At 66.9% G+C, this 98,237-nt stretch carries 72 protein-coding genes and 1 pseudogene; 38 read left to right on the forward strand and 35 right to left on the reverse strand.

The window, feature by feature from the left end; genetic code table 11:
- The first annotated feature begins 26 nt into the window (after positions 1-26).
- Positions 27-1,439: a M20/M25/M40 family metallo-hydrolase gene (locus ACP7EY_RS07340; RefSeq protein ID WP_426191961.1), complete on the forward strand. Its 1,413-nt coding sequence runs from the start codon at positions 27-29 to the stop codon at positions 1,437-1,439.
- A 157-nt stretch (positions 1,440-1,596) separates the two neighbouring features.
- Positions 1,597-2,655 carry an AI-2E family transporter gene (locus tag ACP7EY_RS07345; protein ID WP_426191963.1) on the forward strand — a complete coding sequence of 353 codons (1,059 nt, stop codon included), beginning with the start codon at positions 1,597-1,599 and terminating at the stop codon, positions 2,653-2,655.
- Positions 2,656-2,658: 3 nt separating this feature from the next.
- Here the strand turns inward: ACP7EY_RS07345 and ACP7EY_RS07350 are convergent, their stop codons facing one another.
- From ACP7EY_RS07350 to ACP7EY_RS07375, 6 genes are all read right to left on the reverse strand, one after another.
- The gene (locus ACP7EY_RS07350; RefSeq protein WP_426191965.1) at positions 2,659-3,903 is read right to left on the reverse strand and encodes an MFS transporter; all 1,245 of its coding nucleotides are present in this window, start codon (positions 3,901-3,903) and stop codon (positions 2,659-2,661) included.
- Positions 3,903-4,448 (reverse strand): PadR family transcriptional regulator, encoded by a 546-nt coding sequence (locus ACP7EY_RS07355; RefSeq protein ID WP_426191967.1) that lies wholly within the window; start codon positions 4,446-4,448, stop codon positions 3,903-3,905. Before ACP7EY_RS07355 ends, ACP7EY_RS07350 begins: the two co-directional genes overlap by 1 nt.
- Positions 4,449-4,519: 71 nt before the next feature.
- Positions 4,520-5,842, reverse strand: coding sequence for an MFS transporter (locus tag ACP7EY_RS07360; RefSeq protein WP_426191969.1), 1,323 nt, complete (start codon positions 5,840-5,842; stop codon positions 4,520-4,522).
- On the reverse strand, positions 5,832-6,323 hold the full coding sequence (locus ACP7EY_RS07365) for a glucokinase (RefSeq protein WP_426191971.1): 492 nt from the start codon (positions 6,321-6,323) through the stop codon (positions 5,832-5,834). Before ACP7EY_RS07365 ends, ACP7EY_RS07360 begins: the two co-directional genes overlap by 11 nt.
- 9 nt (positions 6,324-6,332) lie before the next feature.
- Positions 6,333-7,667, reverse strand: coding sequence for a GH1 family beta-glucosidase (locus tag ACP7EY_RS07370; RefSeq protein WP_426191973.1), 1,335 nt, complete (start codon positions 7,665-7,667; stop codon positions 6,333-6,335).
- A 77-nt stretch (positions 7,668-7,744) separates the two neighbouring features.
- Entirely contained in the window at positions 7,745-10,162 is a 2,418-nt protein-coding gene (locus ACP7EY_RS07375; RefSeq protein WP_426191975.1) for a TonB-dependent receptor, read from the reverse strand.
- A 371-nt stretch (positions 10,163-10,533) separates the two neighbouring features.
- Between ACP7EY_RS07375 and ACP7EY_RS07380 the strand changes: the two genes are divergently transcribed.
- Both ACP7EY_RS07380 and ACP7EY_RS07385 read left to right on the forward strand, forming a co-directional pair.
- Positions 10,534-11,553, forward strand: a complete 1,020-nt coding sequence (locus ACP7EY_RS07380; protein ID WP_426191977.1) for a LacI family DNA-binding transcriptional regulator — start codon at positions 10,534-10,536, stop codon at positions 11,551-11,553.
- A 164-nt stretch (positions 11,554-11,717) separates the two neighbouring features.
- A complete protein-coding gene (locus tag ACP7EY_RS07385) occupies positions 11,718-14,543 on the forward strand; it encodes a diguanylate cyclase (protein WP_426192106.1) in 2,826 nt (941 codons plus the stop codon).
- A gap of 10 nt (positions 14,544-14,553) precedes the next feature.
- Here the strand turns inward: ACP7EY_RS07385 and ACP7EY_RS07390 are convergent, their stop codons facing one another.
- The gene (locus tag ACP7EY_RS07390) at positions 14,554-15,156 is read right to left on the reverse strand and encodes an FMN-binding negative transcriptional regulator (RefSeq protein WP_426191979.1); all 603 of its coding nucleotides are present in this window, start codon (positions 15,154-15,156) and stop codon (positions 14,554-14,556) included.
- A gap of 45 nt (positions 15,157-15,201) precedes the next feature.
- Here ACP7EY_RS07390 and ACP7EY_RS07395 point away from each other — a divergent pair, with 45 nt between their 5' ends.
- The 5 genes from ACP7EY_RS07395 (at position 15,202) to ACP7EY_RS07415 (ending at position 20,365) form a co-directional block, all read left to right on the forward strand.
- Positions 15,202-15,759 carry a DNA-3-methyladenine glycosylase I gene (locus ACP7EY_RS07395; RefSeq protein ID WP_426191981.1) on the forward strand — a complete coding sequence of 186 codons (558 nt, stop codon included), beginning with the start codon at positions 15,202-15,204 and terminating at the stop codon, positions 15,757-15,759.
- 1 nt (position 15,760) lies between these two features.
- On the forward strand, positions 15,761-17,401 hold the full coding sequence (gene mnmC / locus ACP7EY_RS07400; protein WP_426191983.1) for an FAD-dependent 5-carboxymethylaminomethyl-2-thiouridine(34) oxidoreductase MnmC: 1,641 nt from the start codon (positions 15,761-15,763) through the stop codon (positions 17,399-17,401).
- A 76-nt stretch (positions 17,402-17,477) separates the two neighbouring features.
- Positions 17,478-18,188: a sensor histidine kinase gene (locus tag ACP7EY_RS07405; RefSeq protein WP_426191985.1), complete on the forward strand. Its 711-nt coding sequence runs from the start codon at positions 17,478-17,480 to the stop codon at positions 18,186-18,188.
- Positions 18,185-19,897 (forward strand): tetratricopeptide repeat protein, encoded by a 1,713-nt coding sequence (locus ACP7EY_RS07410; protein WP_426191987.1) that lies wholly within the window; start codon positions 18,185-18,187, stop codon positions 19,895-19,897. Before ACP7EY_RS07405 ends, ACP7EY_RS07410 begins: the two co-directional genes overlap by 4 nt.
- 252 nt (positions 19,898-20,149) lie before the next feature.
- Positions 20,150-20,365 (forward strand): hypothetical protein, encoded by a 216-nt coding sequence (locus ACP7EY_RS07415; RefSeq protein WP_426191989.1) that lies wholly within the window; start codon positions 20,150-20,152, stop codon positions 20,363-20,365.
- Positions 20,366-20,413: 48 nt separating this feature from the next.
- On the opposite strand, the gene ACP7EY_RS07420 is transcribed toward ACP7EY_RS07415, so the two are convergent.
- Positions 20,414-20,959, reverse strand: coding sequence for a PhaM family polyhydroxyalkanoate granule multifunctional regulatory protein (locus ACP7EY_RS07420; RefSeq protein ID WP_426191991.1), 546 nt, complete (start codon positions 20,957-20,959; stop codon positions 20,414-20,416).
- Positions 20,960-21,103: 144 nt separating this feature from the next.
- On the opposite strand from ACP7EY_RS07420, the gene ACP7EY_RS07425 reads away from it, so the two are divergent.
- The 5 genes from ACP7EY_RS07425 (at position 21,104) to ACP7EY_RS07445 (ending at position 28,108) form a co-directional block, all read left to right on the forward strand.
- On the forward strand, positions 21,104-22,186 hold the full coding sequence (locus ACP7EY_RS07425; protein ID WP_426191993.1) for a DUF3108 domain-containing protein: 1,083 nt from the start codon (positions 21,104-21,106) through the stop codon (positions 22,184-22,186).
- Between the two features lie 16 nt (positions 22,187-22,202).
- Positions 22,203-22,967 (forward strand): DUF3108 domain-containing protein, encoded by a 765-nt coding sequence (locus ACP7EY_RS07430; protein WP_426191995.1) that lies wholly within the window; start codon positions 22,203-22,205, stop codon positions 22,965-22,967.
- A 149-nt stretch (positions 22,968-23,116) separates the two neighbouring features.
- Entirely contained in the window at positions 23,117-24,499 is a 1,383-nt protein-coding gene (locus tag ACP7EY_RS07435) for a hypothetical protein (protein ID WP_426191997.1), read from the forward strand.
- Positions 24,492-25,274, forward strand: coding sequence for a hypothetical protein (locus tag ACP7EY_RS07440; RefSeq protein ID WP_426191999.1), 783 nt, complete (start codon positions 24,492-24,494; stop codon positions 25,272-25,274). The genes ACP7EY_RS07435 and ACP7EY_RS07440 overlap by 8 nt, the downstream gene beginning before the upstream one ends.
- A gap of 8 nt (positions 25,275-25,282) precedes the next feature.
- Positions 25,283-28,108: an ATP-binding protein gene (locus tag ACP7EY_RS07445; protein ID WP_426192001.1), complete on the forward strand. Its 2,826-nt coding sequence runs from the start codon at positions 25,283-25,285 to the stop codon at positions 28,106-28,108.
- Positions 28,109-28,163: 55 nt separating this feature from the next.
- Here ACP7EY_RS07445 and ACP7EY_RS07450 read toward each other — a convergent pair whose 3' ends face one another.
- Both ACP7EY_RS07450 and ACP7EY_RS07455 read right to left on the reverse strand, forming a co-directional pair.
- On the reverse strand, positions 28,164-28,673 hold the full coding sequence (locus ACP7EY_RS07450) for a hypothetical protein (protein WP_426192003.1): 510 nt from the start codon (positions 28,671-28,673) through the stop codon (positions 28,164-28,166).
- Complete coding sequence (locus ACP7EY_RS07455) at positions 28,673-29,299, reverse strand: hypothetical protein (protein WP_426192005.1); 627 nt, start codon at positions 29,297-29,299, stop codon at positions 28,673-28,675. The genes ACP7EY_RS07450 and ACP7EY_RS07455 overlap by 1 nt, the downstream gene beginning before the upstream one ends.
- A 30-nt stretch (positions 29,300-29,329) precedes the next feature.
- On the opposite strand from ACP7EY_RS07455, the gene ACP7EY_RS07460 reads away from it, so the two are divergent.
- Together ACP7EY_RS07460 and ACP7EY_RS07465 are read left to right on the forward strand one after the other, a co-directional pair.
- Positions 29,330-31,783 carry a prolyl oligopeptidase family serine peptidase gene (locus ACP7EY_RS07460; protein ID WP_426192007.1) on the forward strand — a complete coding sequence of 818 codons (2,454 nt, stop codon included), beginning with the start codon at positions 29,330-29,332 and terminating at the stop codon, positions 31,781-31,783.
- 101 nt (positions 31,784-31,884) lie between these two features.
- Positions 31,885-32,046, forward strand: coding sequence for a hypothetical protein (locus ACP7EY_RS07465; RefSeq protein WP_426192009.1), 162 nt, complete (start codon positions 31,885-31,887; stop codon positions 32,044-32,046).
- Here ACP7EY_RS07465 and ACP7EY_RS07470 read toward each other — a convergent pair whose 3' ends face one another.
- Complete coding sequence (locus tag ACP7EY_RS07470) at positions 32,047-32,475, reverse strand: rhodanese-like domain-containing protein (protein ID WP_426192011.1); 429 nt, start codon at positions 32,473-32,475, stop codon at positions 32,047-32,049.
- Positions 32,476-32,563: 88 nt separating this feature from the next.
- Here ACP7EY_RS07470 and ftrA point away from each other — a divergent pair.
- The 3 genes and pseudogenes from ftrA to ACP7EY_RS07485 form a co-directional block, all read left to right on the forward strand.
- A pseudogene (ftrA, locus tag ACP7EY_RS07475) lies at positions 32,564-33,490 on the forward strand (transcriptional regulator FtrA); the annotation flags it as partial.
- 114 nt (positions 33,491-33,604) lie between these two features.
- Entirely contained in the window at positions 33,605-34,408 is an 804-nt protein-coding gene (locus ACP7EY_RS07480; protein WP_426192108.1) for an alpha/beta fold hydrolase, read from the forward strand.
- Between the two features lie 291 nt (positions 34,409-34,699).
- Positions 34,700-37,546: a bifunctional diguanylate cyclase/phosphodiesterase gene (locus ACP7EY_RS07485; RefSeq protein WP_426192013.1), complete on the forward strand. Its 2,847-nt coding sequence runs from the start codon at positions 34,700-34,702 to the stop codon at positions 37,544-37,546.
- Positions 37,547-37,627: 81 nt separating this feature from the next.
- Here the strand turns inward: ACP7EY_RS07485 and ACP7EY_RS07490 are convergent, their stop codons facing one another.
- Positions 37,628-42,070, reverse strand: a complete 4,443-nt coding sequence (locus ACP7EY_RS07490; RefSeq protein WP_426192015.1) for a translocation/assembly module TamB domain-containing protein — start codon at positions 42,068-42,070, stop codon at positions 37,628-37,630.
- Positions 42,070-43,941 carry an autotransporter assembly complex protein TamA gene (locus tag ACP7EY_RS07495; RefSeq protein WP_426192017.1) on the reverse strand — a complete coding sequence of 624 codons (1,872 nt, stop codon included), beginning with the start codon at positions 43,939-43,941 and terminating at the stop codon, positions 42,070-42,072. Before ACP7EY_RS07495 ends, ACP7EY_RS07490 begins: the two co-directional genes overlap by 1 nt.
- A gap of 87 nt (positions 43,942-44,028) precedes the next feature.
- Here ACP7EY_RS07495 and queC point away from each other — a divergent pair, with 87 nt between their 5' ends.
- Both queC and ACP7EY_RS07505 read left to right on the forward strand, forming a co-directional pair.
- Positions 44,029-44,739 (forward strand): 7-cyano-7-deazaguanine synthase QueC, encoded by a 711-nt coding sequence (gene queC / locus ACP7EY_RS07500; RefSeq protein ID WP_426192019.1) that lies wholly within the window; start codon positions 44,029-44,031, stop codon positions 44,737-44,739.
- A gap of 91 nt (positions 44,740-44,830) precedes the next feature.
- Positions 44,831-45,574, forward strand: a complete 744-nt coding sequence (locus tag ACP7EY_RS07505; protein WP_426192021.1) for a metallophosphoesterase family protein — start codon at positions 44,831-44,833, stop codon at positions 45,572-45,574.
- A gap of 4 nt (positions 45,575-45,578) precedes the next feature.
- On the opposite strand, the gene ACP7EY_RS07510 is transcribed toward ACP7EY_RS07505, so the two are convergent.
- The gene (locus ACP7EY_RS07510) at positions 45,579-45,947 is read right to left on the reverse strand and encodes a hypothetical protein (protein ID WP_426192023.1); all 369 of its coding nucleotides are present in this window, start codon (positions 45,945-45,947) and stop codon (positions 45,579-45,581) included.
- Between the two features lie 202 nt (positions 45,948-46,149).
- Here ACP7EY_RS07510 and ACP7EY_RS07515 point away from each other — a divergent pair, with 202 nt between their 5' ends.
- The 3 genes from ACP7EY_RS07515 (at position 46,150) to ACP7EY_RS07525 (ending at position 48,471) form a co-directional block, all read left to right on the forward strand.
- Positions 46,150-46,365, forward strand: a complete 216-nt coding sequence (locus ACP7EY_RS07515; protein ID WP_426192025.1) for a hypothetical protein — start codon at positions 46,150-46,152, stop codon at positions 46,363-46,365.
- Between the two features lie 116 nt (positions 46,366-46,481).
- Positions 46,482-46,985, forward strand: coding sequence for a hypothetical protein (locus ACP7EY_RS07520; RefSeq protein ID WP_426192027.1), 504 nt, complete (start codon positions 46,482-46,484; stop codon positions 46,983-46,985).
- A 103-nt stretch (positions 46,986-47,088) separates the two neighbouring features.
- The gene (locus tag ACP7EY_RS07525; protein WP_426192029.1) at positions 47,089-48,471 is read left to right on the forward strand and encodes an ATP-binding protein; all 1,383 of its coding nucleotides are present in this window, start codon (positions 47,089-47,091) and stop codon (positions 48,469-48,471) included.
- Between the two features lie 7 nt (positions 48,472-48,478).
- Here ACP7EY_RS07525 and ACP7EY_RS07530 read toward each other — a convergent pair whose 3' ends face one another.
- Positions 48,479-49,984, reverse strand: coding sequence for a DUF3369 domain-containing protein (locus ACP7EY_RS07530; protein WP_426192031.1), 1,506 nt, complete (start codon positions 49,982-49,984; stop codon positions 48,479-48,481).
- Positions 49,985-50,312: 328 nt separating this feature from the next.
- Here ACP7EY_RS07530 and ACP7EY_RS07535 point away from each other — a divergent pair, with 328 nt between their 5' ends.
- Positions 50,313-50,780 (forward strand): DUF3016 domain-containing protein, encoded by a 468-nt coding sequence (locus tag ACP7EY_RS07535; protein ID WP_426192110.1) that lies wholly within the window; start codon positions 50,313-50,315, stop codon positions 50,778-50,780.
- 10 nt (positions 50,781-50,790) lie between these two features.
- On the opposite strand, the gene ACP7EY_RS07540 is transcribed toward ACP7EY_RS07535, so the two are convergent.
- The 4 genes from ACP7EY_RS07540 to ACP7EY_RS07555 form a co-directional block, all read right to left on the reverse strand.
- The gene (locus ACP7EY_RS07540) at positions 50,791-52,746 is read right to left on the reverse strand and encodes a putative bifunctional diguanylate cyclase/phosphodiesterase (RefSeq protein ID WP_426192033.1); all 1,956 of its coding nucleotides are present in this window, start codon (positions 52,744-52,746) and stop codon (positions 50,791-50,793) included.
- Positions 52,747-52,845: 99 nt separating this feature from the next.
- Entirely contained in the window at positions 52,846-53,181 is a 336-nt protein-coding gene (locus tag ACP7EY_RS07545) for a hypothetical protein (protein WP_426192035.1), read from the reverse strand.
- Positions 53,178-53,894, reverse strand: a complete 717-nt coding sequence (locus tag ACP7EY_RS07550) for a hypothetical protein (protein ID WP_426192037.1) — start codon at positions 53,892-53,894, stop codon at positions 53,178-53,180. The genes ACP7EY_RS07545 and ACP7EY_RS07550 overlap by 4 nt, the downstream gene beginning before the upstream one ends.
- A 159-nt stretch (positions 53,895-54,053) precedes the next feature.
- The gene (locus ACP7EY_RS07555) at positions 54,054-54,608 is read right to left on the reverse strand and encodes a DUF882 domain-containing protein (RefSeq protein ID WP_426192039.1); all 555 of its coding nucleotides are present in this window, start codon (positions 54,606-54,608) and stop codon (positions 54,054-54,056) included.
- A gap of 175 nt (positions 54,609-54,783) precedes the next feature.
- Between ACP7EY_RS07555 and ACP7EY_RS07560 the strand changes: the two genes are divergently transcribed.
- Positions 54,784-55,770, forward strand: coding sequence for an LLM class flavin-dependent oxidoreductase (locus ACP7EY_RS07560; RefSeq protein ID WP_426192041.1), 987 nt, complete (start codon positions 54,784-54,786; stop codon positions 55,768-55,770).
- Here the strand turns inward: ACP7EY_RS07560 and ACP7EY_RS07565 are convergent.
- On the reverse strand, positions 55,767-57,467 hold the full coding sequence (locus ACP7EY_RS07565; RefSeq protein ID WP_426192043.1) for a M1 family metallopeptidase: 1,701 nt from the start codon (positions 57,465-57,467) through the stop codon (positions 55,767-55,769). The genes ACP7EY_RS07560 and ACP7EY_RS07565 overlap by 4 nt on opposite strands.
- A 93-nt stretch (positions 57,468-57,560) precedes the next feature.
- On the reverse strand, positions 57,561-57,998 hold the full coding sequence (locus tag ACP7EY_RS07570; RefSeq protein WP_426192045.1) for a PsiF family protein: 438 nt from the start codon (positions 57,996-57,998) through the stop codon (positions 57,561-57,563).
- A gap of 162 nt (positions 57,999-58,160) precedes the next feature.
- On the opposite strand from ACP7EY_RS07570, the gene ACP7EY_RS07575 reads away from it, so the two are divergent.
- Positions 58,161-58,520: a DUF1428 domain-containing protein gene (locus tag ACP7EY_RS07575; RefSeq protein WP_426192047.1), complete on the forward strand. Its 360-nt coding sequence runs from the start codon at positions 58,161-58,163 to the stop codon at positions 58,518-58,520.
- A 13-nt stretch (positions 58,521-58,533) separates the two neighbouring features.
- On the opposite strand, the gene ACP7EY_RS07580 is transcribed toward ACP7EY_RS07575, so the two are convergent.
- Positions 58,534-61,101, reverse strand: coding sequence for a putative bifunctional diguanylate cyclase/phosphodiesterase (locus ACP7EY_RS07580; protein WP_426192049.1), 2,568 nt, complete (start codon positions 61,099-61,101; stop codon positions 58,534-58,536).
- Between the two features lie 315 nt (positions 61,102-61,416).
- On the opposite strand from ACP7EY_RS07580, the gene ACP7EY_RS07585 reads away from it, so the two are divergent.
- Genes ACP7EY_RS07585 through ACP7EY_RS07595 form a run of 3 tightly spaced genes read left to right on the forward strand, consistent with a single transcriptional unit; the run spans position 61,417 to position 64,248 of the window.
- Positions 61,417-62,409 carry a MerR family transcriptional regulator gene (locus tag ACP7EY_RS07585; RefSeq protein ID WP_426192051.1) on the forward strand — a complete coding sequence of 331 codons (993 nt, stop codon included), beginning with the start codon at positions 61,417-61,419 and terminating at the stop codon, positions 62,407-62,409.
- Positions 62,406-62,651, forward strand: coding sequence for a TIGR02450 family Trp-rich protein (locus ACP7EY_RS07590; protein WP_426192053.1), 246 nt, complete (start codon positions 62,406-62,408; stop codon positions 62,649-62,651). Before ACP7EY_RS07585 ends, ACP7EY_RS07590 begins: the two co-directional genes overlap by 4 nt.
- 22 nt (positions 62,652-62,673) lie before the next feature.
- Entirely contained in the window at positions 62,674-64,248 is a 1,575-nt protein-coding gene (locus ACP7EY_RS07595) for a cryptochrome/photolyase family protein (RefSeq protein WP_426192055.1), read from the forward strand.
- Between the two features lie 3 nt (positions 64,249-64,251).
- Here the strand turns inward: ACP7EY_RS07595 and ACP7EY_RS07600 are convergent, their stop codons facing one another.
- The 3 genes from ACP7EY_RS07600 to ACP7EY_RS07610 all read right to left on the reverse strand — a co-directional run bounded on the left by ACP7EY_RS07600 (position 64,252) and on the right by ACP7EY_RS07610 (position 65,850).
- Complete coding sequence (locus tag ACP7EY_RS07600) at positions 64,252-64,404, reverse strand: DUF2256 domain-containing protein (protein ID WP_426192057.1); 153 nt, start codon at positions 64,402-64,404, stop codon at positions 64,252-64,254.
- Positions 64,401-65,246, reverse strand: a complete 846-nt coding sequence (locus ACP7EY_RS07605; RefSeq protein WP_426192059.1) for a CAP domain-containing protein — start codon at positions 65,244-65,246, stop codon at positions 64,401-64,403. The genes ACP7EY_RS07600 and ACP7EY_RS07605 overlap by 4 nt, the downstream gene beginning before the upstream one ends.
- A 145-nt stretch (positions 65,247-65,391) precedes the next feature.
- Positions 65,392-65,850, reverse strand: a complete 459-nt coding sequence (locus ACP7EY_RS07610) for a fasciclin domain-containing protein (RefSeq protein ID WP_426192061.1) — start codon at positions 65,848-65,850, stop codon at positions 65,392-65,394.
- A gap of 162 nt (positions 65,851-66,012) precedes the next feature.
- On the opposite strand from ACP7EY_RS07610, the gene ACP7EY_RS07615 reads away from it, so the two are divergent.
- Together ACP7EY_RS07615 and ACP7EY_RS07620 are read left to right on the forward strand one after the other, a co-directional pair.
- Positions 66,013-67,011, forward strand: coding sequence for a MerR family transcriptional regulator (locus ACP7EY_RS07615; protein ID WP_426192063.1), 999 nt, complete (start codon positions 66,013-66,015; stop codon positions 67,009-67,011).
- Positions 67,012-67,123: 112 nt separating this feature from the next.
- The gene (locus tag ACP7EY_RS07620) at positions 67,124-68,278 is read left to right on the forward strand and encodes a branched-chain amino acid ABC transporter substrate-binding protein (RefSeq protein WP_426192065.1); all 1,155 of its coding nucleotides are present in this window, start codon (positions 67,124-67,126) and stop codon (positions 68,276-68,278) included.
- A 3-nt stretch (positions 68,279-68,281) separates the two neighbouring features.
- On the opposite strand, the gene ACP7EY_RS07625 is transcribed toward ACP7EY_RS07620, so the two are convergent.
- Complete coding sequence (locus ACP7EY_RS07625; RefSeq protein ID WP_426192067.1) at positions 68,282-68,683, reverse strand: DUF2177 family protein; 402 nt, start codon at positions 68,681-68,683, stop codon at positions 68,282-68,284.
- Positions 68,684-69,072: 389 nt separating this feature from the next.
- Between ACP7EY_RS07625 and ACP7EY_RS07630 the strand changes: the two genes are divergently transcribed.
- The 3 genes from ACP7EY_RS07630 to ACP7EY_RS07640 all read left to right on the forward strand — a co-directional run bounded on the left by ACP7EY_RS07630 (position 69,073) and on the right by ACP7EY_RS07640 (position 75,700).
- Complete coding sequence (locus ACP7EY_RS07630) at positions 69,073-71,736, forward strand: TonB-dependent receptor (protein ID WP_426192069.1); 2,664 nt, start codon at positions 69,073-69,075, stop codon at positions 71,734-71,736.
- A 135-nt stretch (positions 71,737-71,871) separates the two neighbouring features.
- On the forward strand, positions 71,872-74,400 hold the full coding sequence (locus tag ACP7EY_RS07635) for a family 20 glycosylhydrolase (RefSeq protein ID WP_426192071.1): 2,529 nt from the start codon (positions 71,872-71,874) through the stop codon (positions 74,398-74,400).
- Positions 74,387-75,700 carry an MFS transporter gene (locus ACP7EY_RS07640; protein WP_426192073.1) on the forward strand — a complete coding sequence of 438 codons (1,314 nt, stop codon included), beginning with the start codon at positions 74,387-74,389 and terminating at the stop codon, positions 75,698-75,700. The genes ACP7EY_RS07635 and ACP7EY_RS07640 overlap by 14 nt, the downstream gene beginning before the upstream one ends.
- Here ACP7EY_RS07640 and ACP7EY_RS07645 read toward each other — a convergent pair.
- A complete protein-coding gene (locus ACP7EY_RS07645; RefSeq protein ID WP_426192075.1) occupies positions 75,674-76,294 on the reverse strand; it encodes a flavin reductase family protein in 621 nt (206 codons plus the stop codon). The two genes, ACP7EY_RS07640 and ACP7EY_RS07645, sit on opposite strands and share 27 nt — an antisense overlap.
- A 36-nt stretch (positions 76,295-76,330) precedes the next feature.
- Positions 76,331-77,233, reverse strand: coding sequence for a helix-turn-helix domain-containing protein (locus tag ACP7EY_RS07650; RefSeq protein ID WP_426192077.1), 903 nt, complete (start codon positions 77,231-77,233; stop codon positions 76,331-76,333).
- A gap of 305 nt (positions 77,234-77,538) precedes the next feature.
- Here ACP7EY_RS07650 and ACP7EY_RS07655 point away from each other — a divergent pair, with 305 nt between their 5' ends.
- Entirely contained in the window at positions 77,539-78,075 is a 537-nt protein-coding gene (locus ACP7EY_RS07655) for a DUF2058 domain-containing protein (RefSeq protein ID WP_426192079.1), read from the forward strand.
- Positions 78,076-78,197: 122 nt separating this feature from the next.
- On the opposite strand, the gene ACP7EY_RS07660 is transcribed toward ACP7EY_RS07655, so the two are convergent.
- The 7 genes from ACP7EY_RS07660 to ACP7EY_RS07690 all read right to left on the reverse strand — a co-directional run bounded on the left by ACP7EY_RS07660 (position 78,198) and on the right by ACP7EY_RS07690 (position 84,224).
- Positions 78,198-78,659, reverse strand: a complete 462-nt coding sequence (locus ACP7EY_RS07660) for a hypothetical protein (protein WP_426192081.1) — start codon at positions 78,657-78,659, stop codon at positions 78,198-78,200.
- Between the two features lie 401 nt (positions 78,660-79,060).
- A complete protein-coding gene (locus ACP7EY_RS07665) occupies positions 79,061-79,780 on the reverse strand; it encodes a PAS domain S-box protein (RefSeq protein ID WP_426192083.1) in 720 nt (239 codons plus the stop codon).
- A gap of 132 nt (positions 79,781-79,912) precedes the next feature.
- The gene (locus ACP7EY_RS07670) at positions 79,913-80,590 is read right to left on the reverse strand and encodes a type 1 glutamine amidotransferase domain-containing protein (RefSeq protein ID WP_426192085.1); all 678 of its coding nucleotides are present in this window, start codon (positions 80,588-80,590) and stop codon (positions 79,913-79,915) included.
- Between the two features lie 20 nt (positions 80,591-80,610).
- Positions 80,611-81,645, reverse strand: coding sequence for an NADP-dependent oxidoreductase (locus ACP7EY_RS07675; RefSeq protein WP_426192087.1), 1,035 nt, complete (start codon positions 81,643-81,645; stop codon positions 80,611-80,613).
- 19 nt (positions 81,646-81,664) lie between these two features.
- A complete protein-coding gene (locus ACP7EY_RS07680; protein WP_426192089.1) occupies positions 81,665-82,822 on the reverse strand; it encodes an iron-containing alcohol dehydrogenase in 1,158 nt (385 codons plus the stop codon).
- A 67-nt stretch (positions 82,823-82,889) separates the two neighbouring features.
- Entirely contained in the window at positions 82,890-83,495 is a 606-nt protein-coding gene (locus ACP7EY_RS07685) for a TetR/AcrR family transcriptional regulator (protein WP_426192091.1), read from the reverse strand.
- Positions 83,496-83,585: 90 nt separating this feature from the next.
- Complete coding sequence (locus ACP7EY_RS07690; RefSeq protein ID WP_426192093.1) at positions 83,586-84,224, reverse strand: NAD(P)H-dependent oxidoreductase; 639 nt, start codon at positions 84,222-84,224, stop codon at positions 83,586-83,588.
- 267 nt (positions 84,225-84,491) lie between these two features.
- Here ACP7EY_RS07690 and ACP7EY_RS07695 point away from each other — a divergent pair, with 267 nt between their 5' ends.
- Positions 84,492-86,159: a ShlB/FhaC/HecB family hemolysin secretion/activation protein gene (locus ACP7EY_RS07695; protein ID WP_426192095.1), complete on the forward strand. Its 1,668-nt coding sequence runs from the start codon at positions 84,492-84,494 to the stop codon at positions 86,157-86,159.
- Between the two features lie 83 nt (positions 86,160-86,242).
- The coding region (locus tag ACP7EY_RS07700; protein WP_426192097.1) for a YDG domain-containing protein at positions 86,243-98,237 on the forward strand (11,995 nt) is incomplete at its 3' end.

The following is a 98,237-nucleotide window of genomic DNA, read 5'->3' on the forward strand; positions in this document are numbered from 1 at the left end:
GTTTCCTCTCTTCATTCAGGAGCATCATGTCCTCGTTCGCCCGCGTCGCCGCTGTCCTGCTGACCCTGTCTGCCCTGCACGGCGAGCAGGCCCTTGCCCAGTCCCTGACCCCTGAGCAGCAGCAATTGCGCGCGGTCTACCAGGAACTTCTTGAGATCAACACCACCAACTCCGCCGGCAGCTGCACCGTGGCCGCCCGGGCCATGGCCGCACGGCTGAAGGCGGGCGGTTTTGCCGACGCCGACATGCAACTGATCGTGCCGCCGGGCGGGCCGAACAAGGGCATGCTGGTGGCCCGCCTCAAGGGCAGCGGCGCGAAACGGCCGCTGCTGCTGCTGGCCCACCTCGATGTGATCGAAGCCAAGCGCGAGGACTGGACGCGCGATCCGTTCAAGCTGATCGAGGAAGACGGCTATTTCTATGCCCGCGGGGCGTTCGACAACAAGGCCCAGGGCGCGATCTTCGTGTCGAACATGATGACCTACAAGCGCAGCGGCTGGACACCGGCGCGCGACCTGATCCTGGCGCTGACCTGCGACGAGGAGACCATCCCTTCCGAATTTGACGGCGTCGACTATCTGCTCAAGCATCACCGTCCCCTGATCGACGCGGAACTGGGCTTCGCCGAGGGCGGCTCCCTCGCGCAGACGCCGGACGGCAAGCTGATCAGCCACGGCATCCAGGCAGGCGAGAAAATCTTCCAGAGCTATGCGCTGGAAGTGCGCAACAACGGGGGCCACAGCTCGCTGCCGGTGCCGGACAACGCGATCTACCGCCTGGCCGAGGGCTTGTCGCGCCTGGGCAAGTTCAGTTTCCCCTTCAAGCTGACGCCCACCGCGCGCAGTTATTTCGAACGCAGCGCCGATGCCGTGGGCGGACCGATCGGCGCCGACATGAAGGCCATCCTCACGCCCGTGCCGGACGCGCAGGCCCTGGTGCGGCTGGCGCAGGTCAATGCCTTTTACAATGCCAGCGTACGCACCACCTGCGTGACCACCATGGTCAATGCCGGCCACGCGACCAATGCCCTGCCGCAGCGCGCACAGGCAGTCGTCAACTGCCGCATCCTGCCTGGTGAGCAACCCGAGGACGTACGCCAAACCCTGGTGCGGGTGCTGGCCGATGCGAACATCGCGGTCACGCCCATGGGCACGCCCGCAGTAGCGCCGGCGCCGCCGCTCAATCCTGAACTGATCAGTACGATGCAGGCCCTCAGCGAGAAGATGTGGCCAGGCGTGCCGGTGATCCCGACCATGGCGGTAGGCGCGACCGACGGACGCTTCCTCAATGGGGCCGGGATCTGGACGTATGGCGTGAGCGGCCTGCGCAAAGAGGCCAATGGCAGCGGCATCCACGGCCTCAACGAGAGGCTCAGCGTGAAGTCATTGTACGAAGGACAGCAATTCCTCGATGAACTGACCCGTGCCGTGGCCAGATAGCGTCGTTCGAACAAGTCATCGCGCCGCGCGCGGCAAAGACCGGATGGCGCCCATGGGCGAGGCGAGCGCACGCGGCCAGGCGCGCTCGCCCGTGCGTACGCTAATTCGCCGCCGTCATCGTTTATGATGCGACAACGACCACTCTTCGCGCGCGCCCATGCACCAATACACTCTGCACCAAAAAACTTTCCTTGCCCTGCTGGTGCTCGTCACCATCGGCTTTTTCTGGGTACTGGCGCCGTTCGCGGGCGCCGTCTTCTGGGGCGTGGTGCTGGCCATCCTGTTCGCACCCGTGAACCGCTGGCTGTTGAAAAAAACCGGGCAACGATCCAACCTGTCGGCCCTCACCACCCTGTTTCTGATCATCGTTATCGTCATCCTGCCGCTGTCGCTGGTGGCCGTCTCGCTGGTGAACCAGGCCGCCGGGGTGGTCGAGATGGTCAAATCGGGCGAATTGAGCGTGGGGATATTTTTCAAGCGCATCATGGAAGTGTTGCCGCAATGGGTGATCGGCCTGCTCGAGCGCTTTGAGCTCACCTCGCTGGTCACCATCGAGCAAAAAATCACGGCCGCCGCGTCTCAGGTGAGTCAGGTGGTGGCCCGGCAAGCGATCTACGTGGGCGGCTACACCTTCGACTTCCTGGTCAGCCTGTTCATCATGCTCTACCTCGTGTATTTCCTGATCCGCGACGGCTACTCGCTGGCCGGCCGCATCAAGGGTGCCGTGCCGCTCAGCCGCAAATACAAGCAGCGCCTGTTCACCAATTTCACCACCGTGATCCGCGCCACCGTCAAGGGCAATGTGCTCGTCGCCATCGCCCAGGGCGCGCTGGGCGGCCTGGCCTTCTGGTTTCTCGGGGTGGAGGGGGCAGTGCTGTGGGGCACCCTGATGGCCTTCCTGTCGCTGCTGCCGGCGGTCGGTGCGGCCATCGTGTGGGCGCCCGTCGCCGTGTACTTCCTGGCCACGGGCGCCATCTGGCAGGGCGTCTCGCTGACCGTGTTCGGCGTGGTGGTGATCGGCCTGGTCGACAACCTGCTGCGCCCCCTGCTGGTGGGCAAGGACACCAAGATGCCCGATTACGTGGTGCTGCTCTCGACGGTGGGCGGGATGGCGCTGTTCGGCCTGAACGGCTTCGTCATCGGCCCCGTGGTGGCCGCCCTGTTCATCGCCTGCTGGGACCTGTTCGTGACGGCCGAGGAGTTTCACGAGGAGTAAGGCTTACGTGAGCGGCACGACGGCCTTCGCAGGGGAGATATGCGCCGGCCGCAGCCGCAACACCCAGAACGACGCGAACACGGCAAGCCCCGCGGCGACAAAGCCGTTGACGCCGTAACCGGTGATGTGGCCGGCGCTGTCGGTGCTGAGGAACTGCCCGCCGATCCAGGCGCCCAGTCCCGTGCCCAGTTGCTGGATGGCCGAATTGACGCTCAGAAAAGCGCCCCGTTGCGCGGGCGCGGGAATTGTCGTGAGCATCGCCTGCATGGGGATATTGCGTGCCGACATGGCCGTCATGAACAGCACGAAGCACAGCACGATCAGCGCCATCGGCAGGGGCACCAGGTGGGTCAGCAGCAGCGCCGGCACGATCGACCAGGCGACGGCGACGCGGAACATGAACAGGGCGCCGAAGCGGTCGGCCAGCCGTCCCAGCCAGCGCGCACTGAGCAGCGCGGCGGCGCCGCCGCCCAGGTACACCCAGCCCATCTCGACGGGCTGCACGCCCAGGTTGCCCACCAGCGCAGGGGCAATAAAAGGGATGATCATCATCGAGCCCAGCATGTTGATCCCCGATAGCAGGAAGGCATCGCGCTGGCGCCGCACCTTGAACAGGCCCAGCAGGTCCGGCACGATATCGCGCAGCGGTCGCACGCCCTGGGCGAGGTGGCCATCGAGTTGCGGCAACACCAGCGCCGTCGCGCACCAGATCAGCACCGACATGGCGACGAGCAGGAAGAACGGCGCTGCCCAGTTGTAGTGCGCGCCCAGCACGATGCCTGCCGGCACCCCGGCCACGGCCGCCATGCCGAACGAGCTCATGACGATGCCGGTGGCGGCGCCGCGGCGCTGGGGCGGAATCACGTCGGCGATGATGGCCATGGTGATCGACGAGAGCACGCCGCCGGTCAGGCCGGCAAACGCGCGAGAAAGCAGCAGCACGTTAAAGGTGGGCGCCAGCGCGCAGGCCAGGTTCGACACGGTGAACAGGCAGAACATCGTCAACATCAGGCGCTTGCGCGAAAAACGGTCGATGTAGGTGGCCGCCAGCAGGCCGGACAGGCCGGCGCACCAGGCATACGCGGACACCGCCCCGGAAATGTCGCCCGGGCCCACCTGGAAGGCGCGCATCAGCTGGGGCGACAGGGGCATCATGACCATGAAATCCATGATGACGGTAAACTGCGTCAGCGCGAGCAGCCACAGCAGCATGCGCTCGCGACGGGGGGCGAGGACAGTGGCCTGCATCAAACGATCTTGCCGATGGCGTCGGTGGCCTGCTGCAAGATGGCCTTGATCTGCGCGCGCCGTTCGGCGTCGTCCGGCCCGGCCCGGTAGTTTTCGATCACCGCCTGCTTGAGCGCGTGCAGCATGGCGCGCACATCGTCGCGCCCTTCGCCCGGCGTGTTCAGGCGTGCCAGCACGGCGTCGACGAGCTGGCGATTTTCTGCCAGGAAGGCGCGGCCCTCGTCGGTGATACCGTGCAGTTTCTTGTTGCCGTCCGGCGCACTGTCGATGTGGCCCAGGTCGAGCAGCATCGCCAGCAGCGGGTAGATGGCGCCCGGGCTGGGGGCGTAGCCGCCCCCGGCCAGCGCCTCGATTTCCTTGATCAGCTCGTAGCCATGGCGGGGCTTTTCGGCGATCAGGTGCAGCACGACAAACCGCATGGCGCCAGCGTCGAACATCTTGGGACCGCGGCCCGGACCGCGCCCGTGCCCGTGGTGGGGGCCGTGGTGCGGAGGGGCGCTGTGAAAACCGTGGTGGTGATGGTGGTGGTGGAATGGGGGAACCATGTAAAACTCCTTAAGATATATCGTAGTGAGATATATCTTAACTTGTTTACGGGCGATTGCAAGCGGTTTTTTCAGGCGTCGACGGGAGCGGCCATTGGCGCAGCCTTTTCTTCGGCAATATGAAACGGGGCGTACCAGCAGGCCAGGAAGGAGGGAATGGTGGCGGCCATGACGAAGCCGAAATAGCCGACATACCCGAGGCGCTGTTCGAGGTGGCCGCTGATGACGCCGGTGACCAGGCCGCACAGGCCCATCAGGCCAGTGCCGAAGGCGTAATGGGTGGTCATGTACTTGCCGGGCGCCAGTTGCTGCATGAGGTAAATCATGAAGCCGACCGAGCCGAAGCCGAAGAAGAATTTTTCGATGACGACGCCGGCGCCGATCAGGAACAGGTCCTGCGGCCGCCAGATGCTCATCAGCAAAAAGGTGACGTTCGGGATGTTGACCGCGCAGCACAGCACGAACAGGGTGGCGCGCAGGCCGCGCCGCGCCACGTACCAGCCGCCCAGCAGCGAGCCGGCCAGCACCGCTGCCAGGCCGTAGGTGCCGTAGATCAGCCCCAGCAACTCGTTCGACAGCCCCAGCCCCCCTTGGGCGGCGCTGTCGACCATGAAGAAGGGGCCGATTTTCTCCAGGAAGCCGATACTGAGCCGGAACAGGAACGCAAAGGCGATCATGCGCCACACCTGGGGCTTCTGAAAAAACGTGATAAACGAATCGCGCAGGATGCGCCCGGCCTCGCTCGCGCTGGCCGGCGTGCTGGGGGCGCGTGCGCCGGCCGGCATCACCTTCCAGTGCCAGGCCGCCATCACGATGCTCAATACGGCGACGATGGCGAACACCACGCGCCAGGCGTCGATCCAGTCGGGGCCAAACCGGCTGGCGTCGTGGCCGAACACGTGCACGTGCAGGTAGCCGCTCAGGTAGACCAGCCCGCCCGAGGCGACGATGGGGCCGATATTCCACGACAGGCTCTGGATGCCGCAGTACAGCGACTGGGTGCGCTGGTCGAGCGAGGTGACGTAGACGCCATCGCTGGCGATGTCCTGGGTGGCGCCGATGAAGGACATCAGCCAGAACAGGGGCATCAGTACTGCCATGTAGGCGGGCAGCGCCATCGCCAGCGCCACGCCGGCAAAGCCCAGGCCGATCAATACCTGGGCGACCAGCACGAAAAATTTCTTGGTCCGGTACATCTCGACGAAGGGCGCGAACAGGGGCTTGATGGTGTAGGCCAGGATCAGCATGCTCGAGTACTGGGCGGCGCGGCCGTTGTCCATGCCCAGGTTCTTGAACATGATGGCCGTCACGCTGGTGAGCATGACGTAGCCCAGGGCCATGGTGAAATAGCCGCTGGGGACCCACAGCAGGGGCGAGCGCGCTTTAGTGGACATGGCCGCTCCCGGCAGTGTGGCGCGGCGCCAGCGCCGCCGCCAGCATGGCCGCCGCGCCGTGCAGGGCGCTAATCGGCGCCGCCACCAGCCAGGTCAGGCCGGTCGCGCTGGCGCCGCTGCCGGCGCCGGCGGGGTCCGGCGCCGCGAAAAAATCGCTCACCACCAGCAGCGTGTCCAGTTCAAGCTTGACGCGCGCGGCGGCGATTGAATGCTCCCAGCGGTGGCGCGCGCTCGCCGGCGCGTCCGCCCGGCCGGCGCCGTCAATGGCGATGGCGATGACGGCGTGGTGAATGCGGCCGCGCTCGCGCTGCGCCACGCTGGCCAGGTAATCGGCGGCGGCGTCTTCAAACAGCCGGTAGTGCGCGCACGGCAGGGTGGCGACGTCGCCGATGCAGCCGGGCGCCGTCTCCAGCGCAAAGCGGGCGCGGGCGGCGCCGATGTCGGCCAGCAGGCGCGGGCCATCAAAATATGCAGCAGACATGCGGTGTCCTCAGGTGGTGACGGTGACGGCGCGCTGGCGTGCCACCAGGTCGCGGTACCACCTGGCGCTGGCCTTGGGGGTGCGCTGCTGGGTATCGTAATCGACATGGACGATGCCGAACCGCTTGGCATAGCCGGAATTCCACTCGAAGTTGTCGAGCAGGCTCCACAGAAAATAGCCGGCCACGTCGACGCCCTGGTCCATCGCCGCCATCAGCGCGGCCAGGTGGGTGGCGACAAATTCGATGCGGGCGCCATCATCGACCGCGCCATCGTGCACGCTGTCGGCGCTGGCCATGCCGTTTTCGGTGATGTAGATGGGTGGCAGCGCGTACTCGGCCCGCAGCTTGAGCAGCAGTTCGGTCAGGCCGCGCGGGTAGATCTCCCAGCCCATGTCGGTGTGGCCCAGCGCCGCCGGCGCCGGCACGGGCGGCGTGGCGGCGCTGCACCAGGCGCGAAAATAATAGTTCACGCCCAGAAAATCGAGCCGCTGGCAGATCGTCGCCAGGTCGCCCGCTTCCACGCGCGGGGCGGCGGCGCCGTGCGCGGCCAGCGCCAGCGCCGGGTAGTGGCCCTTGAAGATGGGGTCCATGAACCATTGCACCGAGCGCGCGTATTCGAGTTCGGCCAGCGCCAGGTCGGCGGGCGAGTCGGTGGCCGCGTCGGCGGTCCACTGATTGAGCACGATGCCCAGTTTGGCCGTCACGTCGAGCTGGCGCATCGCCGTCATCGCCAGTCCGTGCGAGAGCAGCAGGTGGTGCGAGACCTGGATGGCGGCGCCGGCGTCGGCCACGCCGGGCGCGAACTGGGCGTTGCCGTAGCCCAGGTTGGCCGTGCACCACGGTTCGTTGTGGGTGGCGATGGTGGCCAGGCGCTTGCCAAAACGGCGCGCCACTTCGGCGGCGTAATCGGCGAAGCGGTAGGCGGTGTCGCGATTGAGCCAGCCGCCCTGGTCCTGCAAGCCTTGCGGCAGGTCCCAGTGGTACAGGGTCAGGTGGGCGGCGATGCCGCGCGCCTCGAGCGCGTCGAGCAGGCGCGCATAAAAGGCGAAGCCCGCTTCGTTCCAGGCGCCGTGGCCGAGTGGCTGCACGCGCGACCAGGCCATCGAAAAGCGGTAGGCGGGCACGCCGAGCGAGGCGATCAGCGCGACGTCCTCTTCAAAGCGGTGATAGTGGTCGCAGGCGATGTCGCCGTTACTGGCGTCGAGAATGGCGCCCGGCTGCCGGCAAAACGTGTCCCAGATCGACGGCCCCTTGCCGTCGGCCGCCGCGGCGCCCTCGATCTGAAAGGCACTGGTGGCGACGCCCCAGGTAAAGCGGGCGGGGAAGTTGAGTGATTCTGTCATGGGCTTTACGGATGGATCAAAAAAAAACCGGCTGCCGCGCGCGGCGGCCGGTTCAAACAGGAGAAGCGAGAACCGGTTTAGAAATCGAAGCCGGTGTTGATGCCAACGGTGCGCGGCGGCAGGTATTGCGCGGTCCAGGCGCCGAAGGCGTTCATGGCGCTGGTCTTGACCTTGCTGTCGCTTACGTTGCGCACGAACGCATCGACCCACCACGAGCGCGAGCGGGCGTAGCGCAGGCCGATGTCGCTGCGGGTGTAGGCCTTCTGGCGATCGCCCTCACCTAGATTGAACACCGACAGCGAGCTGGCCGTCTCGTAGTGGGTCGAGATGCGCGGCGTCAGGCGGGCGCCGTCGGCCAGGTTGAACACGTGCTGGTACTGGAACTGCATCGACAGGCTCGGCGCGTGCGGCATGCGGTTGCCCGACACGTCGAGGCAGGTGCTGATGCCCGGGATCGAGCAGGCCGGCAGCGCGTAGTCGTTGCTGCCGCCGATCAGCTGGCCCAGCTTGGCGCGGGTCCAGGCCAGCGTTACCTGCACGCGGTCGTTGGGCGTCAGCTTGGCCGCCAGCTCGGACTCGAAGCCGTAGATGTCGGCCCCTTCGGCGTTGTTGGTGACGAGCGTGTGCGAGCCGTCCGGGTTGGTGACGGGGGCGCTGAACTGGAAGTCCTTGAACTTCTCGTAGAACAGGGCGTTGTTCCACTTGACGGCGCCATTGAGGAAGCTGTGCTTGGTGCCGATTTCATAGTTGGTCAGCTTCTCCGGCGCGTACGGCCGGCCGCCGTCCTGCAGGCCGCCCGATTTGTAGCCCGTCGAAACGCTGGCGTAGACCATATTGCGGGGATCGAGCTCATAGGCCACGCGCGCCAGCCAGGTCGCCTTGTTGCCTTTATAGACGCCATCGTTGGACGGCACGCCGGGGCTGTAGCCCTGGCCGGGAATGCGCGGATCGATCGAGCCGCTCACCGGCACCTGCGGCACGGTCGGATCGTAGTTCCAGGTGTAGCCGTTGCCGCCCACGTTGGTGCGCTTGTCCGAGGTATAGCGCGCGCCGCCGGTCAGGTGCAGGCTGTCGCTGACGTTCCAGGTGGCCTGGCCGAAGGCGGCCGTCGAAGCGACCGTCTCCTTCGGCTGGATGAACGAGCCCTGCCAGGCCACCGTGCCCTGCTGGGTGCCGTTGAAGACGGGGATGTCGAAGCGGATGTCGTTCTTCTCGTTGGCGTAGTACAGGCCGACGAGCCAGTCGACCGTTTTTTTGCCCACCGACTGCAATTCGACTTCGTGGCTGTAGTTGGTGTAGTTCGACGACACCGTGTTGTTGGCCTGGTAGGTGGCGCCCGTGGCGAAGCTGGTCGGCACCTGGGTGCCGCCGTCCTGGTCGAACGTCGAGTTGCCGGAAAAGCGCGACCAGCCGGCGATGTAGCTCAGGCTCAGGTCGGGCGCAAGGACGTAGTCGATGCGGCTGCGCACCGAGTTGGTGTCGCGCTCGAGGGTGGGGGCGACGTCGGCCAGGGTCGACCAGAGCTTGGTGCCGGCGCGCGGCGTTTGCAGCAGGTTCATCGACGGCGTGCCGCGGTCGGCGAATTTTTCGTAGGCGATATTCCAGGTCATCGCCGGCACCGGATGCCACAGCAGCGACAAGCGCAGGGCGCTCTGGTCCTGGGCGCTGTATTTGGGGCCGCCCGTGACGAACAGGTTCGGATTGATGGGCTGGAAGGCGCTGGGGTTGCCGCCGCCGGCGATGAAGGCGGCGCGCTGGCTGGCCACGGAGCTGATGGGCAGATGCTGGTAGTCGACATAGCCATCGTGCTGCTCGTGGACAAAGGCGATGCGCAGGGCGGCCGTCTCGCCCAGCGGCACGTTGACGGCGCCGCGCGCGCCCAGTCGGCTGTAGCTGCCGGCGCCCGCTTCAACGTTGCCCGAGTTCGAGCCCAGCACCGGTTTGACCGTCTGCATGTTGACCGCGCCGACGGTGGAATTACGGCCCCACAGCGTGCCTTGCGGGCCGCGCAGCACTTCGATGGCGTCGAGGTCGAACAGCAGGGCGCTGGCACCTTCCGGACGGGGCGAGTAGACGCCGTCGATGAAGGTGGCCACTTCCGGATCGGCGTATTCGGTCTTGGCGCTGTCGTTGCCGACCCCGCGCAAGGTCATGGTGATGACGCCATGGTCGCCCTGGCCGGTGGCCTGGAAGCCGGGCACCAGGTTGACCACGTCGGCGATGGTTTGCACGTGGGCGTCGTCGAGGGCGGCGGCGTTGAGGGCCGTGATGGCCACCGGGGTGCGCTGCAGCGAGGTCGAGCGCTTGGTGGCGGTGACGAACACTTCGGCGATGGGGCCGTCGACGGTGGCAACGGGCGCCGCCGGCGTGGTTTGCGCCTGGACGGCGCAACTGGCCGCCAGGGTCAGCACGGCGAAGGCGATCGGGGTGATGCGGGAAAGACGGTGGGGGCGATGCATCGAGGGCGCACGAACGCCCGGCGCGGTAGGTTTCATTCTGTCTCCAATTATTGTTTGATGTTGTCAGGGCCGCAATCGGCTCGACACTACGGTCGCTTCCGAATGAAACCGATTTCATAATCCGTGAAATCGATTTCATAATATTTTTGAATCGCCGCGAAGTCAAACAAAATTCGCCGCTGGTGGGAAAATAAAACGACAGAAAGTCGATTGTCATGCGCAGCGAGTACGGGACCTGGCGGGCGCTGCAATGATGGACCGGGCCGGCGCGGCGCCGTCGCCGGCGCACCCGATGGCGGCGAAAAATGGGTCCGCGCGCGCGTCTTTCAGAAATCGATTGCATGCTATAGTGAAGCCGACCTTGCCCAGTTAAAATCTTTCCTCACCGCCTTGATCTTGCCCGCTTCATGAAACCAGCCGCCGCCGCCACGCTTCCCCCCACCGTGCACATGGTCGCCCGCGAAGCGGGGGTGTCGGCCGCCACCGTGTCGCGTTTTTTGAACGGCACCGCCAAGGTCTCCGACGACAAGCGCCGCGCCATCGAAGAGGTCATCGAGCGCCTCAATTTCAAGCCCAACGTGCTGGCGCAGAACCTGAAAACGGGCAGCTCGCGCACCATTGGCGTGCTGACCCAGTCGCTCGTGTCGGGCTATTTTACGGATGCCATGTCGGGCATCGAGGACGCCCTCAAGAATACCGGCTATGCGCCGCTGATCGTCTCCGGCCACTGGCACGCCGACGAGGAGGCCGAGCGCATCGAACTGCTGATCGCGCGCCGGGTCGACGGCCTGGTCATCCTGACGGGGCGCCTGACCGACGCCCAGATCCTCGATTTTTCGCGGCGCGTGCCGATCATGGTGTTCGGCCGCCAGCTCGATGCCCCGCGCGCCTTCGGCTTTTGCCAGGACCACTATCGCGCCGCCTGCGACGCCGTCGAGTACCTGGTGCTGCAGGGACACCGCCACATCGCCTTCATCGCCGGCCCGCATGACCATGAAGACGCCCGCGCCCGCCTGGCCGGCTACCAGGACACCTTGAAACGCCACCACATCAAGCGCGATGCGCGCCTGGTCGTCGCTGGCGACTTCCACGAGTCGGGCGGCCTGCAGGCGATCGAGCAGTTGCTCGAATCGGGCCAGCGCTTCACCGCCATTTTTGCCGCCAATGACCTGTCGGCCTACGGCGCCCGGCTGGGCCTGTACCGCCGCAATATCCGCGTGCCCGACGACGTCTCGATCGTCGGTTTCGACGATTTGCACAGTTCGACGTCGACCACGCCGCCCCTGACGACCGTGCGCCAGCCCCTGTTCGAGGTGGGGCGCTGCCTGGGGCAGGGCATCCTCAGCATGATCGCCCACGAACCGTTCACGGTCGATGTGCCGCCGCTGGCGCTGGTGGTGCGCGAATCGGTGCGCCGGATCGGCTGAACCCCTGGCAGCAGGCGCCCGCCACGGCGGCGTTGTAACGCACGGTGAATAATTGTGAAACGGTTACTTTGGTCGGGGAACGCCGCGCAAACTGTGAAATAATGCAGCGAGGCAGCGCCGCCGGGGCGCGCAGGACGTGCTGGCGGGGGAATGGCTTGATCGAGATGTTCGCACTGGACGAGGACATTGCGCTGTGGAGCGCCGAGCTGGCGCGCCAGCAGTCCGACGCCGCCCGCTGCACGCTGTTGTTGAAGCTGAACTGGCACCTGCGCCAGCGCGATCCTGCGCGCGCGCTGGCGCTGGCGCAGGAAGCGGCGCCCCTGCTCGAGAGCCTGCCCGCGCCGGCGCGCCAGCTGGCGGCGGCGCGCTGCCAGCTCGTCGCCGCCGAATGCCGCTGGTTGTTCGGCCAGCTCCATGCGGCCCTCGAGCTGGCCGGCCAGGCCCTCGAGCGCATGGGCGGCGATGGCGACGCGGCCGCCGCCTGCCGCGCCGACTGCCACTGGCTGCTGGCCTGGATCAACATCGACCGCGGCCACAGCCGCACCAGCGACGGCCATTTCGCCGCTGCCGCCGCCGCCGCCGCCGCCGCGCTCGACCCGGTGCGGCGCGACGTCTGCGATGCCGGCGCCGCCCTGTCGGACGTGTTTCGCGACCTGCAGGCGGCCGCGCTGCGCTGGGATGGCCGCTTTACGCGCGATGCCGCCGGCCTGCATCCGGCCGCGCGCGGCTGGATCGACGACCTGGCCGGCACCACCGCCTTCCAGGCCAGCGATTTCGGCCGCGCCATCGGCCTGATGATCGCCGCTTTTGAAGTGGCCATCAGCACCGGCCAGGTGCGCCGCGCGGTCAACCTGGCCACCAATATCGGCAACACCTTCACCAGCCTGAACGCCCACCACGCGGCGCTCGACTGGATGCAGCGCGGCCTCGACCTGGCACGCCCCACCGGCTGGCCTTTCAGCATTGGCCTGGGCCTGATGCAGACCGCCGAAACGCTGCGCCAGCTGGGCCAGCGCGACGCCGCCCGCGCGCTGCTAGACGAAGCGCTCACGACGATGGCGCCGCTGGCCGAATCGCGCGCCTACGCGGTCGCGCTCGAGTACCTGGGCGAGGTCGCCCTCGACGGCGGCGACTACGCCAGCGCGCTCGAGACCTTCGAACGGCTCGAGCGGCGCGGCGCCGCGCTCGGCCAGGCCGATTTCGAAAGCGGCGCGCTGCGCGGCCAGGCGCACGCCCTGTCGCACCTGGCGCGGCCACTCGAGGCGCTCGCGCGCGCCGATGCCGCCCTGGCGCTGGCGCGCGCGCACGGCGACCCCTCCGGCGAAATCGCCGCCCTGAAAGTGCTGGCCGACATCCACACCCGCCACCAGTTGCCGGCGCCGCTGTCGATGCGCGTGGCCACGCCCGCCTTGCACTACCTGCTCGAGGCGCAGGCACTGGCCGCCACCATCGACGGCTACCTGGTCCCCGGCGCCACCCTCGACGCCCTGGCGCGCGAATACGCCAGCGCGGGCGACTACGCGCGCGCCTACGAGGTGGCGCTCGAATCGGTGGCCGCGCGCGAGCAGATCAACAGCCAGGATGCGACCAACCGCGCCATCGCCATGCAGGTGCAGTTCCAGACCGAGCGCGCGCAGACCGAGGGCGAGCATCACCGCCAGCTGGCCGCCGCCGAGGCGCGCCGCGCCGAAGTGCAGCAGCAGATCAGCGCCACCCTCGAGCACCTGTCGGCGATTGGCCAGGAGATCACCGCCCACCTCGACGCCGACGCCGTGTTTCGCGCGCTCGACCGCCACGTCCACGGCCTGCTCGACGCCACCCACTTCGCCGTGTTCCTGATCGAAGCGGACGGCGCCGCCTTGCGCTGCGCGTTCGGGGTCGAGTCCGGCCAGGTGCTGCCGGCCACCCGGGTGGCGCTGTCCGACCCCAAGGCGGTGTCGGCGCGCTGCGTGCGCGAACGCCGTGAAATCGTCATCGAGTCCGACGCCGGCACGCCGGCGCCGGCGCTCATTCCCGGTACCGCCGTGCCGCGCAGCGTGCTGTTTTCGCCCCTGCAGGTGGGCGAGCGCGTGCTCGGCGCGATGACCGTCCAGAGCGCCCATGCGCAGGCCTACGGCGAACGCGAGCGGCTGATTTTTCGCACCCTGTGCGCGTACGGCGCCATCGCACTCGACAATGCCAGCGCCTACCGCCAGGTGGCCGCCACCCGGGCCGAGCTGCTCGATAAGAACCTGGAGCTGGAAAAGGCCTACCAGGCGCTCGAGGAAGTGAGCCTCACCGACCAGTTGACGGGCCTGCGCAACCGCCGCTTTTTCCTGCAGCACGTCGACGCCGACGTGCGCCTGTCGCTGCGCAGCTACGACGATGCGGCGCGCCAGTGCGGCGCGCAGGTCGCCGCCGCGGACGGGCGCGACCTGGTGTTTTTCATGGTCGACCTGGATCACTTCAAGGACGTCAACGACCGCCACGGCCACGCCGCCGGCGACGCCGTGCTGGTGCAGATGCAGGAGCGCTTGCGCGAAGTGTTCCGGGAGTCCGAATACCTGGTGCGCTGGGGCGGCGAAGAATTCCTGGTGCTGGCGCGCGCCACCCGCCGCGACGAGGCCAGCGGGGTCGCCGAGCGGATCGGCCGCGCCGTCGCCGACCGCGCCTTCCTGCTGCCCGACGGCGTGCGCATTCGCAAGACCTGCTCGATCGGCTTCGCCTGCTTCCCCTTCGTGCCGGCGGCGCCGCGCGCCTTGTCGTGGTCGGAAGTGGTGGAGCTGGCCGACCAGGCGCTGTACCTGGCCAAGCACGCGGGTCGCAATGCCTGGGCCGCGCTGCACAGCACCGCCAGCACCCGCCATGCGGGCCTGTTCGCTTGCCTGATGCAGGATTTGCCGGGCGCGCTGGCGGCGGGCGAGGTGGCGCTGGTGGCCAGCAGCGCCGCGCCCGCGCCGTGCGAGGCGCGGCTGGTCGACTCGGCGCTGTGGCGCCAGGGCCCCGAATAGCCTTGTCTCGTCAAGCCGGCAGCTGGCCTTGCAGCGCCGGCAGTTCGGCGGCGATCGCCAGCTGGTCGGCCGGCGAACGGTTCTGGCTCAGCTTCCACTTGCCGTCCAGGCGGGTGAGCACGATCTCGATGCCGACCAGGGCGCGCACCAGCGTGGCGATGTAGGCGGGCGGGGCGTCGGCCAGTGCCCACGGCGCTGCGCGGGCGCCTTCGTGGCGCGCCGTCAATCGTTCCAGCAGCGCCAGTAACCACGCCGGATCGTCCACCGCGCGCAGCACGCCGTGGCCGTGGACGACGGCGTAATTCCAGGTCGGCACCACCTTGCCGCTGAGCGGTTTTTCTTCGTACAGCGACGGCGAAATGTAGCCGTGCGCGCCCTGGAACAGCACCATGACCTCGTGCCCGTCCTGGCGCCACAGGGGATTGGCGCGCGCCACGTGGGCGCGCAGGGTGCCCCATGGCGCGGCCGGTGTCGGCGCGCCGTATTCGAACGGGATGTGGTCGGCGCCCAGGCCGGCGGCGCCGTGGGTGATGATGGCGCCCAGCGGATGGGCGTCGATCAGGGCCGCCAGCACGGCGGGCCGGGTTTCGTCGAAGTGCGATGGCGTATACATCGGTCAATGATAGCGCATGGCGCGCGCTCCTTTATACTGCTTGCCATGAACCCGATCCGCTGCAGCTGGGCCAACATGGCCAACCCCAGGTACCTCGCTTACCACGACACCGAGTGGGGCGTGCCCTGTCACGACGAAAACACCTTGTTCGAGATGCTCAACCTGGAAGGCGCCCAGGCCGGCCTGTCGTGGGAGACCATCCTCAACAAGCGCGCCACCTACCGCGCCGCGTTCGATGACTGGGACCCGGTCGCCATTGCCGCCTACGACGCCAGCAAGGTCGCCGCGCTGCTGGCCAATCCCGGCATCGTGCGCAACCGCCTGAAGGTCGCCGCCGCCATCACCAACGCCCAGGCCTACCTGCGCCTGCGCGACGAAGGCCTGACCCTCGACGCCTGGCTGTGGGCGTATGTCGATGGCGCACCCATCGTCAACCACTGGCCCAGCGGCGCGCGGCCGGCCACCACGCCCCTGTCGGACCGCCTGTCGAAAGACCTGGCCAAACGGGGCTTCAAGTTCGTCGGCTCGACCATCGTCTACGCCTACATGCAAGGTATCGGCATGGTCGACGACCACGACCAGACCTGCTTCAAGCGCGCCTGACATGGGCAGCGACTGGCGGCCCCACTGGGGCGGGCGCGACCGCTACGTCATCTTCGCCAGCGCCTGGTGCGAGACGGCGTTTCGGCGCTGGGTGGGCCACTGGCAGGCCGACCCGGCGCGGCCCCGTCGCCTGCACGTCATCGCCGTCGCCGGCGGCCCCTTGCCCGGCTTCGCGCGCATGCTGCAAGACGATGCCGCCATCACGCTCGACCTGCTGCACGCGGCGCCGCTGGCCGCGCTGGCCCAGTTGCAGGCGCGTATCGACGCCGTCGAACTGGGCGAGGCCGCACTCGCTGAACTGGCGCGCCCGCTGGCGCGCCTGCTCAGCCTTGACGCGGTGCTGCAGGCGCCCGCGCTCGACCCCGCTGCCTGGCAGGCGCTGGCAGCGACCGGCTGGCTGCGCGACGGTGCCGGTGTGGTGCGCTTTGCCACCCGCAAGCCGATCGCGCCGCCGCCGCCGCCGCCCACCCGCTGCGCCATCGTGATCGGCGCCGGCCTGGCCGGCGCCGCCGCCTGCGAACGCCTGTGCGCGCGCGGCTGGCAGGTGACGCTGCTCGAACGCCACCCGGCGGCGGCGATGGAAGCGTCGGGCAACCTGGCCGGCATCACCATGCCGCTGCTGTCGAAGGACGACAACCTGGCCTCGCGCCTGTCGCGCGCGGCCTTCCTGTTCGCGCGCGCCTACTGGCAGCGGCTGGGCGGGGTCGGCGCCGCCATCGAGGGCGCCCGCTGCGGCGTGCTGCTGGCCGCGCGCGACCCTGACCACGCCGCCCTGCAGCGCGCCATCGCCGCCGCCCGCGCGCTGCCGCCCGACTACGCCGCCTGGTTCGACGGCGCCGCCGCCGGCCACCGTTTTGGCGCCATCGCCCCGCACGGCGCCTGGCTGTTCGCCGGCGGCGGCTGGATCCGCCCGGGCAGCGCCGTTGCCGCCATGCTGGCCGCCTGCGGCGATCGCCTCGATGCGCGCTTTGGCGTGGGCGAGGTCAGCCTGCGGGGCGGCGCCGCCGGCTGGCAGGCGCACGGTGCCGACGGCCACCTGGTCGCCAGCGCGGCCAGCGTGATCATCGCCAGCGGCGCCGGCGCGCTCGCCCAGAGCGCCAGCCTGCCGCTCGAGCGCGTGCGCGGCCAGGTCACCCACCTGGCGCCCGGCACGGCCCCCGACCTGGGCCTGGTGCTGTGCCGCGAAGCCTACCTGACCCCGGCCGGCGCCGGCTGGCACTGCGCCGGCGCCACCTACGACGACGACGCCGATCCCGCCCTGCGCTGGTCGAGCCAGCAGCAGAACCTGGCCAATCTGCGCTCCATGCTGGCCGACGAGCGCGTGGCGCCGGCGGCGCCGCTGGCGGGCCGTGTCGGCTTTCGTGCCGTCGCCCCGGACCGCCTGCCGATGGTGGGCGCGGTGCCCGAGAGCGCCCATGCGGCCGGCACCGAGCGCCTGCGCGAACTGCCGCGCCAGCCAGGGGTGTATGCTTTACTGGCCTACGCCTCGCGCGGGCTGACCTGGGCGCCGCTGGCGGCCGAGCTGCTGGCGGCCAGCCTCGAAGGCGAGCCGCTGCCGCTCGAAGGCGAACTGGTCGCCGCGCTCGATCCGGGCCGCTTCCTGTTGCGCGCACGCCGCAGCCGGCCGGCCGGTCTGCGCTAAACGACGGGGGCGCGGGGCGGGTACAGGTATAATTGTCGCACGGCAATATTTCGGGCAGGCGCCCGCAGGAGCACCGATGAGCACCAATGACACCCCCGTGCAGGCCGATCCGGGCGCCAATGAGCTATCCCTGTTTCTGGCTTCGACCGCCCACGACATGAAAAATTCGCTGGGTATGCTGTCGGGCACGCTGGAAAAAATGCTCGACGGCGGCGCCGGCCAGTTTGACGCGCCGCAGCTGGGCCACATGCTCTACCAGACACGCCGCCTCAACGATAATCTGATGCATTTGCTGGCCCTGTACAAGCAGGTCGGCGACGGCGCCTACCCGTTCGATTTGCAGCCGCTGGCGGTGGCCCACCTGGCCGTGCAGGTGGCGTTGGGTGCGCGCGCGCTGCTGGCCGCGCGCGCCATCACCCTCGACACCGAGGTCGACCCGGCCCTGGTCTGGCATCTCGATGAAGACCTGATCATCGGCGTACTGAGCCACGCCATCAACAACGCCGTCAATTACACGAAGGACCGCATCAGCTTGCGCATCGGCATGGTCGACGGTGCGCTGGAATTGCGGGTGGAAGACAACGGCGCCGGCTATCCCGCCAGCATGCTGGCGGCGGGCCGCAGCGCGCCCCGCGCCATCAATTTCCGCACCAACAGCACGGGCCTGGGCCTGTATTTTTCCAGCAAGGTGGCGCAGATGCACAAGCACCGCCAGCGCAGCGGCAGCTTGCGGCTGGAAAACGGCGGCACGCTCGGTGGCGGCTGTTTTATATTGACCCTGCCATGAGCGCACCCGTGACCGTGCCGGCTGGCGCGCCTGCCGTGCCTGGCGCGCCGGCGCCGGGCCCGATCAGCGTCTCGGCCACCCTGGCCGACGTTGACTGGGCATCGAAAAATTACCTGGTGGTCGACGACTTCATTGGCATCCGTCAACTCTTGCGCGAAAGCTTGCGCAACCTGGGCGCCAAGAACATCGACCAGGCCTCCAGCGGCGGCGAAGCGATGGGCCTGTTGTCGCGCATCCGCTACGACGTGGTCCTGTGCGATTACAACCTGGGCGAGGGGAAGAACGGCCAGCAGGTACTGGAAGAGGCGCGCGTGCGCAATCTCTTGCTGCCCAGCAGCGTGTGGCTGATGGTGTCGGCCGAAAAAAGCGTCGAGTCGGTGATGGGCGCCGCCGAGCACCAGCCCGACGCCTACCTGATCAAGCCCATCACCGAGGGCGTGCTGCTGACGCGCCTGAACCGCGTGTGGCACAAGAAGCAGGTGTTCCGGATGATCGACCTGGCCTATGCGGAGAAGGATTATTTGCGCGCCGCCGCCCTGTGCGACGCCCAGATCGATATCGACAAGGTGCACCAGATCGAGTTGTTGCGCATGAAGGCCAAGCTCATGCTCAAGAGCGGCGAACCTGATAAAGCCCGGCTCGCCTATGAGCGGGTGGTGCAGGAGCGCGAATACCAGTGGGCCAGGTCGGGGCTGGCGAAAATTCGCATGGCCAACGGCGAGTTCGAACAGGCGCGCCAGATCTTCCAGGGGGTGATTGCGGAAAACCGCTATTACATCGACGCCTACGACCAGCTGGCCGCCGCCCACCAGCAGATGGGCCAGCTCGATGACGCCTGCAATGTGCTCGAGCGGGCCGCCAAGCTCTCGCCCAATTCCGTGCTGCGCCAGCGCAGCCTGGGGCAGGTGTGCCTGAAGCTGGGCAACCTGGCGATGGCGGAGAAGGCGTTTCGTAAATGCATTGCGATCGGTGAATATTCGGTTATGAAAAGCCCGGACGCCTACCTGGGCCTGGCCCGCGTGTGCGGGCAAAAAAACGACGTCAAGGAAGCGCTGGCGCTGTTGCAAACAGTGATCAAGGAGTTTGCCGGCGACGACCTGATCGCCCTGCGCGCCAAGATCACCGAGGGCCTGGTGTACCATGAAAGCGGCGATTTCAGGCGCGCGCGCAAGGCCGGCGACGAGCTCGAAGTGCTGCTCAACAGCGACCCCGGCCGGCCCGAGGTGGCCGTCTGCCTGGACATGGCCGTGTTGCTGCTGGCGGTGGGCGTCAAGGAGGCGCCCGTCGAATTGCTCTGTTATGTGGCGCGCAACAACCACGACAATGCCGTCCTGCTCGACGAGGTGCAGCGCATTTTCGACAAGGCCCGCATGGCCGAGGAGGGCGCGGCTTACATCCGGGCCTCGAAGAAGGAAGCGACCGACCTGATGAACCAGGGCGTGTTGTTGTGGAGAAGCGGCAAGTTGCAAGAGGCGCTCGAGTGGATGCGCCATGCGCGCAAGATCTTGCCCAACAATATGCGCATTCTCTTCAACGCGGCGCAGATTCACTTGTCTCATATGCAACAATCGGGCTACGATGCCCTGCTCAGTGCCGAGACCGCCCAAGTGTTGCTGCATATCGACCACATCCAGCCGGGACAGCAGCGCTTTGCCCAGCTGATGGAGCAGCTGGCGCGGCTGGTGCCGACCGAGCAAGCGGAGGCTTAGAACCTATCCCGGTAGGTCGGAGTCGCTGCTTGCGCGCCTGGCAACCGATGGCCGCGTTGTTCGTCTTCGCATGGCTCGCCATGCGTCATCCTCGCGCCTTGCCCTCGGCTGCCATGCATCGCAATCCGCTTCCTCCTACCTACCGGGATAAGTTCTTAGTTTGATTTGCACTCCCCCTGCGCGGGCGCCGAGTGCTAAACTGCTCACCCCGCGGGAGAAAGTTGGCCCGTTTTGTCCAGGAAAGGCACACGCATGCGCGATATCGCACACGAAGTTTACGAAAAAATGAAGGTTGGCAGCACTGCCTGGATCCGTCCGGTGGCCGCCAAGGGCGATACCATCGAGAGTTTTCAAGTCGCCCACGCACAGGCGCAGCAACTGGCCGACGAAGGCTTGATCAATATTGCCACCGTCAAGAAGTCGGAAGACGGCTTGATCGATTCGATCCGGATTCTGAAACTGGCGTAAGAACCTTCCCGCGCAGGCCGGCGTCAGCGCCGGCCTGCGCGGGACGCGTCAGCCTTTCGCCGGCTTCCTGGCGCTGCGCGGCGGCGCCACTTCAGCGGCCCCCGCCTTCGGTGCAGCGGGCGCGTCCTGACGCTCGCCCTTGGGCGCCTCGGTGGCGCCAAACGGCGCGGCCGGCACCGCGCTGGCCACTGCCTGCTTGAACTGCTCCTGCAGCATATTCCACCAGATGGTCGGGTCCGGCATTGCGGGCGCGGCCGGTTTGCTGGCCGCCTTGCCGGCCGCCTCCGGCGTCAGGGTTTTCATGGCGTCGGCAAACGAGGCGCCCATGGTGTTCAAGGTGGCCAGTGTGCCTCTCTGTACTTCCAGGCCCTGGATGGTGGCGCGCAGCATGGCGCCATTGACATTGAGCCAGGATTCGACGGCTTTGAGGTCGGCAATTTTCTTGTCGAGATCTTCCACCGACATGGCCGGTGCCGCCAGGCTGGGCATCGACATGCCGGGTACCCCCATGCTGCCCCACAAGTTTTTAACGAACTCGAGGGAGTCGGTCATGGCGCCGGCACCGGGCATGTTGGGAAACGGGGTAGTGGACATGAAGGTCTCCATAGTGTGAAGGCTCAGGTTAGCAGATAAAAACGGCAGATCCTAGTCGCTTGTGGAAAATGCAAGGGGTGCCGCTGCCACTTGATGCACGGTGATTGAAACCAAACGCGCTACACTGGATCCATGACGAACCGCATGCTCAGCGCCCGACACCGCCGCACGCTCGCCCTGGTCCTGCTCACGGTGGGGCTGCATCTGCTGGGCCTGGTCGCCCTGGTGCGCCATGGCGGCGTTGCCGACGGCGTCGTGAGTCGGCCGCCGCCGCTGATGCAGGCCCGCGTGATCGCCGCGCCCGCACCCGAGGTGGCGCCGGCGGCGGCGCCACCGCCGCCCGTGCTGCTGCCGCCGCCACCGGTGGCGAGCCTGGCGCCGCCGCCGTTCGAGGTGGCGCCCGCGCCCGCCGTCAGTGCGCCGCCGCTGGCGCCCATCGCCATCGATGCGGGCGCTGCCGCCCGCCTGCTTGACGTAGAATCGGTGCAGTTGGCGGCGTCGCCTCCGCCAGCCGAGGCGGCATCCGCGGCACCGGCGGCGCCCGTCGGCAAGGCCTACCGCGCCGACGTACCGCCGTCGGCCACCATCGTGCTCGAGGTGCTGCGCAAGGATGCCGACGGCACCGTCTGGCATGGCGAAGCGGCGATGGCCTGGCGGCAGGGCGACGGCCAGTACAAGATGACGCTGGAAGCGGGCATCCGCGTGCTGATTGCGCGGGTCAACCTGGTGGTGCTCGAGAGCGTCGGGCAGGTCGATGGCGGCGGTTTTGTGCCGCGCAGCATGACGGAAAAACGCCGGGGCAGGGCGCTGACGACGACCCGCTTCGGCCAGGACGAGAGACAGATTACCTTTTCCGCCGCGCCGGCCCGCTACCGGCTGCTCCCCGGCACCCAGGACAAGGCGACCATTCCCCTGCAACTGGCCGCGATCGCGCGTGCCGACAGCGCCCAGTTGCAGGGCAATATCGACATCCTGGTGGGGGAAGACAAGGATGCGGCCGTGTTTCGTTTCGTGCTGGCGGGCCAGGAAGAGATCGACACGCCGATGGGCCGGCTGGCCACCTGGCACCTGTCGCGTCCGCCACGGGCGGGCGCCTACGGTGCGCGCCTCGATATCTGGCTGGCGCCGTCGCTGGGCTGGCTGCCCGTGCGGATCGACAATCTGGAATCGAACGGGGCCACGACGACCCAAACCATTAAAACCATCAGCCGGCCCGATGCCGGCTGAGATGTGAGGACTTACGATGCAAAGCAGTATTTATAGACGCACCACCGCGCTGCGCGCCGCCGCCGTGCTGGCCCTTGGCCTGGGCCTGGCCATGCCTGGCGCCGGCGCCGCCGACATGCCCAGGCGCGCCGTCGACCTGCCGCCGTCGGCCGACCTGGGCTACACCATCAAGGCGCGTCAGAAAGGGTTTAATCTGGGCGGCGACGCCGTCGTCAGCTGGCGCCTGGCCGGCGGCAAGTACAGCGTTCACTCGACCACCCGGGCCGCCCTGTTCGGCAAGCTGATCGACAACCACAGCGAGGGCGACGTCGACGGCTTCGGCCTGGCGCCCACCCAGTTCGGTGAAAAACGCATCCGCCACGAACCCTGGACCACCACCTTCGATCGCAGCAAAAAACGCATCAGTTTTACTGAAAGCGATGTCAGCTATCCCCTCAAGGGTGGCGAGCAGGACCGCAGCAGCGTGCTGTTCCAGTTGGCCGGGGTGGCCCGGGCCGCGCCCGATAGCGTCGTCGCCGGCGCGCAATGGACGTTTTTTGTGGCCGGCCGGCGCGACGCCGATCCCTGGACTTTCCGCGTGATCAAGGCGGAAACGGTGCAGACGGGCATCGGCAGCGTCGAGGCCATCCACCTGATCCGCCTGCCGCCACCCGATTCCAAGGAGCAGACGCTCGACATCTGGCTGGCGCCGTCGCAGCAGTGGTACCCCGTGCGGCTGCGGTTTACCGACAACGAGGACGAATACATCGACCAACTATTGCAGACGGTCACGCCCAAGTGAGGAAGCGCGGCCGCCGCAATTATGCACAATCGTGCATAATTGCTGGCCCAAGGGCGCGCGTGCTTTACTTTTGCCAGTGCAACGCCAGCTGATATACTGACGCCCCCGCCGCCCCCCGGCAGCGGCATTCAAGCTTCAGTAAGAACACGATGACCGACACCACGGCAGGCGCGCCAGCAGCCGACACATTACCCCAGCAGCAAGACGACGCGGACAGCCTGCAGTCGCACTTCCACGCCGACATTTCCGCCGACGAAATCGAGCAGGTTTTCCACCTCAAGCGTGCCCAGCCGACCCTGAGCGCCTTCACCGCCCTGTTCCACGGCGGCGGCGATGCCGTGCTGATCCGCCTGCTGGTGCTGCGCGAACTGGCCGCTGACAGCGCCGTGTCCGCCTTCAGCCGGGCCGACATCAACACGCGCCTGGCCTACCTGCTGCCGGAAAGCCTGGAAACGGTGCTGATCCGCCTGCGCTCGCACGGTCTGCTGGCCTGGGATGCACAGGGCGCCGTCTACCGCGTCACGCCGATGGCGCGCAACCTGCTCGCCGCGCTCGACGGCTTGCTCAGCAGCGGCCAGGCCGACGACGAAGCCGACATGGGCTTCATTTTGTCCCAGGTGGCCGGCGCCCAGGCGGTGGGCGGCGTCACCGTCGACCAGTTGCGCCACCTGCTGGGCCGGCTGGTCGACCTGACGGAAGAATTTCGCGATGCCATCGCCTCCGGTTCCGAGTTCCGCCTGCGCACCTCGCAATCGAAATGGCACACGGCCTGCGACTGGGTGGAGAAGGGCTCGCTGATCCTGCGCGCCATCCTGGCCGACGAGCGCGCCGACGCCGCCACCCACAAGGCGGCCCAGGCCATCGGCCGCGCCCAGAGCGCGCTGCTGAACATGCAGGGCATGTTCTCGCGCGCCCTCAACCAGATCGAGCGCCAGCGCGTGCACCTGGGCCAGTCCGGCCTGTCGACGACGGATGTGAAACGCTGGCTGCTGGCGCACGACGATTTGTCGAGCCTGGCCGTGGGCGCCATCGACCGCCCGCTGGTGCCCCTGTTCGGCACCCCCGCCGAAATGATCGACGTGGCCGAAACGGAGCTGCTGGCCGAACGTGCCGCTGCCGTCGGGCCGGGCGGCCTGCCGACCGGGCAGGATGCGCCGCTGACCATCAACGACGGCCCCGCCATCCAGGTTGAACTGGACGACTGGCTGGCGCGCCTGTCCGATTTTGCCAACCTGGGCAACTTCCCCAGTTTTTCCGAGGCGGGGCCGAAGTCGGTGCAGGTGGAAGACTCGCTGCTGCCGGCCACGTTCGCCATCGCCTCCTACCGCGCCTCGCTGCTGCCGCTGCTGGGCGACGCCGCCGAGGCCAGCCTGCAGGGCGCCACCGCCCAGCTGGCCCGCCTGCCGATCCAGTTTTCGCCGCAAGACGCCATGGTGGCGCTGGACGACCCGCATGTGGCCGCCGTGTCGCTGGCCACCCTGTCGCTCGCGACGATCTCACTCGACCTTGAAAGCGGCCCGCTTGATGAATGACGACTCCCAAATCCTGATCGCCCGCCTGCTCACGCACCAGACCCTGCGGCGCGACGACAAGATGGTCAAGCGGGCGCTCTCGGACGAGCAGTTCCGCGCCGAAGTGGACAAGCGCCTGCTCGACGCCGGCCTGAAACTGCTCGACAACGTGTATGCCGACCATGTCACGCTGGCGCTGCACCGCGCCGTCGAACCGAAAATTTTCGGTGCCAAGGACATCTGGCAAAACAATAACTTCGGCCTGACCCGCGACGGCGTGGCCCTGCTGGTGGTGCTGTGGGCGCAGATCATCCTGCCCAAGCGCGAGCGCCAGGAGACCCACCAGAGCGCCGCCGACGACCAGAACGACCTGTTCGACAAGGACCGTCCCATCGCGCGCGCCGAGGACACCTCGATCGGCATTTCCTACACGGCCCTGCTGGCTGACTTTGGCGAAAAGCTGGGCAAGAAAACCCGCATGGACATGAACCTGGGGACCCTGTCGAAACTCGGATTCATCGAGCGCCGGGGCGACCTGATCGTCGAGGGCCCCCTGCTCGACCTGATGATGGACACGGACGTGCTCAAGGAGCGCATCATCAACGGCGCCCTGGCCGACGTCTTCAAGCGCTCGCCCATCACGGTGGCGGTGCCGCGAAAACCGGCGCTGGCGCCCGACGAGGCGGCCGATCCGCTGGCCGCGCTGGCGGTCGATCTCGAGCTTGATACCGACACCGACACCGATCCTGATGCCACCGCGCCCGTCGACGACGACAGCGACCACACCGCACTCTGAGAGTACCCATGTTCCACATCAAATCCCTCGAGCTGGTCCACTGGGACTACTGGCAGCGCATCAAGAACATCCCGCTCGACGCCAAGATCATTACCATCGCCGGCCAGAACGGCTCCGGCAAGACCACCTTGCTCGACGCCCTGCGCACCCTGTTCGGGCTCGATTGCTCGATGGGCCGCACCTATAAACACTATGCGCGCCACTCGGGCCAGCAGACGGCGTGGATCCGCGCCGTGGTCGACAACAAGACGGTGGGCCGGCAGCTGTCGAACCGCCCGTTCCGCAGTTCCGGCTTTTTCAGCGACGACGAAGTGACGCTGTTTTGCCAGATCCAGAAAAACGGCGGCGACTGGAAGCGTCAGTACCTGATGCGACCGGGCAATATCCAGATCGAGGACGTCACCGAGGCGACCGACTGGCTGGGGGTGGAAAACTATCGCAAGCGCCTGGCCAACGCGGGCCTGTCGCCGGCGATGGCGAAAGTGCTGGCGCTCGAGCAGGGCGAGACCGATAAACTGTGCGAATATGCGCCGCGCCAGCTGCTCGACCTGGTGTTCCAGGTGTTCGGCGACAAGGAGGTGCTCGACGCCTACGACGAAGCCAAGCGCCACCAGCGCGACACCGAGACGGAGCTCAAGCGGTTCGAGACGGAACTCGAAGCGTCGCGCACCAACCTGGAAGGCCTGCGCCTGCGGGTGGCCAATTACCACCAGTGGGAAGACCTGCACAAGGAGCGCCGCAACCTGCTCGAGGAAGTGCTGCCCAGCCTCGAATACCACGAAGCGCGTGAAAAAGCGGGCGCCGTCAGCCGCCAGCTGCGCGACGCGCGCCGGCCGATGGCGGTGGCCGACTCGCAGCTCACCGACAAGCGCAACGCGGTGGCCAACCAGGCGCGCTTTCACAGCGACGCCCAGGAACAGGAAACCCTGCTCGAGCGCGAAGCGACGGCGCTGGGCAGCCGGCTGGCGCAGATCAACGGTAAACTCAAGCCCCTCGACAGCCTGCTCGAGCAAAAAGAACGCCTGCACAAGCTGGCTGCCGAATCGGGCGCCGACATCGCCGAAGTGACGGCGCAGCTGGCCACCCGCGAAGGGGAGCTGGCGCGCCAGAAGCAGGCCAGGCTGGCCATTTCGACCCGCATCGCGGGCGACCGCGCCACCATCTCGGCCCTGCAGGGCAAGAGCGCCATGCCCGAGCCGGAACCGGTGCGCGCCATGCGCCGCGCCCTGCGCGAGGCGGGCATCGGCCACGCCATGCTGTCCGATATCGTCGAGGTGACCGACCCGAAATGGCAGGGCGCCGTCGAAGGCGTGCTCGGTGGTTACGCCTCGGTGGTGCTGCTGGAGAAAGCCAAGGACGCGCCGGCCGCCTACCGGCTGGCCGAGCAGGAACGCTATCGCCACTTCATCGTGCCCGATTGCGTCACCGCGCCCGTGCGCAAGGACGACAGCCTGCTGGCGGTGGTGCGCTTTTCCAGCGACACCCCGGCCTGGCTGATCGAGCAGCTGCAACGCATCGAGCGGGTCGAATCGGTCGATGCCGGTGTTAAATCGGGCAGCGACGAGTGGATCACCCCGGACGCCTACCACCGCGAACGGCGCGGCGGACGCTCGCTGTTTGTCGAAGCATCGCGCTACCGCTTCGGCGACGCCGGCCGCAGCGGGCGCCTGGACGCCCTGCAGCGCGCCATTCCCGGCCTGGAAGCGCAGGAAGACAGCCTGACCCTGACCATCTCCAGGCTGGCCGCCGAAACGGGCCTGTTAAAAGCGCGTATCGCCGGCGTCGATGCCGCCAAGGAGCTGGCCGCGCGCCAGGAAGAATTCGACGAGGCAGCCTTGTCGAGCGTGCCCTTGAAGGCCGAGCGCCTCGAAGTCGGTTCGCGCCTGGGCGAGCTGCAAGGCTTGACCAAGGCGGCCACGGTGGCGCGCACGCGCGCAGACACCACCTGGCAGAACGCCCGCATGGCGCTGGCCGAAGCGGAAGCGGGCCTGCGCCTAGGCTACAAGCGCCAGATCGAGCAGCGCCACGAACACGCCGTCGCCCTGGTGGCGCTGCGGCGCGCCTGGCGCCACCTGCCGCACAGCTGGCGCCGGCCGGCGCGCCGCGCCGCGCTGGTGTCGGAACACCAGAACAGCCACCAGGTCGACCTGCGCGTGACCTCGCTGCAGCACAGCCTGGCGCGCGAAGACTGGGAGCTCGACGCCACCGTCATCGACCAGCACCAGCGCCTGGCCGACCAGCTGCACGGCCGCCAGAGCGAAACCGACGAGCGCCGCTACCAGAACAACCGCGCCATCGAAGCGACTGGCAACGCGCGTTCGGCCTACATGGACCGGCTGCGCTACACCATCAAGACCTACAGCAAGAACATCAAGGAGCTGGGCGAGCTGGCCGGCATCGACGTCCACGCCGACCCGGTGCGGCTCGAGAACGACGACGTGCAGTTGTCGCAGGCGGGCCTGCACGTGCGTTTCAAGTTCGACGGCAAGGACCAGATCGGCATGAACGACGGCGAAGCGTCGGGCGGCCAGCAGGTGATGAAGTCGCTGGTGCTGCTTATCGGTTTGCTGAAATCGGAAGACGGTTCGGGCGGCTTCGTGTTCATCGACGAACCGTTCGCCCACCTCGATATCCGCAATATCCAGCTGGTCGGCGAGTTCCTGAAAAACACCGAGGCGCAGTACCTGATGACGACGCCGCTGACCCACAACACCGACGTCTACGATCCGTCCGAGCTGACCCTGATCACCAGCAAGAAGAAGAAGGACACGCAGTGGGCGCAGCCGATCTTTGTGCTGCAGCGCCGCCTGGCGCCGCAAAAAACCGCGGCGTAATCGGACGCGCAACGGCGACGGGGCCAGGCACGGCGTGCCTGGCCCCGTTTTTCATTCAGCGGCCGATGGCCTGGCGAATCCGGTAGCGCCACAGCGCCAGGCCGGCGCTGATGGTGCCGAAGTAGCCGCCCGTCACCCCCACCGCCAGCATCGTCAGCAGGCTGTCGGTAAAGCGCGGGGTGGGCGTGGTGCCGCCCTGGTTGGCGTACATTTCGAAGCCGATATACAGGATGCGCGCCGTGAACAGCATGGCGATTACGATGCCCAGCCGCGCCGGCGGCGTGAAGTAATAGCCTTCCTCCGTCTGTTCCAGGCGGGTGTGCCGGAACGCCCAGACGCCGTAAGCGACGCCGGCGGCGCAGCCCAGCGCCAGCCAGCCCAGCATCGGCAGGCGCCGGAACAGTTCCGACGCCGGCACCAGGACCATGGCGGCGAACACCCCCAGCCCGGTCCAGTGGCGCGACACGATCGAGCGCTGGCGCGCCATTGCCGTGCGCAGGCGCGAATAGATGCGCCACACGAGGAAGGGCGTCAGGACCAGCAGGGTGAGGGTGGTGATGTTCATCAGTGGGAGTCGGTGAGCGAGGCGGCGCGGCGCCAGCGCAGGATGCCGGCGGCGTAGCTGGTGTAATAGCCGGCCAGGATGCCGAACACCAGCAGGGTCAGGGGGCTGCTGGCGAAATCGTCCGGGCGGGCCACCCCGGCGACATAGAATTCGTAGCCGCGGTAGAGCAGTCGGCCCAGGAACAGCAGCGACACCAGCACGCCGATGTGGGCGCTGGGGGTATAGAAAAAATCGGCGCCGATGCGCTCGTAGACGGTGCGGCGCAAGCCGATCAGGCCCAGCACCACGCCGATCGCCACCCCACCGGCCATGCCCGCCAGCGACAGCGGGTGGGCCAGCGCCATGGTGCCGAGCACCACCAGCAGCAGCGGGAACAGCACCACGCCGATCCAGTGACGCCACGCCTGCGAGCGCTGGCGCACCATCAGGCGCTTGATGCGCTGGTAGACGCGCCATAGCACAAAGGGAATGATGACGGCAGCAACGATCGGTTGCGGGATGACCATGGCGGTTCCTCGGGTGGTGTCGAGCAGGCGCGCTCGCAGGCGGTCATTGTAATCGAAGGTTTTGGCGGCGGCGATGGCGGGTAGTGCGCTGTTGACTTTCCACCGGCGAATGCGCACCATGCTGTCACTCAAACGCTTATGAAAGTCGCCATGCGCAAACGCCTGCCTTCCGTGCCGCTCGCCCTGTCCCTGCTTGCCGCCGTGCCCGTCCACGCCCAGTACCAGCTGCCGCCAGCGCCCTTGCAGGCCATCGTCGACGCCCCCCGTGCGCCGGGCCTGAGCCTGTCGCCGCGGCGCGACCTGGCCACCATGGTCGCCACGCCGGCGCTGCCGTCGATCGTCGAAGTGGCGCAGCCCGAACTGAAGCTGGCCGGCCTGCGCATCAACCCGCGCACCTATTCGCCCAGCCGGTTCAGCTTCGGCACCGACCTGACCCTGCTCGACATCGCCACCCAGCAGCCGCTCGCCATCAAGGGCCTGCCCAAGCCGCTGCGCCTGGCCGACATGGCCTGGTCGCCCGACCAGCGCCATCTCGCGTTTACCCATGTGAATCTGGCCGACAAGGGCAATGGCGCCCAGGTCGAATTGTGGGTGGTCGACATCGCCACCCGCGTGGCCCGTCGCCTGACGGCCCAGCCCATGTCGTACGTGAACGGCAGCGGTTTTAGCTGGCTGCCCGACGCCAGCGGCCTGCTGGTGCAGCTCAAGCCGGCCAGGCTGGGCAAGGCGCCGCCGCTGACGAGCGTGCCGTCCGGCCCCAGCACCCAGGACAGCGATCCCGCCGGCGGCGCGCGCCAGTTGCGCACCTACCCGGACCTGCTGAAAAATGAAACCGATTCGCGCGTGTTCGAGCATTACGCCACCGTGCAGCTGGCGCTGATCGACCTGGCCGGCAAGACCCGGCTGGTGGGCGCGCCCGACCTGTTCATCGGCGCGCGCCTGGCGCCGGGCGGCAAATTCATTCTCACCCAAGCGCTGCAACGGCCGTTTTCCTACATCGTGCCGGCCTCCGCTTTCGCCCGTCGCGTCGACGTGCGCGATTTGACCGGCAAGCCGGTGCACCTGGTGGCCGAACGGCCGCTGGAAGAGGGCCTGCCGCCCGGGAATGACGCCGTCTCGGCCGGCGTGCGCGACGTGTCGTGGCGCGTCGATGCGCCGGCCACGCTGGTGTGGGCCGAAGCGCAGGACGGCGGCGACCCCGCCAAGCCTGCCGTGGCCGACGTGCGCGACATCGTCTACGCCCAGGCCGCGCCGTTCACGGCCGCGCCGGTGGTGCTGGCCAAACTGGCCAGTCGCTACAGCGGCGTGCAGTGGGGCCGCGGCGACCTGGCCCTGCTCAATGAAGCCTGGTACAAGACGCGCGCCGTCAAGACCTGGCGCATCGCCCCCGACCAGCCGGGCGTGGCGCCGCAGCAGGTGTTTGCATATTCGGCGGAAGACCGCTACAACAACCCGGGCCAGCCGGTGACCCAGCCCGACGCGGCCGGCTTGCCGCGCCTGCTGATCGGTGCCGACACCAGCATCCTGCTCGACGGCGCCGGCGCCTCCAGCGAGGGCGACCGCCCCTTCATCGACCGCCTCGACCTGGCGACCATGAAGAAGGTGCGGCTGTTCCAGAGCGCGCCGCCGTACTACGAAAACCCGATGGCGGTATTGAGCGCCGACGGCAAGCGCTTGCTCACCACGCGCGAGTCGCCCACCGAACGGCCGAATTATTTTATCCGTGACCTGGGCAAGAGCGCCGACGCGCAGCTGACGGCGCTGACCAGCTTTCCCCATCCCACGCCGCAACTGAAGGACGTGCAGAAAGAGCAGATCCGCTACAAGCGGGCCGACGGCGTTGATCTCACCGCCACCCTGATGCTGCCGCCGAACTACGAGCCAAAACGCGACGGCCCGCTGCCGCTGCTGATGTGGGCCTACCCGCAAGAGTTCAAGAGCGCCAGCGCGGCCAGCCAGACCACCGGCTCGCCGTACCGCTTCAACGCGGTCAGCTACTGGGGGCCGGCGGCCTTCCTGGCGATGGGCTACGCGGTGCTCGACAATCCGTCGATGCCCATCGTCGGCGCCGGCGACGCCGAGCCGAACGACACCTATCTGCCGCAGCTGATCGCCAACGCCGAAGCGGCGGTCGACGAGGTGGTGCGGCGCGGCGTGGCCGAGCGCCACCGCATCGCCGTCGGCGGCCATTCCTACGGCGCTTTCATGACCGGCAACCTGCTGGCCCACACGCGCCTGTTCAAGGCCGGCATCGCCCGCAGCGGCGCTTACAACCGCACCCTCACGCCGTTCGGCTTCCAGTCGGAAGAGCGGCCGTTCTGGAAGGCGCAGGCGGTGTACCAGGCGATGTCGCCGTTTAATAACGCCGACAAGATCAAGGACGCCCTGTTGATGATCCACGGTGAGCAGGACAACAACAGCGGCACCTTCCCCATCCAGAGCGAGCGCATGTTCCAGGCCGTCAAGGGCCTGGGCGGCACGGCGCGGCTGGTGATGCTGCCCAACGAGAGCCACGCCTACCGGGCGCGCGAATCGATCATGCACATGCTGTATGAAACCAACAACTGGCTGGAAAAGTACGTGAAAAACGCCAAGGCGCCGTAAGGCGCGCGGGGCGGGCGCCACCGGCGCCTGCCCCGATCCTGTCGGACATGAACGTCCCGACAATCATGCTAAGGTCATGCTCTACATCCCAGGAGAGAGCCATGAGCCCATCGACCATCGAATTTCACCGCGCCCCCGATCCCGTGCCCGCCGACGAGCCGTCGCCGGAGCCGTTCGACAATCCCCATCCGCACCATCCGCCCGTGCACATGCCGCAAAACGACGACCCCGTGCCGGACCCGAATCCGCAAGTGCTGCACTGATCACCGGGTCGCGCGGGCGCCGGTGGCCAGCGCGAAGCCTTCGTCGAGCCAGCCGGTGACGCCGCCGATCATCAGCTTGACGGGCCGGCCCAGCCGCGCCAGCGCCAGCGCGCCGCGCTGCGCGCCGTTGCAGTGGGGCCCCGCGCAGTAGACGACAAACAAGGTGTGCGGCGGGTAGGCGCGCAGCTTGACGTCGACGATTTTCCCGTGCGGCAGGTGCAGCGCGCCGGGCAGGTGGCCGTGCGCGTACTGCGCCGCGCCGCGCACGTCGAGCAGCACGAAATCCTGCGCGCCGCTGGCGATGGCGTCGTGCACATCGGCGCAATCGGTCTCGAACGCAAAGGCGCTGGCGAAGTGGCGCAGTGCCTGGTCGGCGGGCGCGGCGGGCGTGGATGAAACGGCTGAAACGGCTGAAACGGTGTGCGTCATGGCGGGCTCCCTGCAAAGCGTGATGAACAGCCGCCAGTGTGCACCGCCGGGCCGCTGCTCGAGCGACAGAAACTGCTAACATCCTGCCATGCCCCACCTTGTCGCCATTCTCGCCTACGACGGCCTGTGCACCTTCGAGTTCGGCTGCGCCGTCGAGCTGTTCGCGCTGGCGCGGCCCGAGCTGGGCGTGGCCTGGTACGAGCATGCCGTCTGCGCCGTCGATGCCGGTCCCTTGCGGGCGGCCGGCGGCTTCACCGTGCAGGTGGCGCACGGCCTCGAGGTGCTCGCACGGGCCGGCACCATCGTCATTCCCGGCTGGCGCGACATCGACGAGGCGCCGCCGGCGGCCCTGGTCGACGCCCTGCGCGCGGCGGCGGCACGGGGCGCGCGCCTGTGCGCGATCTGTTCGGGCGCCTTCGTGCTGGCCCATGCGGGGCTGCTCTTTGGGCGCCGCGCCAGCACCCACTGGCGCTATCTGGACCAGTTGGCCGCCCGCTTTCCCGCGCTGACCATCGACGGCGCCGCGCTGTACGTGGAGGACGGCCCGATCGTCACCTCGGCCGGATCGGCGGCCGGCCTCGACATGCTGCTGCACCTGGTGCGCAGCGACTTCGGCGCCGACATCGCCAACCGGGTCGCCCAGCGCCTGGTGGTGCCGGCCCAGCGCGATGGCGGCCAGGCGCAACTGGTGCAGCGGCCGATGCCGGACTTGATCGACAACCGCATCGCCCGCCTGCTCGACTGGCTGCGCGAAAACCTGCGCCTGCAGCACACGGTGGCTTCGATCGCGCAGCAGGCATGCATGGCGCCGCGCACCTTGCAGCGCCAGTTCAAGGCGCGCACCGGTTCGACCCCGCTGGCCTGGCTGGTGCGCGAGCGCGTCCAGCTGGCGGCGCAGTTGCTGGAAAATCGGCCCGATATCGGCATCGACGCCATCGCCGACCTGGCCGGCCTCGGTTCGCCCGCATCGTTGCGGCGCCACTTCAGGGCCAGCGCGCTGGCACCGCCGGCAGCGACCCCACTGACCCCACTGACCCCACCTGCCATGAAAGCCGCCATGATTGATCGTGTTCGCAGTGTCTGTAATGTCCGCACTATTCGCCTTGCCGCCGCATCGATGCTGGCAGCGATGGTCGCCGCCACCGCCAGCGCGGCCAGCGCGCCGGTCGAATATGCCTACGGCGCCGACCCCCTGCAAAAGCTCGACGCGTGGCGTGCGCGTGACGGTGCGCCAGCGCCCTTGCTGCTGTTCGTCCACGGCGGCGGCTGGCGCCATGGCGACAAACAATCGGCCACCGGGGCGCAACTGGTCGAGCACTTCACCGGCGCCGGTTACGCGTTTGCGTCGATCAATTACCGGCTGGTGCCGGGCGCCACCGTCGAACAGCAGGCGGCCGACGTGGTGGCGGCGATCGCCTGGCTGCGCGCCAACAGCGCCCGCCTGGGCATCGACGCGAGCCGCATCGTGCTGATGGGGCACAGCGCGGGCGCGCACCTGGTCGCGCTGGTCGGCACCGACCCGCGCTACCTGGCCGCGGCGGCGCTCACGATGGCCGATCTGCGCGGCGTCATTGCGCTCGACGGCGCCGCCTACGAGGTGAGCGGCCAGATCGCCCAGGCCGGCCCGCTGATGCGCCGTACCTACCTCGACGCCTTCGGCAGCGACCCCGCGCGCCAGCGCGCCTTGTCGCCCACCTGGCAGGCGGCGGCGCCGAACGCGCCCGCGTTCCTGATTGTTCACGTCGACCGCGCCGACGGCAAGCAGCAATCATCGGCGCTGGCGAGCGCGCTGGCGCAGGCAGGCACGCCGGCGCAAGTCGAAGCGGTCGGCGGCGCCGGATTGCGCGGCCACATGGATTTGAACAAATCGATGGGCAGCGCCACCTTTCCCGCCACCGCCGTGGTCGACGCGTGGTTGCGGGCCTTGCCCTGAACCTGCATCGCCCACGCGCACGTCGCGACCGACTTCCCCCTCCTGCCGGGACAGGCTCTGAGAGTGCGCCGAGAGTCTGTCTCAGCGGAGTCTGACTGCAGCGACCAGTTGGGGGGGGCAATGGTGGCGCGGGCGTCATAAATGGTCACATCCGTGTAACAATACCTGTCGCAAACCGCGCTGCATGGGCCGCCTTCAGCCATAATGCAGCGGCGCAGGCAGGCGCCCGATCATGTGTAGGCGGGGCAATGCCGGACCTGGCTGAATGTACTGATACCCCTTCGGATACCCATGCAAACCGAACCCCGTGCTGCCGCTGCCGTCCATGACGCCCCCCCCGGTTCTGCCGCCCGTGCCCGCCGGACGGTGCCGGCCAGCGTGCTCACTGCTCTGGTGCTGGGCAGCCTCGTGACGGCTTTGCTGAGCGTCCAGACATACCGACTGGAAACGGAAAAATCCAATAGCCAGTTTGCCCGGCGCGCCGAGCTGCGCATCCGCCTGTTCGAGCACAGTGTCCGTCGCGCAGTCGAGCAACTGCAAAACGTCAACCGCTTGTTTGCCACCAGTCGCGTGCCCATCAGCGAGGCGCAGTTTCACGAAGTGGCCGGGCCGCTGCTGGTCCAGCAATCGTTCATTCGCAGCTTCGTCTTTCATCGCTACGTGATGCCGGCAGAACGCGCGCGCTTCGAGGCGGCGATGCGCGATGCGCATCCGGGCTTTACCATCAGCGAGGTTCGCGACGGCAAGCTGCAGCCCACCAGCACGCCCGGGCCGTGGCTGGTGGTGCAGTATTACGAGCCCCTGCCGGGCAACGAAAGCGTCCTCGGCTACGATGCCTGGTCCAACCCCCAGCTGCGCCAGGCCACCGAGAGCGCCATCGACAGCGGCCAGCCGCGCGCGAGCGCGCCCCGGCAGTCGGTGCTCAGTTCGCGCCAGCGCGGGGTCGAGGGCAAGGTGTTTGCCGTCCTGATGCCCCTGTACCGGCGCGGGGAAGCGCTCGATACGGCGGCGGCGCGGCGGCAGGCGCTGATCGGCGAGAGCATGGCCGGTTTTCACGCCAACACGTTTGCGCGGCAGGTGTTCGACCATGCCGGCCTGCTCAACACGCCCGACACACACATCAATATTTACGCCGCCGCCGCGCCCGACGAAGCGGCCCTGGTGATGCGCTACGGCGCCGCGCCGCCCCGGGCGCCGGCACTGGCGGGCCTGCTGAGCCCCGCCGCCACCGTCAGCACGGCGAAAACCTTCGATTTTGCCGGCACGCCGTGGCTGATCGTCGTCTCGCGCGAGCGGCATGGCCTGCTGGCGGACCATGGCAGCGCCCTGATCGTGCTCGGCGCCGGATTTGCGCTGACGCTGCTCAGCGCGGCCTATCTGAGGGTGGCGGCGGCGCGCGCACGCCTGATCGAGGCTACCGTAAAAATGCGCACGGCGCAGTTGCAGCTCACCAGTAGTGAACTGCAACTGCGCAATAGCGCCATCGAAGCGAGCGCCAACGCCATTTTTATCACCAGCGCGCACGCCCCCGCTTACTGCGTCGAGTATGTCAACCCGGCATTTACCCGCATCACCGGCTATGCCGCGCAGGAAATCATCGGCCAGCCCTTCGGCCTGCTCGACGGTGCCGACGTCCACCAACCGGGGCTGGCGCAGTTGCGGCAGGCGATGGCGGCGCGCCGGCAGGCCCACACCACCGTGCGCAGCTACTGCAAGGACGGCAGCATGTACTGGAATGACATCAATGTGGCGCCGGTGCGTGACGACGACGGCCAGGTGCGCCATTTTGTGCACGTCAATTACGACGTCACCGAAACCCGGCGCTACCAGGAGCAGCTGGAAATTCGCGCCAACTTCGACCCCCTCACGGGCCTGGCCAACCGCAACCTGCTGCAGGACCGCGTGCAGCAAGCCATTTGCTACGCCTCGCGACTGCAGCGCGAAGTGTGGGTCGCCTTTATCGACCTCGACCGCTTCAAGTTCGTCAACGACAGTGCCGGCCACCGCTATGGCGATGCCCTGCTCAAGATGGTGGGCGAGCGCATCGATGCCGTGGTGCGCGCCGCCGACACCGTCGGCCGCCTGGGCGGCGACGAATTTGTCGTGGTGCTGCCCCAATACGAGGTCAATCCCATGACGGTGGCAGTGATCGAACAGGTGCTCGCCCGCATGGCCGCGCCGTTCCAGATCGAAGAAAAGGAATTCTTTGTCAGCTGCAGCATCGGCATTTCCGTCTTCCCCCACGACGGCAAGGGCAGCGAAACCCTGTTGATGCACGCCGACCGCGCCATGTACCGCGCCAAGGAAATGGGGGGTAACAATTACCAGTTTTTTTCAGCCGAGCTCAACACCCGTAGCGCGGCGCAGCTACGCATCGAAGGGGCGCTGCGCCATGCGCTGGCGCGCCAGGAGTTACTGCTGCACTACCAGCCCCAGGTCGATCTGGCCAGCGGCGCCATTGTCGGCGCCGAGGCGCTGCTGCGCTGGCAGCATCCCGAACTGGGCATGGTCATGCCGGGCGATTTCATCGGACTGGCCGAGCAAACCGGCCTGATCGTTCCGATCGGCGCGTGGGTGCTGCGCAGCGCCTGCCGGCAGGGCGCCGCGTGGGAGCGCGCCGGCATGGGCAAGCTGCGCGTCGCCGTGAACCTGTCGAGCATCCAGTTCAGCCAGCACGACATTGCGCAAACGGTCGCCGAGGCGCTCGCCGAGAGCGGGCTCGATCCCCGCTGCCTGGAAATCGAACTGACCGAGGGCATCGTCATGCAAAACGTCGAGCGCACCATCAGCACGCTGCATCAGCTCAAGGGGCTCGGCGTGCAAATTTCGCTGGACGACTTCGGCACCGGCTACTCCAGCCTGGCCTACCTGAAGCGCTTTCCCATCGACGTGATCAAGATCGACCAATCGTTCGTCCGCGATATCGCCAACGACCCGGACGACGCCCTGATCGTCATCTCCATCATCACCCTGGCGCACAAGCTGCGCCTGAAGGTGATCGCCGAAGGGGTGGAAACCGCGGCCCAGCTGGCCTTCCTGCGCGACAATGACTGCGACGAGATCCAGGGCTATTATTTCAGCAAGCCCCTGCCGGCGCCCGCCATCGGCGCCATGCTCGCCCAGGGCAAGCGCCTGTGAGCGCCGCGCGCGATCCGTCAACGGCGCCCGGCAAGCGTCATCCATCGCCCTCGACTTTCTCCGACCTGCCGGGATCGGTTTTTAGTCAAACGCCCAAGAATAAAGCACGTCAAACGCCGTATTGGTCCCCGCCTGCACCTGGAATGACACGCGCGGATTGAGCTTGTAGCGCAATTTGACGAGGCTCGATGCCGTCGACGCCCCCTGCTCGAAACTGAGGTACGTGCGCGACGAGATCTTCTTGCCCACCGTGAGGACGGTGCTTTCCAGCCCCTTCGCCTGCGACACGCCCAGTTCATCGACACCGAGCGAATTGGCCAGCCGCGACTGAAAGCCGCCGCTCTTGCCGCTGCCGCCCAGCAGGGCGCCGGCGGCGGCCGACAGCACGCCCGTCTCGTTGCCCGAGGTGCCCTCGAGGCCGTGACCGAGCACCAGCCAGGCCAGCTTTTCGCTGTCCGGCACGGTCGGCGTCGACACCAGCTTGGCCGCCGGCGCCAGCGCGCTGCCGCGCACTTCCACGCCCGCTTCGACGTTGGTGTCGGTGAGCTGCTCGCCCTCGGGGCGCTTGCGCACGGCGAGGATGTTCAGGCCCGGATTGTCGTACGGGCCATTAAACGTGATCACGCCCCGTTCGATCGCCAGTTGCTGGCCGTAGGCGGCATATTTGCCCTCGACGACGCGGATGGTGCCGTTGATGCGGGGCGTGCGTCCGCCCGCCACCCGCACCCGCACCGCGCCGCCCAGCTGCGCATCGGCGCCCATGCCGCGCAGGCGGAAGGCGTCGCCCAGGTCCGCTTCGATGTCGACCGACAGCGGCATCGACGGCGCCGCTTCTTTCGCCACCAGGCCCTTCTTGTCGCGGCCCAGCACGATGACGTCGTCCGACAGCGTCGGCCGGCCTTGCGGGGCCAGCTCGATCAGGGCGCGGTCGGCCTTGAATTTGCCCGTCAAATCGAAGTGTTTGGCGTCGCGCACCAGCGTGCTCTGGCCGCTGATGACGACGGTGCGGTCGGGCCGCGACAGCACCTCGAGCTTGTCGGCCACCAGTTTCAGGTTCATGGTCGCTTCGCCACCGGCAAAGCGCACGGCGCCATCGGCCACGGCGCGGCCCTGCTGACCGTCGAAGCTCAGGCGCTGCAGCAGCAACTGGTCGCCCGCCAGTTGCGCACGCAGCTGGCCGTTTCTCAGCTTGACGCCCTGGTCGGCCCAGCGCACGGCCAGCGCGTCGCCGCTGACGCTGCCCGTCAGGGTGGGCGCGCCCACCGTGCCGGCGCCGGCCAGGTTCAGTTTCAAGGTGCCGTCCATTTCCAGCGCCGGCTGGCCCGTCAACGGCGCCATCCAGGCGATCGAGCCCATGTCGGCGCTCGCTTGCAGGCGCAAGGGGCTGTCGTTGCCGAGGCGGCCATTGAGCATGCCGGCGGTGGCGTCGACACGCGCCTTGCCCAGTTTTGTACCGTCGATGTCGAGCTGCATGCGCAGCGCGCCATTGGCGACGTCGGCGCGCGCGTCGAGCTTGCGCAGGCCCAGCACCACCGGCACTTCGCTGCCGGCGACCAGGTCGCCCTTTTCGCGGAACACGTGCAGGGCGCCGTTGAGGACGGGGGCGGCGCCGGCGACGGCCGGGGCGAGCAGGTCGAGCGACCAGTCGGCGCCCAGCGTCAGGTCGCCGGCGACGTTGTCGCGCATGCCTTGCGAGAACTGCGCCAGGTAGTTCAGGGGCACGCCGGTGGCGGCGCCGCGGCTGACCCAGCGTCCGCCCGTCTTGTTGAGCGAAGCGATCGTCACGCTGCCCTGCGGCAGCTTGATGACGGCATTCGACAAGGCCACCAGGTCCGGCCGGGCCAGACCACCGAAGCCGCTGCCGGCGGGAGCGGCCAGCTTCAGGGGCGCCGGCGCCGCCAGCGTCATGGCGTAGCGGCCCTTGTTTTGCAACTGGTCGATGACGCCGGACCAGGCGTTGTTGTTCCAGCCGCCGTGCGCGGCCAGGGTGGCCTCGACGCTGTCGGCGCGCACGGCCAGAGTCAAGGTGTGCGCGCCGCGCGTGCCGCCCGTTTGCAGGCGCGCGCTGGCGACGTGGGTGTCGCCGCTGGCAAACTCGACGATCTCGATGTCGCTGGCGACGGCGTCCGCCGCACCTTTGCCGTTGCCGACACTGGCGCTGGCCTTGACACTTTTAAGTGCATATTTTCCCATCAGGCGCAGGTCCTGGCCGGCCAGCGCCAGGCTCAGGGAAGGCGCTTGCAAAGTGCCCGAGAGCTTGCCCGAACCGCGCAGGGCGCCGCCATAACCGGGCCCCATCACGCCCAGCGCGCCGGCATCGAGGCGCCAGTCGAGCACGTCGCCCGGGGCGCCGAAACTGCCCTTGGCCGCGAGCACGTTCGGGCCCAGGTGCAGGTCGACGTCGGCCTTGCCGACGTGGCGCTGGTCGGCCGCGATGCTGGCCGTGCCCCACAGGGGCGCGTTCGACAGCGTCGAGTCGGTGATCTTCAGATCGAGTGCGCCGCGCAGTGCGGCGCCGGCGCGGCCGTTCACGGCGAACTCGCCGTTGATGCTGCCCGTCAGGGGCGAGCCGAAAGCGGCCGGGTTGAACTTGCGGGCCGTGCCGCTGGCCTTCAGATCGACCGCGCGCGCGCTGCCTTCGACGGCCGGCGCCAGCGCCGCTTCGCCGCTGGCGTGCAGGCTGCCGTTTTCCAGCTTGCGCGTGGCCGCCACCCAGCCCAGGCCATTGGCATCGACGACAAACGTGGTGCGCGGCGCGGCCATGCTGCCCGTGACGACGCCACTGGCCTTGACCGCGCCGTACAGATCGCTCCTGGCGGCCGACAGCTGCTTGCCGTCGACATTCCAGCTTAACTGGTCGGCGGCGCCGCCGAACGCGCCTTTCAGCTCGACCGTGTTCTGGCCCAGCGCCAGGCTGGCGACGATGTCCTTGATGCGGGTCGCGTCGGCCACCGCGCTGCCCTTGCCCGACAGCGGCTGGTCGAACAGGCGGCTCGGGCGCACCGTGAAACTGGTGGCCACGCGCCAGGCGGGACTGAGCTGGCCGGCCGCGTGCAGGTCGGCGTTCAGGTCGGCGGCAGGGTAGGCGCCGAACGCCGCCGGATCGAAGCGGCTGGCGCTGGCGTCGAGTTTGAATTCGCGCGCGTCGAGCAGGCTGGCGCTGCCCTTGAGTTCGACCACGCCGCGCCCGGCCACCAGCCGGGCCTGCTCGATGGTGAGCAGATTGTCGCGCAGGGCGGCGCGGGCGTCGAGCCGCAAGCCGCGGTCGGCCAGGGTGGCGACCAGGGTTTGCGTGTCGCCCGCATTGCTCACCTTGATGTCGCCGGCGATCCGGGTCGTGTTCATCGTGCCGTGCAGGCCCTTCAGGTCGAGCCGGTCCGTGTGCAGCGCGAAGGCGGCGCTGCCCAGGCCCGTGTCGTCCTTGCCGCGCGCGACGACGCCGCTGCCGGTGAAGCTGCCGGCGGCGCCGAAGTCGACCAGCACGTCGCTGATGTCGAGCTGCGCCAGGCTGCCCGACAGGGTGCCGCGCATGGCGCGCAGCGGTAATTTCTGCTGGTCGATGGTGCCGGCCGGTCCCGTGTTATCGAGCACCACCTTGCCCGCCACCACGCGCCTGGCATCGACGCTGGCGTCGATGGTGACGGCCAGTTTGGCCGTCGGCAGGGCCGGATTGAAAAAGCCGGGATCGATGTCGCGGCCCTCGATGTGCATGGCGCGCAGGGGGATGGCGTCGAACGGCGACAGCGAAAAACTGCCCTTGCCGACGGCGGCGCCGGACTGCCCGCTGGCGGCCAGTTCGGTGGCGCCAAGGTCGCCCGTGGCGCGCAGGTTCAGTTGCGCGGGCGCCTGGCCGGCGGCCACCTTCAATTGCGTCAGGCTGGCCTTGGCGTCGAGCTTGAACGGGCGCGCGGCGGCAATGGTGCCATCGGCCTTGACCAGCCCGGCGATGGTGACGGCGCTGGCCTCGCGCAAGGTCCAGGCCTGCTTGCCGCCGTCGAGTTTGAAACGCACGTCGCTGATGTCGCTGCCGGCGCTCTGGCCGATGCCGATCATCGTCACTTTGGCCAGGCGCGCATCGGCAATCGACAAGTTGAACGGCGCCGCCAGCGAGGTGGGCATGGTGGCCGCTTCGCTCTCCTTGAGCGCGCGCGTGGTCAGCTGCTTGACGTACAGGCGGTTGATGGCCACGCCCTTCGACAGGTATTGCAGCGGCGACCAGGCGATGTCGATGTTGTCGGCCTCGATCCGCTGGGTGGGGCTGTTGAACACCAGGTGGTCGATGTGCATGGCGCCGTACAGCGAGCCGGACACGCCGGTGATGGCGATCGCGCCGCCGCTCGAGGTAGCGATGCGCTGGGCGACCGATTGCAGGGTCGATTCGCGCCCGCCGTACCAGTAGGCGCCGGCGGCGATGGCCGCCGTGATGGCGGCGGCAATGGCCAGGCGGCGCGGCCAGACGCGTCCCCGTGCAGGGGGCAGGGCCTTGCCGGCCGGTGGGTGGGGAGGAGGTTCGCGCAGCGCCATCAGAAGGTAAATCCCAGCGAAAAGTGCAAGCGCACTTTTTTGACGGCGTGGCCATAGGCGACGTCGACGTTGATCGGACCGACCGGCGAGCGCCAGCGGGCGCCCACACCGTAGCCGGACTTTGGATGGAGCTCGCGCACGCTGTCGGCGGCGTTACCGGCATCGTAGAAGAACGCGATGCCGTACGGCGGCTTGAACCAGTACTGGTATTCGGCGCTGGCGCTGGCCAGGTAATGCCCCGGCACGATGGCGCTGCCCTGGCGGATGCCCAGTTCCTGGTAGGCGTAACCGCGCACCGACTGGTCGCCGCCGGCGCGGAACAGGAAGGTGCTGGGCACCCCGGCCTTTTCGCGCGAGGCGACCGCACCTGCTTCGCCGCGCAGGATCAGGGTGCCTGAAGCGCCCACCGGGCGGTAGTTGACGATGCGGGCGGTGGCCCGCAGGAAGCGCTCGTCGGTGAGGATCGGCAGCACCGCGCCGCCCAGCTGGGCATTGAAGGCATAGCCGACGGTGGGCGAGAGCAGGTTGTCGAGCTTGCGGCGGGTGATGCTGTACGTGAGCGGAATGCTCTTGCTGGTGGTGGTGGGCTGGCCGTCGACGTTGCGCAATTCGTTCAGGTATTCGAGCGTGACGCTGTGCTCGAGCAGGGGCGTGCCCCAGGCGCGCTTGGCCGCCACCGTCGACACGCTGGTGCGCTCGCCCTGCAAATCGGTGCGCTCGAAGCCGGCGCCCACACTGTCGCTGTAACCGCTGGCCGTGGTGGGCCAGTAAAAATCGCCGCGCGCGCTCTGGCGCAGGCTTTCGAAAATGAGCGCGCTCTTGAAGCGCAGGCCGAATACGGCCAGGTCTTCATAGCTGAGCTGGGCGCGCTTGCCCGTGTTGGTCGACAGGCCCAGGCCGGCGGTGACGTTCTTCTGCTTGTTTTCCGTCACCCGCACCAGCACCGGGGTCGTCACCAGGCCGCTGGGGCGCACGCGCGGCGCGGCCGGCGCCTGCTGCTCGTCGGTCAGCGCTTCAATGTTTTCGTCGAGCAGGGCGCTCATGTCGGCCGACACTTCGACGCCGCTGAAGTAGCCGGTGTCCTGCAGCTTGGCCTGGAAGGCCTGCAAGGTCGCTTCGCTGTAGTCCTCGCCAGGCTTGATGGGATTCAAATTGGTGATGATGACGGCGGGGTAGCGCTTCAAGCCCTCGATGCGCAGCTCGCCCAGCTGCACGGCGGGGCCGCTGTCGAGCACCACCTTGAGCTGCGCGGTCAGTTTTTCGGGATCGACGATGGCCTGCGACTCGACCAGCTGGGCGCGCGGATAGCGCACCTGCATCACCTGGCGCAGCAGGCCGCGCTTGGCGCCTTCCCAGTCGGCCGTGCGAAAGCGCTGGCCGGGCGGCAGGGCCCAGCGCGCGCGCAGGGCGTCGGCGTCGAACCTGGCAACCTGGTCGGCCACCGGCTCGAAGCCTTGCAGCAGCAGGTCGATGTCGCTCACCAGCACCGGCTGGCCCGGCACCACCGTCACGCGCGCTTCAGGGATGCCGCGCGCGGCGTCCAGTCCGGCCGTCACGGTGGGCGAGTAATAGCCTTCGGTGGCCACCAGCGTGCGCACCTGGTCCGGGGTGTTCTTGATCAGCCGCTGCAGCTGGTCGCGGTCCAGGCGGGCGTTGCCGCGCCAGCGCACCAGGTCGAGATTGTCCTGCAACAGCTCTTCGAGTGCGCCGGGAGCGTCGATGCGCACCGTGTAGGTCAGTGGCTGGGACGCCGGGGTGCTCACGGCGACGGGCGCGCTCGCCGTGTCCTGGGCCAGCACGGCCGGGGCGATGGGTAGTGCGCACACGGCCAAACCGATCTGTGCCAAAATTCGAGGTCGTGCGAAAGCCATGGTGCTCCATTCGGGAAAATGCTGAGGCATCTTACCGGAACGGGGGAAATGATGGCGAACGCTTAAGCTCTGAGGAAACATAAATCCATGATGCATACCGACTCGGCCCTCGTCCTGTTCAGCGGCGGCCAGGATTCCACCACCTGCCTGGCCTGGGCGCTCGAGCGCTACCACCGCGTTGAAACGATCGGCTTCGATTACGGCCAGCGCCACGCCATCGAACTGACGGTGCGCCCCACCGTGCTGGCCGGCATGCGCGCCCTCGACCGCGAGTGGGATGCCCGGCTGGGCGAAGACCACATGGTCGACCTGTCGATCATCGGCCAGATCTCCGACACGGCGCTGACCAGCAACGTCGAAATCGCCATGCAGGAAAACGGTTTGCCGAACACCTTCGTGCCCGGCCGGAATTTGCTGTTCATGACGGTGGCGGCCACCCTGGCGTACCGGCGCGGCCTGACGGTGCTGGTGGGCGGCATGTGCGAGACGGATTTTTCCGGCTACCCCGATTGCCGCGACGACACCATGAAAGCCTTGCAGGTGGCCTTGAACCTGGGCATGGCCACCCGCAGCAAGCTGGAAACACCGTTGATGTGGCTCGATAAAAAACAGACCTGGGACCTGGCCGAGCAGTGCGGCGGGGTGGCGCTGGTCGAACTGATCCGCGAGCACACCCACACCTGCTACCTGGGCGAGCGGGGCCAGTTGCACGACTGGGGCTATGGCTGCGGCAGCTGTCCCGCCTGCGCCTTGCGCGCGCGCGGCCACGCCCAGTACGCGGCCAGCAGGGAGCAGTAAAATCGCGCCGGCGGCGGCCGGCCGCACATGCTAGGATGCGACCCATCCTGCATCACTGGCGGGCCGGCGACGGCCCCCGCTCTCCGCCACCATGCGCCTCGCCCTGTTGACCGACCTGCACGCCAATCGCGAAGCATTCCAGGCTTGCCTTGACCACGCCGCGCGCCACGGCGCCGATCACTATGCCTTCACGGGCGACCTGGTCGGCTACGGCGCCGATCCCGGCTGGGTGGTCGACACCGTCATGGCCTACGTGGCGCGCGGCGCCATCGCCGTGCAGGGCAACCACGATTATTTCGCCACCGTCGCCGCCCGCGCGCCCATGCATGCCGAGGCGCGCGAAGCGATCGAATGGACGCGTAGTGAACTGAGCGAGGAACAAGGTGCTTTCCTGGCCGCGCTGCCCCTGACGCAAGAGCGGGCCGACATATTGTTCGTCCACGCCAGTGCAGCCGCGCCCGCCCGTTGGGACTACATCAACAACATTGATGACGCCGAGCGCAGCCTGCGCGCCACCGACCGCAAACTGGTGTTTTGCGGCCACGTCCACGTCCCGGCCCTGTACCGCCGCGCCGCCGACGGCACGATGGGCAGTCACGCGCCGCGCCCGGGCGTGTCGCTGCCGCTCAGGCGGCAGCACCAGCACCTGGTCATTCCCGGCGCGGTGGGCCAGCCGCGCGATGGCGATTGCCGTGCCTGTTACGCGCTGTACGACGACGTCAGCCGCACACTGGTCTACTACCGCATTGCCTACGACCATGGCGCGGCGGCGCGGCGGGTGATTGCCGCCGGTTTGCCGATCGTGTTTGCGATGCGGCTGATCGAGGGTTTGTAGCGGTTCAGGCGGCGACGGGTTTGGCCTTGGCGCGGCGGCTGAGCAGCCAGCAGACGATCGCCAGCGGGATCAGCACCGGCAGCAGCAGCGGCACCAGGGCCGCCGCCACCACCAGGGCGACCAGCGCCAGCACCCCCATCAGCACCACGCCGACGCCGGCAAACACCACCGCCAGCACGAGGCCGACGCACAGGGCGACGACGCCGCCGATGAGCAGGCCGCCACCGGCCAACAGCAAGCCCAGCACGGCGCCCAGCGGGCCGTCGAGGTCCTCGCCGTCGACATCGACGTCGAAGCCGTGGGTGTGCGACACCATTTTCCAGGCGAGCATGGCGAACAGGAACAGGATGACGACAGGGGCGATGCGTTTCATGGGGTGCCTCTCGGTGGCGGGTTGGTATGTTGCCACTGTATTGAGGCCGCCCCCGACTGCACAGCCGATTGCGACAGGCTGCAACATTGGCGGCACCAGCGCGGCAAATTCGCCGACGGACGTCGGTATGGGGCGCTCCCGGTCTCATTGCTTGTAAATGCCGCGTCCTTGCCTATACTGAGGAGCTTCCAGAGGAGGCACCATGCTTGCAGACCCGACCACACTCGACGCGCCGACGATGGCGTGCTACCAGTTCGCCAGGAGCGGCCCCAAGACGCCGCCCTCGGCGCCGCCGGCAATTCCACCCATCATCATCAACCCCTTCAGCTATCACACGCCGGCGCCCGCCATCGATCCCCTGCACGTGCCGCCCGGACCACCGCTGGCGCCGCCACAGGGGCCGCGCCAGCGCCTGTAGCCGAAAGCGCCGTCGACACGCTGCGCTATGCCCACGCAGTGCGCGGGGTTTAGGTAAAATCGTGCATTGGCCGATGCACGCCGTTGGCCCCGCCCTGATTGACGAAAGTAGCGCACATGATCGATGACCCGATGAACGAACAAGCCGATGACGACGCCCCGGTGCAGGAGCCGCGCCTGTGGAAAGGCATGGGCTGGACCGCCAAGGTCATCAAGAACGACGAGGACGAAGGCTGGGCCGTGGCCATGATCAAGGACGGTGAGCCGGAGCCGGCCCTGGTGGGACCGTGGACCATGGGGCGCGACAAGAAAAACCCCAAGCCGCTCGACATGTCGGCCTTTAATACCCTGGTGAAAACCGCGTCGGAAGTGTTGCGCCGCCACGAGCAGCAATTGCACGCCCAGTTGCACAAGAGCCTGATCCTGTTCTCCAACGGCGAAGAGCTGAAAATCACCCTCGATATCGTTCCCGACGACGACCACCCGTATGCCTTGCTCAGCGCCATCGACATGGCCGGCGAGCGGCTGGCGCAGGTGCGGGTGCGGCCCGATTACAAATTGTCGCCGGCCAAGGCCACCGAATGGGTGGAGGCGGACTACCCGGCACCGCGCGGCGTGTAAAAGCATCAAAGCGCACCACAAAAAACGACACTTTGACGGATGCCAGGCACAGCGGGCAACGGGAACTGCTAGTATTTCTCTAATGCATTAATTAGAGGATCCGATGAACGACCGTCTCGTCCGCCTGGAAACCGTCCAGGCCATGCTGCTCGAACTGGGGCAGATGTCGACCGCCGGCGGCGACATTACCGAATTCATCCGCGCGGTGCACCGCTCGCTGGGCCGCATCATGTATGCCGCCAATTTTTATGTCGCCCTGTGCGACAACGCCAGCGAGCGCGACGTGCGCTTCGTGTATTTCGTCGACGAGATCGACGCCACCCCCGATCCCGAGCAGGTCGAGACGCTGGCCTCGCCCGACGAGTCGCCCACCGCCTGGGTGATCCTCAACCGCCGCCCGCTGGTCATGACGGCCGAGGAAGACCTGGCGGCGCACCCCGAGCGGGTCGGCTGGGGGCAGGGCAGCACGGCCGAACACTGGATGGGCTGCCCCCTGTTCGACACCCAGCACCAGGTGATCGGCGCCATCGTCATCCAGAGTTATTCGCCGGCGCACCACTACAGCCTGGAGGACCAGGGCCTGTTCAATTTGCTGGCGGGCCACGTGTCGAATGCGCTGCAGGGGATGCAGAGCATGGACCGGCTGGAAAAAGCCGTGCTGGAGCGCACGGCCTTGCTGGAACAACGCAATGTCGCCCTGCAGCAAGCCCAGGCCGAGCTGGTGCGCCAGGAAAAGCTGGCCTCGCTGGGACGGCTGGTGGCCGGCGTCGCCCATGAAATCAACACGCCGCTGGGCATCTGCGTCACCGCCACCAGCCACCTGGTGCAGGAACTCAAGCTCACGCGCGAGGAACTGGCGGCCAACACCATGACGGCCGAGAGCCTCGAGATGTTTCTCGACATCGTCGATCAGTCGCTGCGCATCTTGACCACCAACACCCAGCGCGCGGCGGCCCTGGTGCGCAGTTTTAAACAGGTGGCGGTGGACCAGTCGTCGGACGATATCCGCAGTTTTAACCTGAATAACTATATACACGAAGTGCTGTTGTCGCTGCAGCCCAAGCTCAAGGGGCGGCCCGTCAAGGTGGCGGTGCAGTGCGAGCCGGACATCACGATGGAAAGTTTTCCTGGCGCGGTGTCGCAGATCCTGACGAATATGCTGGTCAATTCACTGGTGCATGGCTTCGAGTACGAGCAGGCGGGCGCCATCGTCATCAGCGCCGCGCTCGACGGCGACACGGTGGTGCTGACGTATGCCGACGACGGCGCCGGCATGGATGCCGAGACGCTCCATAAACTGTTTGACCCTTTCTTCACCACCCGGCGCGGCAGCGGCGGCAGCGGGCTGGGCGCGCACATCCTGTTCAACCTGGTGACGGGGCCGCTGGGCGGCACCGTCAAGGTCGAGAGCGCCCCGGGACGGGGACTCAAATACGCGCTGCGCTTTCCCCGCAGCCGACGGCCCGAGCGGCGTGCGGTCGGTTGAGCTCAGATTAGTCGGGCCAGCGCTCGTTGATCTCGACGGCCTTGTCGATGTTGGCGATCAGCAGTTCCACATACTGGGGATCGAGGTGGTGGCCCGCCACTTCGCGCAAATGCTCGGTGACCCGGGCGATCGGCCAGGCATCCTTGTAGCAACGGCTGTGCGACAGGGCATCGAACACATCGGCGACGGCGACGATGCGGGCGTAGCGGTGGATGTTGTCCCCCTTCAAACCTTGCGGGTAGCCGCTGCCATCGTATTTCTCATGGTGCTGGTGCGCAATCACCGCGGCCGCCTTTAAAATCGGCCGGGTCGACCCATCGAGGATCGACAGGCCCACGGTGGGGTGCTGCTTCATGATTTCCCACTCTTCCGGCGTGAGCTTGCCCGGTTTGAGCAGCACCGCGTCGGGGGTGGCGATCTTGCCGATATCGTGCATGGGCGCCGCGTGCATCAGCACCGCCGTTTCATCGTCGGGCAAACCGGACGCCTGGGCCAGCAAGTGGCAGATCTGTGCCATGCGGCGCACGTGGTTGCCCGCCTCGTGGGAGCGCGATTCGACGACGTCGCCCAGCCGCAGGATCAGCTCGGCCTGGGTGTCCGTGATTTCCTGGTTGAGCAGGATATTGTCGAAGGCGATCGCCACGCCGGAACAGAAGACCTCGAGCAACTGGGCATCGATCTCGGAAATTTCTTCCACGCCTTTGAGCACCAGCAGAGAAGCCTTGCCGCTGGCGTTGGGAAAATAGCCGACATAGGTGTTGCCGTGCAGGCGAGAAATACGGTTGTGGCGCACTTCGTCGAGCTGGGCGATCAGTTCCGCCGAGATGACGTCGGTGTCGAGATCGCCGATCTGGGCCAGCACCTCGTACTGGGCCTCGCCCGTGATGACGCTGGCGCCGGACAGGCGCAGCAACATGCTTTGCTCGAGGCGCAGCAGGGCGACGACTTGTTGCAGCAGGCCGCTGGCAAAGTCTTTCAGATTGCGCTGCTGGAAAATATGGGCTGACGCCGCGATCACCCGTTCGAGCCCTTCGCGGTAGGTGGTCTGGGCGCGGCGCGCCTCTTCCACCTTCATGATGTCGCGGTAGGCGCGCAGGGCGGCGAAGGTGGTGGTGAACAACTTGGTGCGGTCGAGCTCGGTCTTTTCCTTGTAGTCGTTGATGTCGTAGTCGACAATCACGCGCTCTTCCGGCGCCTGGCCGGGCTGGCCGGTGCGCAGGACGATGCGGGTGAACTGGTTGTCGAGGTCCTTGCGCATCCAGCGCGCCACTTCCAGGCCGCTGTCTTCGCGCTCCATCACGACGTCGAGAAACACCAGCGCGATGTCGCTTTCGCGCGCGAGGATTTCCTTGGCCTGCGCGCCGCTGTAGGCGTGCAAAAAAGTGAGCGCACGCTCATCGAGGCGAAAGCGCGACAGCGTCAGCTTGGTCACATCGTGAATATCCGGTTCATCATCAACCAGCAGTACTTTCCACGGAGCGGGTTTGGGCGCGGCGGACGATAGAAATGACATGGACAATTCCGGTAGAAATACGTGAATCGTGGACAAATTATTGCCTGATGGAAGTTAATTGATTGTAGTATGAGAAATGCCCATTAACAATAATTACAATAAATCAGGCGACATGTATGCAACATGGAATGCCATCATGGTCAATCGGCCAAATGGGCTATTGCGCTGCCCGCGCGCACGAACGGCGCCGATTGGGCGTATATTCATGCTCATTGATTACGTCCAGCGGAGCGCGCAAGCGTGTCGCCCGCGCCCAGAGGGGAATTCCATGAAATGCAGGCAAACCACGAGTAAGTCAACCAGCAAGGCCACCGCTGCCTTGCTCGCCGTGCTGGCGCTGGGCGCGGCCGCTGTACCGGGCGCTGCGATGGCGGCCGTCACGGTCACTTTTGTGCAAGCTGAAAACTTCCGCGATCTGCCGTTCTCGCCCAGCGACCGCGAGCGGGTGCTCAAGGAGCTCGGGGAATTCTTCGTCGGCCTGGAAAAACGCCTGCCGCCCGGGCAGGACCTGAAGATCGAGGTGCTCGACCTGGACATGGCGGGCCGCATGGTGCCGAATTTTCGTGCCGGCCAGGACCTGCGGGTGTTGAACGGCGGCGCCGACTGGCCGCACATGACGCTGCGCTACAGCCTGTCCGCCAACGGCGCGGTGCTGGCGTCGGGACAGGATCATCTCAACGACATGGCGTACCTCGATCGCATCAACGGGTATGTCGACGGCGATTCGCTGCGCTACGAAAAGCGCATGGTCGACGACTGGTTCAAGGCGAAATTCGCGGCAGCCCCCAAGCGCTGAGGGCGGCGGTTTAGTTCGCCAGCAGCATCGACTCGAATTGCGGCGCCGCCATGGCGTGGCCGAACAGGAAGCCCTGGGCGAAGTCGCAGCCCGCTTCCTTGAGCAGCGCCGCCTGCTGCGGCGTTTCCACCCCTTCGGCCACCACCTGCAAGCCCAGCTTATGGGCCATCACGATGATCGCTTCGCACAGGGCGACATTGGCGGCGTCGAACTCGAGGTTGTAGACGAAGGACTTGTCGATTTTCAGGAAGTCGAGGGCGAAGCGGCGCAGGTAGGACAGCGACGAATAACCGGTGCCGAAGTCGTCGAGTGAAATGGCGATGCCCGCCTGTTGGAACGCCAACAACTGCTTGAGCACATCGATGTCCGAGGAGAGCAACAAGCCTTCCGTGATTTCCAGCCCCATTTCCGGCACCGTTGCCGACTCGCTCAGCCAGCGCCGGCAGTGCCCGCCGTCGCCGTCATAAAACTGCAGGGGCGACACATTGACATTGATGGTCAGTTCCGGATCGTACTGGCGCCAGTTGCGCGCCTGCGCCAGCGCGCGCTGGAAGACCCAGTCGCCGATGGTGGTGATCAAGCCCGTATGCTCGGCAATGGGGATGAATTCGAGCGGGCTGATTTCGCCCCGTTCCGGGTGCTGCCAGCGCAGCAGGGCTTCGGCCTTGCGGATGCGCCCGCTTTCGAGGTCGACGATGGGCTGGTAGTACACCTCGAGCTGTTCTTCATCGACGGCGCGGCGCAGCTCGTTGCTGATGGTCATGCGGTTTTGCGCGGCATCTTGCATGCTGCTCTTGAAGTAGGCGAAGCGGTTGCGGCCCCGTTCTTTCGAGCGGTACATGGCCTGGTCCGCATTGCGCAGCAGTTCGCCGGCCGTGCTGGCGTCGCGCGGAAAAATGGTGATGCCGATGCTGGCCGAGATATACGCCATTTCTTCGTCGATCATGAAGGGGCGCGCCAGGTCGTCGCACAGTTTTTGTGCCAGGTCCGTGACGTAGCCGAGGTCGTGCAGTTCGGCCAGGGTGATGGTAAATTCGTCGCCGCCGAGCCGGGCCACGGTGTCGCTGCCGCGCACATGGCTTTGCAGGCGCCGGCCCACCGCCTTGAGCAACTGGTCGCCCGCTTCGTGACCGCGGGTGTCGTTGATTTCCTTGAAGTGGTCGAGGTCGATGAACAGCAGGGCCAGCGGCAGACCGCTGCGCAGGGCCTTCTTGATGTCGATGTCGAGCCGGTCCTGGAACACATTGCGGTTGGCCAGGCCCGTCAGTTTGTCGATGTTCACTTCGCGCAGCGCCTGCTCGACCTGCTGTCGGTTGCGCACCTCGCGGCGCAGCGCATGGGCTTGCTGCTGCAGCCCGGCCACGCTGCGTTGCAGGGTGTCGCGCCGGGCCAGCGCATCGAAACTTTCCGCTGGCCGCACTTCGCTGTGCAGGCAGCAGGTCTGGTGGAAGCTGGCCTGGTCTTCGGCGCCGGGAAAGGCCGCCAGCGGATACAGGCACAGCATGTCGAACGGTATGTCTTCCATCAGCGCCACCACCATTTCCTCGACCAGGATGGCGCCGTCGCGCAGCGGCGGTGCGCTGTCCGTGCCGGGATTGCTGCGGTCGGCGCGCAGCAGGGCGCCCACTTCGGCCAGCACCGCCAGCGGGCCTGGCGCCTGGGCCTGGGCGTCGCGCAGGATGACGCCCAGGCTGCGCTCGAAGCGCTGCGGATCGGGCAGGCCATCGACCATGAACTGCGACAGGACATCGTGGGCGTCGAGCGGCCGGTAGCAACCGACGGTGGCGGCGGTCTTGTCGTCGAGCAGGCCCTGGTGGCGCAAGGCCGCTTCCATGGCGCGCAGGTGGGGAGCCGTCGCCAGGGCCACGGCAGTGGCGCCATTGGCCAGCGCCGTGCCGACATAGTCGACCATGGCCTTGACCAGAAAACGCTCATTTTCGTAAAACTGCACGGTGTGATCGAGCATACGCAGGGCTGAACAACCTCGACGGAGACCCGCAGGCGCATGGTCTTCACAGGGTCCAGTGTAGACCGGACGGGCGCCAGTTTGCGCACGGTCCGCCGATTATTTTTGCACGGGCACCTGGTAGACCAGCGGCGCGCTGCGCGTTTTGGTAACGATGCCGCGCGCGTCGAGCACCACCACGTATTCACCATGGCTGGCCGTGGCGCCCGGGCCGGCGGGCAGCAGATAACGCCACACTTCGGTCCCGCTGTCGAAACGGATCGACGTGGTGGGGCCGAGCCTGGCGAGCAGTTCGGCCCGCGTGGTGATGCCGGGCTGCACCTGCGCGGTCTTGCTGTCGGTCACTACCGTGCCAGGCGGAACAGCGGCGCTGGTGGCGCAGCCGGCCAGGGCCAGCGCGACGACGACGGCCAGCAGGGCGCGGGAGGCGCTCATGATGCGCCGCCGTCGATAAAGTCGAACTCGACCAGGGTATCGTCCGGCCAGCGGGGGTCCCAGATGGGGGCGTAATAACTGCGCTCGAGCAGTACCTGGCAGTCGCAGTAGGGCAAGGTCTCGGCCGTCTGGTCGCCGGCCGCGTACAGCAATTTGAACGGCAAGGCGGCCCGTTGTTCGCCGTAGTGCAAGGTCACGCCGTAGATGGGCCGCTCGGCGAAGAACAGATAATTGCCGTCCGGGCTCGCGCACACCTTGTCGGTGTCGGTGAGCATGTTCGACAGCCAGCCGAAGATGGGTGCGCTGTTGGAAATGAGCCCCGCGTCCATGCCGACCTTGCATTCGAGGCGCAGGTCGCCCAGTCGGCGCACATTGTCGGGCAAGCCGGGCGTGCGCACCGAGGCGCGCCAGGTCATGCTGTTGGTCTTGCGGTTGGCCAGCACGGCGGCGTCTTCGCGCAGGGCGAGGTCGTTGCGGGGCAGGACAAAGCTGTTGTCCTCGTCAACCGGTACTGGCAGCGTGGCGCTGTCGCCGGCAATGCGCAAGGTGATGCCCGTCATTTTTGCCGTCGACACGCGCGGCAGCAGGCGAAAGCGCAGCGTGGCCTGGGGCGCGAGCGCATGTTCGCGCTCGAAGCGGTCCATGCCCTTGACCATGCGGCGGTACGACTTGTCGACGGGATCGCGGGTGCTGGCGACGGTGACGCTCTGCATGGGAGCGCCGGGCGGTGGCGGTGGCGCGGTTTGGGCAACTGCCGTGCCGGCCAGCGCAAGCAGGCAAGCTGCTAAACAAGATCTATTTGACATCGCTGCATGGTACACCGATCGGTTTCCGATCGACGCACCCCTGAACCGGCGCTGCCTTGCGCACGCTTACCAGTGGCGCACGCGCCCCGTATCGAGGTGGACAAATTGCGAGTCGGCATAGTAGCCCACCCCGCCGCCAGCGGCGCGCAGGGCGGCCCCGCGCAGGTTCGTCAGGGCCGTGCCGGGCATGCGCACGTCGATGGCGCGCCCGTCGAGATGCATGCTGTGGCGGGCGACGCCGTTGGTGGTGTCGGCCAGCAACTGGTTCGTTTCCGGCGAGCGGTAACCGGAGATGATGTGCACGACGCCGCCCGGCTTGACCTGGGTGCTGACCTGGTCGAGCAGCAACAGCAGGGCCGGGTCGATGGGGGCGACCTTGTTGTTACGGTGGTCGCGCAGCAGCTTGTTGATGTCGCTGAGCGACTCCGGCACGAAGCGGCCTTCGGCCCAGTACGTGGCCTTGATCGATTCCCCCGTGTGGGTGTTGTACATGGACAAGGTGCGGTCGCGCCGGGCGGCCAGGGGCGCGGCGGCAGCGCTGGCAGTACGGCCCAGCATGGGCACGCCCAGGGCGGTGGCAAGTACAGCGGAACGCTTGAAAAAATCGCGGCGTTGGGTCATTGAAAACCTCCAGGCTGATTGCAGCAAAGGTTGACTATACCGGGATTTGGCGACGGGCGCACAAGTTGCGAGAGTGCAAACGGTGGCGGGACGGCGTGCGCAAACGGCGAGGCGGCCGACGCGATTTGGCGGGCAGGCATAGAATGTTTGATCTTTTATCACACTGTGAGCCCCCATGATTCCCTTGTCCGTGCTCGATCTGGCGCCGATTGCCGAAGGTGACGATGCCGCCCAGGCCCTGAAAAACAGCCTGAGCCTGGCCCAGCACGCCGAGCGCCTGAACTTCCAGCGTTTCTGGCTGGCCGAACACCACGGCATGCCCGGCATCGCCAGCGCCGCCACGGCCGTGCTGATCGGCCACGTGGCCGGCGGCACCAGCCGCATCCGCGTGGGCGCCGGCGGCATCATGCTGCCGAACCACTCGCCGCTGGTCATCGCCGAACAGTTCGGCACCCTGGCCTCGCTGTACCCGGGCCGCATCGACCTGGGCCTGGGCCGCGCGCCCGGTTCCGATCAATTAACGGCGCGCGCGCTGCGCCGCAACCTGTCGGCCGATGCCGACGAGTTCCCCCAGGACGTGCTCGAGCTGCAAGATTACCTGTCCGACGCGCCGCGCCAGCGCGTGCGCGCCGTCCCTGGCACGGGCTTGAAGGTGCCCCTGTGGATACTGGGCTCGAGCACCTTCGGCGCCCAACTGGCCGCGCACCTGGGCTTGCCGTACGCCTTCGCCTCGCACTTCGCACCCCAGCAGATGATGGAGGCGGTGGCGCTGTACCGCGCGAACTTCAAGCCGTCCGCGCAGCTCGACAAGCCCTACGTAATGCTCGGGTTTAATGTGTTCGCCGCCGACAGCGACGAGCAGGCGCGCCTGCTGGCGACGTCGATGCAACAAGCCTTCGTCAACCTGCGCACGGGACGGCCCGGCAAATTGCAGCCGCCCGAAGCGGGCTACCTCGAGCGCTTGCCGGGCGAGGCGCTGGCGATGCTCGATTCGGTGCTGTCGTGTTCGGCCATCGGCGCGCCTGCCACCGTCAAGCAGGCCATGGCGGCCTTCATCGACCGCACGGGGGCCGACGAATTGATGGTGACCTCGCAAATCTTCGACCACCAGGCGCGCCTGCGCTCGTACGAGATCACGGCGCAGGTGCACGGCATGGTTTAATTGTCCTTCTTGCGCCGGCTCTTTTCGTAGGCCTGGTACGCTTCGATGTGTTCGAGGCGGCGCAGCAGTTTCGAATGGGGGTCGATGGTGTAGGTGCTGCCGGCCGGCACGCTGATGCTGCCGCTGCCATCGGCCATCGCCAGCGTCTCGATCCTGTCGCCAACCCGCACTTCCACGGGCATGGGAAACGGCGTGTTCTTCTCCGTCTTCCAGCGCAGCGTCAAGCTGGCGCCGACGGGGGTGACGACCAGTTCGGGCAGCGCTGCCTGGTACATGTACACGTCGAAGAACCACTTCAGGTCGCGCCCGCTGGCGGCATTGACCAGTGCGATGAACTCGGTGGTGCTGCCGTAACGGGGCACCAGCGTGCCGGGCAGGGGGGTATCGGTGCCATAGACTTCCTGGCGCACCGCCTTGAAGAAGGCGGCGTCGCCCACCAGGTTGCGCAAGGTGTGCATGACGAGCGCGCCCTTGACGTAAATATCCTGGCCGGGGCCGCCCCGTTTCTGGTCATACACGTCTTCTTCCGCGCGCGCGCTGCCCGACACCAGCGGCGCCTTGTTGGCAACGCCGGCGCGCATGCGCATCAGGGCCGCATAATATTCCTGGTCGCCCCGCAGGTATTGCATGTACAGGGGCTGCATGTAGCTGCCCAGGCCCTCGTGGATCCACATGTCGTCCCAGTTGGCGTTGGTGACCTGGTTGCCGAAATATTCGTGGGCGAATTCGTGCTGCAACAAATCGTCGTAGCCGTACATGGTCTTGGCGTACTCGTTGCCATAGGCATTGATGGTCTGGTGCTCCATGCCCTTGTGCGGGGTTTCGACGACGCCCATTTTTTCGTCGCCGAACGGGTAGGGGCCGATGGTCGATTCAAAAAAATCGAGCACCAGCGAGAATTCCTTGAGCAGTTCCTTCGCTTTCGCCTCGCTGCTGGGCAGGTACCAGAAGCGCAGGGGAATGGTGTTGCCGAAACGGCTGCGGTACGCTTCCGACAGCAGTTTATACGGGCCCACGTTGACGGAAATGCCGTAGGTGCTGGGGTTCTTTGCGCGCCAGTGCCAGGTGCGCCAGCCATCTTTTTCGTCCATGCCCAACGCCACGCCAGCGCCGGCGGCCACCAGTGGCGCCGGCACGCTGATGTGCTGATCGACCAGCAAGGCCTTGCCCTGCGGATGGTCGATGCACGGCCAGAACAGGTCGCAGCCTTCGCCTTGCACGGCGCTGGCCACCCACGGCTGGCCGTCCGGCGTCGTCGACCAGACAAAGCCGCCGTCCCACGGCGCTTTTTTCGCCACGTGCGGCGCGCCGTGGTACTGCACGCGCACCTTGACGCGCTCGCCGGCCGCGAGCGCCTGCGGCAGCTTGATCGTCAACTGGCCATCGGGGTTGCTCCAGGCGGTGGACGGCAGCGCCTGGCCGTCGATGGCGATGGCGTCGATCGGCAACTGGCTGTCCAGGTCGAGCACGATGCGCGCCAGCGCCGACGTCGCCTTGAACGTGAGCGTGACGTCGCCGACAATGGTGCGGCTGCGGGGATCGATGCGCAGGCCCAGGTCGGCATGCTCGAACAGCACCGCCAGTTGTTCGGCGGGCCGCTCGGCGCCCGACGCGGCGGTACGGGCGGTCAGGGGGGCCTGGCTGGTGGCGCAGGCGGACAGGGCAAGGCAGGCGGCAACAATGAGCGCTGATTTCATCGGGATGGCAGGGGCTGTGAAAGGAAAAGTGCGAGAAATCTAACACACCCCTTCACGATGTTGCAATAAATCATCAGCTGCCGGCGCGGGACCTTACTTGGTGCTCAGGCAGGTTTTCATGAAGGCCTTGCGCTCATCGCCCTTCTTGCCGGTCGCGTCGGTATTGCACGCCTTCATTTTCTGCTGCTGGGTCATGGCCACTGGCGCCATCGGCTGGTCGCTCAGGCATGATTTCATGAAGGCTTTGCGATCGTCGCCCTTTTTGCCGGCGGCATCGGTGTTACAGGTCTTCATTTTTTCCTGCTGCGCCGTCATCGGCTTGTCCACCGACACCACGGGCGCCTTGGCCGACAGGCAGGTTTTCATGAAGGCCTTGCGCTCGTCGCCTTTTTTGCCAGCGGCATCGGCGTTACAAGTGCTCATCTTGCTCTGCTGTGCGGTCTTGGCCGCCGGTTCGGCCGGCGCGGCATGGACGCCGAAAGCGACGGCCGACAAAGCGAAGGCGAGAGAGGCGGTGAGCGAATTTTTCATGTGATTTCCCCGGGTGTGATGGGCAAGATGCCGAAAGGCATGATGCAACCAAAGCGCCAAAAGCTCAAGGACAATACGCCAGGGGCGCACGCCGGCCTCGCTTGTGTTTTTTGTCACGCCTGTTAATCTGGTATCTTGTCCAATCCAGTCCAGGAGAGATTCATGTCTTACGTCGATGGTTTCGTTGTGCCCGTGCCCCGTGCCAAGCTCGATGCCTACCGCGCCTTGTCGCGCCTGGCTGGCGCCATCTGGCGCGAATACGGCGCCCTGCGTTTTCGCGAATGCGTGGCCGACGACGTCAAGTCCGGCCAGTGGACCTCGTTCCCCCAGAGCGTCAAACTGGAGGACGACGAAGTGGTGGTATTTTCCTGGATCGAGTACAACTCGCGCGCGGAGCGCGACAGCATCAACGAAAAAGTCATGCAGGACCCGCGCCTGACCGAGGCCATGCGCGCCGAGAACATGCCGTTTGACGGCAAGCGCATGATCTACGGCGGCTTCGAGACCATGATCGACCTGTAAGGGGGGCCGGCAGCTAGGCCACCTGCAGCGCCTGCTCGATGGCGGGCGCCGCCGCATGCGTTGCGCCGTCCGCCTGCGCCCGCAACAGCTGCCCCACCTGGTCCGGATGGAGGGGACGGTCGAACAGGTAGCCTTGGGCGACGTCGCAATCCATCGCCATCAGGTCGGCGCACTGGGCGGCCGTCTCGACCGCTTCGGCCACCACTTTCAGGTTCAGGCCATGGGCCAGCTGGACGATCGAACGGGCCAGCGCGTAGGAGCGCTCGCGGCCGGCCGCGTCGGCGCTCTCTCCCAGGCGGTTGACAAAGGAACGGTCCATTTTGAGGATGTCGGCCGGCAGTTCGGCCAGATACCCCAGGCTCGAGTAACCGGTGCCGAAATCGTCGATGGAAATTTTCACGCCGGCCCGGCGCAGCATGGCCAGGCCCGGCTGCAGCGCGGCGAAATCGTCGATCAGGATGCCCTCGGTAATTTCCAGGTCCAGGCAGCCGGCCGCGATGCCCGTGTCGGCGATGATGTGCAAGATGCGTTCGACCAGTTGCGGATGGCGCAGCTGGCGCGCCGACACGTTCACCGCCGTGGTCAGGGGCGGCAGGCCCGCATCGACCCAGGCGCGGTTCTGCAGGCAGGCCGTGCGCATCACCCATTCGCCGATCGGCACGATCAGGCCGGTCTCTTCGGCCAGCGAAATGAAGCGCGACGGCTCGATGCGGCCCAGCAGCGGGTGGCGCCAGCGCACCAGCGCCTCGACGCCGATCATGCGCTCGCTGAGCAGGTCGATCTGCGGCTGGTACTCGAGGAACAGTTCGCCGTTCTGCAGGGCCGAACGCAGCTGGTTTTTGAGGGCGAAACGCTCGTTTGGCGGCATCACCGTTTCGCTCGGGTAGAGCTGGGTCTTGTTGTCGCCCCAGGTCTTGGCCGTTTTCAGGGCGCTGTCGGCGCGCTTAATGAGGACATCGACGTCGCTGGCCCCCGGAAACGCGGCGATGCCGATCGACAGGCTGACAAACCATTCGCGCCCTTCCAGCAGCAAGGGCATGCCGAACTGCGCCAGGATCTTTTCCGCCACCACCAGGGCCTCGCTTTCCATGGCCAGATTTTCCAGTACCACCGCCAGTTCGTCGCCCCCCCAGCGCACGATGGTGTCGGCGTCATGCAGGCAGGCGCGCACCCGGTGGGCGATCTGCACCAGCACGGCGTCGCCGGCGTCGAAGCCGAGGGCGTCATTGACTTCGCGGAATTTATTGACGTTCAGTAGCATCAGGGCACCGCCGCGGCCCGCCCGCGGCATCTGCGCCACGGCGCCGGCCAGGCGTTCGCGCAGGGCCGTTCGGTTGGGCAAACCGGTCAGCTGGTCGCGCTGCGGGCCGGCGGCGTCGACGATGGCCGGGCGCACCCCCGCCAGGCTCGACGGCGGATGGCGCACGTCGCTGTGCGGCACGCTCGCCAGGCGGGCGGCCTGGCCGTGGAACACCACCCGGTTGCGTCCGCGCGCCTTGGCCATGTACAGCGCCTCGTCGGCGCGGGCAATGCTTTGCGCGATGGTGTCGCCCGTGCGGAACTGGGCCACGCCGATCGATACCGTCATCGCCAGCGCGCCGTCGATGTCGGCAAAGCGCAGCGCCTCGACGGCGGCGCGGATTCGTTCGACGAGGGCGGCAGCGGCCTCGATCGGCGTCTCCGGCAGCATCAGCAGGAACTCCTCGCCGCCGTAACGGCCGAAGGAATCGGTGTCGCGCACCTGTTGCTGCACCGCGTGGGCAAAGGCGCGCAGGACCTCGTCGCCGGCCGAGTGGCCGTAGGTGTCGTTGATGCGCTTGAAAAAATCGATGTCGAGCAGGCACAGGCAAAACGGCCGCGCCGCGCGCGCGCTGCGGGCCCGTTCGGCGTCGATCAGCGCCAGCAGGTGGCGGCGGTTGTGCACCCCCGTCAGTTCGTCGCGGATCGCCAGTTCATTGATGAAGTTGAGCGCCCGTTCGAGCTTGATGAAGCCCTGGGTGCGAGTCATCTCGAACAGCAGCACGAACACCACCACCAGCACAATCAGGCCGACGTTCGACAGCAGGTGCAGCATCGCCAGGTCCGGCACATGCTGCAGCGGCAGGCGCACGCCCAGCAGGGGCAGGGCGAACAGCGTGGCCAGGGTCAGGCAGGCGGCGCTGGTCCAGCCCACCGCGCTGCGCATGCCGCCGATCAGCATGGCGACGACGGGCGGCACGATCAGCCATGGCGCGGTGGGCGCGCTGACGCCGCCCAGGTGCGCGCTGAGCCACGTAAAAAGGCAAAAGCCGGTGCCGATGAACACTTCGCAGGCGGCGCGCATGCTGCCGCTCCAGCGCATCACGAACGGCGTCGCCACCATGGGCACGCAGGCCAGCACGATCATGCGGGCGCCGGCCGGGTAGCCAAGATAGTCGTACAGGGCGGCGAAGCAGGGCCCGGCCAGCGCCGCCATGACGACCGCGTTGATGATATTTTGCGCACGGCTGAGCAGTGCCGGCGTGTGCTGCAGCCGGGCCGGAATAAACCAGTGAACGGCCGCCATGTAGCGGCGCATCAGGCGCGATCCCACTGTCTTCATGTAAGTTCCGTCGAGTAAAACACGGCCGCGCTGCCCCGGCGGCGCGTTCCGCAAAGCAATATGTTATGGTTTTCTTAATAGTAACATGACAAGCCCGGAAGAAAGCTTGCTGATAGTACATTTTTCGTGCATATGTGTCGTAACGGTAACATCAGCCTGGAAAGGCGGTGTGCGCCAATGTGCGGCGGCCACGCCCGCAAGCGGTTCATGGTGCCGGCTTGACTCGCTAAACGGCGCGATTGGCGCCTTTTTACCGCCATCGACGGGCAATCGCGGGCGCTATAATGCCCCCATACGTCGCAATAACGGTTCATTATGACTCTTCAAGCAGGCACTGACACGGCGCTGGCCGCCACCGACCACGGCGCCGCCAGCAGCAACGATTATCGTACGGGCACCGCGGCCAGGCTCGCTGGCTTGCCGGTGGAAACCTTGCGCGTCTGGGAGCGCCGCTACAATATTTCGGAAACGGCCCGCTCGGCGCGGGGCCAGCGCCTCTATTCGGATGCCCAGGTGCGCCGGCTGTCCCTGATCAAGCAATTGGTCGACGAGGGTCACGCGGTGGGCAGCCTGGCCAGGCTGGAAGACGAACAACTGCGCACCTTGCTGCCCGCCGCCACGCCGGCCGCACCCGCGCCCGCGCGGCCGGTCAAGGTGGCGCTGATTGGCGACGCCCTGGTGCGCCGCCTGGCCGGCGGCGGCCGCGAGCTGTTTGCCCTCGATATCGTCGGCGCCTGCGCCAGCCTGGAAGCGGCCGGCCGCCTGCGCACGAGCGGCGCCGAAGTGCTGCTGATCGAACTGGCCGAACTGAGCGACGCCGCGCTGGCGCCGATCGCCGCGCTGCGCGCGCAACTGGGCGCGGCCGCCGTGGTGTTGTACCGCTTCGGCGCCAGCGCCACCCTGGCGCGCCTGCGCGCCGACGGCTGCATCGTCGCCCACGGCCCGGCCGACCTGTCGCAACTGGTGCTGCTGTGCGAATCGGCCCGTCCCGGCGCGCCGCAGTTCGCCGACGCCGCGTCCATCGCACTGGCGCCGCCCCGCTTCGACGACGCCAGCCTGGCGGCGCTGGCGAGCATGCCCAGCGACCTCATCTGCGAGTGCCCGCGCCACCTGGCCGAGCTGCTGATGATGCTCAATAGTTTCGAGCGCTACAGCGGCGAGTGCGCCAACCGCACCCCGGCCGACGCCGTCGTGCACCGCGACCTTGGCGTGGCTGCCGGCCAGGCGCGCATGCTGCTTGAAGCGGCGCTGGAGCGGCTGGCCCGTGCCGAGGGCCTGGCGCTGCCGGTGGCGGACGGTGCGGCATGAGCGCGCCCTGGAGCACGCCGGCGCGCCTGCAGCTCAACCCGGCCAAGCTGGTGCGCAGCAAATGGACCGCCTGCGCGCCGGCCAACAAGGAAAAGCATTTCATGGTCACCGCGCTGGTCGAGCCGGCGCCCGGCGCCCCGATCGAAAGCGTCACCCTGCAAGCGGTCCATTCGGGCCGCCAGTTCGACCTCGTCTGGCGCCAGCTGTGCGACGGCGCCACCTGGCGCCAGGGCTGGGTATGAGCGGCCGTCGCCGGGGCTAGCCATGGCAGAGTCTGCAATGGCGGCGCAGCCCGCCAGCCTCGTGCGGCTGGTGCTGGGGGACCAGCTCAATGCGCTCCACAGCTGGTTCCAGGTGGCCGATCCGGCCGTGCTGCTGGTGTTCATGGAGGTGCGCCAGGAAACCGACTACGTGCTGCACCACGCGCAAAAGATCATCGCCATCTTCGCCGCCATGCGCGCGCTGGCGGCCAGCCTGGGCCAGGCCGACCACCGCGTGGCCTACCTGCGCATCGACGACGCCGACAACCGCCAGTCGCTCACGGCCAACCTCGAGCGGCTGATCGAACGCTGCGGCGCCACCCGCTTCGAATACCAGCAGCCGGACGAATGGCGGCTCGACCAGCAACTGGCCCAGTGGTGCGCGGCGCAGGCGAGCGCGCCGGCCGCTCTCGCCTCGACGATGGTCGACAGCGAGCATTTCTATACACGCCGCGATGACGCCGCCAGGCTGTTCGAAGGCCGCCGCAGCTGGCTGATGGAGCATTTTTATCGCCACATGCGCACCGCCCACGCGGTGCTGATCGACGCCGCCGGCCAACCCGAAGGGGGCCAGTGGAATTTCGATCACGACAACCGCCAGAAGTGGCCGGGCCTGCCGTCGGCGCCGCCCGAGCTGCGCCCCACCCATGACCATCGGGCGCTGTGGGCGAGCATCGAGGCCGCTGGCGTGGCCAGTTTCGGCGCGCCCCAGGCTGGCCATTTTCGCTGGCCCGTCGAGCGCGCCGAGGCGCTGGCCCAGCTCGACGCGTTCATCGTCGAAGCGCTGCCCCATTTCGGCCAGTTCCAGGACGCCATGAGCAGCCGCGCCTGGCGCCTGTTTCACTCGCTGATCTCGTTCGCGCTTAACGTCAAGATGCTGGCGCCGCGCGAGGTGGTAGGGCGGGTCGAGGCGGCCTGGCGCGCCGGTGCCGTGCCACTGGCGTCGGCCGAAGGCTTCATTCGCCAGATCCTCGGCTGGCGCGAATACGTGCGCGGCGTCTACTGGGCCAAGATGCCCCATTACGCCGAGCACAATGTGTTCGAACACGAGCGCGCCTTGCCGCGCTGGTTCTGGGATGGCGACACCAGGATGCGCTGCATGGCGCACGCGATCGGCCACTCGCTCGAACACGCCCACACCCACCACATTCACCGCCTGATGGTGATCGGTAATTTCGCCCTGCTGGCGGGGCTGGCGCCCAAGGCCGTGCACCACTGGTACCTGGGGGTGTATATCGACGCCTTCGAATGGGTCGAGCTGCCCAACACGCTGGGCATGAGCCAGTACGCCGACAACGGCATGCTCGCCACCAAGCCCTACGTGTCGGCGGCGGCCTATATCGACCGCATGAGCGACTACTGCAAGGGCTGCCACTACGACAAGAAAGACCGCAACGGCGAGCGCGCCTGCCCGTTCAACGCGCTGTACTGGGATTTTTTCGCCCGCAACGAAGCGCGCCTGGCCAGCAATGCCCGCATCGGCATGGTGTATCCGCAGCTGCGCAAGATGAGCGCCGAAGCGCGCCAGGCGCTGGCCGACAAGGCGGCGGCCCTGCGCGCGGACATCGACGATTTATAGGCGCTAGCGCCCGGCCGGCGTGCCGGCGCGGCGACAGCGCTCCGAGCAGAATTTGACCTGCTCCCAGTCGCGCTGCCATTTCTTGCGCCAGTTGAACGGCAGGCCGCAGCCGACGCACGTTTTGCTGGGCAGGTCGGCCTTTTTACGCATCTTCATCGGGGTGTGGCCAATACCTGGGTCCAGTACAGCGTGGCGTTGTCGCTGGCCTCGTTGATGGCGTAGGCCGCGCCCATGTGCGTGTAATGGGGATTCATCAGGTTGGCGCAGTGGCCCGCGCTGGCGATCCAGCCGGCCACCGCTTCCTGCGGCGAGCCCAGGCCCGAGGCGATGTTTTCGCCCACCCGCGACCAGCGGTAGCCGAGCTGCTGCACCCGTTCGCCGACGTCGCTGCCGTCGGTTTCAATGTGATCGAAATACACGCGCTGCGCCATGTCGCGGCTGTGGCCCAGCGCCGCCTTGCCCAGCAGGTCGTTCCAGGCCAGTGGCGGCGCCGCCCCGAAGGCGCGCTCGCCACAGCGGCGCGGCACCGCGCGGGCGGCGTTGACGGCGGCCAGGATGGTGCGGCCCGCATCGGGCCAGTCGGCCAGCACGGGCGGTCGGTACGGCGCCGCCAGCAGCACCACCCACTCGTCGCCGCGGCGCAGCACGCCGATGTCGCGAAAGCGCTCGCTGGTGAGCAGGGCGCAGTAGGGCCCGGCCATCGCCGCCATCGCCGCGCGCGCGTCAGGGGCGCCGCCGACGGACACGGCGCCCGCGTACTCGGCGCGGTAGCCGGCCTCTTGCATGGCATTTTCAAGCAGCACGCCGTGCGCCAGGCGCACCTGGAACAGGGCCGGCTGCGCCGTGAGCGGCGCGGCGGGGCGGCCGCAGGCGGGCGGATGGGCGCGCAAGGCGTTGACCAGGCCAGCCAGCGCGGCGACGCCATCGGGGGCGGGCGCGGCGGCAGCGGCGGCCAGGGGCATGGCGAACAGGGCAAGCAGGCGGGTAGCGGAGGGCATCAGGTGAGCTGGGGCACGGCGGTTGCCGGAGTGCGGGTGGTTTGATGGTTCGATTGTTCGATGGTTCGATTGTAGCGCGCACGGACAAAAAGCCACCCCGCGGATGCGGGATGGCTCGGCGCGGTCGAACCGTGCGGATGGCCGATTACATCTTCGGCATCAGCACCGTGTCGATGACGTGGATCACGCCATTGTCGGCGGCGATGTCGGTCTTGCTGACATGGGCCTTGTCGATCATGACTTTGCCGGCGTTGACCTTGACGGTGAGCGATTCACCTTCGACGGTCTTGACCATGCCCGGCTTGACATCGGCCGCCATCACTTTGCCCGGCACCACGTGGTACGTCAGCACCTTGGTCAGCGCGGCCTTGTCTTTCAACAGCGCGTCGAGCTTGGCTTTGGGGATCTTGGCGAAGGCGGCGTCGGTCGGCGCGAACACGGTGAAGGGACCGGGGCCCTTGAGGGTATCGACCAGGCCGGCCGCTTCGACGGCGGCGACGAGCGTCTTGAAGGTGCCGGCCGACTTGGCGGTGTCGACGATGTCGGCGGCGCTGGCGGCACCGAAAGCGAGGGTCATGGCGGCTGCGGTCAAGAATTTTTTCATGGTGTGCGACTCCTGTGGAAAATCGACGACGAAGATCGGATGATCCTCAAATCGAACCAGTGTTGAACCGGTATGCAGTCAATTTATAGTGTAAATTGATGCATGTCCAAAAGTGTGCACCGGTACGCAGGACATTTGGCGGTTCAATGACGGGTCAAACTGATGGAAAATAATAACGATACACGCGCCCAGCCGGCCGCGCCCAGCGGCTACCGCAGCGGGGTGGCGGCGCGCCTGGCGGGTCTGGGCGCGGCCACCTTGCGGGTCTGGGAACGGCGCTATCAACTGACGGCGGCGCCCCGCTCGGCCAGCGGCCAACGACTTTATACGTCCGCCCAGGTAGACCGTTTGCGCTTGCTCAAGCAGTTGGTCGACCAGGGCCATCCCATCGGCATCCTGGCGCCGCTGCCGATGGCGCGCCTGCAAGCGATGGCGGGCAGTGGCCAGCCGGCCGCCGATGCCGGCGCCATCGACGTCGCCGCCATTGGCGCCGGCCTGCTGCGGCGGCTGGCGGCGGCCATCGAGGACGGTTTGCCGCTGCGCCTGCGCAGTGTGCACGACGCGGCGGTGGCGGCCAGTGGACCCGTGGCGGGCGAGCCGGTGGCGCCGCTGGTGCTGCTGGTCGAACTGGCCGAGCCGGACGGCGCGGCGCTGGCCGGCTTGATGGCGGCGCGCCAGCGCAGCGGCGCCGCCGCCGTGGTGGTGCTCTACCGTTTCTGCGCCAGCGCGACGGTGCGCCTGCTGCGCGCCGAAGGTTTCATGGTGGCGCGCTTTCCTGGCGAAATGGGCGAATTGCCGCTGCTGTGCCAGGCCGCCCTGCAGCGTCGCCAGGCGCCGCAGCGGGCCGCCGCCGACGCGGCCGCCGCGCCCCGCTTTGACGACGTCACCCTGGCCGCCATCAGCGCCACCGGCAGCGTGCTGGCCGGGACGGGCGGTGCCGGCGACGCGGCCGCCACGGTGCGCCGCGATTGCGCCCGCGCGCTCGCCGAAATGCTGCTCACGGTGGGCAGTTTCGAGCGCTACAGCGCTGCCTGCGTCGAGAACGTCGCCGCCTCGGCGGCCGCCGACGCCGCGCTGCACCGCGATCTGGAAGCGGTCGCCGGCCACGCGCGCACCTTGCTCGAGCAGGCCATGGGCCGGCTGCTGCGCGCGGGCAGCTGACGCCGGCGCCGGCCGCTGTCAACGCGCCTATTTTATTTCCAGGGCAAGAACGTGGCGCCGCCTGCGCCAGGCAGGCTTTACAATCTGTCACCATTGTTCACCCGAGCCCGCCATGCCCACTTGCCCACCTGTCGCCCCCTTCTGCGCCGCCCTGGCCCTGATGCTGGGCTTGAGTCCCGCTGTCCACGCCCAGCGCGAGATCCGCATCGGCAGTGCCGCGCCGGTGTCCGGCCCGGCCGCCCACCAGGGCAAGGACACGGAAAACGGCGCCCGCCTTGCCATCGAGGACCTCAATGCGCGCGGCGCGCTGATCGACGGCGAAAAAGTGCGCTGGGTGCTGCTGGCCGAAGACGACGCCAGCGACCCCAAGCAGGGCACCGCGGTGGCCCAAAAGCTGGTCGATGCGGGCGTGGTGGCGGTGGTGGGCCACCTCAACTCGGGCACCACCGTGCCGGCCTCGAAAATCTATCACAGCGCCGGCATCGGCCAGATCTCGCCGGCCGCCACCACGCCCCTCTACACGCGCCAGGGGTTTGCGTCGGCGTTCCGGGTGGTGGCCAACGACGACCTGGTGGGGCGCAGCCTGGCCCGCTACGCGATCGCCACCCTGAAGGCGAAGAACATCGCCGTGATCGACGACCGCACGGCGTTTGGCCAGGGCCTGGCCGACCAGTTCGTCAAGGGCGTGAAAGCGGGCGGCGGCGGCGCGCACATCATCAGCCGCCAGTTCACCACCGACAAGGCCACCGATTTCAGCGCCATCCTCACGCAGATCCGCGCACGCCAGCCCGACCTGATTTTTTACGGCGGCATGGACGCCGTCGCCGGCCCCATGCTCAAGCAGATGCAGGCGTTGGGCATGCACGCGAAATTCGTCTCGGGCGACGGGGTCTGCTCGGAAAAGCTGCCCCTGCTGGCGGGTGACGCCCTGACCGACGACCTCGTCACCTGCGCGGTGGCCGGTGGCGTCAGCGGCGCCCAGGAGGCGGTCTACACCGCCTTCACCGAGCGCTACCTGCAGCGCTTCAAGCTGCCCGTGCAGACGTACGCGCCCTACGCCTACGATGCGGTGATGGCGTTCGCCGCGGCCATGCAGGCGGCCCGGTCGTCCGATCCCGTGCGTTACCTGCCGGCCCTGCGCGCGCTCAAGTACCAGGGCGTCACCGGCGTGATCGCCTTCGACGCGTATGGCGACCTGAACAACGCGGCGCTCACCCTCTACACCTACCGCAAGGGCAAGAAGGTGCGCTTGCAGGTGATCCGCTAGCTGCTAGCCCCAGCGCTTGGCGACGGCAAAACCGACGCTGGCGACGACGCAGGAGAGCACGCTGCCCCAGGCGATATCGATCAGGGTGAGCGGCAGCGGCCAGCCGCGCAGGGTGGCCAGGTTGCTCAGGTCGTAGGTGGCGTAGGCGACCAGTCCCAGCAGGGCGCCCAGTGCGGCCGCCTGGCGCCAGTCGTCCGCGCGCAGGGCCGGCAGGACGGCGAACACCACCAGGCCGACCGTGTAGAGCACATAGAACAGCGCCGCCGGCACCAGCTTGGGTTGCGCCAGCATCAGCTCGCCCAGGTACGATTTGTAGGTCGACCCCATCAGCACCGTCAGCCACAGTGCATCGATGGCGATCAGGGTGACGAGCGTACTGGCACAGGCGATCAGGGTGCGGGACATGGCGGCTTTCGGTGGGTGAGAAGTTCATAGTATGCCGTCGGCGCCGGCATGGCTGCATGATGGCGCGCGCGCGCGTGGCGGTCGGTTGAACCACGCACACAGCGGCGCGTCCCTGATCGGGCAACACACACCAGCGCGGTCGGCTGGTGTTTTTTTTCGTGAAAATGGCCGGCGCATGTTTAATTTATACAGATGCCAAAAATACGACACCCGTTCATCGCTTAGCAAGATTTGACAAACACCGCCCCCGCGCTGGCACCACAATCGGACCATCAACTGGAGAGACGCCCGAGCGTCCGCCGAATCAAGACTGGAATGCACAACACATCGAACCGGATCCGGCGCGGGCTTGACGCCCGCGCTGACCATCACACAGTTTTGGGGGAGTAATGAACGAGATGAAGGCACGGCAGCACAAGCGCACCGCGATCGCCGCGGCAGTAACGCTCATGATGATGGCGCTGGCGACGCAAGCGCAAGCGCAGGCGCAAGACGCCGGCGCGCGCGCCGACCAGGACGCGCCGCTGCAAGCGGTGGTCGTCAGCGGGGTGCGCGCCGCCCTTGAGCAATCGCTGCGCCAGAAGCGCGGCGCCGACGCCGTGGTCGATGTCGTCACCGCCGAAGACATCGGCAAAATGCCCGATAAAAACGTCGCCGACGCCATCCAGCGCCTGCCCGGCGTGAACACCCAGTCGTCGGCCGGCGGCGAAGGCGGCTTTGGCGAGAATGACCGCGTCAGCTTGCGCGGCACCAGCCCCAGCCTCCAGCAAACCCTGTTCAACGGTCACGCCATCAGCACCGGCGACTGGTTCGTCCTCAACCAGGTCGGCGGCAACGTGGGCCGCTCGAGCAGCTTTTCCCTGCTGCCGTCGGAACTGGTCAGCTCTGTCGTCGTGCAGAAGAGCGCCACCGCCGACCTGGTCGAAGGGGGCGTCTCCGGCGCCATCAACGTCATCACCCGCCGTCCGCTCGACCTGCGCCAGGCGCTCACGGTGGAAGGGTCCGTGCAAGCCAATTACAACGACCTGTCGAACAAGACCGAGCCCCAGTTCGCCGGCCTGGTGGCGTGGAAAAATCCCGCCAACACGCTCGGCGTGCTGGTGCAGGGCTTCTCCGAAAAGCAAGCGGTGCGCCGCGACGGCCAGGAGATCCTCGGGTATTCGACCATCAGCGCCACCAGCGCCGCGGCGCTCGCCAATCCCGCGCTGGCCGGGGTGGCCGTGCCGACCTTTATTGGCGCGAGCCTGTTCGAACAAACCAAGAAACGCAGCGGCGGCGCCTTCGACATCGACTGGCGTCCCTCGCGTGACCTGTCGCTCGACCTCAATGGCTTCTATTCGCAACTGAAGGCGCCGCACCAGAACACCAACTGGCTCGCCGCGCCGGCCAATTCGATCAACAGCGCCAACCAGATTCCCGCCAACGCGGTGGTGCGCAACAACACCCTGGTGGCGGCCAGTTTTCCCGTCAACAGCGGCGAAGTCGACAACATCTACCGTCCCGATGCGGGCGGCGAATCGTGGTACCTCGACGTGAACGGCAAATTCCGTGTCAACGCCGACCTGAGCTTCTCCGGCAAGGCCGGCAAGACCCACGGCGTCGGCTACGACCGCAGCGACGTGTACTACCAGAACAACGTCAACGGCGGCATGAGCTACGCGCTGAACGGCCTGTCGCCCGCCTCGGTGAGCTACCCGGGCGGCAGCACCACCACGCCCGGTTCGACGGCCTGGGCCGGCGGTGGCGAAGCGCAGTCGGTTGACCAGGAAAAGTACGCGCAGATCGATGGCGAGTGGCGCCTGCACGAGGGGCCCGTCGAAGCCGTCAAATTCGGCGCCCGCTTTACCGACCACCAGCGCAGCGCCGAACACCCGCTGGAAACCCGTCCCGGCGCGCTCGGCTTCAGCAACCCGGGCCCGGCCTGGTCGGGCCAGATGTACCCGTCCGACTTTGCCTCCAACCTGGGCGGCAACCTGGCGTCGAACTATTTTAAATATGACGGCGCCGCGCTGGCCGCGTGGGGCGCGGTGCCGGGCAACCGCCTGCTCGACTACACCGTGCGTCACAACTGGACGGACGAATTCAAGGTCAGCGAAAAAACCACGGCGCTGTACGCCATGGCCGATTTCGGCGGCGACAACTGGCACGGCAATGTCGGCCTGCGCGCCATCGAAACGCGCCAGAGCACCATCGTCAACCTGGCCGGCGGGCCCGCGCCCATCACCGGTTCGGCCTTCGGCGCCTACACCCCGACCACGTTCGAGCGCAGCTACCGCGACTACCTGCCCAGCGCCAACCTGAAGCTGGACGTGACACCAAGCCTGGTGCTGCGCGGCGCGCTGGCGAAAACCATCGCCCGTCCCGACTACAGCGCGCTGGGTGGCTCGGTGTCGCTCAACGATGATGCCTTGAGCGGCAGCGGCGGCAACGTCAACCTGGAGCCGGTCCGCTCGACCAATCTCGATGTGGGCGCCGAATGGTATTTCGCCCCCAAGGCATTGCTCTCGGCCGGCCTGTTCTACATGGACCTGCGCTCGATCGTGGCGCAGGGCACCTCCAACGGCACCTATTACAACAACAAGCGGGGCACCCGCACGGTGTACCAGATCACCTCGCCCTACAACACCACCGGCAAGAACAAGGGCGTGGAATTGAGCTGGCAGCAGCCCATCGCGGGCGACTTCGGCGCCCTCGTCAACTACACCTACGCCGACGGCAAACTCGACGATGGCAGCGAACTGCTGAACTCGTCGAAGGACACGTACAACCTCACCGGTTACTACGAGAACGCCCGCTTCAGCGCGCGCCTGGCCTACAACTACCGCTCGGCCTATAAAGCCGGGGTCGACCGCGGCGCCAGCCAGCACGTCGACAGCATGCCGTCGCTGGCGGCGTCGTTCAACGTCAAGCTGACCGAGCAGCTCACGCTCACCTTCGATGCGCTCAATCTGACCAATGAAACCATCAAGATGTACGCCGAGAACAAGGACCGTCCGCGCGCCTTTTACTCGAACGGCCGCACCTTCTACGTGGGCTTGCGCGCCAAGCTGTAAGGCTGCCAGGCAGCTAAGCAGTCAAGTATTCCAGTAGTGCTTGGGGCAAGGCCGCAGCTGGCCTTGCCCATTTTTTTGCCGGCACGCCATCGCACCCCGTGCCGTCGCGCGGCCTCGCGCCCGCCAAGGATCACCATGCCCCATCCTGTTTCACCCGTTTCCGTCCCCGCCAGCGCGCCGATTACGCTGACCTGGGCCTGCCTGTCGAACTTCGACCGCAGCAATGCCTTCACGGCGCGCCTGACCCTGCGCAACCGTTCGGCGTATCCGATCGCCCCCGGCTGGTCGATCTGTTTCAACACCTGTCGCAAGGCCATCCCCGGCTCGGTCGGGGGCGGCTATGCGATCGACCACGTCAACGGCGATCTGTTTCGCCTGAGCGCGCCGGGCGCGGCGGCGTGGCCGGCCGGCGTCACCCTGACGGTCGATTACCAGGCGCAGTTCTGGGCCATCAGCGTCACCGACGCCCCGCTGGGCTTTTACATCGTCGCCGCCGACGGCGCCGTCGCCGACCTGGGCGATCCCGCCATCGCCCCCTTCACCACGCCGCAGCAACGCCACCGGGGCGTGGCCGACCAGGCACCGGCGCTCGACGCCGCCGGCCGCTATCGCGACAACGCCAGCCTGGTCACGCTGCCTGCGGCGCAGGTGGGGCGGCTGACCCCGACCCCGGTCGCCGCCAGCTTCGGCGCGCAGCGCGCCACCCTGAGCCGGCACACCTCGATCGTTTTTTCGGACGGCTTGCGCGGCGAGGCGGCGCTGCTGCGCGCCATCCTCGACGCCTTGCCAGCCAGTCCCGCGCCAGCGAGCGTGGTCCGCATCGTGCTCGATATCGACATCGATATCGAGCACGCTGCAGTGGCGCCGCAGGAAGCCTATCGCCTCGACATCGCCCTCGACGCCATCGGCATCCGTGGCGGTGGCGCCCACGGCGTCTTCAATGGCATCCAGAGCCTGCGCCAGCTGCTCGACGGCGCCAGCGTGCCGACCGGGCAGGTGCAGGACGCCCCCCGCTTCGCCTACCGCGGCATGATGCTCGACGTCGCCCGCCATTTCGCCAGCGTGGCAACGGTGCTGCGCCTGCTCGACTGCATGGCGCTGTATAAACTCAATCGCTTTCACTTTCACCTGACCGACGACGAGGGCTGGCGCTTTTTCGTGCCGGCGCTGCCGGAACTGACCGAGGTGGGCGCCCGCCGCGGCGTGGCGCCCGATGGTGCGCCATGCCTGCCGCCGTCGTTCGGCTCGGGCGCCGATGTCGCTGCGTCGGCCGGCACGGGTTTCTACAGCGCCGCCGAGCTCATCGCCATCGTCCGCTACGCCCATGCGCTTCACATCGAAGTGATCCCCGAGTTCAATGTGCCCGGCCACGCGCGCGCCGCCATCGTCGCCATGCGCGCGCGCCACGACCGCCTGCGCGCTGGCGGCGACATCGAAGGCGCCGAACGGTATCTGCTCGACGACGGCGCCGATGCCTCCGTGTATGAGTCGGTGCAGCTGTGGCATGACAATGTCGTGTGCATCGCGCTGCCCTCGGCCGAGCGCTTCTTCGACACCGTCGTCGCCGCGCTGGTGGCGCTGTTCGAGGCCGCCGGCGTGCCGCTGCGCACGGTGCACACGGGCGGCGACGAAGTGCCGGCCGGCGCCTGGGCCGGTTCGCCCCTGTGCCAGGCCTTGATGCGCCAGCGCGGCTGGACCACGCTGGCGCAGTTGCGCGGCGATTTTGCCGCCCGCTGCCACGCCATCCTGGCCCGCCACGGCATCACCTACGGCGGCTGGGAAGAGAGCGCGCTCGAGCACGCGTTGGTCGATGGCCACAGCCGCTCGCTGCCCGCCCGCCGTTTCGCCGGCGCCGGCTTTCAGGTCTACGCCTGGAACAACGCCTGGGGCTGGGGCCAGGAAGATGTCGCCTACCGCCTGGCCAATGCCGGCTACCAGGTGGTGCTGGCCAATGCCGCCAACCTGTATTTCGACCTGGCGTACGCCAAGGATGGCGAGGAACCCGGTTACTACTGGGCCGGCTTTGTCGACACCCGCGACGCCTTCACCTTTTGTCCGCTCGACGCCGGCGCCAGCGCGGGCAGCACGCCGATGGGCGGTGCGGTCGCCGCCACCACGCTGGCCGCCATGGCGCCGCTCGATGCCGGCGGGCGCACCCGCATCGCCGGGCTGCAGGGGCAGTTATGGGGCGAGAACGCCAACTCCCGCCAGCGCATCGAATACCTGGCCGCGCCGCGCCTGATCGCGCTGGCCGAACGGGCCTGGGCGCCCGATCCCGGCTGGTCGTCGATCGATGTGCCCGCCGAACGGACGCGCGCCGTCGCCAGCGCCTGGAACGAGTTCGCCAACCGGCTGGGCCAGCGCGTGCTGCCGCGGCTCGACGCCACCCTTGCGTTCGGCTACCGCCTGCCGCCGCCGGGCGTGCGCATCGAGCGCACGGGCGGGCAGTGCAGCGTCGCCGCCAACGTCGCCTTGCCGGGGCTGGCGCTGCATTACACTGTCGACGGCAGCGTGCCCAACGTCGCCAGCGCGCGCTACGACGGCGCACTGGCGCTGGCGCCCGGCGCCGCCGCCATTCTTACGATCGCCTCCTTCGACACGGGCGGCCGCGCCAGCCGCCTCGTTACCATCGACCTGAAAGCTGCCGCTGATGAACAAGCCTGAACCGATGCTGTCCGCGCCTGCCGTGCGCCACCCGCTGGCCTGGGTGCCCACCTTGTACCTGGCCCAGGGCCTGCCGTTCTACGCGGTGGCGCTGGTGGCCGGGCTGATGTTCAAGAGCATGGGCGTGGCCAACGACGCCATCGCCCACTGGACCGGTGTATTGGGACTGGCGTGGGTCTTCAAGGCCTTGTGGAGCCCCTTCCTGGAACTGGCGCGCAGCAAGAAAGCGGTCGTCGTGCTGTTCCAGTTGACGGGCGGGGTGGCGCTGGCGGGGGTGGCGCTGGCCTTGCAACTGCCCGGCTGGTTCGCCGCCAGCCTGGCCCTGCTCGCGGTGGTGGCGCTGGCCTCTAGCACCCACGACATCGCCGCCGATGGCTTGTACATCGCCAGCCTGTCAGCGCGCCAGCAGGCCGCTTACGCCGGCTGGCAGGGGGCCTTCTTCAATGGCGCCAAGTTCCTCTCGCTCGGCGGCCTGGTGATCCTGGCCGGCATGCTCGAGCCGCGCATCGGCGTGGCGCCCGCCTGGTCGCTCATTTTCGGCCTGCTGGGCGCGGCGCTGGCGGCGCTGGCCGCCTATCACCTGTGGGCGCTGCCGGGGACGGCCCATGGCGGCGCGCTGGCCGCGCCCTCGGCGCGCGCCGTCGCCGCCACCCTGGTCGACGTCATCCGCGCCTTCTTCGCCAAGCCGGGCATCTGGCTGGCGATCCTGTTCATCATCCTGTTTCGCGCCGGCGAAGGGCAGATCCAGACCATCGGTCCGCTGTTCCTGCGCGACGCCCGCGCGCTCGGCGGGCTGGGCTTGTCGACCGCCGAAGTGGGGGCCGTCTATGGCACCGCCGGCACGCTGGCGTTTCTGGCCGGCAGTATCGGCGGCGGCTACTTCACGGCCAGGCTGGGGCTGCGGCGCGCCATGCCGTGGCTGATCCTGGCGATGAACCTGCCCAACCTGGTGTTCTGGTACCTGAGCGCGGTGCAGCCGAGCTCGCTGGCGCTGGTCGCGGCGGCGCTGGGCGTGGAGATGTTCGGCTACGGTTTTGGGTTTGTCGGCGTGATCCTGTTCATCATGCAGGTCGTCGCCAGCGGCAAATACCAGACCGCCCACTACGCGCTGGGCACCGGCTTCATGCAACTGGGCTTCGTGCTGTTCAAATTCATCAGTGGCGACATCCAGCAGGCGCTGGGCTACCGCCACTTTTTTGTGTGGGTGATGGTGGCCGCCATTCCCGTGCTGGTGCTGTCGCGGCGCATGTGCTTCGATGGCGCGCCGGCGCCGTCAGCGGGGGCGGGCCATGCGAAATAGCTGCGCGGGGCCGATCGAAAAATAATCGGCCGGGCCGCCGCCGCGCAGCACGTGGCCGGCGCTGGCGGTGTCGTAGACGCCGTCCTTGAGCAGCGCGCGGTCGATGTGCACGCCCACCACTTCGCCCAGCACCAGCCAGGTCGGCACGGTTTCGCCATCGGCCCGTTGCAGCTGCACGATCTGGGTGGTGCGGCACTCGAACGCGACGGGGCTGTCGGCCACCAACGGCGCCTTGATCAGCCGCGCCTCGGCCATGCTCAGGCCGGCCAGCTCGAATTCGCTGACCTCGGGCGGCACCGCCGCGCACGTCAGGTTCATCTGCTCGGCCAGCGGCCGGGTCACCAGGTTCCAGGCGAATTCGCCCGTCTCTTCGATATTGCGCAGCGAATCCTTGTAGCCGATGCTGGCGAAACCGACGATGGGCGGGATGTAGTTAAAGACGTTGAAAAAGCTGTACGGCGCCAGGTTCGGCTGGCCGGCGCCGTTGCGGGTGGAAATCCAGCCGATCGGGCGCGGCCCGACGATGGCGTTGAACGGGTCGTGCGGCAGGCCGTGGCCGGCGCGCGGTTCATAGAAATGGCTGGGACCGGGCATGCGGACTCCTCGAGGGTAAAACGCTACGATACCCGATCAGCGCTTCTTGACGGGCAGCGCCAGCCAGCCCTGCCACTGGCCGGCGCTGTCGCGTTCGACCTTCTGGATGTGGGGGCGGGTGCTGTCGAGGCGCCACACGGCCTGCTGTTCGAGCCAGTCTTCGTAGATCGAGCGAAAGCGCGGCCACTCGCGGTGAAAATCGAGGATCGCGTAGTCGCCGGCGGGCAGCACGCGCAGGCCCAGGTTGGGATCGGCCACGTCGATGCCGGCCACGCCGAAGTCGTAACAGTATTCGCGCTCGCCCGTAAAACCCGGGTCTTCGTCGAACACGCCGTAGAAGGCGGTGTCGGCGGGCGCGCCGTCGCTGCTCGCGCGGTCGCCGATGAAGACGTTGCAGGCGATCGACAGGGCGGCGCCCGACTGGCCGAAAAAACGCTGGTAGCGCAGCCTGACGGCGGGCAGGGCGCGCACGCGGATGCGGGCGGCCACGCTGCCCGGTGGCGGCGCGCAGTAGGGCGCCAGGATGACGTCGAGATTGTCCGCTTCGGCGACAAAAAAACTGACGTCGCTTTCGCGCCCCACCTGCTGGTCCATGTAGGCACGCCAGTCGCCGTCGCGCCAGGCCTTGGCCGACATGGCGAACTGCTGCTTGAAGGCCTTGGCGAAGGCGGCGTTGGAGGGGAAGCCGCAATCCTGGGCGATGCGCACGACGGCCACGTCGGGCTCATGGCGCAGCAGGTGGGCGGCGCGGCGCAGGCGGCGCTTGCGCTGGTACTCGACGGCCGAAAAGCCCGTCAGCTCGCGGAAGATGCGGTCAAAATGGAACGAGGAATAACTGGCCGAGGCGGCCAGGCTTTCCAGCGCCAGCGGGTCGCCCACCGAATCGAGCATCAGGTCCATCACTTCGCACAGGCGCGACAGGCGCGAGGTGGGCTTCACGGCGCCCTGCACATCGGGCGCGTCACAGGCATCGGGTCAGGCAGGCGGAAATACGGCATCGAAGGCATCGGTAAGCAAGTTGCGGCAATTATGGCGCAAACAGCGTGTATTAGCGACTGTCGCGAGGCCGGCGCCCCCTGGCCGTTGGGAATATCCCACGCGGTGCGCCAAGGCGCCGGCAAAGCGGGGCGAAATGGCCATGCCAGCTGCATGGACAGGCAGAAGGACCGGCAGAAAGCCGGCGCGTGGCAGGCGGATTTGCTATGCTGTCGGCTGCCCACGGGGGCGTCTTATTGGAGCAGAACATGGTGTCCTTGCACGAGCAGTTACTCAAAGCCGGTCTGGTGGATAAAAACAAGGTCAAGCAGGCCGCGCACAAGCAGCAGCAGCAAAAAAAGGTCGAGCGTCGCAGCGGCCTGGAAAGCGTCGACGAGGCGCGCGCCGCCGCGCTCGAACTGCAGCGCAAGAACGCCGACAAGGCGCGCGAAGCGAATGCCGCGCGCGACGCGGCCGCCAACCAGAAAGCCATCGTGGCGCAGATCGCCCAGATGCTGGCCAAAAACCGCCAGTCCAAGGGCAATGGCGACATCGCCTACAACTTCACCCACGGCAGCAAGATCGAGCGGATTTACGTGTCGGCGGCCGTGCGCGACCACTTGACGGCCGGCCGCCTGGTCATCGTGGTGCTCAATGGCGTCGTCGAACTGGTGCCGCGGGTGATCGCTGAAAAAATCGCCGAGCGCGATGGGGCGCTGGTGGTGCGGGTTAACAAGCCGACGGCGCAAGTGGACGAAGATGATCCGTATGCGGCTTTCCAGATCCCCGACGATTTGATGTGGTGATTTGATGTGGTGATTTGATGTGGTGATTTGATGTGGTAATTGCCGCACGCGTGTGCTGCATAAAAAAAGCCGGCCAGGTTGATTCCCTGGCCGGCTTTTTTTGGGGGGTTTTCTCAGCGGTGTTAGCGTGTCGCTGCCGCACCGCTGGCCGCCGCGGCCACTGGCGCGATCGCCGTTTCACCCATCACGATTTGCATCAAGGCCGGGTAATCATAAGCGGCGCCGGAAGCGGCATCGACACCGGCACCGATAAACCCGCCAAATAGAATGTTTCCGGCCATCATGCCCTTGGTGGAGGACTTGACCGTGGCCAGGCCTGCCGGGATGCCGGTTTTTTCGCACTTGATATTCAGGTCGCCATAGGCGCGGTGGATGGTGACGGTACCGGGCGTGGTGACGTAATACACCCCCTTGTCATTTTCCAGCTTGCAGGTGGCGCCGGCCAGCGGCGCGGCAGCATGCATCGTTTCCACCGAGATCAGCTGGTTGGTGCCGCTGACAATCGAGGCGCAACCGGTCAGTCCGGCGGTGAGGGCTGCGGCGGTGACAATGGCGATCGACTTTGCTGTGCTGCGAAGATTCATCTCGGTATTCCTCTTGTTATTGCCCATGGCTGGGCCGTGTCGTGTGGAATGCCTTTATACAAGTTTCATTTACAATTAGCAATAAAATATGCTTACTTTTTTAAAAACATGGGGTGGCCGATTCTTTTGTTGGTTCATTACCACGGGTAAATATATTCGATGGCAAGAAGTGGCGACATGTTGTACATACTGGCGCCCCGGAACGGTGCAGTAGCGCACGGAACGCGGCCATGTTTTCCGGCATTGTTGCTACACATATTTCAACACGCACAAAAGGAGACACACCATGGGTAAATATTTTCTGGCCTGGATACTGGGCGTACCGGCCATCGTGCTGGCGATCGTCTACTTATTCTTTAACTGATGCGTTGTTGCGGGGCCAGCGCGAACCGGTACAGGTTCTAACGGGAGATGGTGGCTTTTTCGTAGAAGCGAAAGCCGACGGCGCGCAGGGTGCTGATCGGCAGTGGCTGGGCGCCGGCCTGCTGCACCTTGCGGCGCAGTCGCCGTATCTGGGTGTCGAGGCGGCGCTGGTCGTAGTCGAGGAAATCTTCGCCCAGTGCTTCGACAATGGCGCGGCGGGTGATGACGCCATCGGTGCTCATGATTACCAGCAGTACCGCATGGTCCTGGGCAGACAGCGTAATGCGCACGCCATCGGGCGTGAACAGCATGCGGGGCGAGGCCGACAGGCGCCAGCAGGGCAGGGCTAATGGCAACAACTGGCGCACCACCAGTGCGTTGTCGTCCGTGTGGCGCTGGGTGATGTCGCGCGCCACCGCGACCCGCACCTGGTGCTCTTCTGACCAGGCCGCCGACCAGCTGATGGACACGGTGTCGCCATCCTTGCGCACGTAGCGGTTTTCAAAATAGCTTTGCAGGTAGCCGTCCATCACGCGTGCGATCGATTGCAAGGTGCGCTCGAGGTCGTCGGGATGGACCAGGTCGAGCATGTTCTTGCCGATCATTTCGGCCGGGGTGTAGCCAAAAATCCGTTCGCAGGCGCCACTGATGTTGACGACATTGCCGTTGGCATCGACGACACAAATCGCGTCCAGTAACAAATCCTTGTATCCCTCGGGCGGCAGGCCTGCCGGCGCCGCCGTATCGTGCTGTTTCAAACCGTCGCGCTCCAGATTTCATTCCGCCAACAAGGGCGTGCGGCCCCTATCATAATGCAGCGGAGGAAATTTGCAGGGAGACCAGCCCGTATCGTCCGGTGTGTCGCCGAGACCAGGCGTGCCGGCCGGTGATCAGGCCAACAGCTTGAGTAATGCCTTGGCGCCCGCTTCCGACGAGGCCGGATTCTGGCCGGTGATCAACAGCCCGTCTGTGAGCACATACGAGGCCCAGTCGGCGCCTTTCGAGTACACGCCGCCGTTTTCCTTGAGCATGTCTTCAACGAGGAAGGGCACCACGTCGGTCAGTCCCACGGCGTCCTCTTCCGTGTTGGTAAAACCCGTCACCTGCTTGCCCTTGACCAGCGGCGTGCCGTCGGCGGCCTTGACGTGACGCAGCACGCCCGGTGCGTGGCAGACGGCGGCGACGGGCTTGCCAGCGGCAATCATCGCTTCGATCAGGGCGATCGACGCCTTGTCTTCGGCCAGGTCCCACAGGGGGCCGTGGCCGCCCGGGTAGAACACGGCGTCGAAATCGGCGGCCTTGACGGTGGCCAGCTTAACGGTCGAGGCCAGCGCCGCCTTGGCGGCGGCATCGCCCTTGAAGCGGGTGGTCGCATCGGTCTGCGCATCGGGCTCGTCGCTTTTCGGGTCGAGCGGCGGCTGGCCGCCCAGCGGCGAGGCGAGGGTGAGGGTGGCGCCCGCGTCTTTCAGGGTGTAATACGGCGCGGCAAATTCTTCCAGCCAGAAGCCGGTTTTCTTGCCAGTGTTACCAAGTTGGTCGTGCGAAGTTAATACCATCAATACATTCATGTCAATCTCCTGGTGGGTGTTCAATCTTGGGCGACGCGGATAATTAATTTGCCGAAATTCTTACCTTCGAGCAGGCCACCAAACGCGCGGGGCGCGTGTTCGAGGCCGTCGACGATGTCTTCTCGAAACTTGATCTTGCCGTCCCTGAGCCATGCGCTCATCTGGGCGTGGAATTCGCCAAAGCGGGCGCCATAGTCGTCAAAAATAATAAAACCCTGCATCCGCAGGCGCTTGGTCAGGATGGTGCGAGTCAGCAGGCCCAGGCGATCCGGGCCGTCCGGCAAGGCGGTGGCGTTGTAGTTCGCGATCAGGCCGCACACGGGAACGCGGGCCTTGGTGTTAAGCAGCGGCAGCACGGCGTCGAACACGGCGCCGCCCACGTTTTCAAAATACACATCGATACCGGCGGGGCAGGCCGCGCGCAGTTGCTCGGCAAAATCGGCCGCGCGGTGGTCGATGCAGGCATCAAAGCCCAGCGTGTCGATGACGTAGCGGCACTTCTCGGCGCCGCCGGCAATGCCGACCGCGCGCGCGCCCTTCAGGCTGGCGATCTGGCCGACCAGCGAGCCGACGGCGCCGCTGGCGGCCGCCACGACCACGGTCTCGCCGGCGGCCGGCTGGCCGATGTCGAGCAAACCCATGTAGGCCGTGAAACCGGGCATGCCCAGCACCCCCAGCGCGCGCGGGGCCAGGCTGACATCGTCGTCGAGTCGACTCAGGCCGGTGCCGTCGGAGAGCGCGTAGTCTTGCCAGCCGCTGTACGAGAGAACCAGCTGGCCGACCGCGAAGTCCGGGTGACGCGACGCTTCGACACGGGCGACGGTGGCCCCCACCATGACGGCGCCGATGGCCACCGGGGCCGCGTAGGACGGCCCATCGCTCAGGCGCCCCCGCATGTACGGATCGAGCGACAGGTAGAGCGTGCGCAGCAGCACCTGGCCCTCTTGCGGCACCGGCACGGCCCCTTCGAGCAGGCTGAAGGTGCTGTCGTCGGGCGCGCCATGGGGGCGCTGGTGTAGCACGATGCTGCGATTGCGGGTAGCGGTCTGGGACATGGTGCGTTTCCTTGCAGGTTTACAGGGCGGTTTCGAGGATCGTGCGGCTCAGTGCGAGGTCGACGTCGCCATGCTCGCCCAGGGCGGTCATGCCATGCGATTCCAACTGGGCAAGGACGGCGGCGACGGCCGGGGCCGCCAGGTCGTAGGCGGACAGGCGGGTGGGAATGCCGACGCTTTCAAAGAAATTGCGGGTGGCCTCGATGGTGGCATCGATCCGCTGTTCCTCGCTGCCGCTGGCAATTCCCCACACGCGCTCGCCATATTGAAGCAGCTTCTGGCGTTTCTTGTCGCGCTGTACATGTAGCAATGCCGGCAACACAATCGCCAGCGTGCGCGCATGGTCGATGTCGTACAGCGCCGTCAGTTCGTGGCCGATCATGTGGGTGGCCCAGTCCTGCGGCACGCCGGCGCCGATCAGGCCGTTCAGGGCCAGGGTGGCAGTCCACATCAGGTTGCTTCGGCTCGTGTAGTCAGCCGTCTCGCCCATCACTTGCGGGGCGATCTCGACCAGCGTCTGCAGCAGGCCCTCGGCGAAACGGTCCTGCGCCAGCGCGTGGACGGGGTAAGTCAAATATTGCTCGACGATATGGACGAAGGCATCGACCAGGCCATTGGCCAGCTGTTTTTGCGGCAGCGAATAGGTCTTGGTGGGGTCGAGCACGGAAAATCGGGGGAACACGTGGGGGCTGCGAAACGGCAGCTTGGTGTGGCTCGCCTTGAGGGTGATGACCGAGCCATTGTTCATTTCGGAACCGGTGGCGGGCAAGGTCAGCACGGTGCCGAAGGGCAGGGCGCTGGTGACGCTGGCGCCACCGGTTTGCAGGATGTTCCACGGATCGCCCTCGTGATGGGCCGCCGCCGCCACGAACTTGGCGCCGTCGATGACCGAGCCGCCGCCGACGGCGAGCAGGAAGTCGAGCTGTTCGCCACGTACCTGGGCCACCGCCCCCATCAGCGTCTCAAAGCTGGGGTTCGGTTCGATGCCGCCGAATTCGTGCACCACGCGCGCCCCCAGCGCCTTGCGCACTTCGGCCAGCGTGCCGGTTTTTTCCGCGCTGGCGCCGCCGAACAGGATCAGCACGCGCGCGTCGTGCGGCACCAATTCGGCCAGGGTGGCGATGGTGTCGGTGCCAAAGACGATACGGGTGGGATTATAAAAGTCAAAATTCAGCATGTGCACTCCAATATTAGACTGGTCGTCTATAACTAAAATTAAAAAAATCGCAAGCAGGGCCGTGCCCTTATTGCACGGGGACTTCGGCCAGGCCCAGCAAGGTGCGGGTGGCGCGGGTGGCGCCGTGCAGGGCGCTGGGCTCGCGCCGCAACTTGGTGAGCAGGGCGGCGCCCAGCCACATTTCGTACAGGGCCAGCGCGCTTTCCTGTGGCAAGACCGCGCTGCGAATGGAGCCGTCGGCGTGGCCGCTGGCAATGCAGTGCGCCAGGCGCTGCACGATGTGATTGGTCCCGCGCAGCAGGGCGCAGCGCATCGCCTCGGACATATCGGCCACTTCGCCGCTCAGCTTGACCACCAGGCACTTGCTGCCCGCGCAAGCGTCGTCCGACAACACCAGCCAGCTATCCCAATAGCGCATCAGGCGCACGGCGGCGCTGCTGCCGTCATCGGCCAGCACGGCGTCGAGTTCGGCCAGGTAGCGGTTGACGTAGTCGTCGAGCATGGCTTCGCCGAACAGTTCCTTCGACTTGAAGTAATGGTAGAACGAGCCCTTGGGCACCCCAGCGGCGGCGAGGATCTCGTTGAGGCCCACGGCGGAGTATCCCTTGCCGGCGATGATGGCCTTGCCGGTGTCGAGGATGTGCTGGCGTACGCTGTGCTGGTCGGTGCTCATGGAAACAAGTATAGCTGAAAATAGACCAGTCGTCTTGTGCGGCTAAAAAAAAGCGGGCGTCCGCAGGCGCCCGCCAGTACCACGGCCCGCTTACGCCAGTTCGGTGACGAACTGCGCGCGTGGGCGGCGCACTTTTTTCAGGTCGACCAGCCAGTCGCCTTCATCGGCGCGATAGCCGAGCGGCAGGATCACCACCGAGCGCAAGTGGCGTTCACCCAGGCCCAGGATTTCGTCCACCTTGGCGGGGTCGAAACCTTCCATCGGCGTGCAGTCGACGTGCTGTTCGGCGGCGGCGATCAGCGCGGTGCCCACGCCGATATAGGCCTGGCGGGCGGCGTGCTGGTAGTTGGTTTCGGCGTCGCGCTGCGGGTAGGTATTGAGCAACTGCTGGCGGTAGGCTTCCCAGCCCGCATTGATCAGGCCACGCTCGGCGTTGACCAGGTCAAACATGGCGTTGATGCGCTCGGCCGTGTAGTTGTCCCATGCGGCAAACACCAGCAGGTGCGAGCATTCGGTCACTTGTGCCTGGTTCCAGGCGACGGCCTGGATCTGTGCGCGCAGCGCGGGGTTGGTCACGAGCAGCAGTTCGTACTGCTGCAGGCCGCTCGAACTGGCCGTCAGGCGCACGGCTTCCAGGATGTGCTCGATCTTGTCTTGCGGCACGATCTTGGCAGGATTCATTTTTTTGGTGGCATAGCGCCAATGCAAGGCTTGCATCAATTCGGACATGGCAATACTTTCTGGTGAGTGAAATAGGGTGCGCCAATTTTAGCTGAGTATGCATTTTTTCGTTGCCGCAAGGCCAGATGGCCCGCGTGGCAGAAAATTGTTGGTATTTGTTGTTAAACTAACATTTAAAATAAGGCAATTGGCGAAAGTCCCGTTGTTTTCATCTTGACTGTCAATGAAACAGGCGGATTCTCAGGCTTGCTCAGTTTGTTTCCTGATTGAAAGCTTTATGATGGCGGCTTATGTACTGCCACTGAGAGTCAATTTGTGAAATCCCTATTTTCTGGCGCGCTGCTGCCAATCGGCATGGCCGTGTGTGGTGCCGCCCTGGCGCAGACGGCGCCCACCGCCGGCTCGCTGACCCAGCAGATCGAACGCGAGCGGCCCCTTGCCACCGCCAGGGTGGCGCCGGACATCCGCGTCGAGCAGGCGGGCGCGCCGGCCATGCCGGCCACGGCCGGGCAAAAAATCGTCGTCAAGGCACTCCGCATCACGGGCGCGCAACTGTTTTCGGAAGCGCAATTGCTGGCCGTGACCGGCTGGCGGGGCGAAACGGCCTTGACCCTGGCCGAACTGCGGGCGATGGCCTCGACGATGTCCGCCTTTTATCGCAAGAATGGTTATTTCCTGGCCCAGGCCTATCTGCCGGCGCAGGATATCCGCGACGGGGTGGTGAGCTTCGCCGTGCTCGAGGGCCGCTACGGCGACGTCAGCCTGCGCAACCAGTCCGCCGTCGACGATGACGTGGCGAAGAAGCTGCTGGTCGGCCTGGCGCGCGGCGACGCCGTCGCCATCGGCCCGCTCGAGAGCCGGGTGCTGCTGCTGGGCGACCTGCCGGGCGTGATCGTCAAATCGACGCTGGTGCCGGGCGCCTCGGTGGGGGCGTCCGACCTGATCGTGGACTTGCTGCCGGGCCCGCGGGTGTCGGGCAGCATCGATGCCGACAACCAGGGCAACCGCTACACGGGCGCCAATCGCCTGGGCGCTTCGCTGCAGATCAACAATCCCAGCGGTGCTGGCGACGTGATCAGCGTGCGCGCCCTGACGTCGGCGGCGGACATGCACTACGGCCGCCTGGCCTACCAGCGGCCACTGGGGCGCGCCACGGCAGGGCTGGCCTATTCGCGCATGGACTACCGGCTGGGCCAGGATTTCGCCAGTTTGCAGGCGAGCGGCGTGGCCACCATTGCCAGCCTGTACGGCAGCTACCCCTTGCTGCGCTCGCGCACGAGCAATCTGACGGCCCAGTTGCACCTGGACGACAAGCGCTTTCGCGACCGCGCCGACGCGGCAGGCACGCGCACGGACAAGGATGCCCGCGTGGCCATCGCCAGTCTGAACGGCGAGGCCCGCGATGAAGGCGGCGCGACCAGCTACACGCTTTCCTGGAACCGCGGCATCGTCGACATCGCCAGCGCGGCGGCGCGGGCGGCCGACGCGGCGACGGTGCGCACCGATGGCCGCTACAACAAGCTGTCGCTGAGCGCGACGCACCTGCAACAACTGAGCGACAGCGTGGCATTGTATGGGGCCGTGAACGGCCAGGTGGCCTCGAAAAACCTCGACGCGGCCGAAAAAATGGGCCTGGGCGGCACAGGCGGCGTGCGCGCCTACCCGTCCGGCGAAGCCTACGGCGATCAAGGCTACGTGCTCAACCTGGAAGCGCGCGCGCTGCTGCCGGTGGTGGCGGGCGTACCGGGCCGCCTCACCGTGATCGGCTTTGTCGATCACGGCAGCGTGATGGCCAACAAGCAGCCTTGGACGAGCGGCAACAACCGCCGCAGCCTGTCCGGCGCCGGGCTGGGCCTGACCTGGGCCGCGTTCGGCCGGCTGGCCCTGAGCGCCAGCATCGCCAGCAAACTGGGCAATTCGCCCGCCACCTCGGCGCCCGACACGGGCCGCCGTATCTGGGTTCAAGCCGTCACGTATTTCTGATCGCGCCATCCTCACCGCCGCCATCGCGGCCGTGAGCGCTCACCCCGACGTCATCGCACCCACCATTTACCAGGACTACCACCATGAACCACATCTACCGCTCGATCTGGAGTGAAAAGACCGGCACCTTCGTCGCCGTTTCGGAAAACACCAACAACGGCGGCAAGAGCGCCACCGGTGGTGGCGGCGTGGTGGTGGGGGCGGGCTTTGTCCTGAAAGCGCTGGCGGCGTCGCTGCTGATGGCCTTCGGCGGGCAGGCGCTCGCCGGGCCCGTCGGTGGCGTGGTGGTGGCCGGCAGCGCCACCATCGGCAGTGGTGCGGGCACCACCACGATCACCCAGGGCAGCCAGAACGTGGCGCTGAACTGGCAAAGTTTTAATATCGCCAAGGGCGAGGCGGTCAATTTCGTGCAGCCCAACAGCCAGGCCGTGGCGCTCAACCGGGTGCTGGGCGCGGACCCGTCGAGCATCCTGGGCAGCCTGTCCGCCAACGGCAAGGTGTTCCTGGTCAACCCGAACGGCATCCTGTTCGGGCGCGGCGCCTCCGTCAACGTGGGCGGGCTGGTGGCGTCGACGCTGAACCTGTCCGACAGCGATTTTCTGGCGGGGCGCTATAAATTTTCCGGCACCAGCAGCGCCGCGGTGCGCAACGAGGGCAGCATCAACGCCGACGGCGGCTACGTGGCGCTGCTGGGCGCGGCCGTGTCGAACCAGGGCACCATCAACGCCCGGCTGGGCACGGTGGCGCTGGCCGCCGGCACGGCCATCACGCTCGACGTGGCCGGCGATGGCCTGATTAACGTGTCGGTCGAGCGCGGCGCCCTCGACGCGCTGGTCGAGAATGGCGGCCTGGTCCAGGCCGATGGCGGCCAGGTGCTGCTGACGGCGCAGGCGGCGGGCGACTTGCTGCACACGGCCGTCAACAACAGCGGCGTGATCCAGGCGCACACCATCGAGGAACACCAGGGCGGCATCCGCCTGCTGGGCGAGAGCGTCATCAACAGCGGCAAGCTCGACGCCAGCGGCGCCGCGGGCACGCAGTCCGCCGGCGGGCGCATCGGCATCGAGGCCGGCTACGCAGCCATCAACACGGGCAGCGTGGACGCCAGCGGCGCGCAAGGGGGCCAGATCAGCGTTGCCGCCCATAACCTGATCGAGGCGGGACAGTACGACGCCAGCGGCACGGCCGCGGGCGGGGGCATCACGCTGGCGGCCGGCAATCATATTGAACAAACCGTCGCCTCGACCCTGAAAGCCGATGGTGGCAGCGGCCTGGGCGGCGCCATCCGCATCGCAGCGGGCCACGACGCCTGGCTGTCCGGCAATGCCTCGGCCAGCGGCATGCGGGGCGGCGCCATTGCCATCACGGCGCCCGACCTGATCGTCTCCGGCGCCAGGCTCGACGCCAGTGGCCAGGCCGGTGGCGGCGTGATCCGCATCGGCGGCGGCTGGCAAGGGGGCGACGCCGACCTGGCCAATGCCGATCGCACCCGGCTGGTTGACACCGCTCTCGATGTCAGCGCCAAAGCCAATGGCAAGGGCGGCACGGCGGTGGTGTGGTCGGAGCAGGAGACGCTGTTTGGCGGCGCCATCAAGGCTACCGGCGGCGCCGTGGGCGGCGACGGCGGCAAGGTCGAAGTTTCCAGCCATGGCCGGCTGGGTTTTGGCGGCAGCGTCGATGCGTCAGCCGCACATGGGACGCAGGGCAGTTTGTTGCTTGACCCGAAGGATATCGAGATTATCAGCGCGCTCTCCGGGACCGCGGTCCTGTCCCTGATTGATCCGACCCCGACCGCTTTGGAAATTTACGGTTCCGGCACCGGCAATCCGCTTGAACTCACTGTCAACGGTGTCGGCATCAATCGAATCGTGATTACCTCGACGACCGACAGCGCTGGCGCGGCGGGCGCTGGCGCCGTGCGCCTGTACAACAGCCAGAACGGCGCCTTGCTCTCGACCCTGACGGGTTCCACCGCCAACGACGCGGTCGGCAATAAGGGCGTTGCATTGCTGGCGAACGGCAATTACGTGGTGCGCTCGAGCACTTGGGACAATGGCAGCGTCGTCAATGCCGGCGCGGTCACCTGGGGCAATGGCCTCACCGGTGTCAGTGGTGTCGTCTCGGCCGCCAACAGCCTGGTCGGTTCTCGCACCAACGACGGTGTCGGCAGCGGCACTTTTGCCGCGCTCACCAATGGCAACTATGTCGTCGCTTCGGAGGCCTGGAATAACGGTGCTGTTGCGAGCGCCGGCGCGGTGACCTGGGGCAATGGCAGCACGGGGACGGTGGGCGCGGTGTCGAGCACCAATAGCCTGGTCGGCAGTACCGCCCTCGACAAGCTTGGCGGCAGCTCTGGTGGCATCACGGCGCTGACCAATGGCAACTATGTGGTGGGTTCGAGTCTATGGGACAACGGTGCCATCGCCAATGCGGGTGCGGCGACCTGGGGCGATGGCAGCGCCGGTGTGAGCGGCGTCGTATCAGCCGCCAACAGCCTGGTGGGTTCCAGCGACACCGAAAATATTGGCGCCACAGGCAGTATTGTAGCGCTGACCAATGGAAATTACGTAGTCAAGTCCAGCAAATGGAGCAACAACGGTGCCCTCGGTGCCGGGGCTGCCACCTGGGGCAACGGCGCCACCGGTGTCAGTGGAGAAATTTCTGCCGCCAACAGTCTGGTTGGCACCACCGCCGGCGACAAAGTTGGCTTGAGCGTCATTTTGTTGTCAAACGGAAATTATTTAGTCGTGTCCTATAACTGGAGCAATGGCACCTTGGGCAATGCCGGGGCTGTAACGTGGGGCAGTGCCAATACTGGCGTCAAGGAGGACGTGTCGGCGACCAACAGCCTGGTCGGCTCCACTTCTGGCGACCAGGTCGGCAGTGGTGGCATTCTGTCGCTCACCAATGGCAATTATGTCGTCGCCTCTCACAGCTGGAGCAATGCTGGCATCAGATATGTGGGAGCGTCGACCTGGGGCAATGGCAGCACCGGTATCAGCGGCACCATCTCGGCCGCCAACAGCCTGGTCGGCACCAAAGGGTCTGACCAACTGGGAAATTCCGGGAACGTGGCGCTTGCCAATGGCAACTATGTCATTGCCTCTGGCCAGTGGGACAACGGCAATGTCGTCGATGCCGGAGCGGTGACATGGGGAAATGGGAGCACGGGCAGCATTGGCATTGTGTCAGCGGCCAACAGCCTGGTCGGTTCGACGGCAAACGATTTTGTCGGCAACGTCACGGCACTGAGCAATGGGAACTACGTGGTGCGAACGGGTAACTGGGACAATGGCAGCGTCGTCAATGCCGGTGCGGTGACTTGGGGCAATGGCGCTACCGGGACCGCTGGCGCGGTGTCGGTCGCCAATAGCCTGGTCGGTTCCACGGCAAGCGATACTGTCGGCAACGGCGGTATAACTGAACTGAGCAATGGCAATTATGTAGTGCGCAGCAACGCCTGGGATGCTGGCAACGTCGTCAATGCCGGCGCTGTGACTTGGGGCAATGGCCTCACGGGCATCAGCGGCGCGGTGACGGCGAGCAATAGCCTGGTCGGTTCCACGACCAGCGACGGGGTCGGCAATGGCAACGTCGCCGTACTCACCAATGGCAATTATGTCGTCAATTCGATAAATTGGAACAATGGGAGCGTCCAAAAGACGGGTGCGGTGACCTGGGGCAATGGCGCCACCGGCACCGTGGGGGTGGTCTCGGCCAGCAACAGCCTGGTCGGCTCCACCACCAATGATATGGTTGGTAGTGGAAACGGGATCTTTGCGCTGAGTAATGGCAATTACGTGGTGCGCACCATCAATTGGAGCAATAATGGTGTCGGCAACGCCGGGGCCGTGACCTGGGGCAATGGCACTGGCGGGACGGTCGGTGCGGTGTCGGCGGCCAACAGCCTGGTGGGCACTGCCGGCAGTGACCTTGTCGGTTCGAGCGGCGTCATTGCGCTGACGAACGGCGACTATGCCGTGCTGTCCTCGGGCTGGCACGGTGTCGGCGCCGCGACCTGGGTCAGCGGCGCCGGCGGGTCCGCTGGTGCGGTGTCGTCGCTCAATAGTCTGGTCGGCCTCACGTCCGGTGACGGTGTCGGCGCCGCTTCTAGCGTCCTGTCCGATGGGCGCTTGCTGGTCAAGTCCACCAATTGGGACGCGCCGGGCCTGCCCAATGCGGGCCGGATCGATATCATTTCCGCCCCCTCCACGGCGGCGATCTCGGAAACCTTCGCCACCACCCCTGCTGCCGGCAGTACCTTGCAGGTGCGCGACCTGACCGCGCTGCTGAACACGGGTACCGCCGTCACCTTGCAGGCCAACAATGACATTACCGTCAGCAATGCGATTATCGCCAACAATGTGGCCGGCGACGGCGGCCACCTGACCCTGCAGGCGGGCCGCTCGATCGTGCTCAATGCCAGCATCAGCACCGACAATGGCAACCTGACGCTGATCGGCAACGATAGCGTGGCCAACGGCGTGGTCGATGCCAATCGCAGCGCGGGAGCGGCGGCCATCACCATGGCCGCCGGCACCAGCATCAATGCCGGCACCGGCAGCGTGGCGCTGACCCTGCGCGATGGCGCCGGGCTTACCAACAGCACCTCGGGCAACATCGGCCTGCGCGACATCAGCGCCGCCACCATCAGTGCCGTCAATGGCGGCGCCAGCGCCGGTTCCGGCATTGTTCTCGACGGCACCCTGAGCGCCAGCGCCACCAGCGGCGCTGGCATCGTCTTGGCAGGCAAGACCTTCACCAACAACACGGGCGCGACCGCCTTGACGAGCGGTGCTGGAAGCGGCTGGTTGATCTGGTCGGGCGACCCGGCGGCCGACACGCGCGGCGGCCTGGCGGCCGATTTCAAACAGTACAACGCCAGCTATGGCAGCACCACCGTGCTGGGCGCCGGCAAAGGTTTCCTGTATTCGCTGGCACCGACCATCACGCCGGGCCTGACCGGCACGGTCAGCAAGACCTATGACGGCATCGATGCCGCCTCGCTGGCGGCGGACAACTACAGCATCAATGGCGCCATCGACGGCGATACCGTCACACTCAACAATCCCGCTTCAGGTGCTTTCGACAACAAGAATGCCGGCAGCGGAAAAATCGTGACGGCCAGCGGCCTGAGTATGGACAGTGCGACCAATGGCGCGGTGACGGTCTACGGCTATCAACTCGCCAGCACCGTCGCCAGTGCCAATATCGGCACCATCAACCAGGCCGACCTGGCGCTGAGCGGCACGCGCGTCTACGACGGCGGCACGGCAGTGACGGGCGCGGTGCTGAGCGCCACCGGCGTGGCCGGTGAAAGCTTCGCCATTGTCGGCACGGGCGACAGCAGCAACCTGGCCACGAAAAATGTGCAAACGGCCAGCCCGCTGGCCAGCGTAACGGGCTTGACGCTGGGCGCCGGCCAGAATGGCGCCCAGTCGGGCAACTACACGGCGCTGAGCACCAGCGGCAGTGCGGTCAGCGTGAGCAAGGCGGACCTGACGCTCGGTACTGGCAATGTCAGCAAGACCTACGACGGCGGCACCACCGCCGCGGGCACGGCTGCCGTCACCGGCGGCACCTTATTTGCTGGCGATACGCTTGTCGGCGGCAGCTTCGCCTTCACCGACAAGAACGCCGGTGCCGGCAACAAGACGGTTTCCACCAGCGCCGTCACCGTCAGCGACGGCAATAGCGGCGGCAACTACAACGTCAGCTACGCCGACAACACCACCAGCACCATCAATCAGGCCGCGCTGACACTGAGCGGCACGCGCGTCTACGACGGCGGCACGGCGGTCGCGGGCGCGGTCCTGAGCGCCACCGGCGTGGCCGGTGAAAGCTTCGCCATGGTCGGCACGGGCGACAGCAGCAACCTGGCCACGAAAAATGTGCAAACGGCCAGTCCGCTGGCGAGCGTAACGGGCTTGACGCTGGGCGCCGGCAACAATGGCGCCCAGTCGGGCAACTACACGGCGCTGAGCACCAGCGGCAGTGCGGTCAGCGTGAGCAAGGCGGACCTGGCGCTCGGTACTGGCAATGTCAGCAAGACCTACGACGGCGGCACCACCGCCGCGGGCACGGCTGCCGTCACCGGCGGCACTTTATTTGCTGGGGATACCCTCATCGGCGGCAGCTTCGCCTTCACCGACAAGAACGCCGGTGCCGGCAACAAGACGGTTTCCACCAGCGCCGTCACCGTCAGCGACGGCAATAGCGGCGGCAACTACAACGTCACCTATACCGACAACACCACCAGCACCATCAATCAGGCCGCGCTGACGCTGAGCGGCACGCGCGTCTACGACGGCGGCACGGCGGTCGCGGGCGCGGTCCTGAGCGCCACCGGCGTGGCCGGTGAGAGCTTCGCCATGGTCGGCACGGGCGACAGCAGCAACCTGGCCACGAAAAATGTGCAAACGGCCAGCCCGCTGGCCAGCGTAACGGGCTTGACGCTGGGCGCCAGCAACAATGGCGCCCAGTCGGGCAACTACACGGCGCTGAGCACCAGCGGCAGTGCGGTCAGCGTGAGCAAGGCGGACCTGGCGCTGGGTACTGGCAATGTCAGCAAGATTTATGACGGCGGCACCACCGCCGCGGGCACGGCTGCCGTCACCGGCGGCACTTTATTTGCTGGGGATACCCTCATCGGCGGCAGCTTCGCCTTCACCGACAAGAACGCCGGTGCCGGCAACAAGACGGTTTCCACCAGCGCCGTCACCGTCAGCGACGGCAATAGCGGCGGCAACTACAACGTCAGCTACGCCGACAACACCACCAGCACCATCAATCAGGCCGCGCTGACACTGAGCGGCACGCGGGTCTACGACGGCGGCACGGCGGTCGCGGGCGCGGTCCTGAGCGCCACCGGCGTGGCCGGTGAAAGCTTCGCCATTGTCGGCACGGGCGACAGCAGCAACCTGGCCACGAAAAATGTGCAAACGGCCAGCCCGCTGGCGAGCGTAACGGGCTTGACGCTGGGCGCCAGCAACAATGGCGCCCAGTCAGGCAACTACACGGCGCTGAGCACCAGCGGCAGTGCGGTCAGCGTGAGCAAGGCGGACCTGGCGCTCGGTACTGGCAATGTCAGCAAGACCTACGACGGCGGCACCACCGCCGCGGGCACGGCCGCCGTCGCCAGCGGCACTTTATTTGCCGGCGATACCCTCAGCGGCGGCAGCTTCGCCTTCACCGACAAGAACGCCGGTGCCGGCAACAAGACGGTTTCCACCAGCGCCGTCACCGTCAGCGACGGCAACGGCGGCGGCAACTACAACGTCAGCTACGCCGACAACACCACCAGCACCATCAATCAGGCCGCGCTGACGCTGAGCGGCACGCGCGTCTACGACGGCGGCACGGCGGTCGCGGGCGCGGTCCTGAGCGCCACCGGCGTGGCCGGTGAAAGCTTCGCCATGGTCGGCACGGGCGACAGCAGCAACCTGGCCACGAAAAATGTGCAAACGGCCAGCCCGCTGGCCAGCGTAACGGGCTTGACGCTGGGCGCCGGCAACAATGGCGCCCTGTTGGGCAACTACACGGCGCTGAGCACCAGCGGCAGTGCGGTCAGCGTGAGCAAGGCGGACCTGACGCTCGGTACTGGCAATGTCAGCAAGACCTACGACGGCGGCACCACCGCCGCGGGCACGGCTGCCGTCGCCGGCGGCACCTTATTTGCCGGCGATACCCTCAGCGGCGGCAGCTTCGGCTTCACCGACAAGAATGCCGGTGCCGGCAACAAGACGGTTTCCACCAGCGCCGTCACCGTCAGCGACGGCAATAGCGGCGGCAACTACACTGTCACGTATGCAGCCAACACGACCAGCACCATCACCAAAGCAGTCTTGACGGCCAGCGCCAGCGCATCGAATAGAACTTACGATGGCAGCACCACCGCCGCCGCGATTCTCGGGATCACGGGCGGCCTGGTGGGCACGGAAACAGTCACCGCCACCGGCGGCGCGACGTTTAACAGCAAGGATGTGTTGACCGCCAATTTGGTGACTATCAACAGCACCGTCCTGGCTGACGGCAGCAACGGCGGCCTGGCCAGCAACTACAGCCTGGCCAGCGGCCAGACGGCGGCCGCGACGATCGCCGCCAAGGCCCTGGCGGCAACGGCTGGCGCATCGAACAAGACTTACGATGGCAGCACCACCGCCGCCGCGATTCTCGGGATCACGGGCGGCCTGGTGGGCACTGAAACAGTCACCGCCACCGGCGGCGCGACGTTCAACAGCAAGGATGTGTTGACCGCCAATTTGGTGACTATCAACAGCACCGTCCTGGCTGACGGCAGCAACGGCGGCCTGGCCAGCAACTACAGCCTGGCCAGCGGCCAGACGGCGGCCGCGACGATCGCCGCCAAGGCCCTGGCGGCAACGGCTGGCGCATCAAACAAGACCTACGATGGCACCACGACCGCCGCAGCGATTCTTGGGATCACGGGTGGCCTGGTGGGCACTGAGACGGTGAGTGCTACCGGCGCGGCTACTTTCAACAGCAAGGATGTCTTGAGCGCGACGCAAGTCACGGTCAACAGCACCATTTTGGCTAACGGCAGCAACGGCGGCCTGGCCAGCAACTACAGTCTGGCCAGCGGCCAGACGGCAGCTGCGACGATCGCCGCCAAAGCCTTGACGGCAACGGCTGGCGCGTCGACCAAGACCTACGATGGCACCACGACCGCCGCAGCAATTCTTGGGATCACGGGTGGCCTGGTGGGCACGGAAACCGTCACTGCTACCGGCGACGCGACGTTCAACAGCAAGGACGTACTGAACGCCAATCGGGTGACTGTCAACGGCACCGTCCTGTCGAACGGCAGCAACGGCGGCCTGGCCAGTAACTACAGCCTGGCCAGCGGCCAGACGGCGGCAGCGACGATTGCCGCCAAAGCATTGACGGCGACGGCTGGCGCATCCAATAAAACCTACGATGGCACCACGACCGCCGCAGCGATTCTGGGCATCACGGGCGGCCTGGTGGGCACTGAGACGGTGAGTGCTACCGGCGCTGCTACTTTCAACAGCAAGGATGTCTTGGGCGCGACGCAAGTCACGGTCAACAGTACCGCGCTGGCCGACGGCAGCAACGGCGGCCTGGCCAGCAACTACAGTCTGGCCAGCGGCCAGACGGCGGCAGCGACGATTGCCGCCAAAGCGCTGACGGCGACAGCAATCGCGTCTAACAAAACCTACGATGGCAATGCAATTGCTATCGCCGGACTGACGGTTGCCAGTGGCCTGGTCGGTACCGAAACAGTCACCGCCACCGGCGCTGCCACGTTCAACAGCAAGGACGTACTGAACGCCAATCGGGTGACTGTCAACGGCACTGTCCTGTCGAACGGCAGCAACGGCGGCCTGGCCAGCAACTACAGCCTGGCCAGCGGCCAGACGGCAGCTGCGACGATCGCCGCCAAAGCATTGACGGCGACAGCTGGCGCGTCGAACAAGACCTACGATGGCACCACGACCGCCGCAGCGATTCTGGGCATCACGGGCGGCCTGGTGGGCACGGAAACCATCACTGCTACCGGCGACGCGACGTTCAACAGCAAGGACGTACTGAACGCCAATCGGGTGACTGTCAACGGCACCGTCCTGTCGAACGGCAGCAACGGCGGCCTGGCCAGTAACTACAGCCTGGCCAGCGGCCAGACGGCGGCAGCAACGATTGCCGCCAAAGCCTTGACGGCAACGGCGGGCGCATCGAACAAGACCTACGACGGTACCACGACCGCCGCAGCGATTCTGGGCATCACGGGCGGCCTGGTGGGCACTGAGACGGTGAGTGCTACCGGCGCTGCTACTTTCAACAGCAAGGATGTCTTGGGCGCGACGCAAGTCACGGTCAACAGTACCGCGCTGGCCGACGGCAGCAACGGCGGCCTGGCCAGCAACTACAGTCTGGCCAGCGGTCAGACGGCAGCAGCGACAATTGCCGCCAAGGCCCTGACGGCGACGGCTGGCGCGTCGAACAAAACCTACGATGGCACCACGACCGCCGCAGCGATTCTGGGCATCACGGGCGGCCTGGTAGCCAATGAAACAGTCACCGCCACCGGCGGCGCGACGTTCAACAGCAAGGACGTACTGAGTGCTAAGCTGGTGACCGTCAACAGCACTGCGCTGGCCGACGGCAGTAACGGCGGCCTGGCCAGCAACTACAGTCTGGCCAGCGGCCAGACGGCGGCAGCGACGATTGCCGCCAAAGCCCTGACGGCGACGGCTGGCGCATCGAACAAGACCTACGATGGCACCACGACCGCCGCAGCGATTCTTGGGATCACGGGTGGCCTGGTGGGCACTGAAACGGTGAGTGCTGCCGGCGCGGCTACTTTCAACAGCAAGGATGTCTTGAGTGCGACGCAAGTGACCGTCAACAGCACCGCGCTGGCCGACGGCAGCAACGGCGGCCTGGCCAGCAACTACAGCCTGGCCAGCGGCCAGACGGCAGCAGCGACAATTGCCGCCAAGGCCCTGACGGCGACGGCTGGCGCGTCGAACAAAACCTACGATGGCACCACGACCGCCGCAGCGATTCTGGGCATCACGGGCGGCCTGGTAGCCAATGAAACAGTCACCGCCACCGGCGGCGCGACGTTCAACAGCAAGGACGTACTGAACGCCAATCTGGTGACTGTCAACGGCACCGCGCTGGCCGACGGCAGCAACGGCGGCCTGGCCAGCAACTACAGCCTGGCCAGCGGTCAGACGGCGGCGGCGACGATTTCCGCCAAGGCCCTGACGGCGACCGCTGGCGCGTCGAACAAAACCTACGATGGCACCACGACCGCCGCAGCGATTCTGGGCATCACGGGCGGCCTGGTGGGCACTGAGACGGTGAGTGCTACCGGTGCGGCTACTTTCAACAGCAAGGATGTCTTGGACGCGACGCAAGTGACCGTGAACAGCACCGCCCTGGCCGACGGCAGCAACGGCGGCCTGGCCAGCAACTACAGCCTGGCCAGCGGTCAGACGGCAGCAGCGACAATTGCCGCCAAGGCCCTGACGGCGACGGCTGGCGCGTCGAACAAATCCTACGATGGCACCACGACCGCCGCAGCGATCCTTGGTATCACGGGCGGCCTGGTAGCCAATGAAACAGTCACCGCCACCGGCGGCGCGACGTTCAACAGCAAGGACGTACTGAGTGCCAAGCTGGTGACCGTCAACAGCACCGCGCTGGCCGACGGCAGCAACGGCGGCCTGGCCAGCAACTACAGCCTGGCCAGCGGCCAGACGGCAGCAGCGACAATTGCCGCCAAGGCCCTGACGGCGACGGCTGGCGCGTCGAACAAAACCTACGATGGCACCACGACCGCCGCAGCGATTCTGGGCATCACGGGCGGCCTGGTAGCCAATGAAACAGTCACCGCCACCGGCGGCGCGACGTTCAACAGCAAGGATGTACTGAGTGCCAAGCTGGTGACCGTCAACAGCACCGCGCTGGCCGACGGCAGCAACGGCGGCCTGGCCAGCAACTACAGCCTGGCCAGCGGTCAGACGGCAGCAGCGACAATTGCCGCCAAGGCCCTGACGGCGACGGCTGGCGCGTCGAACAAATCCTACGATGGCACCACGACCGCCGCAGCGATCCTTGGTATCACGGGCGGCCTGGTAGCCAATGAAACAGTCACCGCCACCGGCGGCTCGACGTTCAACAGCAAGGACGTACTGAGTGCCAAGCTGGTGACCGTCAACAGCACCGCGCTGGCCGACGGCAGCAACGGCGGCCTGGCCAGCAACTACAGCCTGGCCAGCGGCCAGACGGCAGCTGCGACAATTGCCGCCAAGGCCCTGACGGCGACGGCTGGCGCGTCGAACAAAACCTACGATGGCACCACCACCGCCGCTGCGATTCTGGGTATTACGGGCGACCTGGCGGGCACTGAAACGGTGAGCGCCACCGGCTCTGCCACGTTCAACAGCAAGGATGTACTGAACGCCAATCGGGTGACCGTCAACAGCACCGCGCTGGCCGACGGCAGCAACGGCGGCCTGGCCAGCAACTACAGTCTGGCCAGCGGCCAGACGGCGGCAGCGACGATTGCCCCCAAGGCCTTGACCATCA

Origin of the sequence: Massilia sp. DWR3-1-1, assembly GCF_049898325.1 — a bacterium.
GTDB lineage: Bacteria > Pseudomonadota > Gammaproteobacteria > Burkholderiales > Burkholderiaceae_D > JAFCUW01.

Coding starts and splice junctions, on each gene's coding strand:
- ACP7EY_RS07575 (WP_426192047.1), top strand. CDS start 58,161: ATGTCTTACGTCGATGGTTTCGTTGTGCCCGTGCCCCGTGCCAAGCTC.
- ACP7EY_RS07640 (WP_426192073.1), top strand. CDS start 74,387: ATGAACAAGCCTGAACCGATGCTGTCCGCGCCTGCCGTGCGCCACCCG.
- ACP7EY_RS07410 (WP_426191987.1), top strand. CDS start 18,185: ATGAGCGCACCCGTGACCGTGCCGGCTGGCGCGCCTGCCGTGCCTGGC.
- ACP7EY_RS07595 (WP_426192055.1), top strand. CDS start 62,674: ATGGCAGAGTCTGCAATGGCGGCGCAGCCCGCCAGCCTCGTGCGGCTG.
- ACP7EY_RS07600 (WP_426192057.1), bottom strand. CDS start 64,404: ATGAAGATGCGTAAAAAGGCCGACCTGCCCAGCAAAACGTGCGTCGGC.
- ACP7EY_RS07355 (WP_426191967.1), bottom strand. CDS start 4,448: ATGGTTCCCCCATTCCACCACCACCATCACCACCACGGTTTTCACAGC.
- ACP7EY_RS07465 (WP_426192009.1), top strand. CDS start 31,885: ATGAGCCCATCGACCATCGAATTTCACCGCGCCCCCGATCCCGTGCCC.
- queC (WP_426192019.1), top strand. CDS start 44,029: ATGATGCATACCGACTCGGCCCTCGTCCTGTTCAGCGGCGGCCAGGAT.
- ACP7EY_RS07520 (WP_426192027.1), top strand. CDS start 46,482: ATGATCGATGACCCGATGAACGAACAAGCCGATGACGACGCCCCGGTG.
- ACP7EY_RS07495 (WP_426192017.1), bottom strand. CDS start 43,941: ATGGCTTTCGCACGACCTCGAATTTTGGCACAGATCGGTTTGGCCGTG.
- ACP7EY_RS07440 (WP_426191999.1), top strand. CDS start 24,492: ATGAATGACGACTCCCAAATCCTGATCGCCCGCCTGCTCACGCACCAG.
- ACP7EY_RS07655 (WP_426192079.1), top strand. CDS start 77,539: ATGGTGTCCTTGCACGAGCAGTTACTCAAAGCCGGTCTGGTGGATAAA.
- ACP7EY_RS07510 (WP_426192023.1), bottom strand. CDS start 45,947: ATGAAACGCATCGCCCCTGTCGTCATCCTGTTCCTGTTCGCCATGCTC.
- ACP7EY_RS07660 (WP_426192081.1), bottom strand. CDS start 78,659: ATGAATCTTCGCAGCACAGCAAAGTCGATCGCCATTGTCACCGCCGCA.
- ACP7EY_RS07625 (WP_426192067.1), bottom strand. CDS start 68,683: ATGTCCCGCACCCTGATCGCCTGTGCCAGTACGCTCGTCACCCTGATC.
- ACP7EY_RS07540 (WP_426192033.1), bottom strand. CDS start 52,746: ATGCTCGATCACACCGTGCAGTTTTACGAAAATGAGCGTTTTCTGGTC.
- ACP7EY_RS07480 (WP_426192108.1), top strand. CDS start 33,605: ATGGTCGCCGCCACCGCCAGCGCGGCCAGCGCGCCGGTCGAATATGCC.
- ACP7EY_RS07620 (WP_426192065.1), top strand. CDS start 67,124: ATGCCCACTTGCCCACCTGTCGCCCCCTTCTGCGCCGCCCTGGCCCTG.
- ACP7EY_RS07425 (WP_426191993.1), top strand. CDS start 21,104: ATGCTCAGCGCCCGACACCGCCGCACGCTCGCCCTGGTCCTGCTCACG.
- ACP7EY_RS07580 (WP_426192049.1), bottom strand. CDS start 61,101: ATGAAGACAGTGGGATCGCGCCTGATGCGCCGCTACATGGCGGCCGTT.
- ACP7EY_RS07605 (WP_426192059.1), bottom strand. CDS start 65,246: ATGCCCTCCGCTACCCGCCTGCTTGCCCTGTTCGCCATGCCCCTGGCC.
- ACP7EY_RS07405 (WP_426191985.1), top strand. CDS start 17,478: ATGAGCACCAATGACACCCCCGTGCAGGCCGATCCGGGCGCCAATGAG.
- ACP7EY_RS07545 (WP_426192035.1), bottom strand. CDS start 53,181: ATGAGCGCCTCCCGCGCCCTGCTGGCCGTCGTCGTCGCGCTGGCCCTG.
- ACP7EY_RS07380 (WP_426191977.1), top strand. CDS start 10,534: ATGAAACCAGCCGCCGCCGCCACGCTTCCCCCCACCGTGCACATGGTC.
- ACP7EY_RS07675 (WP_426192087.1), bottom strand. CDS start 81,645: ATGTCCCAGACCGCTACCCGCAATCGCAGCATCGTGCTACACCAGCGC.
- ACP7EY_RS07430 (WP_426191995.1), top strand. CDS start 22,203: ATGCAAAGCAGTATTTATAGACGCACCACCGCGCTGCGCGCCGCCGCC.
- ACP7EY_RS07390 (WP_426191979.1), bottom strand. CDS start 15,156: ATGTATACGCCATCGCACTTCGACGAAACCCGGCCCGCCGTGCTGGCG.
- ACP7EY_RS07570 (WP_426192045.1), bottom strand. CDS start 57,998: ATGAAAAATTCGCTCACCGCCTCTCTCGCCTTCGCTTTGTCGGCCGTC.
- ACP7EY_RS07515 (WP_426192025.1), top strand. CDS start 46,150: ATGCTTGCAGACCCGACCACACTCGACGCGCCGACGATGGCGTGCTAC.
- ACP7EY_RS07350 (WP_426191965.1), bottom strand. CDS start 3,903: ATGCAGGCCACTGTCCTCGCCCCCCGTCGCGAGCGCATGCTGCTGTGG.
- ACP7EY_RS07645 (WP_426192075.1), bottom strand. CDS start 76,294: ATGCCCGGTCCCAGCCATTTCTATGAACCGCGCGCCGGCCACGGCCTG.
- ACP7EY_RS07490 (WP_426192015.1), bottom strand. CDS start 42,070: ATGGCGCTGCGCGAACCTCCTCCCCACCCACCGGCCGGCAAGGCCCTG.
- ACP7EY_RS07685 (WP_426192091.1), bottom strand. CDS start 83,495: ATGAGCACCGACCAGCACAGCGTACGCCAGCACATCCTCGACACCGGC.
- ACP7EY_RS07375 (WP_426191975.1), bottom strand. CDS start 10,162: ATGAAACCTACCGCGCCGGGCGTTCGTGCGCCCTCGATGCATCGCCCC.
- ACP7EY_RS07680 (WP_426192089.1), bottom strand. CDS start 82,822: ATGCTGAATTTTGACTTTTATAATCCCACCCGTATCGTCTTTGGCACC.
- ACP7EY_RS07340 (WP_426191961.1), top strand. CDS start 27: ATGTCCTCGTTCGCCCGCGTCGCCGCTGTCCTGCTGACCCTGTCTGCC.
- ACP7EY_RS07635 (WP_426192071.1), top strand. CDS start 71,872: ATGCCCCATCCTGTTTCACCCGTTTCCGTCCCCGCCAGCGCGCCGATT.
- ACP7EY_RS07565 (WP_426192043.1), bottom strand. CDS start 57,467: ATGAAATCAGCGCTCATTGTTGCCGCCTGCCTTGCCCTGTCCGCCTGC.
- ACP7EY_RS07560 (WP_426192041.1), top strand. CDS start 54,784: ATGATTCCCTTGTCCGTGCTCGATCTGGCGCCGATTGCCGAAGGTGAC.
- ACP7EY_RS07415 (WP_426191989.1), top strand. CDS start 20,150: ATGCGCGATATCGCACACGAAGTTTACGAAAAAATGAAGGTTGGCAGC.
- mnmC (WP_426191983.1), top strand. CDS start 15,761: ATGGGCAGCGACTGGCGGCCCCACTGGGGCGGGCGCGACCGCTACGTC.
- ACP7EY_RS07360 (WP_426191969.1), bottom strand. CDS start 5,842: ATGTCCACTAAAGCGCGCTCGCCCCTGCTGTGGGTCCCCAGCGGCTAT.
- ACP7EY_RS07435 (WP_426191997.1), top strand. CDS start 23,117: ATGACCGACACCACGGCAGGCGCGCCAGCAGCCGACACATTACCCCAG.
- ACP7EY_RS07385 (WP_426192106.1), top strand. CDS start 11,718: ATGTTCGCACTGGACGAGGACATTGCGCTGTGGAGCGCCGAGCTGGCG.
- ACP7EY_RS07550 (WP_426192037.1), bottom strand. CDS start 53,894: ATGCAGAGCGTCACCGTCGCCAGCACCCGCGATCCCGTCGACAAGTCG.
- ACP7EY_RS07470 (WP_426192011.1), bottom strand. CDS start 32,475: ATGACGCACACCGTTTCAGCCGTTTCAGCCGTTTCATCCACGCCCGCC.
- ACP7EY_RS07530 (WP_426192031.1), bottom strand. CDS start 49,984: ATGTCATTTCTATCGTCCGCCGCGCCCAAACCCGCTCCGTGGAAAGTA.
- ACP7EY_RS07365 (WP_426191971.1), bottom strand. CDS start 6,323: ATGTCTGCTGCATATTTTGATGGCCCGCGCCTGCTGGCCGACATCGGC.
- ACP7EY_RS07460 (WP_426192007.1), top strand. CDS start 29,330: ATGCGCAAACGCCTGCCTTCCGTGCCGCTCGCCCTGTCCCTGCTTGCC.
- ACP7EY_RS07370 (WP_426191973.1), bottom strand. CDS start 7,667: ATGACAGAATCACTCAACTTCCCCGCCCGCTTTACCTGGGGCGTCGCC.
- ACP7EY_RS07395 (WP_426191981.1), top strand. CDS start 15,202: ATGAACCCGATCCGCTGCAGCTGGGCCAACATGGCCAACCCCAGGTAC.
- ACP7EY_RS07445 (WP_426192001.1), top strand. CDS start 25,283: ATGTTCCACATCAAATCCCTCGAGCTGGTCCACTGGGACTACTGGCAG.
- ACP7EY_RS07630 (WP_426192069.1), top strand. CDS start 69,073: ATGAACGAGATGAAGGCACGGCAGCACAAGCGCACCGCGATCGCCGCG.
- ACP7EY_RS07420 (WP_426191991.1), bottom strand. CDS start 20,959: ATGTCCACTACCCCGTTTCCCAACATGCCCGGTGCCGGCGCCATGACC.
- ACP7EY_RS07615 (WP_426192063.1), top strand. CDS start 66,013: ATGGAAAATAATAACGATACACGCGCCCAGCCGGCCGCGCCCAGCGGC.
- ACP7EY_RS07555 (WP_426192039.1), bottom strand. CDS start 54,608: ATGACCCAACGCCGCGATTTTTTCAAGCGTTCCGCTGTACTTGCCACC.
- ACP7EY_RS07525 (WP_426192029.1), top strand. CDS start 47,089: ATGAACGACCGTCTCGTCCGCCTGGAAACCGTCCAGGCCATGCTGCTC.
- ACP7EY_RS07670 (WP_426192085.1), bottom strand. CDS start 80,590: ATGAATGTATTGATGGTATTAACTTCGCACGACCAACTTGGTAACACT.
- ACP7EY_RS07485 (WP_426192013.1), top strand. CDS start 34,700: ATGCAAACCGAACCCCGTGCTGCCGCTGCCGTCCATGACGCCCCCCCC.
- ACP7EY_RS07505 (WP_426192021.1), top strand. CDS start 44,831: ATGCGCCTCGCCCTGTTGACCGACCTGCACGCCAATCGCGAAGCATTC.
- ACP7EY_RS07455 (WP_426192005.1), bottom strand. CDS start 29,299: ATGGTGCGCATTCGCCGGTGGAAAGTCAACAGCGCACTACCCGCCATC.
- ACP7EY_RS07590 (WP_426192053.1), top strand. CDS start 62,406: ATGAGCGCGCCCTGGAGCACGCCGGCGCGCCTGCAGCTCAACCCGGCC.
- ACP7EY_RS07450 (WP_426192003.1), bottom strand. CDS start 28,673: ATGAACATCACCACCCTCACCCTGCTGGTCCTGACGCCCTTCCTCGTG.
- ACP7EY_RS07585 (WP_426192051.1), top strand. CDS start 61,417: ATGACTCTTCAAGCAGGCACTGACACGGCGCTGGCCGCCACCGACCAC.
- ACP7EY_RS07610 (WP_426192061.1), bottom strand. CDS start 65,850: ATGAAAAAATTCTTGACCGCAGCCGCCATGACCCTCGCTTTCGGTGCC.
- ACP7EY_RS07690 (WP_426192093.1), bottom strand. CDS start 84,224: ATGTCCGAATTGATGCAAGCCTTGCATTGGCGCTATGCCACCAAAAAA.
- ACP7EY_RS07345 (WP_426191963.1), top strand. CDS start 1,597: ATGCACCAATACACTCTGCACCAAAAAACTTTCCTTGCCCTGCTGGTG.